This is a genomic window from Streptomyces sp. BR1, from assembly GCF_052373795.1.
Classification (GTDB): domain Bacteria; phylum Actinomycetota; class Actinomycetes; order Streptomycetales; family Streptomycetaceae; genus Streptomyces.
This window is the reverse complement of record NZ_CM126252.1, coordinates 787596-902938: the sequence shown is the minus strand read 5'-3', so window position 1 is coordinate 902938 and position 115343 is coordinate 787596. Positions and strand designations below refer to the sequence as shown.

At 69.5% G+C, this 115343-nt stretch carries 92 protein-coding genes and 3 pseudogenes (2 of these 95 cut by a window edge); 56 read left to right on the top strand and 39 right to left on the bottom strand.

The window, feature by feature from the left end:
- From ACT1U9_RS04035 to ACT1U9_RS04025, 3 genes are all read right to left on the bottom strand, one after another.
- Window positions 1–1139 carry the 5' portion of an amino acid permease gene (locus tag ACT1U9_RS04035; RefSeq protein WP_444536980.1) on the bottom strand. 388 nt of this gene lie to the left of the window's left edge, so only the first 1139 of its 1527 coding nucleotides appear in the window; it begins with the start codon at window positions 1137–1139; its stop codon lies off the left edge, out of view.
- A gap of 46 nt (window positions 1140–1185) precedes the next feature.
- Complete coding sequence (locus ACT1U9_RS04030; RefSeq protein ID WP_444536979.1) at window positions 1186–2220, bottom strand: hypothetical protein; 1035 nt, start codon at window positions 2218–2220, stop codon at window positions 1186–1188.
- Window positions 2221–2395: 175 nt separating this feature from the next.
- Window positions 2396–2590, bottom strand: coding sequence for a hypothetical protein (locus tag ACT1U9_RS04025; RefSeq protein WP_444536978.1), 195 nt, complete (start codon window positions 2588–2590; stop codon window positions 2396–2398).
- Between the two features lie 551 nt (window positions 2591–3141).
- Between ACT1U9_RS04025 and ACT1U9_RS04020 the strand changes: the two are divergent.
- The 10 genes and pseudogenes from ACT1U9_RS04020 to ACT1U9_RS03975 all read left to right on the top strand — a co-directional run.
- Window positions 3142–3492 (top strand): annotated as a pseudogene (locus ACT1U9_RS04020) (helix-turn-helix domain-containing protein); the annotation flags it as partial.
- A 63-nt stretch (window positions 3493–3555) separates the two neighbouring features.
- Window positions 3556–4638, top strand: a complete 1083-nt coding sequence (locus tag ACT1U9_RS04015) for a hypothetical protein (RefSeq protein WP_444539323.1) — start codon at window positions 3556–3558, stop codon at window positions 4636–4638.
- Window positions 4601–5308 (top strand): 2'-5' RNA ligase family protein, encoded by a 708-nt coding sequence (locus ACT1U9_RS04010; RefSeq protein ID WP_444536977.1) that lies wholly within the window; start codon window positions 4601–4603, stop codon window positions 5306–5308. The genes ACT1U9_RS04015 and ACT1U9_RS04010 overlap by 38 nt, the downstream gene beginning before the upstream one ends.
- A 175-nt stretch (window positions 5309–5483) precedes the next feature.
- Window positions 5484–5747: a hypothetical protein gene (locus ACT1U9_RS04005; RefSeq protein WP_444536976.1), complete on the top strand. Its 264-nt coding sequence runs from the start codon at window positions 5484–5486 to the stop codon at window positions 5745–5747.
- Between the two features lie 433 nt (window positions 5748–6180).
- Entirely contained in the window at window positions 6181–6858 is a 678-nt protein-coding gene (locus ACT1U9_RS04000) for a class I SAM-dependent methyltransferase (protein ID WP_444536975.1), read from the top strand.
- Window positions 6855–8216 carry a N,N-dimethylformamidase beta subunit family domain-containing protein gene (locus ACT1U9_RS03995; RefSeq protein ID WP_444536974.1) on the top strand — a complete coding sequence of 454 codons (1362 nt, stop codon included), beginning with the start codon at window positions 6855–6857 and terminating at the stop codon, window positions 8214–8216. The genes ACT1U9_RS04000 and ACT1U9_RS03995 overlap by 4 nt, the downstream gene beginning before the upstream one ends.
- Complete coding sequence (locus ACT1U9_RS03990) at window positions 8186–9328, top strand: glycosyltransferase family protein (RefSeq protein ID WP_444536973.1); 1143 nt, start codon at window positions 8186–8188, stop codon at window positions 9326–9328. Before ACT1U9_RS03995 ends, ACT1U9_RS03990 begins: the two co-directional genes overlap by 31 nt.
- 6 nt (window positions 9329–9334) lie before the next feature.
- The gene (locus tag ACT1U9_RS03985) at window positions 9335–10927 is read left to right on the top strand and encodes a hypothetical protein (protein ID WP_444536972.1); all 1593 of its coding nucleotides are present in this window, start codon (window positions 9335–9337) and stop codon (window positions 10925–10927) included.
- A complete protein-coding gene (locus tag ACT1U9_RS03980; RefSeq protein WP_444536971.1) occupies window positions 10879–11433 on the top strand; it encodes an FkbM family methyltransferase in 555 nt (184 codons plus the stop codon). The genes ACT1U9_RS03985 and ACT1U9_RS03980 overlap by 49 nt, the downstream gene beginning before the upstream one ends.
- 23 nt (window positions 11434–11456) lie before the next feature.
- Window positions 11457–12095 carry a histidine phosphatase family protein gene (locus ACT1U9_RS03975; RefSeq protein ID WP_444536970.1) on the top strand — a complete coding sequence of 213 codons (639 nt, stop codon included), beginning with the start codon at window positions 11457–11459 and terminating at the stop codon, window positions 12093–12095.
- Between the two features lie 32 nt (window positions 12096–12127).
- Here the strand turns inward: ACT1U9_RS03975 and metG are convergent, their stop codons facing one another.
- The gene (metG, locus tag ACT1U9_RS03970; protein WP_444536969.1) at window positions 12128–13852 is read right to left on the bottom strand and encodes a methionine--tRNA ligase; all 1725 of its coding nucleotides are present in this window, start codon (window positions 13850–13852) and stop codon (window positions 12128–12130) included.
- Window positions 13853–14194: 342 nt separating this feature from the next.
- On the opposite strand from metG, the gene ACT1U9_RS03965 reads away from it, so the two are divergent.
- Together ACT1U9_RS03965 and ACT1U9_RS03960 are read left to right on the top strand one after the other, a co-directional pair.
- Window positions 14195–15490 (top strand): nucleotide sugar dehydrogenase, encoded by a 1296-nt coding sequence (locus ACT1U9_RS03965; protein ID WP_444536968.1) that lies wholly within the window; start codon window positions 14195–14197, stop codon window positions 15488–15490.
- A gap of 11 nt (window positions 15491–15501) precedes the next feature.
- Window positions 15502–16452: an NAD-dependent epimerase/dehydratase family protein gene (locus tag ACT1U9_RS03960; protein ID WP_444536967.1), complete on the top strand. Its 951-nt coding sequence runs from the start codon at window positions 15502–15504 to the stop codon at window positions 16450–16452.
- A gap of 110 nt (window positions 16453–16562) precedes the next feature.
- On the opposite strand, the pseudogene ACT1U9_RS03955 reads toward ACT1U9_RS03960, so the two are convergent.
- The 4 genes and pseudogenes from ACT1U9_RS03955 to ACT1U9_RS03940 form a co-directional block, all read right to left on the bottom strand.
- A pseudogene (locus ACT1U9_RS03955) lies at window positions 16563–16675 on the bottom strand (nucleotide sugar dehydrogenase); the annotation flags it as partial.
- A 171-nt stretch (window positions 16676–16846) separates the two neighbouring features.
- The gene (locus ACT1U9_RS03950) at window positions 16847–17470 is read right to left on the bottom strand and encodes a nucleotidyltransferase domain-containing protein (protein ID WP_444536966.1); all 624 of its coding nucleotides are present in this window, start codon (window positions 17468–17470) and stop codon (window positions 16847–16849) included.
- 293 nt (window positions 17471–17763) lie between these two features.
- The gene (locus tag ACT1U9_RS03945) at window positions 17764–18642 is read right to left on the bottom strand and encodes a phosphotransferase family protein (RefSeq protein WP_444536965.1); all 879 of its coding nucleotides are present in this window, start codon (window positions 18640–18642) and stop codon (window positions 17764–17766) included.
- Window positions 18639–19964: a helix-turn-helix domain-containing protein gene (locus tag ACT1U9_RS03940; RefSeq protein WP_444536964.1), complete on the bottom strand. Its 1326-nt coding sequence runs from the start codon at window positions 19962–19964 to the stop codon at window positions 18639–18641. Before ACT1U9_RS03940 ends, ACT1U9_RS03945 begins: the two co-directional genes overlap by 4 nt.
- Before the next feature lie 872 nt (window positions 19965–20836).
- Here ACT1U9_RS03940 and drmD point away from each other — a divergent pair.
- From drmD to ACT1U9_RS03905, 7 genes are all read left to right on the top strand, one after another.
- On the top strand, window positions 20837–24061 hold the full coding sequence (gene drmD, locus ACT1U9_RS03935; RefSeq protein WP_444536963.1) for a DISARM system SNF2-like helicase DrmD: 3225 nt from the start codon (window positions 20837–20839) through the stop codon (window positions 24059–24061).
- Window positions 24058–28104 (top strand): Eco57I restriction-modification methylase domain-containing protein, encoded by a 4047-nt coding sequence (locus ACT1U9_RS03930; RefSeq protein ID WP_444536962.1) that lies wholly within the window; start codon window positions 24058–24060, stop codon window positions 28102–28104. The genes drmD and ACT1U9_RS03930 overlap by 4 nt, the downstream gene beginning before the upstream one ends.
- Window positions 28101–31847 (top strand): DISARM system helicase DrmA, encoded by a 3747-nt coding sequence (gene drmA / locus ACT1U9_RS03925; RefSeq protein WP_444536961.1) that lies wholly within the window; start codon window positions 28101–28103, stop codon window positions 31845–31847. Before ACT1U9_RS03930 ends, drmA begins: the two co-directional genes overlap by 4 nt.
- On the top strand, window positions 31844–33871 hold the full coding sequence (gene drmB / locus ACT1U9_RS03920; RefSeq protein WP_444536960.1) for a DrmB family protein: 2028 nt from the start codon (window positions 31844–31846) through the stop codon (window positions 33869–33871). Before drmA ends, drmB begins: the two co-directional genes overlap by 4 nt.
- Window positions 33864–34604, top strand: a complete 741-nt coding sequence (gene drmC, locus ACT1U9_RS03915; RefSeq protein ID WP_444536959.1) for a DISARM system phospholipase D-like protein DrmC — start codon at window positions 33864–33866, stop codon at window positions 34602–34604. Before drmB ends, drmC begins: the two co-directional genes overlap by 8 nt.
- A gap of 111 nt (window positions 34605–34715) precedes the next feature.
- Window positions 34716–35822 carry an ImmA/IrrE family metallo-endopeptidase gene (locus ACT1U9_RS03910; RefSeq protein ID WP_444536958.1) on the top strand — a complete coding sequence of 369 codons (1107 nt, stop codon included), beginning with the start codon at window positions 34716–34718 and terminating at the stop codon, window positions 35820–35822.
- On the top strand, window positions 35819–36424 hold the full coding sequence (locus ACT1U9_RS03905; RefSeq protein ID WP_444536957.1) for a hypothetical protein: 606 nt from the start codon (window positions 35819–35821) through the stop codon (window positions 36422–36424). The genes ACT1U9_RS03910 and ACT1U9_RS03905 overlap by 4 nt, the downstream gene beginning before the upstream one ends.
- Before the next feature lie 293 nt (window positions 36425–36717).
- Here ACT1U9_RS03905 and ACT1U9_RS03900 read toward each other — a convergent pair whose 3' ends face one another.
- Complete coding sequence (locus tag ACT1U9_RS03900; protein ID WP_444536956.1) at window positions 36718–37653, bottom strand: restriction endonuclease; 936 nt, start codon at window positions 37651–37653, stop codon at window positions 36718–36720.
- A gap of 645 nt (window positions 37654–38298) precedes the next feature.
- Here ACT1U9_RS03900 and ACT1U9_RS03895 point away from each other — a divergent pair.
- The 10 genes from ACT1U9_RS03895 (at window position 38299) to ACT1U9_RS03850 (ending at window position 48849) form a co-directional block, all read left to right on the top strand.
- On the top strand, window positions 38299–39600 hold the full coding sequence (locus ACT1U9_RS03895; RefSeq protein ID WP_444536955.1) for an IS110 family transposase: 1302 nt from the start codon (window positions 38299–38301) through the stop codon (window positions 39598–39600).
- A gap of 856 nt (window positions 39601–40456) precedes the next feature.
- Window positions 40457–41662, top strand: coding sequence for a tyrosine-type recombinase/integrase (locus tag ACT1U9_RS03890; protein WP_444536954.1), 1206 nt, complete (start codon window positions 40457–40459; stop codon window positions 41660–41662).
- A gap of 452 nt (window positions 41663–42114) precedes the next feature.
- The gene (pcaDC, locus tag ACT1U9_RS03885) at window positions 42115–43455 is read left to right on the top strand and encodes a bifunctional 3-oxoadipate enol-lactonase/4-carboxymuconolactone decarboxylase PcaDC (RefSeq protein WP_444536953.1); all 1341 of its coding nucleotides are present in this window, start codon (window positions 42115–42117) and stop codon (window positions 43453–43455) included.
- Between the two features lie 12 nt (window positions 43456–43467).
- Window positions 43468–44106, top strand: coding sequence for an MBL fold metallo-hydrolase (locus ACT1U9_RS03880; RefSeq protein WP_444536952.1), 639 nt, complete (start codon window positions 43468–43470; stop codon window positions 44104–44106).
- 30 nt (window positions 44107–44136) lie between these two features.
- Window positions 44137–44916: an exodeoxyribonuclease III gene (locus ACT1U9_RS03875; protein ID WP_444536951.1), complete on the top strand. Its 780-nt coding sequence runs from the start codon at window positions 44137–44139 to the stop codon at window positions 44914–44916.
- A 121-nt stretch (window positions 44917–45037) separates the two neighbouring features.
- A complete protein-coding gene (locus ACT1U9_RS03870; protein WP_444536950.1) occupies window positions 45038–45472 on the top strand; it encodes a DUF6278 family protein in 435 nt (144 codons plus the stop codon).
- A 174-nt stretch (window positions 45473–45646) separates the two neighbouring features.
- Complete coding sequence (locus ACT1U9_RS03865; RefSeq protein ID WP_444536949.1) at window positions 45647–46390, top strand: amino acid ABC transporter ATP-binding protein; 744 nt, start codon at window positions 45647–45649, stop codon at window positions 46388–46390.
- 19 nt (window positions 46391–46409) lie between these two features.
- Window positions 46410–47315: a glutamate ABC transporter substrate-binding protein gene (locus ACT1U9_RS03860; RefSeq protein WP_444536948.1), complete on the top strand. Its 906-nt coding sequence runs from the start codon at window positions 46410–46412 to the stop codon at window positions 47313–47315.
- Between the two features lie 8 nt (window positions 47316–47323).
- Window positions 47324–47968 (top strand): amino acid ABC transporter permease, encoded by a 645-nt coding sequence (locus tag ACT1U9_RS03855; protein WP_444536947.1) that lies wholly within the window; start codon window positions 47324–47326, stop codon window positions 47966–47968.
- Window positions 47965–48849, top strand: coding sequence for an amino acid ABC transporter permease (locus ACT1U9_RS03850; protein WP_444536946.1), 885 nt, complete (start codon window positions 47965–47967; stop codon window positions 48847–48849). Before ACT1U9_RS03855 ends, ACT1U9_RS03850 begins: the two co-directional genes overlap by 4 nt.
- 56 nt (window positions 48850–48905) lie before the next feature.
- Here ACT1U9_RS03850 and ACT1U9_RS03845 read toward each other — a convergent pair.
- Both ACT1U9_RS03845 and ACT1U9_RS03840 read right to left on the bottom strand, forming a co-directional pair.
- A pseudogene (locus ACT1U9_RS03845) lies at window positions 48906–49139 on the bottom strand (acyl esterase); the annotation flags it as partial.
- 42 nt (window positions 49140–49181) lie between these two features.
- The gene (locus ACT1U9_RS03840; protein ID WP_444536945.1) at window positions 49182–50414 is read right to left on the bottom strand and encodes an Ig-like domain-containing protein; all 1233 of its coding nucleotides are present in this window, start codon (window positions 50412–50414) and stop codon (window positions 49182–49184) included.
- A 224-nt stretch (window positions 50415–50638) separates the two neighbouring features.
- Between ACT1U9_RS03840 and ACT1U9_RS03835 the strand changes: the two genes are divergently transcribed.
- The 6 genes from ACT1U9_RS03835 to ACT1U9_RS03810 all read left to right on the top strand — a co-directional run bounded on the left by ACT1U9_RS03835 (window position 50639) and on the right by ACT1U9_RS03810 (window position 57461).
- Entirely contained in the window at window positions 50639–51799 is a 1161-nt protein-coding gene (locus tag ACT1U9_RS03835; RefSeq protein ID WP_444536944.1) for a lipid II:glycine glycyltransferase FemX, read from the top strand.
- Entirely contained in the window at window positions 51796–53433 is a 1638-nt protein-coding gene (gene murJ / locus ACT1U9_RS03830) for a murein biosynthesis integral membrane protein MurJ (RefSeq protein WP_444536943.1), read from the top strand. The genes ACT1U9_RS03835 and murJ overlap by 4 nt, the downstream gene beginning before the upstream one ends.
- Window positions 53434–53501: 68 nt before the next feature.
- On the top strand, window positions 53502–54185 hold the full coding sequence (locus ACT1U9_RS03825; RefSeq protein WP_444536942.1) for a response regulator: 684 nt from the start codon (window positions 53502–53504) through the stop codon (window positions 54183–54185).
- Window positions 54182–55654: an ATP-binding protein gene (locus ACT1U9_RS03820; protein WP_444536941.1), complete on the top strand. Its 1473-nt coding sequence runs from the start codon at window positions 54182–54184 to the stop codon at window positions 55652–55654. Before ACT1U9_RS03825 ends, ACT1U9_RS03820 begins: the two co-directional genes overlap by 4 nt.
- Entirely contained in the window at window positions 55651–56136 is a 486-nt protein-coding gene (locus ACT1U9_RS03815; protein ID WP_444536940.1) for a hypothetical protein, read from the top strand. Before ACT1U9_RS03820 ends, ACT1U9_RS03815 begins: the two co-directional genes overlap by 4 nt.
- A 65-nt stretch (window positions 56137–56201) precedes the next feature.
- Window positions 56202–57461: a cytochrome P450 gene (locus ACT1U9_RS03810; protein WP_444536939.1), complete on the top strand. Its 1260-nt coding sequence runs from the start codon at window positions 56202–56204 to the stop codon at window positions 57459–57461.
- Here ACT1U9_RS03810 and ACT1U9_RS03805 read toward each other — a convergent pair.
- Window positions 57458–58201, bottom strand: a complete 744-nt coding sequence (locus ACT1U9_RS03805; protein ID WP_444536938.1) for a hypothetical protein — start codon at window positions 58199–58201, stop codon at window positions 57458–57460. The genes ACT1U9_RS03810 and ACT1U9_RS03805 overlap by 4 nt on opposite strands.
- Window positions 58202–58316: 115 nt before the next feature.
- On the opposite strand from ACT1U9_RS03805, the gene ggt reads away from it, so the two are divergent.
- Window positions 58317–60113 (top strand): gamma-glutamyltransferase, encoded by a 1797-nt coding sequence (gene ggt, locus ACT1U9_RS03800; protein ID WP_444536937.1) that lies wholly within the window; start codon window positions 58317–58319, stop codon window positions 60111–60113.
- Window positions 60114–60280: 167 nt separating this feature from the next.
- A complete protein-coding gene (locus ACT1U9_RS03795) occupies window positions 60281–60973 on the top strand; it encodes a glycoside hydrolase family 75 protein (protein ID WP_444536936.1) in 693 nt (230 codons plus the stop codon).
- A 69-nt stretch (window positions 60974–61042) separates the two neighbouring features.
- On the opposite strand, the gene ACT1U9_RS03790 is transcribed toward ACT1U9_RS03795, so the two are convergent.
- The 3 genes from ACT1U9_RS03790 to ACT1U9_RS03780 form a co-directional block, all read right to left on the bottom strand.
- Complete coding sequence (locus tag ACT1U9_RS03790) at window positions 61043–61696, bottom strand: DUF4360 domain-containing protein (RefSeq protein ID WP_444536935.1); 654 nt, start codon at window positions 61694–61696, stop codon at window positions 61043–61045.
- 228 nt (window positions 61697–61924) lie between these two features.
- The gene (gene map / locus ACT1U9_RS03785) at window positions 61925–62692 is read right to left on the bottom strand and encodes a type I methionyl aminopeptidase (protein ID WP_444536934.1); all 768 of its coding nucleotides are present in this window, start codon (window positions 62690–62692) and stop codon (window positions 61925–61927) included.
- A gap of 94 nt (window positions 62693–62786) precedes the next feature.
- Window positions 62787–63956: a thiolase family protein gene (locus tag ACT1U9_RS03780; protein ID WP_444536933.1), complete on the bottom strand. Its 1170-nt coding sequence runs from the start codon at window positions 63954–63956 to the stop codon at window positions 62787–62789.
- Window positions 63957–64076: 120 nt separating this feature from the next.
- Here ACT1U9_RS03780 and ACT1U9_RS03775 point away from each other — a divergent pair, with 120 nt between their 5' ends.
- The 10 genes from ACT1U9_RS03775 to ACT1U9_RS03730 all read left to right on the top strand — a co-directional run bounded on the left by ACT1U9_RS03775 (window position 64077) and on the right by ACT1U9_RS03730 (window position 74813).
- A complete protein-coding gene (locus tag ACT1U9_RS03775) occupies window positions 64077–64544 on the top strand; it encodes a winged helix-turn-helix transcriptional regulator (RefSeq protein ID WP_444536932.1) in 468 nt (155 codons plus the stop codon).
- 139 nt (window positions 64545–64683) lie between these two features.
- The gene (locus ACT1U9_RS03770; RefSeq protein WP_444536931.1) at window positions 64684–64935 is read left to right on the top strand and encodes a helix-turn-helix domain-containing protein; all 252 of its coding nucleotides are present in this window, start codon (window positions 64684–64686) and stop codon (window positions 64933–64935) included.
- A 41-nt stretch (window positions 64936–64976) separates the two neighbouring features.
- A complete protein-coding gene (locus tag ACT1U9_RS03765) occupies window positions 64977–66194 on the top strand; it encodes an alginate lyase family protein (protein WP_444536930.1) in 1218 nt (405 codons plus the stop codon).
- Window positions 66195–66380: 186 nt separating this feature from the next.
- Window positions 66381–67700, top strand: a complete 1320-nt coding sequence (locus ACT1U9_RS03760) for a hypothetical protein (RefSeq protein ID WP_444536929.1) — start codon at window positions 66381–66383, stop codon at window positions 67698–67700.
- A gap of 109 nt (window positions 67701–67809) precedes the next feature.
- Window positions 67810–68289, top strand: coding sequence for an HAD family hydrolase (locus ACT1U9_RS03755; protein ID WP_444536928.1), 480 nt, complete (start codon window positions 67810–67812; stop codon window positions 68287–68289).
- A gap of 118 nt (window positions 68290–68407) precedes the next feature.
- Window positions 68408–69250: a nitrilase-related carbon-nitrogen hydrolase gene (locus ACT1U9_RS03750; RefSeq protein ID WP_444536927.1), complete on the top strand. Its 843-nt coding sequence runs from the start codon at window positions 68408–68410 to the stop codon at window positions 69248–69250.
- Window positions 69247–70527: an aspartate aminotransferase family protein gene (locus ACT1U9_RS03745; protein WP_444536926.1), complete on the top strand. Its 1281-nt coding sequence runs from the start codon at window positions 69247–69249 to the stop codon at window positions 70525–70527. Before ACT1U9_RS03750 ends, ACT1U9_RS03745 begins: the two co-directional genes overlap by 4 nt.
- Before the next feature lie 160 nt (window positions 70528–70687).
- A complete protein-coding gene (gene hydA, locus ACT1U9_RS03740) occupies window positions 70688–72091 on the top strand; it encodes a dihydropyrimidinase (RefSeq protein WP_444536925.1) in 1404 nt (467 codons plus the stop codon).
- Window positions 72092–72111: 20 nt separating this feature from the next.
- Window positions 72112–73110, top strand: a complete 999-nt coding sequence (locus tag ACT1U9_RS03735; protein ID WP_444536924.1) for a TIGR03842 family LLM class F420-dependent oxidoreductase — start codon at window positions 72112–72114, stop codon at window positions 73108–73110.
- A gap of 179 nt (window positions 73111–73289) precedes the next feature.
- Window positions 73290–74813 carry an NCS1 family nucleobase:cation symporter-1 gene (locus ACT1U9_RS03730; RefSeq protein WP_444536923.1) on the top strand — a complete coding sequence of 508 codons (1524 nt, stop codon included), beginning with the start codon at window positions 73290–73292 and terminating at the stop codon, window positions 74811–74813.
- Here ACT1U9_RS03730 and ACT1U9_RS03725 read toward each other — a convergent pair.
- The 6 genes from ACT1U9_RS03725 to ACT1U9_RS03700 all read right to left on the bottom strand — a co-directional run bounded on the left by ACT1U9_RS03725 (window position 74755) and on the right by ACT1U9_RS03700 (window position 80174).
- Complete coding sequence (locus tag ACT1U9_RS03725) at window positions 74755–75453, bottom strand: type I-E CRISPR-associated protein Cas6/Cse3/CasE (protein WP_444536922.1); 699 nt, start codon at window positions 75451–75453, stop codon at window positions 74755–74757. The genes ACT1U9_RS03730 and ACT1U9_RS03725 overlap by 59 nt on opposite strands.
- A complete protein-coding gene (cas5, locus tag ACT1U9_RS03720; RefSeq protein ID WP_444536921.1) occupies window positions 75450–76376 on the bottom strand; it encodes a CRISPR-associated protein Cas5 in 927 nt (308 codons plus the stop codon). The genes ACT1U9_RS03725 and cas5 overlap by 4 nt, the downstream gene beginning before the upstream one ends.
- Window positions 76373–77719, bottom strand: a complete 1347-nt coding sequence (locus ACT1U9_RS03715; RefSeq protein WP_444536920.1) for a type I-E CRISPR-associated protein Cas7/Cse4/CasC — start codon at window positions 77717–77719, stop codon at window positions 76373–76375. Before ACT1U9_RS03715 ends, cas5 begins: the two co-directional genes overlap by 4 nt.
- On the bottom strand, window positions 77716–78279 hold the full coding sequence (gene casB, locus ACT1U9_RS03710) for a type I-E CRISPR-associated protein Cse2/CasB (RefSeq protein ID WP_444536919.1): 564 nt from the start codon (window positions 78277–78279) through the stop codon (window positions 77716–77718). The genes ACT1U9_RS03715 and casB overlap by 4 nt, the downstream gene beginning before the upstream one ends.
- Window positions 78276–79865, bottom strand: a complete 1590-nt coding sequence (locus ACT1U9_RS03705; RefSeq protein WP_444536918.1) for a type I-E CRISPR-associated protein Cse1/CasA — start codon at window positions 79863–79865, stop codon at window positions 78276–78278. Before ACT1U9_RS03705 ends, casB begins: the two co-directional genes overlap by 4 nt.
- Before the next feature lie 129 nt (window positions 79866–79994).
- Window positions 79995–80174 carry a hypothetical protein gene (locus ACT1U9_RS03700; protein WP_444536917.1) on the bottom strand — a complete coding sequence of 60 codons (180 nt, stop codon included), beginning with the start codon at window positions 80172–80174 and terminating at the stop codon, window positions 79995–79997.
- A 172-nt stretch (window positions 80175–80346) separates the two neighbouring features.
- Here ACT1U9_RS03700 and ACT1U9_RS03695 point away from each other — a divergent pair, with 172 nt between their 5' ends.
- Window positions 80347–83817 carry a hypothetical protein gene (locus ACT1U9_RS03695; protein ID WP_444536916.1) on the top strand — a complete coding sequence of 1157 codons (3471 nt, stop codon included), beginning with the start codon at window positions 80347–80349 and terminating at the stop codon, window positions 83815–83817.
- Between the two features lie 23 nt (window positions 83818–83840).
- Here ACT1U9_RS03695 and ACT1U9_RS03690 read toward each other — a convergent pair whose 3' ends face one another.
- On the bottom strand, window positions 83841–84896 hold the full coding sequence (locus tag ACT1U9_RS03690; RefSeq protein ID WP_444536915.1) for a lipoate--protein ligase family protein: 1056 nt from the start codon (window positions 84894–84896) through the stop codon (window positions 83841–83843).
- Window positions 84897–84980: 84 nt separating this feature from the next.
- Between ACT1U9_RS03690 and ACT1U9_RS03685 the strand changes: the two genes are divergently transcribed.
- The 6 genes from ACT1U9_RS03685 (at window position 84981) to ACT1U9_RS03660 (ending at window position 91995) form a co-directional block, all read left to right on the top strand.
- A complete protein-coding gene (locus tag ACT1U9_RS03685) occupies window positions 84981–86816 on the top strand; it encodes a gamma-glutamyltransferase family protein (protein ID WP_444536914.1) in 1836 nt (611 codons plus the stop codon).
- Window positions 86817–86952: 136 nt separating this feature from the next.
- On the top strand, window positions 86953–87789 hold the full coding sequence (locus ACT1U9_RS03680) for an inositol monophosphatase family protein (RefSeq protein ID WP_444536913.1): 837 nt from the start codon (window positions 86953–86955) through the stop codon (window positions 87787–87789).
- 189 nt (window positions 87790–87978) lie between these two features.
- Window positions 87979–89403: a phytoene desaturase family protein gene (locus ACT1U9_RS03675; RefSeq protein ID WP_444536912.1), complete on the top strand. Its 1425-nt coding sequence runs from the start codon at window positions 87979–87981 to the stop codon at window positions 89401–89403.
- Complete coding sequence (locus ACT1U9_RS03670) at window positions 89400–89930, top strand: O-acetyl-ADP-ribose deacetylase (protein ID WP_444536911.1); 531 nt, start codon at window positions 89400–89402, stop codon at window positions 89928–89930. Before ACT1U9_RS03675 ends, ACT1U9_RS03670 begins: the two co-directional genes overlap by 4 nt.
- An 83-nt stretch (window positions 89931–90013) precedes the next feature.
- Window positions 90014–91483, top strand: a complete 1470-nt coding sequence (locus ACT1U9_RS03665) for an AlkA N-terminal domain-containing protein (protein ID WP_444538999.1) — start codon at window positions 90014–90016, stop codon at window positions 91481–91483.
- Window positions 91484–91497: 14 nt separating this feature from the next.
- Window positions 91498–91995: a methylated-DNA--[protein]-cysteine S-methyltransferase gene (locus ACT1U9_RS03660; protein WP_444536910.1), complete on the top strand. Its 498-nt coding sequence runs from the start codon at window positions 91498–91500 to the stop codon at window positions 91993–91995.
- A gap of 31 nt (window positions 91996–92026) precedes the next feature.
- On the opposite strand, the gene ACT1U9_RS03655 is transcribed toward ACT1U9_RS03660, so the two are convergent.
- The 6 genes from ACT1U9_RS03655 to ACT1U9_RS03630 form a co-directional block, all read right to left on the bottom strand.
- Complete coding sequence (locus ACT1U9_RS03655; protein WP_444536909.1) at window positions 92027–95425, bottom strand: SAV_2336 N-terminal domain-related protein; 3399 nt, start codon at window positions 95423–95425, stop codon at window positions 92027–92029.
- A gap of 2 nt (window positions 95426–95427) precedes the next feature.
- Window positions 95428–96384 (bottom strand): AAA family ATPase, encoded by a 957-nt coding sequence (locus ACT1U9_RS03650; protein WP_444536908.1) that lies wholly within the window; start codon window positions 96382–96384, stop codon window positions 95428–95430.
- Window positions 96381–98588, bottom strand: a complete 2208-nt coding sequence (locus ACT1U9_RS03645; RefSeq protein WP_444536907.1) for a VMAP-C domain-containing protein — start codon at window positions 98586–98588, stop codon at window positions 96381–96383. Before ACT1U9_RS03645 ends, ACT1U9_RS03650 begins: the two co-directional genes overlap by 4 nt.
- Before the next feature lie 3 nt (window positions 98589–98591).
- The gene (locus ACT1U9_RS03640) at window positions 98592–98969 is read right to left on the bottom strand and encodes a CU044_2847 family protein (RefSeq protein WP_444536906.1); all 378 of its coding nucleotides are present in this window, start codon (window positions 98967–98969) and stop codon (window positions 98592–98594) included.
- Between the two features lie 55 nt (window positions 98970–99024).
- Window positions 99025–99516 carry an NUDIX domain-containing protein gene (locus ACT1U9_RS03635; RefSeq protein ID WP_444536905.1) on the bottom strand — a complete coding sequence of 164 codons (492 nt, stop codon included), beginning with the start codon at window positions 99514–99516 and terminating at the stop codon, window positions 99025–99027.
- Window positions 99517–99685: 169 nt separating this feature from the next.
- Entirely contained in the window at window positions 99686–101392 is a 1707-nt protein-coding gene (locus ACT1U9_RS03630) for a BCCT family transporter (RefSeq protein WP_444536904.1), read from the bottom strand.
- A 143-nt stretch (window positions 101393–101535) separates the two neighbouring features.
- On the opposite strand from ACT1U9_RS03630, the gene ACT1U9_RS03625 reads away from it, so the two are divergent.
- A complete protein-coding gene (locus ACT1U9_RS03625; RefSeq protein WP_444536903.1) occupies window positions 101536–102690 on the top strand; it encodes a glycerate kinase in 1155 nt (384 codons plus the stop codon).
- A gap of 202 nt (window positions 102691–102892) precedes the next feature.
- Here the strand turns inward: ACT1U9_RS03625 and pssA are convergent, their stop codons facing one another.
- From pssA to ACT1U9_RS03580, 9 genes are all read right to left on the bottom strand, one after another.
- Window positions 102893–103747 carry a CDP-diacylglycerol--serine O-phosphatidyltransferase gene (pssA, locus tag ACT1U9_RS03620; RefSeq protein ID WP_188272371.1) on the bottom strand — a complete coding sequence of 285 codons (855 nt, stop codon included), beginning with the start codon at window positions 103745–103747 and terminating at the stop codon, window positions 102893–102895.
- Complete coding sequence (locus tag ACT1U9_RS03615; protein WP_188272372.1) at window positions 103734–104390, bottom strand: phosphatidylserine decarboxylase; 657 nt, start codon at window positions 104388–104390, stop codon at window positions 103734–103736. Before ACT1U9_RS03615 ends, pssA begins: the two co-directional genes overlap by 14 nt.
- A gap of 173 nt (window positions 104391–104563) precedes the next feature.
- Entirely contained in the window at window positions 104564–105769 is a 1206-nt protein-coding gene (locus ACT1U9_RS03610; protein ID WP_067166208.1) for an acyl-CoA dehydrogenase family protein, read from the bottom strand.
- 2 nt (window positions 105770–105771) lie between these two features.
- On the bottom strand, window positions 105772–106284 hold the full coding sequence (locus ACT1U9_RS03605; protein WP_344081576.1) for a MaoC family dehydratase: 513 nt from the start codon (window positions 106282–106284) through the stop codon (window positions 105772–105774).
- A gap of 4 nt (window positions 106285–106288) precedes the next feature.
- Complete coding sequence (locus ACT1U9_RS03600) at window positions 106289–107254, bottom strand: HpcH/HpaI aldolase/citrate lyase family protein (protein ID WP_444536902.1); 966 nt, start codon at window positions 107252–107254, stop codon at window positions 106289–106291.
- Entirely contained in the window at window positions 107251–109263 is a 2013-nt protein-coding gene (locus ACT1U9_RS03595; protein ID WP_444536901.1) for a protein meaA, read from the bottom strand. Before ACT1U9_RS03595 ends, ACT1U9_RS03600 begins: the two co-directional genes overlap by 4 nt.
- A gap of 14 nt (window positions 109264–109277) precedes the next feature.
- Complete coding sequence (gene ccrA, locus ACT1U9_RS03590; protein ID WP_444536900.1) at window positions 109278–110615, bottom strand: crotonyl-CoA carboxylase/reductase; 1338 nt, start codon at window positions 110613–110615, stop codon at window positions 109278–109280.
- Between the two features lie 413 nt (window positions 110616–111028).
- Window positions 111029–111847 (bottom strand): TetR family transcriptional regulator, encoded by an 819-nt coding sequence (locus tag ACT1U9_RS03585; RefSeq protein ID WP_444536899.1) that lies wholly within the window; start codon window positions 111845–111847, stop codon window positions 111029–111031.
- Between the two features lie 115 nt (window positions 111848–111962).
- A complete protein-coding gene (locus tag ACT1U9_RS03580; RefSeq protein ID WP_444536898.1) occupies window positions 111963–113744 on the bottom strand; it encodes a 3-hydroxyacyl-CoA dehydrogenase family protein in 1782 nt (593 codons plus the stop codon).
- Window positions 113745–114102: 358 nt separating this feature from the next.
- Here ACT1U9_RS03580 and ACT1U9_RS03575 point away from each other — a divergent pair, with 358 nt between their 5' ends.
- Window positions 114103–114678, top strand: a complete 576-nt coding sequence (locus ACT1U9_RS03575; protein ID WP_444536897.1) for an adenylosuccinate lyase — start codon at window positions 114103–114105, stop codon at window positions 114676–114678.
- Here ACT1U9_RS03575 and ACT1U9_RS03570 read toward each other — a convergent pair.
- Together ACT1U9_RS03570 and ACT1U9_RS03565 are read right to left on the bottom strand one after the other, a co-directional pair.
- Entirely contained in the window at window positions 114627–115199 is a 573-nt protein-coding gene (locus ACT1U9_RS03570) for a GNAT family N-acetyltransferase (RefSeq protein ID WP_444536896.1), read from the bottom strand. The two genes, ACT1U9_RS03575 and ACT1U9_RS03570, sit on opposite strands and share 52 nt — an antisense overlap.
- Window positions 115196–115343: the final stretch of a RidA family protein gene (locus tag ACT1U9_RS03565; protein ID WP_444536895.1), read on the bottom strand. It continues 254 nt past the right edge of the window; the window shows 148 of its 402 coding nt (coding positions 255–402); the start codon falls outside the window, past its right edge; it ends in the stop codon at window positions 115196–115198. Before ACT1U9_RS03565 ends, ACT1U9_RS03570 begins: the two co-directional genes overlap by 4 nt.

Genomic DNA, 115343 nt, shown 5'->3' with positions numbered 1-115343 from the left:
GGCAGCGCCAGTACAGCGGCGACCGTGACCGAGAGCCATACCGCCGCCCGGGGGGTGCGGCTGGCGTTGTCGGTACGCGTCCACCACTTTTGACCGGGCAGCGCACCGTCCCGGGAGAACGCGAACACCATCCGGCTGCACGCCGCCGTCTCCGCGTTCCCGCAGAACAACTGCGCCACGATCACCACCAGGAGGAGCACTTTGGCACCGCCCAGTCCGAGGGTGTCGATGAAGATCTGCGCGGGCGGCACGCCGGTGGGGGTGTTCTGGGTGCCGGGGTAGTCCTGGATGGCGAAGGTCAGCCCGACCAGCAGCACCAGCCCGGCGATCCAGGACCAGGCGATGGCCCGCATGATGCCGCGGGGAGCGGCCACCGAGGCGTGCGTGGTCTCCTCCGACAGGTGGGCGGAGGCGTCGTAGCCGGAGAAGGTGTACTGCGCCACCAGCAACCCGATCGCCACCACGTATAGACCGCTGGACCAGCCGGTGCCGTTGACGAACTCGGTGAACACGAAGTCCGCGGACTGATGACGAGACGGGACGATCGTCAGGGCTCCGACGATGACGGCGACACCGGCCAGATGCCACCACACACTGATCGCGTTCAGCACCGTGACCAGGCGGACCCCGAACAGGTTCAACAGCGCGTGCAGGACCAGGATCCCGAAGAAGATCCACAGGGTCTTGGTGGGAGTTGGTTCGAAGCCGTACTGGAGGTCGAGGAACGCGCCGGTGAACTGGGCGCACCCGTAGTCGATGCTGGCGATCCCGCCCAAGAGTCCGAGGAGGTTGAGCCAGCCGGTGTACCAGCCCCAGCGTTTCCCGCCGAGCCGGTCGGCCATGAAAAACAGGGCGCCGGACGTGGGGTAGGCGCTGGTGACCTCGGCGAGCGCGGCGCCGACGAACAGCACCATCCCGCCGACCACGACCCAGCCCCACACCATCACCGAGGGGCCGCCGGTGGCGAGGCCGTAGCCGTACATGGTCATGCAGCCGGTCAGCACGCTGATCACGGAGAACGAGACGGCAGCGTTCCCGAAGCCGCCCATCCGCCGGAACAACTGCGGCTTGTAGCCCAGATGCCGCAGGTGCTCGTCGTCGGCGTGCACACCGTTGAATGGTTGATGTGTATATGACATATCGGAGTTCCTGGTTCCTGAAGTCGAAGGGACAGGGATCGAGGGGTCAGATGGGACGAAGGCGGTGGTTCGGGGAGGGGGCCGTGCGGGTGCGGGTGGTGGTCAGGCACTGGGCGCGGGCGCGGACGAACTCCCGCACCGCTGACTCCGCAGAGGACGGGTTATCGCAGACGTACGCCCACGGCAGCCGCGTGGCGTACCGGTCGAGGGCCCGGAACACCTTCGCCGCATCCGCGTACTGGTGCCCCGCCCACAGCGCGTGCGCCAGATAGTTGAGATCCATCACCGACGTCGCGGGCGCGGGCCGGTCACTCCAGCCGTGGAAGGCGCGCCGCACGTAGTGGACCACCGGCTCGCGCGACCACTGTCGGTGCTGCAGCGGGTCAAGTGTCCCGTCCTGCCGGTGGCGCCAGTAACTCTCCATGTAGGCGTACAGCGGGAGCATCCGCAGGGGTGAGCCGATCGGGGCCCAGGACACCGTCCACTGGGCGAAGTTGATCGCATCCGCCACCGACGTATGGGGGCAGGCGTAGAAGAACTGCAGCATCCGGTGGAACGCCTCCCGGTTCCCCGCCGGGTCCCGCTCACCCACCCTCGCCAACAGCCCCCACGGCCCGGCCGGCAGCATCACCTCCCACGCCACCCGCCAATGCTCCCCACACTCAAGACCCACATCCACCTGCGCCAACGCGAGTAGCGCCACCCACGGCACCGGATCCGCTGGAACCCGGCGCGCCGCGAGCAGACACATCTGCCGCGCCTCCCGCTCCCGCGCACCCGCGGTCGCGTCTCCGTCACGATGGGCATGCACAGCCCGCTCCACGGCGACCCGGGCCCGCATCACCACCGCGTCCGCGCTCCCCGGCTCCTCCACCAGCCACGCCTCCACCGCATCGGTCCGCGCCGCCGCCACCGCCAACACCTGCGTACGCGACGTCCGCAACGCCCAATCACCCCCGGTCCGCGCCAGCAAATCCCGCACCGCCAGCCAACGCCCCAGCTGAAGATCCGCGAGCACCGCCCGCAGCTCCTGGTCCAACCCCGCCGGGTGATAGACCGGGGCGAAGTCCTGTAGGCCCATAGGCTGCCTGGCGTCTCGCATCACCTCACCCCGCCGGATCGGAACAGCCGTAAGGCGCACCAGGGGTGTGCCCGGGTGCGGGCGATCGGTTCCTGGGTGTACATCGGGAATCCTCGACGGAGAGTCGTGAGCGGAAAGGACTCGTCGGGGTGGCCACAGAGACCACCTTCGCGGGTCAGAACTTGACGTCGCTGATGAGGCTGGCGACCTTCGTGGTGAGCTGGGTGATCGACGGAGCAACTGACGAACTCGCCAGGTAGAAGCCCAAAAGGACAGATATGACAGCGTGACCGGCCTTCAGGCTGCCCTTCCGGACCAGAAGAAACACAATGATGGCCAGCAGGACAACGGCCGAGACGCTAACGGCCATAGCAGACCCGCCAGCCGAGCCCGCGCCAGGGGGTACCGCTCACGCAGATGGGTGGCCTTGAAGACGCTGGCTGAATCCGGACGGATCTGGTGAGCATGCGGAAACCTCTGCAGGTTGACGTGTGGGATGGCAGCCCTGGGTGTCACAACCTCCTTTGCAGAGAGGAGTGTTGCGTCGTGAGTCTCCTTGGCGGAGGGCGCTCCATGCACATGCCGATGGTGATATCACTCAGGTAATTCCGAAGCTGTGCCAGCAGGCCGGGGTGCACCTGTGCGCAGAAGGGTGCGAAGAACTACTCGACAATCGGTTCGCGACGCTCGGGCCTCGGGCTGAAACTCGCCCAGCCGGAAAATTGTCCGGGCTCACGGCGATGACGGGGCTGCTGCTCGGGAGCTACGGAAGACCACGCGGCCCGTCGACGCTGGTTCAGGTGTGTGGAGTTCAACGACGTGGCCGGGAGGTGTCGTTCGTCGATCAAGTAGGGGGAACTGGTGTCCTGGCCGCGCCTCGGGGATCTACTGTGGGTCTTCCGACCGTGGTGGAGGCAGGCGATGGCATCAGAGCAGCGTCGATGTGCCGGATGTGGCCTGCCCTTGAGTCGCTACAACCCCGATACGCACTGCGCTACTTGCACCCGCGCTTCCGCTCATGAATCCCACCGTCAGCCTTGCATCCCTGAGTGGGTCTGGCGCGACGCGGATGTTATTGGATCGCTCGCAAACTGGGACTTTGGGGCTGCTTTCCACCGGATACGGCAGATTGCCCGTCTGCGTCAAGAGGATCTGGCAAGCCTCACGGGTTTGAGTCAGTCCTATCTGTCTGCCCTGGAATCCGGTACCCGACGGCTGACGCATGTTGAGAAGATCAGGATGGTTCTCCGAGGGCTGGCGGTGCCTCCTCAAGCTGCTCCCGAACTCGTAGCCACGGCTCTCCCGGCTCGATTACATAGTGCGACCACTGAAGCCGTGCAGGAGACAGCATGGGAGAGTCCGGTCGAGGTCGCGCGTCGACTCCACGCTGTCGCCTCCTCCAACACAGATCCCAGCACTCTGCTGGTTCTGCGGGAGACGATCGAGGGTGTGGTGCATCGCTATGAGGCGGAAGGGCCGTACAGTCTCGCGGACGAAGTTCTGGAGGTGCGGCGCTACGTCGGCGAGCTGCTTGAGGGCCGGCAGCTCCCGCGTCAGCGCGAGACGCTGTTCCGGCTTGCCGCCCAGACATCCGCCTTGCTGGCCTACATGGCCGTCAATGCGGGCCGGGAGGTCCTGGCGGAGGCGTACTGTACCGAGGCAACAGAGCTTGCCTCGCACATCGACGACCGTGAACTGGTCATGTGGATACAGGGGACACGTTCCCTCAACGCCTACTACGCCGGTCGCTTCGAGGAGGCCGTGGCCTGTGCCGATGCGGGAGTGGCGATCGACCCCGGCCACCCGCAGGCGATCAGACTCCAGGCCAACGGGCGGGCGCGAGCCCTGGGGAAACTCGGTGACGTAACGGGGGCGGAGCGAGCCATCGCGGCTGCCGTAGACCTGAGCACACGGCACGACGTGCCTGACGGCCTCACCCCATGCATCTCGTTCGCCCCCTACGCCCTGGCCCGTACCCTCGCCAACGCCGCGACCGTCTATGTGGCACTGCGAAGTCCGCACCGTGTCCTTGGCTACGCGGACGAGATTGATGAACGTGTGGAGCGGTCCGATTCAGCCTGGAGCCGTGCCCTGGTCCGTTTGGATGTGGCGACGGCCGTGCTCACGAGTGAGCGTCCGGACGTGGAGCAGGCCATGGTCGTCGGTCGCGAGGTCCTGGAGGCGGATGGTGGGGCTCCGATCCGCTCGGTGGTTCAGCGGGCCGGCGACTTGTACGCGCTCGCTGCTCCGTGGCGGAGTCTTCCGGCGGTGCGGGAGTACGGCGAAGCGTTGAGGGTGTGGCAGTCCGCCCCACAGGCGCGGGCACTGGTGGGTTCTGCGAAACTGGCGCGGCCGGTGCCGCCGACCAGAAGGGCCGCGGATGCAGCTCACAGTCGATTCGGGAGCCTTCCCTCCTAGCCCCCCGCCGAGCACGACTGACCCGGCGGTCATCGCCGCGCACGACTGGGCCGCGTTTGACGTCGTCGAGAAGACGAGCGACCACTGGGAGCGACCTGGGTGGAGCAGGGATGTCCGGGCTTATTACTGGATGCTGACCTTTTCTAAGGAGTCTCCCCTGGTCGCCCATATGCGGCAGTGCCAGCAGGCCCTTGCCCGTTTCGGGTTCGATAACATCGAACCCGACGGTCTGCACCTGACCCTGGGCAGGATCGGCCTCGTCGAGGAGATCAGCGGCGATCGGCTCGACCGGCTTGCGGCAGCTGCGCAACAGGCAGTTCCGCAGCGGTTCACGCTCCAGGCCATCCCGCTCACCGCGTCGCGCGGGGCGATCCGATACAGCGTCGCCCCCTGGACGCCGATCCTGGACCTTTATCAGATGCTCCATGAGGTCGGGGCGCACCACGGTCTGCCATTCCGGAAGCCGGCTGCGGTATTTCGTCCACACATTGGCATCGCCTACTCCAACCGCACGCTGCCCGCGGACAGTATCCGCGCCGCGCTACGGCCACTGCGGGAACTCGACCCTGTGGACATTGTGGTGGAACAGACTCATCTGGTGGAACTGCGCCGCGAGGAGCGGGCCTACCGCTGGAGCGTTGCGCGGACCCTTCATCTCATGCCTCGCTGATACGGCGGCACGGCGCCCGCTCTGCCCTCCAGTCCTTCTCTACCGCCGCCGTGATATCACCGCGGCAATGTGCGCCTTCGGCTGATTCCCGTCACGCTCCTGTCCGGGCAGCTCTACTGCTGCCCTGTACGGCACCAGTCAACAACTATCCGTAACGGGACAGGAGATGAGTGCTATGCCGATTCCACGCCGCAGCAAGGGAGACCACCTGCTGCACGCGGACGTCGTCGATTCGAAGTCGAAGGCCGGTGTGTGGATGGGAGAGAAGGCGAACTTCAAGGCCGACCAGGCCAGCATCAGCGAAGCCCTCAAGCTCCGGGACGGGTATCGGGAGGTAGTCGTCCGGTGCCGAAGCGACTCGGGACGTTGGAGTATCGACGGATTCCCAGAAGTGCTGCCGCACTTCCGCGTCGCTTCGCTCCAGCGCCGTATCGAGTAACGCCTGGGAATCCGGTGCGAGGACGATTTCCTCGCCTCGGGCCTCCCAGTTGGACACCGTCCGGTCGCTGACGCCTAGGTAGGTGGCGAAGCGCCGCACGCTCCGCTGCGTCGCGAGCCGCAGGGCGCGCGCCTCCTTTCCGGTCCAGCGCCGCACCGTGGCTACCGAAGCTCCTTCGGCCGACACCAACGACGGTAACAGCGTAGTGCGGCCTGACCAGCGGTGTAGGGCCTTCGCTACGACGGGAGTTCAGCACGGATTCGACACCCGGACCATCCCGCGAGCACAGGCTGAAGGCTTCCCCACCGCCGCTGCGAGCGACGGCGTTGCAACGCGAGTGCGGCACGACGACAGCCCGCCCTCCGAGACGGCTCGGCGGTCTGCTCACCACGGAGCATGGCCGCTCCGCACAGACACGAGAGGTGGTCAGAGAGTGGTCGGAACGAAGGAGCAGCAGGATGGTTCGGGCGAGTGGTCCGAACGACAGATCGCCTACTACCGGGCGAGAGCCGCCGAGTACGACGACACGTACAGCGAACGCATGGCCATGCCGCGGCTCGCGAAGGCCCTCGACGCGCTGCCTACCAGCGGCGATGTGCTGGAACTGGCCTGCGGTACGGGCCAGTGGACCCAGTTGCTCTCCCGCCGCGCGCGCAGCCTGACGGCGCTGGACGCAGCGCCGGAGATGCTCCGGCGTGCCCGCGACCGCATGCGGGGCACCGCGACGCGCTTCATCGAGGCGGACATCTTCGGCTGGGAGCCGGATCGCCAGTACGACACGGTGTTCTTCGCCTTCTGGCTCAGCCATGTGCCGCCAGTCGAGATGGAGCCCTTCTGGGACTTGCTCAGGTGGGCGCTGGCTCCCGGCGGCTGCGCGGTGTTCCTCGACGACTCGCTAGCGAAGGCGGAGATCGAGGACGCGGTGCATGAGGCTCCGGTACCGGCGGTCCACCGCACGCTTTCCGACGGTTCCCATCACCTCGCCGTGAAGGTGCTTCGCGACCCGGCCAGCCTCACCTCCCAACTGAACGACCTGGGCTGGGACTCCCACGTCGAGGCGATCGACACCTTCCACCTGGCCGGTGTGGCGCGCCCCAGGGAGGGCGAATGATCGCCATCAACGGCTACCCGGCCCGGCCTAGCGTCCGCGTCGGCGAGGTGGTCCGGCTGCACATCGCCACGTCCGCCCCGCGCTTCCACGTCGACTTCTACCGCTGGGGAGCGACACCGCAACACATGGCTCACGTGGAGTGGCTCGGCCGTGCCGCCTCGCCCGGACGGTTCGACACGGACTGGCAGTGGCCCGCGTACGAATTCCTCGTACACCCGGAGTGGCGGTCGGGGATCTACATCGGGGTGCTGAGCACGGAACGCGCCTGCGGAATACCACCACTGGATGCCAGGGAGGCGCGCATCCTGCTGGTCGTCACACCCGCCGCCCCCTCCGGCCGCAAGGTCCTGTTCAAGATCCCAACCATGACCTATCAGGCGTACAGCACCGCCGGCGGAGGAAGCCTCTACAGCGCTTCCCGGGTCACGACGCGCCGCCCCGGAGGCGGTGTCGGCGGTCCGGTGAAGGGTCTGCCGGACCCGTATGACCCGTCATCTCCCCGACAGACGTTCGCGCACTGGGACGCCCCCTTCACGGCGTGGATGGAGCGGAACCGGATCGAGGCCGACTACTGCACGGACCTGGACCTCCACGACGGGCTGCTCCTGCGCGACGGATACCACCTCCTGGTCTCCGCCGGCCACGACGAGTACTGGAGCGACGAGATCCGCCGAAACGTCACCGCGTTCCGGGACAGCGGGGGCAATATCGCCAACTTCGGTGCCAACACCTGCTGGTGGCGAGTACGCGTGGCCCCGGACGGAAATGGGCTGCACTGCGACAAGTTCCCGCCCGGAGCCTCCGCCGAGACGGACCCGGACAGCTCGTACGGCTGCCCGGATCACTGGTGGGAATCGGAGCCCGAGAACTCGCTTCTGGGCGTGAGCTATCGAAACGGCGGTGGCCACTGGGACGGCCCGCGTGCTCCCCTCGGGTTCACCGTCACGGACGCGGACCACTGGCTCTTCTCCGGCACGGACCTGCGGACGGGCGACATCGTCGGCCGCGACGGTGCACTGGTCGGCTACGAATGCGACGGGGCAGCGTACGAGCTCGACGCGTCCGGCCGACCGCGCCCGACCGGCTCGGACGGGACGCCGAAGGACTTCGAGATCCTCGGCATCGCCCCGCTGCCTTCCGACTGGAACTTCCCGGCTCGGGAGGCGACGGACAGTCCCCGGGCGGCGACCCTCGGCCTCTACACGGCGAACGGCACGGTGTTCACCGCCGCCACGACCGACTGGGCTCGCCTGCTGGCCACCGACCCGCAGGTCGCGGCCATCACACGCAACGTCTTCACCCGCCTCTCTCGACCGAAAGGATCATCGTGTCCGGCAACGTACGACCGCTCAATGTGATCATCGGCGTCAACGGCATCGGCATGGGGCACTCCGTCAGGCAGAGCGTGATCGCCCAGTACCTCCGCGACCGCGGGCACGAGGTGCGCATCGTCACCAACGGCGCCCACCGGGTGGAGTACTTCCGGGACCTCGGCTTCCCCGCTTGGGACGGATGGATGCCGACGCTCCTTGCCCGTGCTGACCGCATACACGCAAGCGATGCCATACGCGCGAACATCCGGCAGGCCCCCGCTGGCCTTGCCAAGCACAGGCGCCTGCGCCGGATCATCCGCGAGACCGGTGTCCCCGACGTGTTCATCACCGACTACGAGCCCAACACGCCGCGTCTGGCCTATCACTTCGGCAAGCCCCTGATCTCCGTCGACCAACAGAGCAAGTACCGGCACCTCGACCTCCCAACCGTCGGCCGTTACGCCCGGACTGCCGACGAGCAGCGGCTGCGCTACTTCGCGCCCCGCGTCGACCGGTCCTTCATCTGCTCGTACGTCCCTCTGGAGGCGGCCGACCGAAGGCTGGAGTTCATCGCCCCGGTCATCCCCGACTCCGTGCGCTCCACGCCGGTCACCACCGAACCCCTCACCACGGCCTACTTCTCGCGCTACTTCGACCACGGACCGGAAGACTCCGTCCGAACCCTGACCGCCGTCTTCCGCCAGTACGTCCCGGACCGCGCCCTGCGGATCTACGTACAACCGACCGAAATCGGAAACCTGCGCCAGTACGCCGACGGCAAGATTGAGATCCGCGCCTTCGACCGTGAATCGTTCATCAGCGACATGGCACGGTCCGAGGCCGTCTTCTCCAACGCCGGCTTCAACCTCATCAGCGAAGCCTTCGTCCTGGGCAAGCCGGTCCACCTGATTCCGCTACCCACATACGACCAGCACTGGTGCGCCAAGGTCGTCCACGAGGCGGAACTGGGCACATCGGCACCCCGCGTCGACGGCAGCGCGGTGCTCGACTTCCTCAACCGCGTCCGGGAGCTCCGCTCCAACGTCATACGCCACCGGGACGAGCACCTCGCGGTTGACCCCCGGGAGCGGATCGCCGCCTACCTGGAGAGTCTGTCCACGACCGACCGGTCGATACCCGCACCGGCCTCACGGTAGACGGCCATGGCAACACCGCCGCTCCCCGCGTACCTGGACACCGCGGTGGTCGTGGCCGCCGTGGTGGCGTGCTACCGCTTCGCGGTCTCCCCAGTCGTACGGGTCCTCGCACGTCGCCCCGCGCCTGTGATGGTGATCGCGACCCTTGTGCTTGCCGCTCCTCTGGCGTTCCGACCGCCCCCCGAGCCCGGCACGGTCCGCTGGCTCGTCGTCTTCGTGATCGTCCTGCTCACCTGGCGGGGCGCAACGAACGACTACGACGTCACGTTGCCCGTCAGACCGCAGCGTCGCCACAAGCTGTCGCTTCTGCTCTTCGCGGTCGCCTCAAGTCTGTGGCCTCCGGCCCTCCTGGCGTGGCTGGCCGTGTACTGCGGCAGGCTGCGCGGCTGGCAGCACCACGCGATGATGCCGTTGCGCCTGCTGAAGGCGTATCTCGCCTGGTTCCTCGTGGCCGCGGTCGTCGACCGTCCCGGCTCCACCGCGGGTCTGCTGCTGGTGCTCGGTTGCGTCTCGCTCTCGCACTACGTCAAGCCGACCTGGAGCAAGGCCCGACTGGGACCGCGCCCCTGGTCCTGGGCCTGGCACAACCGCACTCACTACCTCATGGCGTCGGCGTACGCGTGGGGCTGGGCGCGTTTCCTCAGCGCCGAGACGATGTCCCGTCTCCTGCGCCAGGCGCGCGTCGTCGACCGCCCCGTCAACCTCCTCACGATGGCCGTGGAGGGCGCAGGACTGGTCGCGTTCCTCGATCGCCGATTGCTGATCGCGACCTTGGCAGCGACCGCGCTCTTCAACCTCGTCGTCGCGCTAGCCTCCGGCATCCTCTTCTGGGAGAACATCGGCACCAATATCGCCCTCGCGATCACCGTCGCGCTGCTTCCCGGCGCGGCTTGTGAAACAGCCTTCGGCTGGCCCGCCGCGCTGATCGGACTGGTCGTGATCCTGCTCAGCGTCGCCGATCTACTGTGGCAGCCCTGGCACTTGGGGTGGTGGGACTCACCTTTCACCGCCCGGGTCCACTGGCAGGTGGAGACCGCCTCCGGCGCGACGCAGGGTCTCTACAACGACTTCATGTGTCCGTACGAGCGTGAGTTCGGGCGCGTCCTGGGCTACTTCCTGACGGACGAGCCCATCGTCCACGGCCACCTCGGCATCGTCTGGGATCGGCGGCTGCGGGATCTCCTCGTCCAGGCGGACGGAGACCGAGAGCGGCTGCGTGCCCTCAAACGGGCATACGGCCGAACGCAGAGAGATGAGAAGCGGTCGGCCGAGCACATCGCCTTCCTGTCGACGATGTTCACCCGCCTCAACGGCGGCGCCCGCAAGAGTCCGCTGCCCCGGTGGCTGAGGCGCCTCAAGGCACCCGGAGGCCAGCTCTATCGATGGGGCGACCTGCCCGCCTACCGCGGCGAAGAGCCTGTCCGCCGCATCACCATCCGCTACGAGGAACGCTGCTACCGCCCCGAGACCAGCGACTTCGTCCTGCTCGCCGACCACGTCGTGCAGGAGATCGACCTTCTCCCACCGACCAACGATCAGGAGATCACTTCATGCGCAAGATCTTCGTCGACTGCGGTGCCAACCTCGGAATCGTCCTGAAGCGCTTCATGCACGAGCTTCCGGACCACGACTTCTACGCCTTCGAGCCCAACGAGAGCCTACTTCCATCCATCCGCGAGAACGTCGCGCGGGCCCGCCACTCCGGTCGGGTCGAGATTTCCCGCAGCGCGGTGTGGACCCATGACGGGACGATCGACCTCTTCCTCGGCCACCACGAGAGTTCCACCGTCATGCCCGGCAAGCGGGTCCCGCCCGTGTACGACCAGCAGATCGACTACAGCTCACCGGTGCCGGTGCCCGCCGTTGATTTCAGCGCCTGGCTGCGGCGGACAGTCAGTCCTGATGACCACGTCGTCGTGAAGATGGACATCGAGGGTGCCGAGTACCCCGTACTCGCCAACCTGCTCGCCGAGGGCACGATCAATCTCATCTCCGTCCTCTACATCGAGTGGCACCACGACCGCTTTCCGGCCATGAGCCGAGCCGAGCACGACCGGATCGCCGACGCGGTCTCCGCCTGTGCCGACATCCGCGACTGGGACTGACCAGAGGGAGGGGACGCGACGCCATGCGCACCAAGCACATCTACCTGATCAAGCACGGCGAGACCGAGGAGAACCTGCGGGGCATCCACCAGGGCCAGGCGGTCGGCGGCAGGCTCAGCGAGCTCGGACGAGCCGACATGCGCGCGGTCGGCGGCTGCCTCTCCACCGCCGGGATCACCGTGGACCAGACGCTCGTCAGCCCGATGTCCCGGTGCCGCCAGTCGGCCGCGCTGCTGGCCGCCGAGCTCGACCTGGCCGACGTCCGTGTCGACGAGCGCCTGGCCGCCAAGGACAGCGGCCACCTCGGAGGCCGGCCCAGAGAGCTCGCCGCCGCCGAGGCCGCTCGCCGCGGTGTGCCGATCCATCGGCTCCGCACTCCCGGCGGCGAGTCGTCGGAGGATGTCCAGGCCCGCTACGTGCGCCTCTGGGACGAGGTCTGCGCCGGGCAGCGGCGAACGACCGTCCTCGTCGGGCACGGTGGGGGTATCGCCTGCCTGTTGCTGTGGCTGACCGGGAGCGGCTTCGACCGGTACCTCCAGCTCGTGCCGGGATCCGCAGGGGTCACGTGGGTGGAGGTCGGTGGCAGCACCCCGCGCATCCGGCTGATGAACGTCTCGCCCGCAGACCTGCCCGGGCTCCTCGACGCCCGTACCGCCCGATGAGAACCGGGACGGTACGGGAGCGGGAGTCTCGGTCAGGCGTCCGGGGCTCCGCCGAAGCGCTCACGGTAGGACTCCAGGTCCTCGTCCGTGACCTTCGCGAAGAGCACGGGCGGCACGGTGAACGCCGTGCCGACCGGGACGGCGTCCAGAGCCTTGGCCTGGTCGGCGGTCACCCAGGTCACGGTGTCGTTCTCCAGGGCGAAGGCCCCGCGCATGGCGGCGGCCGTGGTCGGAATGAACGGCTCGGACACGACCGCGTACAAATGGATCAGGTTCATCGCGATGCGCAGGGTCAGCGCGGCGCCGTCCGGGTCAGTCTTGATCTCCAGCCAGGGGGCCTTCTCCTCCAGGTAGGAGTTGCCCGCGGACCACAGGGCACGCAGCGCGGCGGCGGCCTTGCGGAACTGGAGCGCCTCCATCTGCTCCTCGTACTCGGCCAGCAGCTGTGCGATCTCCTGGCCGAGCTTCGCCTCCGCCTCGCCGGCAGCGCGACCCGCCGGGACCGCGTCGCCGAACCGCTTCCGGGAAAAGGACAGCACGCGGTTGACAAAGTTGCCGAGGGTATCGGCCAGGTCCTTGTTGACCGTGGCGGTGAAGTGCTCCCAGGTGAACGACGAGTCGTCCGACTCGGGGGCGTTGGCGATCAGGAAGTAGCGCCAGTAGTCGCCGGGCAGGATCTCCAGGGCCGCGTCCGTGAATACGCCGCGCTTCTGGGAGGTGGAGAACTTGCCGCCGTAGAAGGTCAGCCAGTTGAAGCCCTTGACGACGTCGACCTTCTTCCACGGCTCGCGCACGCCGAGTTCGGTGGCCGGGAACATCACCGTGTGGAAGGGGACGTTGTCCTTGGCCATGAACTGGGTGTAACGGACCGTGTTGTCGGCCTCGTACCACCACGACTTCCAGTCGCGGGTCTCGCCATCCGGAGCTGCGTCCGCCCACTCCTTCGTCGCGCCGATGTACTCGATCGGGGCGTCGAACCAGACGTAGAAGACCTTGCCTTCGGCCGCGAGGTCCGGCCAGGTGTCGGCCGGTACGGGCACGCCCCAGTCCAGGTCGCGGGTGATGGCGCGGTCGTTCAGGCCCTCTGTCAGCCACTTGCGGGCGATGGACGTGGACAGGTGCGGCCACTCCGCGCTGACGGTCGCGATCCACTCCTCGACCTCGTGCTGGAGCTTGGACTGCAGCAGGAAGAGGTGCTTGGTCTCGCGGACCTCCAGGTCCGTGGAGCCGGAGATCGCCGAGCGCGGGTCGATCAGGTCGGTCGGGTCCAGGACGCGGGTGCAGTTCTCGCACTGGTCGCCGCGGGCCTTGTCGTAGCCGCAGTGCGGGCAGGTGCCCTCGACGTACCGGTCCGGCAGGAAGCGCCCGTCGACGGGCGAGTAGACCTGGCGAATCGCCCGCTCTTCGATGAACCCGTTCTCGTGCAGCTTCCGCGCGAAGTGCTGGGTGATCTCGACGTTCTGCTGCGACGAGCTGCGACCGAAGTAGTCGAAGGCCAGCTCGAACCCGTCGTACACGGCCTTCTGCGCGTCGTGCGCCCGGGCACAGAACTCGGCGACGGACAGCCCGGCTGTCTTTGCGGCCAGCTCGGCTGGCGTGCCGTGCTCGTCGGTGGCACAGATGTACAGGACGTCGTGACCACGCTGGCGGAGGTACCGGGAGTACACATCCGCCGGAAGCATCGACCCGACCATGTTGCCCAGGTGCTTGATCCCGTTGATGTAGGGAAGCGCGCTGGTAACCAGGTGTCGAGCCATCCTCGGATGCTCCATTTCGTGCGTACGGCGCCGGTGACAGTGCCACGGCGGGCCCAAGTCGGGAGGCTGCAGCCGATGCGATCACGCAGATCGCCTACTGACATCACGCATGGTGACAGAACGGGTCTACAAGCCGGGACCATCGTATCGAACCGGGGGTTGGGCAAGCCCGTGGGTTTTCCGACCTGCGCCATCCGTGCTCGAAAGGCACTCGGCCGTCCGAGACAGGCGGCCAAGCGAGTCTCGTACGGCCGAGGCTCTCCCCATCTTAGGGCCACCGCCACCGCGGATCCGCGTGCCGAACGTGCGTGCCCTCATCCCATATCCAACGAGGTGGACACCATGACCAAGTTCAGTGAGACCCGCCGGCTCCGTGTCGTCGTCGTGGGGCAGGGATACGTCGGTCTCCCGCTGGCGGTGAGAGCCGCCGAGGTCGGACATCACGTCATCGGCTTTGACGTGGATGCCCGGCGGATCAAACGGCTCATGCTCGGAGAGTCGTACGTCGAAGACATCGTGGAGTCGCGGCTGACACCGCTGCTTGCCTCCGGCGCCTATAGACCGACCATCGACTCTTCCGACTGCGCGGGATTCGACGTGGCTGTCGTCGCCGTCCCCACGCCCCTGCGCGCCGGCGTGCCGGACCTGTCGCACGTCGAGGACGCGGCGCGGACACTCGGCCGCCACCTCACGCGTGGGGCGACCGTCGTTCTGGAGTCGACCACATACCCGGGGACCACCGAGGAGGTCTTCGGTCCGCTCCTCGCACATGCCTCCGGGATGGCCGTCAGCCACGACTTCCATCTCGGCTACAGCCCAGAACGCATCGACCCCGGAAACCCCATCTGGAAGCTGGAGAACACCCCCAAGGTCGTCTCCGGCATCGACCCGTCCTCCACGGAAGCGGTCCGCGGCTTCTACGCATCCCTCGTCGACACGGTCGTCCCGGTGGCCAGCTGCAAGGAGGCGGAGCTGGCCAAACTGCTGGAGAACACCTTCCGGCACGTGAACATCGCGCTCGCCAACGAGCTGGCGATCTTTGCCCACGACCTTGGCATCGACGTCTGGGCGGCCATCGACGCGGCCTCCACCAAACCGTTCGGGTTCATGCGCTTCACCCCCGGCCCCGGCGTCGGAGGCCACTGCCTGCCCGTCGACCCCTCCTATCTGTCATGGCGCGTCCAGCGGACCCTGGGACAGAACTTCCGCTTCGTCGAGCTGGCGAACGACGTGAACAACCACATGCCCGACTACGTGGTCCGGCGCCTCACTGCCGGTCTCAACGAGCGCGGGAAGCCGCTCAAGGGCTCCCGGATCCTGCTGCTCGGCCTGGCGTACAAGGCCAACACCGGAGACGCCCGCGAAACGCCAGCGGCACGCATCGCCGAACTCCTCACCGGCATGGGCGCCGAGGTTCAGGCGGCCGACCCCCACATCATGGACGAGGTCCACCCCCGCGCCGCTGACCTGGAGGGCCTCCAGCGCGTCGACGTGACCGCCAACCGCCTCGCGACGGCCGACGCTGTCGTCCTCCTCGCGGACCACGACACCTTCGACTACCCCCTGATCAGCGCGCACGCCCCCTACATCCTCGACTGCCGCCGCCGACTTGCCGGCCCGCACGTCGACTCTCTCTAAAGGGAAGCACCGTGAAGATCGTGATCACCGGCGGCGCCGGATTCATAGGCAGCAACCTGGCCCGGGCCTTGACCGAGCAGCCCAGGGTCACCCAGATCCGGGTACTCGACAACCTCTCCACCGGCCACAAGCCGAACATCGCGGGCCTCGACGTCGACTTCTTCGAGGGCGATATCCAGAACGCAGTCCTTCTGGATCAGGTGCTCCGCGACGCCGACGCCGTCGTCCATCTGGCTGCCCTGCCCTCCGTGCCACGCTCACTGCGAGACCCCCTGGCCAGCCACCACGCCAACACGACCGGCACCCTTCAGGTCCTCGACGCCGCACGCCGCGCCGGCGACCTGTATGTGATCGCCGCCTCCTCGTCCTCCGTCTACGGCGCGAACCCGAACCTGCCGAAGCACGAGGACCTCACTCCCGCCCCGATGAGCCCCTACGCGGCCACGAAGCTCGCCACGGAGGCATACCTGAGCGCCTACCACCACAGCTTCGGCCTGCCGGTCCTGTCCTTCCGCCTCTTCAACGTCTACGGCCCCGGTCAACGCGCGGACCACGCCTACGCCGCGGTCATCCCCAAGTGGGTCAGCGCCACCCTCGCCGGACAACCGGTGACCGTGCACGGCGACGGCACCCAGACGCGCGACTTCACGTACGTGGGCACCGTCTGCCGCGTCTTCACCAATGCCCTCCTACGCCGGATCATCGAACCTCGCCCGGTGAATCTGGCCTTCGGAACCCGTAAGTCCCTGCTGGACCTGATCCCCGAGATCGAGGTTGCGACGGGTCGACCGGCCCACCGGGAACACCGAGTCCCGCGCGTTGGCGACGTCTCCCACTCGCAGGCGGACAGCACCCGCTTACTGGCGCTCTTCCCGGAGGTGACGCCTGTGCCGATTAACGAAGGGATCGCCGCAACGGTGGACTGGTTCCGTGCCTCAGCCGTAATCGCGGCCTCAAGCTGAAACGCTGGCAAAGATGGGGCGGCCTATGCCGGCCGCCCCATCCTCCGAAGGGCCTGTATCGAAATCGGAGGGGCGCCGCCTTTCCGGCGCCGGACCTGCCAAGACAGCTAGGTAGGGCCGATCGGCAGGCAATGCCCGCCGACGCCAGGCCCCGACGTGACGCACATGAACCCGAACGCTTTAGTCGCAGAGCATCCAGCGCGGCCCAACTATCCGTGCCCAGTTACCGAGCGTAGGAGGCGTGTCCCCAACCAAGATCGTTCCACTCGGCCAATGGCAGGGGGAGCCGTCTGCTTGGCGGCAAGGTCCAGTTCCTCAGCGAGCTGTTGGTCGTGGAGGTCAGGTCGCCCACGATGCCCCGTGCAGCGGGACCGACCTCTACGACGTTCCGCTCTTAAATTCGGCTGACTGGCAGGAGTCGGCTGAGCCAGGGATGGGTGGGCGCGATCACCTTGATCGCGTCCACCAGCCAGGTACGTGCCAACGCGTCCAGCAGCGGCAGTACCGCTTCGAAGTCGGTCTCATCCCTGTCGCGGGTCGCCTTCGCCTTGTAGAGAAGTTGAACTTCGGGCGCGAGATAAGGGATCCCTGTATCGCTTGTCCATCCGAGCCGGTCGATCGGGAGCCGGATCTCCGGGGCGCGCCGCGACACCCACTGGGTGCCCTCGGCCTCGTCCAGCATGAGCTGCACGGACCAGGCCGCCTCCGGAGCACGGCGGCACCAGATGTCGTGGAGAGGTTGTTGAAGGATCTCTCCGGGACGCCACGGTCGCAGCTTCCCCTGACCGGGCGGGTCCGCTACGTAAAGGTCCCAGTAGGCCAAGACGGTGCGCACGAGGGCCTGGTCGCGGCGGAGGACTAGGACGTCGAGGTCGCCATGCGGGCGCAGTTCACAGCCGACCGCGAGTTCGATCGCGTACCCGCCAGCGATCCACCACGGGAAGCCCGCCATGGCGAACAACTCAGCGACACCCTCGGGACGATCGGGCACCCAAAACCCCAGGGTCTCATCACGCACCCGTCCATACTTCCAGTCACCAGTCCTGCGGAGGCGAAGGCCGGGGACTGGCCCGGCTACGCGCGGAGATCGGTCAGTGGAGCAATGCGGTGTAGGGATGGGGAGCGCGAGCGGGAGATGCTGCGCCGGGCGGTGACCTTGTTGCCGCCCCTGAACGACGAGTCGCCCGGCTTGCCGGCGTACCCGCACCGGACGCCGCATCCGTAGAGCACGGCTTCCTCACCGCCATGCCGCTGCGGACCCGGGCCCCGGTAACACCGCAACGTCCACAAGAGATTACGGGCAGAGCGGCATCAAGCAGCCCTCCAATGAGCGGTGTCGTCGTGGCACTGCAGTGTCTTGATCCGATGTGCGAGCTGTTCTTCGGCCTGTTTGTCGCCGCTGTCGGCGCGCCGAATGTACGAACTGAGGGTGTGCAGGTCGCGGATGTGGCGCAGGACGGTGAGGCCGGGCCATTGGCGGATGTCGTAGCCGTAGTGGTCGCTGAAGGCGTCGAGTTCTTGTTCGGTGCGGCCGAAGCGGACGCCTTGGAAGGTGTTGGCGAGGTCGATTTCGCGGGGGCCGGTGGCGGCTTCGTCCCAGTCGCCGAGACGGATGAGGGCTCCGTCCCAGAGGGTGTTGCCGGGGTAGGCGTCGCCGTGGATGAGGCCATAGCCCAGGGGAAAGTCCAGGGCGTTGTAGGCGTCGAGGAGTTCCTGGACTCGCCCGCGCAGCCAGTCATGCGTGTCGGGCGCGAGGGTGTGGCTGGTTTCCAGCAGTCGGGTGAGGGACGTGAGCGGTCGGTACTCGGGCAGTGCCAGCGGGGGGTGCGGGAGGGTGTGCAGGCGCCGCAGGAGCGTGCCGAGGTGGCTGGTGGGCGGGGTGGGGCCGGTGGCGGGTTGTGGGTAGTGGTGCCAGAAGGTGACCGCGTAGGAGCCGCAGGGGACCGGCTGGGGCAGGTCGGCGGGCCGGGTGGCCGGGTAGTCCTGGGCGGTGAGCCAGCGGGTGAGGGCGATCGCGGTTTCGAGGCGTGGGAGTTGGTCGGCGCGGCTGACACGGACTACAAGGTGTCCGGCGGCGAGGAGGAAGACGGAGGTGGCGTGTTCGTGGAGGCGGGTCAGCGAGCCATCGGGGAGGCCGGTTTGGCGGCAGGCGTGGCGGGCTGCGGTCTCCGGGGAGGCGGTGGTGGTCATTGCGGGAGCACTTTCGTGGTGGTGTCGATCGCCTGGTAGTCGCGGGCGGCATGGGCGAGTTCGCGGGCGAAGCGGTTTCCGGCGAGTTGGGGTTGTTGCAGGAGGCCGCTGATGCGGTGCATGGCGGTGCCGAGTTGCCGGATGCGTAGCTCCGGGGGGAGCTGGAAGAGGTAGTGGAGTTGTTCACCAGCGCCCTCGAGTTCGCCGGCGGCTAATCGTGCGGTGGTGATGTCAAGCCTGGCCAGGGCCTCGTCCCCGTACGAGCGGTCTTCCGGGGGACCGTTCTCGTAGAGGGTCAGGGCAGTGGTGGCGTGCTGTTCGGCGAGGGCGTGTTCGCCGAGCAGGGTGTACGTGCCGCCGATGTAGTACTCCTGTTTGGCCTCGGGGAAGGTGAGCAGCCCGCCGAAGCGCCCCATGCCTTCCGGTTCCGCGGGCTGTTCGCGGGCGGTGCGCAGGATGTCGAGGGCCGCGAGGGCGCGGGGGCGGTCGCCGATGCGGGCGGCGGCGCGGGCCTGGATGGCGGCGATGCGGATGCGGGATTCGCCTCGGGGGGCGTGCCGCAGGGCCTCGCGCGTGTAGGTGAGGGCGGCCTGCCGACGCGGGGACCATTCGGCGATCAATGCGGCGGTCCCTTTGGACCAGGCGCGTAGCCCGTGGTGGTCGGCCCGCTCGGCGCAGGTCCAGGCGGCGCGGATCTGGGCCATGGCAGCCTTCTCATCGCCCAGGTTCTGGGAGGCGTGGGCGAGCAGGAGGCAGCTGGTGCCCGCGAGCAGGAACAGTTCCCGCGTCTGGTGCGGGGTCTGGTGGCCGTCGAGGAGGGCGAAGACCCGGTCGCGGGTGGCCAGGAGCTCATGGAGGAGGGGGTGGAGAGGGGTGTGGACATAGGCGGTGGCGATGTCGGCCAGGTCGTAGGTGAGGTCTTCGAGGTCCTCGTCGGTGACGTTGCTCGTGCTGAAGCGGTCGGCGAACCGCAGCGATTGCGTCGCCGCCTGGCTGGCCAGGGCGCGCAGATCCCCTGGCGTGTGGTTCGACGAGCCGGGCGGCTCGGAGCCGGTGGGCACCTGGGTCTGTGCGTTCCCGGTGATGCGCAGTTCGGCCGGTACGCCCAGGCCGTCGAGGAAGCCGCCGATGCGGTCGATGCTGACCAGGCGGCGGGCGCCGGATTCCAGCATCGACAGGAAGCTCTGGGTGAGCCCGGTGAGCGCGGCGAGGTCGTCCTGGCGCAACCCCGCCAGCGCCCGAATCCGTCTGCTGGCCTGCCCGAAGTCGCCGTCTAGTAGTGCCCGACGCAGCGTGGCGTCCTGCCAGACCACGGCAGGCACGACGGGCGGCTGAGACGCCTGTGCGAATGCGGCCGACCGTTCGCACGACACGCACAAATCTCCGTTGTTGTAGCGGCTGAGTCGGCTGCCGCAACGACACGTCCGCACAAGTGCTGACATCCCCGCCCCCAGTCAGTCTGCTAGGCAGCAGCGTACGGCGCAGTCTGGGCTCCCGTATCACTCCAGTGATACGGGCTCGTCAGCAAGCCCTCTTCCCGCCTTCGCGAACCACCAGGCTCCGGCGCGATCCCCGTCGACGAATTTCGGCAAGGTTCCCGCCTCCGATTGCGATCTCGCCTTTGCGTCTGGACGCACGGGTGGCCGAGGTCACGAGGCAGGAGCTGGAGGCCGCGGGTTCGTCCCTACCCACGGCCATGGTGCTGGCCTATAGTTCCGCGTCGCGGGACCGTCTGCTGGAGAGGGATCTGTGGCTCCGGCTGCCTGGCTTCAGCGCATGCTGCCTGTTGGTTCATGAGGCGGGGGCTCGACGGAGCTGGTGTCGAACAGCGTCATGTACCGAACGAATCGAGCCAGTCTCCGGCAAGGCGGTGACAGGGCTGAGCAGTGCACGCGATACCGAACTTCGCACAGTGTCGGGCGGTAGGCCCGAATGTATGTGCTGAGAGTTGTGTGAAATCGCCGGTCTAGATAAGGGGGGAGCGGCAGAGCCTCCAGCCATCAGACCGGTGAAGATCCAGCCAGTACTGTGCGGCATTGCATCCGTCAGGAGAGGTGCCGCAAGGGACTTCGCGTAGAGCATGCACACCGTCAGGGATACTGATGCGTTGTGATGTCTCCACTGGATTCAGATTTTTGCTGTGACGCGAATCCTGGGGAGGGGATCGCGAGGCTGAGCTGGGTTTGATGCGTCGATGAAGGAGTTCCGCGAGGTGGCGACCGCTACGGAGTATCCGCAGGGAACAGCGAGCGGCGCGGGGCGGGCGGTGGCACTGCCACCGGTTCCGGAACCTGGACAGGTAGTGAAGGTCCGGGGCTCGGCCTGGGCGGTGTCCGATGTGCGCAGGCAGGGGCTGCCACGGAGTCCTGCCGATGAGGGAGTTCCCGGTCTGGCGCATGTGGTCAGCCTGCAGTCGCTGGACGAGGACCGGCTCGGCCAGGAGCTGACGGTGGTCTGGGAGCTGGAGGTGGGGCACTCGGTGGCCCCGGACCAGGGGCTGCCGGAGAATGTGCGGACGGAAGCGTTCGACGACCCGAACACGCTGGCCGCATTCGTGGACGCGGTGCGCTGGGGCGCGGTGACGTCGGCGGATGCGCATTCGTACCAGGCGCCGTTCCGCAGTGGGGCGAATGTCGAGGCGTACCAGCTGGAGCCGCTGCGCCGGGCGCTGGAGTCCTCCAGGACGAACCTGCTCCTCGCCGACGATGTGGGCCTTGGCAAGACCATCGAGGCCGGCCTTGTCGTCCAGGAGCTGCTGCTGCGTCACCGGGCGCGGACCGTGGTCATCGTGTGCCCGCCGAGCCTGTCGCTGAAGTGGCAGGACGAGATGCGGGAGAAGTTCGGCCTGGACTTCGTGATCGTCAACAGTGAGTTGATGGCGAAGGTGAAGCGGAGCCACGGACTGAACGCGAACCCGTTCCGTTTGTTCCCGCGGGTGATCGTGAGTATGGCCTGGCTGCCGTCACTTCGGGCCCAGCGGCTGCTGCGCGATGTCCTGGCTGATGTGCGCAGCGCCTCCACGGCCCGGCGCTTCGCCTTCGACGCGCTGGTCGTCGATGAGGCGCACCACGTGGCGCCGGCCAGCCCGACGACGGCCCCGGGACAGCGCGGGTATGCGGTGGACAGTCAGCGCACCACGGCGACGATGCGGCTGGCGGAAGCGTGCGAGCACCGGCTGTTCTTGAGCGCGACGCCGCACAACGGCTATTCGGAATCGTTCACCGCGCTGTTGGAGATGATCGACAGCCGACGGTTCACGCGGGGCGCCAGCATCGATGAGAAGGCGCTGCGTGAGGTAGCGGTGCGGCGGCTGAAGAGCGAGCTGAAGGAGAAGGGCTTCAAGAACCGCAAGCTGGAGACGATCTCGTTCACGCCCTCGCCGGAAGAGCAGAGCCAGTTCGAACGGCTGGAGCGGCTGCTTGCCGAGAGCGCTCGCGCCAGGGGCAAGGGCGGCGACATCGTGTCGATGCTGCTGAAGAAGCGCTTCCTGTCCAGCCCCTGGTCTTTCGCGCGGACCCTGGAACTGTACGGGGGGGCCGAGGCTGGCGACCGTCAGATGGAGATGGACGACGAGGCCGAGTACTACGCCGAAGTACTCGGAAGCGGTCAGTCAGATGAGGAGGAGGGCGACAGCGAGCATCCCGAGTTCACTGCCCTGCGGCGCTCCAAGGGTTCGGACGCGCTGGCCGCCGCGACCCGCAGTGAGATCGCCTCGCTCGTCGAGTGGGGGACGCGCTACCAGCACAAGCCGGACTCCCGGCTGGAGGCGCTCATCTCCTTCCTCGACTCGCACTGCCGGACGTCCGATGGCGAGCACTGGACGACTGAGCGGATCGTGGTGTTCACCGAGTACGCCGCCACGCTCGACTGGATCGAGGACGTCCTGCGGCAGTGCGGTTACGGGAAGGTCCTGGAGACGATCCAGGGTTCGACTCCGACCGAGGAGCGCGAGAAGATCCGCGCGCGGTTCACCGAGAGCCCCGACAAGCACCCGGTGCGGGTGCTCCTGGCCACGGACTCTGCGGGCGAGGGCATCGACCTGCAGGCGCACTGCCATCGCTTGGTGAACTTCGACATTCCGTTCAACCCGTCCCGCCTGGAGCAGCGGATCGGCCGGATCGACCGGTACGGGCAGACGAAGAATCCTGAGATCTACCACTTCGTGCCTGACACCACCTCCACGACCTACGCGGCGGACATGAAGTTCATGGGCATCATCGCCACCAAGGTCGGCAACGCGACCCACGATCTCATCGGCAAGGTCAACCAGGTCATCGACGCCGAGGTGCAGGAGCACTTCAGCCCGATCAACGGCAGCCGCAAGGCGCGGCCCACCGCGCCCGACGACGGCAATGAGATCATCAACAGCGCGCTGGCCAGCGGCGTCGAGCTGAACCGCCGGCTCACCGAGCTGGCCCGGAGCTACGACGACCGCAAGACGGCGATGCACCTGACCCCGGCCAATGCCCGCCGGGTCGTGGACACGGCGCTTTCCCTTGACGCCCAGCCGCCACTCGCGGAGATCAACGACGGTCGCACCGACGCACCGGTCTTCCAGGTTCCGCAGCTGGGCCGCTCCTGGCAGATGGCCCTGCGCGGTCTGGACACCCGCCTGGAGCCGGGTGTGCTGCGGCCGGTCACCTTCGACGACAAGGCAGCGCAAGGCCGCACGGATCTCGTGCACGTCCATCTCGGCCACGCCCTGATGCAGCGTGCTACCCGCACCCTGCGCAGTGCCCTGTTCAGTGTGGACGCACGGATCAACCGGGTCACCGCCGTCGTCGCGCCCGGGCTGACGGAGTCGTGCGTGGCTGCCGTGTCCCGGCTTGTCCTGGTGGGCCGCGGCGGGCTGCGCCTGCACGAAGAGGTTTTCCTCACCGGCATCCGGCTGCGCGGCCGAGCGCTCGCCGAGGCCAAGGTCGAGCAGGTTCTGGACGAGACCCTGGACGCCGAGAACCTGATCCTGGCCGATGAGCAGGTACGCGCGCACCTTGCCGCCCTGTGGAACGGCGACGACGCCCGGCTGCGTACGCGGCTGCGAAACGCGATGGAGCGCAAGAGCGAGAGCCTGCAGGAGAAGGTCACCCAGAGTCTGAAGCAGCGCGAGGAGACAGATATTGCCCGTGCCCGTGAGATCTTCGGTGCGTTCCGGATCAATCTGCGCGAGTCCCGTGACCGGCTGGAGCAGGCGATCCGTGCGGAGGAAGAGGACGTCCTGTTCAGTGACGACCAGCAAAAACAGCGCCGCCGGGACCTGCACCACATGAACGAGCGCCTGGAGAGCCTGGAGGACGAGGAAGCCCGCGAGATCGCCTCGATCCGAGAGCGCTACAGCGATATCAGGCCCTATGTATCCGCGGCCGCCATTGTGTTCGCCCTGACTCCGCAAGACGCGAAGAACGGAAGGGTTGAGGCATGATCCGCCGCACCTACGCCCCGACGGCCGGCGGCCTTCACCGGGCCTGGCTCGAACTGGTCGACACCGACGGCCCGTTCCTCGCCGTGCCCGCCCTCGAACGAGTCTGGCCCCAGGGCATCCCTCAGCCCAACACCCGCGCGCTCGACGCACTCAAGGACGCCAAGCCCGCCTTCGAGAAGGCATGGGAGCACTGGGACACGCACCGCGATGACGAGGCCGCTCTCGACCTGTACCGCGAAGCCCGCGACACCTGGGTGGACACCGTCCTGCGCCAGGGCCTGCGCTGGGGCACCTCCTACACCGCCCCTGCCCCAGCCACCGCCGAGGTGCGCTCACCCGACTACACCGTAACCGTCCGCGCCGACGGGGCCCTCACTCACACAGAGACGGCCGGCGCCCTCGTCCTGGTCACAGACCCGGTCGACTCCCTGCGTGACCCGCTCACCGACGGCTGGTCCGCCAGCCCCATCGACCGCATGGAAGAACTACTCCGTGCCGCCGCCGTCCCCATCGGTGTGGTCACCGACGGCCGCTGGTGGGCAATCGTCAGCGCCCGCCCGCAGACCATGGTCGCCTCCGGCATCGTGGACGCTCAGGACTGGATCTCAGAACCCCCCACCCGCAACGCCTTCATCGAACTCCTTCAGCGGAAAACCCTCGTCGGCGGTAAGGCCACCGACCGGCTCACCGAGCTGTTCGGCGAGTCCGTCACCGCCGCCGAGAAGATCACCGAAGCGCTCGGCACCCAGGTCCGCCGCGCCGTCGAACTCATCGTCCAGGCCATGTCCGAAGGCGGCCTGGACGCGGTACGCCGCGGCGAGCCCGACCCCCTCCCAGCCCGGCGCGGGGAAGTCTACGAGGCTGCCGTCACCGTCATGATGCGCGTCGTCTTCCTCCTCTTCGCCGAAGAACGCGGCCTGCTCCCCGAGAACCAGCTGTTCGCGATGGGCTACGGCATTAGCGACGAACTCGACCAACTCGACGCCCGCCAGAACGAAGAAGGCGACCAGCCCCTCGACGCCACCCACCTCACCTGGCATCGCCTCCTGGCCACCTCCCAGGCCCTCTACCAGGGCGCAACCTTCGAGGACCTGCGCCTTCCCGAATACGGCGGTTCACTCTTCGATCCGACCCGCTTCCCCTTCCTCACCGCCTGCAACTCCCAGGGTGCCCTGGCCATCGCGGTCAGCGACCGCGTCATGCTCGAAGTCCTGCGCGCCGTCCAGATCGCCCAACTGACCGGCGGCGCCCGGCGCATCTCCTTCCGCGACATCGACGTCGAACAGATCGGCTACATCTACGAGGGCCTGCTCGGCTACTCCTGCGAGAACGCGGAAGAAATCACCGTCGGCCTCACCGGCAGCCCCGGCTCCGAACCGGAGGTCCCCCTCACCACACTCGAGGAACTCGCCACCGCCAAGCGAACCGAGGCAGCACTGGCCGACGCGATCCTCGCCTGGATTAAGCAGCACCAGCCCGCAGCCAAGCCACCCACCAAAGCCGCCCTCACTAAGGCGCTCCAGGCCGACGACACCCTCGACGACACAGAGATCGCCCTGCGCGACCTCACCGACGACGCAGACCTGCGCGACCGGCTGCGCCCCTTCATCGGCATCATCCGCCGCGACCTGCGCAACCGGCCCCTCGTCGTCGAACCCGGCGGCGTCCTTCTGGTCGAAACCCCCTCACGAGCCTCCGCCGGCGCGCACTACACCCCACGCGACCTCGCCGAGGAAGTCGTACGCCACGCCCTTGAACCACTCGTCTACTCGCCAGGCCCTCATCAGACAGCCGACCAGGATGCCTGGCGGCTCGTCTCACCCGAAGAGATCCTCGACCTCAAGATCGCTGATATCGCATGTGGCTCCGGGGCCTTCCTCGTCGCCGCGGCCCGCTACCTCGCCGACCGGCTCGTCGAGGCATGGCAACGCGAAGGCGCTGCGTACGGACGCACCCCGCACGACCTGCGCGTCCACGCCATAAGGACGGTCGTGGCCACCTGCCTGTACGGCGCGGACATCAACGGCATGGCCGTGGAAATGTGCAAGCTGTCGCTGTGGCTGGTCTCCCTCGACCCCAAGCTTCCGTTCTCCTTCGTGGACGACAAGGTCCTCCATGGCAACACGCTTCTCGGCTTGACCGACGCCCGACAGCTGCGAGAACTGAACATCGACCCTGATGCGGGCGGCGACCAGATCAGCCTGTTTGATATTGACGTTGATAGCACTCTGGACCGTGCTGCACGCCTGCGCCGCCAGCTCGCCACAGAAGTAAACGAGCAGGACCCGCAGCGTTCTGCAGCCACGAAGCGCCGCCAGTGGCGCGAGTATCAGAAGCTCACCGTCCGGCTCGCCGATGCCGCCGACGCCGTGGTCGCCGCCGGGCTGAAGTGGGGCGGAAAGCCAGGCAAGCAGCTTCACGAGGCATACAGCACTCTGCGTATCGCGGTCGAACTCGCCTACCCCATCGGAGGCGGGGTGCCGAACAGGACGATGATCGACGGAATCCTGAAAGCTGGCCTCACCCCAACGGTCACGACGGACTACGCTCGATGGAAGCCGCTGCACTGGATCCTCGCCGTGCCAGACGTCATGGAGCGCGGTGGGTTCGACGCGGTGATCGGGAACCCGCCATTCCTGGGCGGATCAAAGATTACTGGTGCAATGGGGACGAACATCCGGGATTGGTTCGTCAACATCCTTGCCGGCGGGAGGAGAGGCAACGCAGATCTCGCAGCGTACTTTTTCCTGCGGGCATTTACCCTGCTCACAGTACGCGGAGGGCTGGGACTGATCGCTACGAACACGATCGCCCAGACCGACACCCGGCAAGTCGGCCTCGATCAACTCGGTGCCTCCGGTTTCGTCATCACCCGCGCTACCCAGAGTCGTCCCTGGCCCGTGGCTAGCGCCAACCTGGAGTACGCAGCAGTGTGGGGAACACGGAACGTGGTGAGCCCCGCAGCAGCGCGGGTAGTCGCCGAGGGAGCGGACCTCGTTGAGGTCACGCGGATCTCCACACTGCTGGAAGCGGGCGGGCGGGTAGAGGGCACCCCCTTCCCACTAGCGGAAAACGAAGGACTCGCCTTCAACGGTTGCAAGGTTGACGGATTGGGATTCGTGCTGGATCCCGAAGAGGCTGCTGCCTGGATCGAGAACGACCCACAGAACGAAGAGGTCCTGTTTCCTTACCCCGATGGAAAGAAGGACATCAACGGCAGTCCCACACTTAACGCTAGCCGCTGGATCATCGACTTCAATCAAATGTCGGAGGATGCCGCCAAGAAGTACGATCTGCCGTACGCGCGGGTGCAGGAACTCGTGAAGCCGGTACGGGCGAAGAATAATCGCAAAGCTCGCCGGGAGCGTTGGTGGCTGTTCGCGGAGCAGGCTCCCGGGATGCGGAAAGCGATTGCCGAACTGGACGAGGTCCTTGTGATTGTTCTGGTGAGCAGCATGGTTATGCCGATGCGCGTACCAGCAAGACAGGTAATTAGTCACAAGATGGCCGTATTTGCTACCGATTCATACGTTGACCAGGCGGTGTTTTCGTCGAGTATCCACCAGCTATGGGCAATCAAATACGGGGCAACCATGCGGTCCGATGTTAACTACTCGCCGACAGATGTTGTCCTGACCTTCCCTCGGCCCCAAGCGCAAGTGGCACTCGATGGGGTGAGCCGGATGCTCGACAGTGTGCGGCGCGAAACCATGCTCCGTCGTGGTTTCAGCCTCACCGATCTTTACAACCGCATCAACAACCCCGCCATCGCCGACTCCGCCGACCCCGACGTGGCCCGCCTCCGCGAGATCCACGTTGAACTCGACCGAGCAGTCATGGCCGCCTACGGCTGGAACGACGTCCCCCTGGACCACGGCTTCCACACATACCGTCAGGCGCAACGCTGGACGGTGAGCCCCGCTGCCCGGGTAGAGATCCTCGACCGCCTCCTCGAAGAGAACCATCGCCGTGCCGGTTCGCAGGGCGCTGTCAGTCCCACCAGCAATAATGGGGCCTCTGAGGAAGAGGAGGACGACGAGTGACCACCGGATCGGCCCCCCATCCCAAGCAGCTCGCCCGCCAAGATCAGGCATACCGCCTTGCCTTCGATCCAGACGAACGTTCCTGGACAGCACGCGAGAACCTCGTTGACATCCTGGAACGTGAACTCCTTGGTCCGGCAGGCGGTCCCGAGGAGATTCTCGAAGGCGTCCCGGACTCGGCGTATCTGATCGGCCGCATTGCCCCAGTCCGGCTCACCGCCGGCCAGGACGACCCCACCCAGGCGGATTCTGCCGAGGCCGCGGCCGACGTCGGCGACGCCGTGGACGCTGCCGAGAGCCGGGGCGTGCCCTTGACCGCGGTGGACGAGAGCAGTGCGGGGTCGGAAGAGGATGACATCGAGGACCAGCCGCAAAAGCGTGGGCTGATGATTCCGGCGTCGATGGGGCTGCGTTGCCAGATCCCTGACGACTTGGACGCGTTCACCGTGGTGACCGAGTTCGGCACGTACGAGCCGGTGAAGGAGAAGCAGGGCGAGGGCGGGGAGCCGGCCCCGCGTCTTCGCCGGTACCAGCGCACGCCGCACAGGTTCGAGACTACGGTCAAGGTCGGCGACCTGATGCCGTCTCATACGACGACGGTCGTGCTGAAGGACAGGGTCGTGCTGCGGGTGGACCGCTACGACGATGCCGAGCGTGGCTGCCGTCTGATCGAGATCGCGCTGTGCAACGACCAGGAGACGCCGCGCAAGATTCCTGTGGAGGCGTGGCTCTACCAGACTCGGCTCTGCGTTGAGACCGCTGACGGCGCAGCTGTGTTCCTGCCGGTGAACGATGTTCTGGAGGACACGCGCGAGGAGCCGGACGACGAACTGCGTCGTCTGCGGCTGCAGTACCGCAACCGGCTGGAGTACGCCGTCGGCCGGACCTGCTCGGTGGACTGGAAGGTCACCGAAGACGACCGCCGCGCCAGCCGGGTATGGACGACGTGGCTGCCGACCAGCGAGACCCCGCAGATCGCCGCCGAGGAAATCGACGCGGCGATGCTGGACATGCGCCAGTTGGAGGAGGCCACTCCCGAGCAGCTGCGAGCGGGACTGGAGCCGATCGTGGCCGCATACGCGGCCTGGCTGGATGCTGAGGAACAGCGGGCCGAGGCGCTGCCGGAGCATCTTCGCCCCGAGGGCCGGGAAGCGGTCGGCGATGCCCGCAAGGTGCTGAGGCAGCTCGATGAGGGGCTGAAGTTCCTGCTGGATGACGCCGAGGCACTACGGTGCTTCAGGTTCATGAACCAGGTGATGGCCGACCAGCGTGTTCAGTCCCAGGTGGCACAGCGCCGCGCGAACCAGAGCGAGGACGACCGGGAAAGCCTCGACCAGGCGCGCGACGCCATCCTGGAAGACGGGAAGCAAGGAGAGCGGGGCAACCGCGCCCACTCGTGGCGTACCTTCCAACTCGCTTTCGTTTTGATGCAGTTGCCGTTGCTGTCGGATCCCGCGGCTGAGAAGCGGTCCGGTGATCTTGCCAAGGCGCAGCTGCTGTTCTTCCCGACGGGCGGTGGCAAGACGGAGGCGTACCTGGGTCTGGCCGCGTACACCTTCGCCATCAGGCGCCGGCAGGGCGTCATCGACGCGTTCGGCGGACCCTTGAACGGCGGCTCGGGCGTGGCGGTGCTGATGCGCTACACGCTGCGGCTGCTGACAGCCCAGCAGTTCCAGCGAGCCACCGCGTTGGTGTGTGCGGCGGAGCGGGCCCGGATGAAGGACCCGGCGACGTGGGGCCAGGAGCCGTTCCGGATCGGGCTGTGGGTGGGTACCGATGTCAGCCCCAAGTGGTACGACGAGGCCGAAAGCCAGCTGGAGAAGGCCAACCAGGGCCGCGGCTACCGGCTGACGGTGCTGCAGATCCAGCGCTGCCCGTGGTGCGGCACCCGTATCGAGGCGCGGGACGTACGGGCAGACAGAGCGCATCGCCGCGTGTACGTGTACTGCGGTGATGAGTTGGGCGAGTGCCCCTTCGCCGATGGCGGTGAGGTCGCCGAGGGACTGCCGGTCCTGACCATCGATGAAGAGATCTACCGGCTCGCCCCCGCCTTCGTGATTGCCACCGTGGACAAGTTCGCCCGCCTCGCGCGCGAGGGCGAGGCGGCGTCCCTGTTCGGGCATGTGGCACGGCGCTGTGAACGCCACGGCTTCGTCCACCCCGACTACCCGCACTGCACGATCAAGGACGGCAGTAAGCACCCCCAGAAGGACGGCTTGGAGGCCGCCGCGGTGCACCCGGCGACCCGGCTGCGGCCCCCGGACCTGATCATCCAGGATGAGCTCCATTTGATCACCGGTTCCCTCGGCACTACGGTCGGCCTGTTCGAGGTCGCCGTCGACGTGATGACGAGCTGGCGCACCCACGACGGACAGCCCGTGCGCCCCTTGGTGGTGGCCTCCACGGCCACCGCCCGCAACGCATCCGACCAGGTACGGGCACTGTACGGGCGGTACGTGACGATCTTTCCGCCGCAGGTGCTGGATGCCGGCAATACCTTCTTCTCCAAGGAGATCCCGGTCTCGGAGAAGGCCCCGGGACGCCGGTACGTCGGGATCAGCACCACCGGGGTGCGCCTGACCACGGCGGAGATCCGCGTGGCCGAGGTGCTCATGGCTGGCGGGCAACTGCTCCTGGACCGCTCCGGCAAGGCGACCGATCCGTACATGACGCTCGTCGGTTACTTCAGCGCGACCCGCGAACTGGCCGGTATGGCCCGGTACATGGGGGATGACATTCAGACCGCGCTGGCCAAGCGCCGTCCGTGGTCCAGGCTGCCCAGCCGGACCGGCACCAACTTCGGGGCCCTGCATGTGGCCGAGCTGACCTCGCGGGTGGCCAGCGCGGACATCACTGCCACTCTGGATCAGATGGCGGTCGCCTTCGACCCCGGTTTCGACTCCACCGCAGGCAAGCGGAACCTTCGCACCCTGCGGGAGGCGAAGACGCGTGTGCCCGAGCGGGAGGTGAACCCGTACGACGTGGTGCTGGCCACCTCCATGCTCCAGGTCGGCGTGGACGTGACCCGGCTCGGGCTGATGCTGGTGGTCGGCCAGCCGAAGAACACTGCCGAGTACATCCAGGCGTCCTCGCGCGTCGGCCGTGACGCGAGCCGCCCTGGCCTGGTCGTTTCGTTGGGCAACTGGGCCCGGCCGCGGGACCTGGCCCACTTCGAGCAGTTCCGGCACTACCACGAGACGTTCTATGCCCAGGTCGAGGCGTTGTCGGTGACCCCGTTCTCGGTGACCTCGATGGAGCGTGGTCTGGACGGGGTCCTGGTCAGCTCTGCCCGGGTCCTGCAGGCCGTGCGCGCCCTGGGGTTGTCTCCGGAGGACGGCGCCGACCGCATCGAGACCGAACGGCACTTCGCTACCGAGCTCATCGAGGCGCTCGTGCGCCGCATCGAGCTGACCGGCAACGAGGACGCAGCTGAGCGGGCCCGGCACCGGCTGGAGAACCGGCTGGATCAGTGGGGCAAGCGCCGTAAGCACCTGGTGGAGCTGCGCAAGTCGCTGGTCTACGAGAAGGTCACGGACGACAGCCGGCACGATGCGCTGATGATGAGTGCGGAGGACGCCAGGTCCGGTATCGACAGCCGGGACGCGGCTCCGTTCATCGTGGCCAACTCGATGCGCGAGGTGCAGCCGGAGATCAACCTGCTGGTCAGCCCGATCAAGGAACGACTGGTGTACATCGAACCCATGACCGCGCCCGCGTGGGTGATGCCGGAGGAGAACTCGTGAGCGACCAGGACCGCTTCGTCTATGACGCGGCCCGGGCCGTCGACCCGCTCGGCGACCTGGAAGAGGAGGCCGAGAAGCAGGCAAAGCACAACCGGGCGAAGGTCGGCTCGGCCCGCCCCTCCTCCCTGCTCTACACCTACGGCCCCGGCTCGATCATGGACTTGCCGCAGTTCACGATCATGTCCACCGGCCTGGACGACTGGGAGAGCATCTGGCGCCGTCGCGGTACGCCGCCGTCCATCCACGCACCGCGGCTGAAGCAGGTGGTGCGGTTCATGCTCGGCTCCAACGACGTCGAGCTGCGCCCGCACCCGTGGCAGCCGAAGAAGCACAGCCGCTCCATGGAAGGCAACGACCTGGGGGTGCCGGCCCGTGTGTTCCCGCAGTGGCTGCGGTGCACCGGCTGCGACCTGCTGGGCAAGCTCTCCCAGTTCGACTACAAGAACACCCACCCCTACCGCACCGACCTGGCCATCTTCGAGCACACCAAGTGCCCCGGCCGGGCCGGGAACCGCAGCCGCAAGGCGATGCGCCGCCCGGCGGTGCCCGCCCGCTACCTGCTGGCGTGCGTCGACGGGCACCTGGACGAGTTCCCCTACGACCTGTGGGTGCACCGCGGCCAGCCGTGCTCCAACGCCGAACTCCCGGTACTGAAGATGGTCGACCGCACCGCCGGCAAGGGCGCATCGGCGGTGATCCGCTGCGAATCGTGCCAGGTACAGCGGCCGATGAACGAGGCGCAGGGCGAGGCGGGCAAGACCAAGCTGCCGGACTGCCGGGGCCGCCATCCGCACCTGGACGCCTTCGATCACCGCGGCTGCAACCAAAAGACCCGCCTGATGCTGGTCGGTGCCTCCAACCTGTGGTTCCCCGCCACCCAGTCGATCATCGTCATGCCGGACTCCCCGCAGGAGAAGGCACACGACCTCGCCGACCGGATCCGCACCACGCTGGGCGACAAGCTCGACAAATACCGCGCGCACCTCGACATCCTCCGGGACCTGCTGGAAACCTCCCAGGTGGACGTCGCCGATCTGACCGACCCCCAACTTGCCGCGGCCGTTGAAACTGCCTGCGCCCCACAGGACACCGCGGAAGAACAGGCAGAAAAACGCCAGAACTGGGATCCGGTCGACCTGCTGGTGCCCGAATGGCAGCATCTCCTGCTGCCCATGCTCGGCGCGCGCAACGAAGACCCCAAGAGCGGACTCACCCTGGCCACCCGCGAACGCGGCCCCCTGCTCCGGCCGGAAATCACGCGCGTCCTGGCCGTCGAAAAGCTCCGCAAGGTCAACGCCCTGGTCGGCTTCACCAGGATCGACGACATGGACCGTGTCGGCGACCTCTCACGCCGCCTGGCGCCGCTGACCCGCACAGCCCGGCCGACATGGACCGTGGCAACCGAAGACCGCGGCGAGGGCATCTTCCTCCAGCTCGACGAAACCTCCGTCGCCGGCTGGGAGAAGCGCATCCTGGACACCGACGTATGGCAGGCCCACCGGGAAGCGCACCACCGGAACTTCGAGCGACGCTTCTCCGAGACAGCCGGCCACATCGACCCCCACAGCCGCCTCAAGCCCCCGCGCTACTGGCTCCTGCACACCCTTGCCCACATCCTGATCCGTGAACTCGCCCTCACCTGCGGCTACTCGGCCGCCAGCCTCAGCGAACGCCTCTACGCCTGGCCCGAAGCCGAGAACCGGGAGCCCGCGGCCGGACTCCTGATCTGCACCACCGCCTCGGACAGCGACGGAACCCTCGGCGGCCTCGTCCAGCTCAGCGAGCCCACCCGATTCCAAAGCGTCGTCACCGGCGCCCTGCACAAGGCGCAACGCTGCTCCTCCGACCCCATCTGCTCCATGCGCACCCCCCAGACCCCGGAGGACTTCCTCCACGGCGCCGCCTGCCACTGCTGCGTCATGGCCTCGGAAACCTCCTGCGAACGCGCCAACCGGTTCCTCGACCGCCGCTTCCTGCTCGACCTGCCCGGAAGCAGCTTGGGCTACTTCTCGTCCCATGAATGACGCCCCGGCCGGCCTGCGCCTGGGCCAGCTCCTCACCCGCAGCGAGGCCAAAGGCGCCGCCGACCGGCTTGCCGACGGCGACACCCTCACCTCCGCGCTCAAGGCCGTCGCCTACGGCCACCGCGCGGAAGCCAGAAAGCTCCTGGAAGACGTCGCCGACGGAGCCGGGGCAGCAGCCCACCACATCGCCCTCCTGCGCGCCATCGAGGGCGCACGGACGCTGCCCACCACGGTCACCCCACTATGGACCATGCCCGGCCACCTGGCCCAGAGCGGCCCCCTCACCACATCCGTGCCCTACCTCGTCGACAACGCCCGTCACACAGTGACCTGCTCCACCTTCAACTTCCAGCGCACCTCCGGCCTGTGGACCGCCCTGCACAAGGCCGCACAACGCCCCGAAGTCGCCGTACGCGTCTACCTGGACGCCAGGGCCGCAGACGACAGCGGGGCGTTCCGGGCGCCCACCACCACGGAGGTCGCCGCGCACCTGAGACCCGCCGCGGTGTGGCGGACCACGACCTTCGACGGAACGTACGTACGGAACCACGCCAAATTTCTCGCCATCGACCATCACCTCCTCCTGGTGACCAGCGCCAACTTCTCGTGGAGCGCGGAGAACAACAACGTCGAATTCGGTGTCCTCATCGACAACCCGACCCTCACCGAGACCGTCGAACGCGAGATGAGCGAAGCCGAAGGCACGCTGTATGAGCAGGTCAAGGCCAGATAGGACCAGACCGTCGCCCCCCTGAGCCGAGCCGTGGCCGGCGTCCGCTCTGACCTGGGGCATCGGGCCCGGCGCGCCTTGTGAACTGGGCAGACGGCGGACTACTGTCCACAGGTGTCCAGCATCTCTGATCGTGTGAGAAGCCTGATCGACCAGTCGGGCTTGAGCCTCCACGACTTCGCCGACCAGGCCGACCTCGACGCCGACCAGCTCACCGAGTGCCTCAGCGGCACGAGCCCCTTCTCCTCCGTCGACCTCGCGGTCATTGCCGATGAATTCCACGTCTCCATGGACTGGCTGCTCACCGGGTCCGAGCCCCCACTGGCCGTGGCAGCCAGAACAACCACGGGAAAGGCAGCTGAAGCACTGACAGCCGCCCGGGACTACGTTGCCCGGCGCGCCGGCCTGGACAGGCTCGGCTATCCGCAGCCCTGGCGACCGGTCTCCCCGAAGGTGCAGTCCGGCAACGGCTACGCCGCCCAGGGAGAGGCACTGGCGAAATCGGCTCTGAGGGCGGTGGAGCACCAAGGGCGGTCCGTCTCCCAGGACGCCCTGCCGGAACTGATCGAGGCGGTCTTCGGCGCCGACGTGGCTGTCGAGCCGCTGGGCGATGGCTTTGACGGTCTCGCCGCCATGGGCCAGGGCGCCAAGCTCATCCTCCTGAGCACGGCATCAAACCCGGCACGTCAGCGCTTCACCCTCGCCCACGAGCTCGGGCACCTCCTAGCCGACGACGACCAGGACGTCCACCTCGATCGCGACATCTTCGACCGGGCCCAGAAGAGCGACCCGAGCGAGCAGCGAGCCAACGCCTTCGCCTCCGCCTTCCTCCTGCCCGAGCACCCCCTGCTCGAAGCGGTCAGCGCAGTGAAACTGACCCGGGAAAACTTCGCCACGCTGTGCTGCGACTTCATGGTCAGCCCGGAGACCCTGGCCTACAGACTGCTCAAGCTACGCGTGATCGACAACGGCGCTTGCGACCACTACAAGCACATGACCGTCCGAGAAGCCGCAGCCGTCGCCAGCCGCACAGAGGAACTCGACCGGAGAGCCGCGGCCTCGGAGAAGAAGAGGCTCCCCGGACTCCTTGCACGCGACACACGCGCCGCCTATAAGGCCGGCAAGGCGACCTTGCGGCCCTACGCATCACTGCTCGGCGTTGACGTCGACGACCTCAGAGACCAGCTCGCGGCCGAACAGGACAACGGCGGTGCCGCATGAGCGACATCCTGTTCCCGGACAACACCGTCCTGTGCAACTTCGCCGCCGTCGAACGCCTTGATCTACTGTGTGCGGTCTTGGATGGCCGTGGCAGGTGGACGGAGGCTGTGGCACGCGAGGCCCGCAAGTCGGCGCGAGAGCTTCCTGCACTGCATGACCTGAAACAGCAGGGCTGGCTTGGTGAAGCAATTCGAGTGGCGGCTCCGGACGACCTGAAGAACATCCAGCACCTCCGCACGGATATTTTCGGCGGCCAATTCGACCGGCAACTGGAGCATCTTGGCGAGGCTACGACTTGCCACATCATTCAAAATTGGCCCCAGTTCGCTGGCGCATGGTGGATATCGGATGACAAATCCGCGCTGGAGTATGCAATCGGGCAAGGAATCATGACAGCGGAGACCCTCAGCGTAATGCAGCTGGCGGTGAAAGCGGGATTCGTCACGGCGGAAGAAGGCTTCGCCTTGATGCAGAAGATGCACCAGCTGGACCGTAATCCGCGACGTCCCCGGTCTGTCACCGACCTCACCGTCTTCCCCTGGTCGCTTGCTGAACTGCTGCCTGAAGAGAGCGACGACGAAGCCGCCGCGCACACCGCATAACAACTGCCTCCCCATTCCGTGCGGCGGCCCTTCGGCGTACGGGTACTGCTCCGCGAAGTCCCCACCGGCGAAGAGCCACGGCGAACCGTGACCGATGGGGCAGTTCGAGCAACACGGTGCGGGTGGGAGGGACGACGGCCGCGTGCTGGCGCTCATCATCCTCCAGGCGTGCGCCCGCGCTTCGGTCGGTCATGCGCTCGGACCAGTGCAGCCCCACCGTGCTGCCGCCCATGCGTGGGGCCTTCATGGAGGTCGTTCACCCCTCCGCCTGTCGCGCGGCTCGCCGTCCTCTGTTACCTGCCGTAGGGGAGCGCCCACGGGCCAAACGGCTCGGGGCGTACCTTCTCGTAGAAGGTGTAGTGGTCTGGGTCATACCAATCGCTGTGACGTGACACGTGCTGCGCCCTGACGAAGAAATCGATGTCTACGCCCATCATTGTGTCGGATCGGTCGAAGACTTTCACAAGGTCCCGTGCAAGCTGCCGCATTGTGGGCTCTGATATGGCGGGATCATCGGCAAGACGCGGATGGAGATAGTCGAATTTCCAGTAGAGTCGCGTGTATCTGTCGTCGTAGTAGACCGCCCGAGGTCGCAGCTCTTCCTTCTCGGGGAGTTGTATGGACTCGATGAGGTCCAAACAGTCGTCCATGATCGACGTATACAGGCGGCTGCCGTCGCGATTCGCGAACTTGATGTAGTAGCCCCGGGTCACTCCGGTGAACTCATTCGACTGGCCAGTGCTGATGACTCGCCAGCCCCCTGCGCTTTTCGGCAGGAAGCGCTGGGCGATGGGCCACCCCTTCTCGGTGTCGAGGGCGCGCTCTATATCCGCGCTGTCCCAGACATGTACGGGGACACCCTTGTTCCGCTCGATGGCCTCCAGCCTTGTGACCACGGCGCTGGACGGCTGCGTAGAGCAGGCCAGCAGGTACCCCTGGGCTTGATGCTGAGTCACCGCGTCAATGATGCCGCCGTCCGCTCCGATGTCATCGAGGCCGACGGATCTGCCCATGCCGCCATTGGCGTGGGCCATGTGCTTGCACGAGACAAGCCAGTAGCGGATCTTCCCGCCCAGTAGGGGGGATCCTGGCTCTTCGAGGAGGAGGTCGCGTCCTCCGTCGGGACCTCTGCCGGACCAGCGTGCCTTGAAGCCCAGGAGCATGGCCACATCGCGCACGAGCAGTTCGAACGCTTCGCCATCCTTTGGGAGTTCTGTGAAGTCAAGCAAGGTCTCTCCCCTCTCTGCCGTCGATCTTCTCTCTTGCCGGGGCAGCGTACTTGTTGCCGAGAGAGGACCTGCGGCCGGCGATCGCCTCATACGTCCGCTCCACGATGTGACGGGGCGCGAGCTGACTGAATGAGCTGGCCAATGGTGGCCAGGCTGCAGACCGAGGGGCCGTCAGCCGGCTCCGCGATGGCGGCTCGGGTGCCCCTGCTCCAGGTGTACGGCCGACTGATGCCGCAGTGAGGGTCTGGATTTGTCCTTGGACAGCCAACTCAGTCCGGTCGAAAGGCTCCTGACCTGCGACGACTAGATTGGCTGTCAAAGCCCCGCAGTATCGAAGCGCGGCAGGTTGAGTCCGTTGACCTGGGACGACTCGGTTGGATGGCAAGGACCAGCGTCGACTGGGATCGCTGTCAAAGTCCTCGTATCGCTGACGTGACGCCTTGAAGCCGTGAAAATGGGGTCGGCGGCTGTCCGCGACATCGTTCTGTCCTTGGGCGATCGATCCCGCGTCAAAGTCTGATGCCGGAGCCGGCTTGAGGGGCTGTGCACTGTGGCCTTCGAGCACGCCGTTCAGATTCTCGCTTTCCCCTCCCGCTCCCGGGCAGCCACCGCCTGGTGGACCGCTGAGGGATGGGGTGAGATCTGGTGACAGAAGTGGAAGAGACCAACACGTCCGAGGACCTGGTGGACCGCGTCGCGGCGATCGACATCGCCAAGGCGACGGGAACGGTGTGCATGCGCCTGCCGCACGAGTCCCGGCCCGAGCGCCGGGTCCAGCAGGTATGGAACGTGGCTGCAACGACCCGTTCGATCCTTGAGCTCGGCGATCGCCTGGTGTGCCAGGGCGTGACCCGGGTCGTGATGGAGTCGACCGGCACCTACTGGAAGCCGTTCTTCGTCCTCCTGGAGGCCCGGGGCCTTCAGTGTTGGCTGGTCAACGCCCGCGACGTGAAGAACGTGCCCGGCCGGCCGAAGACCGACCGGTTGGATGCGGTCTGGCTGGCCAAGCTGACCGAACGCGGAATGCTCCGGCCCTCGTTCGTGCCGCCCAAGCCCGTGCGCCAGCTTCGTGATCTGACCCGGACCCGGACCGTTCTCCTGCAAGAACGCAGCCGCCACAAGCAACGCATCGAGAAGATCCTGGAGGACGCCCAGATCAAGCTCAGCACCGTGGTCAGCGACCTCTTCGGCGTCTCCGGGCGGGCAATGATCGAAGCCATGATCGCCGGAGAGCGGAGCCCACAGGCACTGGCCGGGCTCGCCCGCGGCCGGATGAACGCCAAACGCGACCCTCTCATCGAGGCGTTCACCGGCCAGTTCGAGGACCATCACGGCTTCCTCTGTCAGACCCTGCTCGACCTCATCGACCACCTCACCGCCCAGGTCGACCGACTGACCGCGCGGATCACCACCGCGATCGAGAGCCTCCCCGGCCCCGATGGCACACCTGGATCCGGTCCGTCCCTGGTGGAACGGCTGGACGCCGTCCCGGGCATCGGGCCGACCGCCGCCCAGATCCTGCTGGCCGAACTCGGCCCCGACATGAGGGTGTTCCCCACCGCCGACCACCTCGCGGCCTGGGCCAAGCTCACCCCCCGGACCGTCCAGTCCGGCGGGACCAACGTCAGCCGTCCCACCGGCAAGGGCAACCCCTGGCTCAAAGGAGCCCTCGGCGAGATCGCACTGGCCGCCTCACACACGGACACCTTCCTCGGCGCCCGCTACAAACGCCTGGTCAAACGACGAGGCCGGCACAAGGCCCTGGTCGCCGTGGCCCGCTCGATCCTCATCATCGTCTGGCACCTCGCCAACGACCCCGACGCCGTCTACAACGACCTAGGCATCGACTACCACCAGCGCCTCATCGACCCAGCCCGCCGTACTCGCGACCTGGTACGTCAGCTCAAGGCCCTCGGCCACGACGTCACCCTCACCCCGACCGCCTGACACCCGACTTCTGGCCAACGAAGCCGTCAGCATGCCCAGACGGCGGGAGATTTTCCGTTCAGGACAGGATTCGCCGACGGCAGACGAGGAAGATCCCCAAAGGGCTGGAACCTCTCCCGGGACCATGTCAACGTACAACCTCCCGGAAAACACCAGGTCAGCGAGGGGATGCAGGCTCCTGGGGCGGCTGCCGCATCGGTCGCCCTACGACAATCTGCAGCCCGGCTACTCGGTCCTGCGGCCGAGCCCCCGTCCCAAGGAGGTCCACCTGTCGAATCCCGCTTGTCGATCCCCCCGGTTCACCGCCCCGGCTTGTGGGCGCTTGGTGCCATGAACGCGTGGACGGCCCAACATGCTGGGGACTACGGCTCCTTGTCCACGGCCCTATGCCTGTGCGTCTGCGCGGCCGGGCTTTTCGGTGAGGACCTGCTGCAACGCGGCTATCGCCGTGATTGCGCGGTCCTCGCGCACGTCGCGGCACACCCCGGAGCGGCGACTCGCCAAGTGGCTCGAGCCGTCGGAGCCCCTGAGCGTGTCGTCGCCCGAAACCTCGACCGCCTCACTGATGACGGGCTGCTTGTGCTCGTCATTGGCGGCGCGACTCCAGCCCTGCGGTCCTACCGACTGGCTTCCTGACGGGTGCGGAACCTTCTTCGAAGGCCGGGAGCGCGTCCTGCTGGGCGATACATAGCAGATGATCCCCGGTTAGCAAAACCGGGGATCGTCCGGACCATTGGTGCTGTTCGTCTTCGGCTGCGCTTGGCGGTGGAGCCGTAGTGGACGGTATAGCCCATTCATTCGCCCAGCCCCTCACTGGCGGCGGCATAGCGCAGGTATTTCCACGTATTCGAGGAGAGTGAGTCTTCTGTCCGATCCCATCAAGAAACTTCCACCGAACTCGAAGGGGAAGATTAGATACCAGTTTGTTGTCGATGCCGGGATCGACCCCGAATCCGGGAAGCGCAAACAGTTGAGGCGAACCTTCGATTCGTTGAAGGAAGCGAAAGCTGCGTACGCGAACATATCTAACCGGCGGAACGAGGGCTCGTTCGTCCCGCCCAACAAGATCACCGTGAACGAGTGGCTCGATCGATGGCTGGCCATGAAAGCCGATGACCTTGAAGAGACCACCATCTACAGCTACACGATTACCCTAGATCGAGTTCGGGGGAGACTTGGCCATATCCGCCTCCAGGACCTAACCGAAGAGCACGTGGAGGAATGGAGGGACTGGGCCCTGGCGCATGGTCGTGTGCGTGGAAAAAGGGCAGGGACGCCGCTCGGCGTCACGAGCGTGGATATGAGCCTTGCCCGGCTGAAGGAGGCTCTGGGGAGAGCCGTTACCCGGCGGTTGATTTACGTCAATGTTGCTGCACATGTCACCATTCCCCGTAGGGCGCGCAAAGAGGAGCGGAAGAATAAGGAAGAGGTGCAGCCCTGGAACGTCCAGGAGGTTCAGAGGTTCATCCACGGCATTATGGGAGAACGTCTCTATGCTGCGCTTCTCCTTTCGCTGATGGGGCTCCGTCCGGCTGAAGTCTGTGGTCTTCGGTGGGAAGACGTTGACTTGGAGAACGCCACGATCGACATTGCCAACACGCGCACGATGATGGGCAACCGTCACGTGGTGGAGAAGGACACCAAGTCTCTCGCGGGTGAGCGGGCTCTGCCACTGCCGGCGCCCGTGCTAGATGCTCTCAAAGCGTTCCGGGCTCTCCAGGACGAGGAGAGGCTCGCCCTGGGGGAGGCATACGTAGTATCCGGCTACGTGCTGGTGCACGAGACGGGACTCGCTTTCACGATCAAGCAGCTTCGGCGGCGTGCATACCGGCTCATGCAGCTCCTCGGGCTCCGTCGCGTCAGGCTCTACCTGGCACGTGCGGCGTGCTTCACCTACCTGGCCAACCGCGGTGTACCGGACCACATCCTCGCGCGATGGGCCGGGCATAAAAACGTCAAGACGACCAAGCGGTGGTACGTCAAGCCGGATGTAGAGGATCTTCGCGGAGCCGCCGCCACCTGGGAGGGCCTGCACGGGGGTACGGCGGAGGGGCAAGCGTGAGCCACGCGCTGCACCCGCCGAGCTTGCAGAGCCGTATGGCCAGCAGGACTGACACGTAATCGGAGTTCGGTTGCTGGTAGTGGGCCGATAGGGGGGGGAGGGGCCAGCCGGCTGCGGCCGTGTCTCCTGCCCGGGGAGCACAGATCTCGTTCGCCATGCTCTGTTCAAGCTGCTCGTGGGGAGATCGTGGAAGGTTTCCAGGCCGGCCACGCCGAACCTCGTCCGCGCCACCACACTCGGTGTGTCACCTGAGTCACCTGGATGCCGTGCCCTACGGCAAGGTCTTGCCCGTAGGGCCCACGGCCGACGCGGTCACGAGGACACGTCGGAGACGCACGCTCGAATACTCAAGGGTTCCGGCTGTACCGGGACCTGCCGTGGCGAGAGAGCCAAGACCCGCTAGGTTCACCCCGGCGATGTGACTTTTCGTGACTGATGAGAGGGTCGGGCAGGTGAGCGAGACACCGAAGAACACCCTGCAATACCGCTCTGACGGGCCAGAAGACGCTCCCGTCCTGGTTCTGGGCCCCTCCCTGGGTACTACATGGCATATGTGGGACCGCCAGATACCCGAGCTCGCCGCGCACTGGCGGATCGTCCGCTTCGACCTTCCCGGGCACGGGGGCGCCCCTGCCCACCCGGCGGCCACTGTCGCCGAGCTCGGGGACCGGCTGGTCGCCACTCTGGACGAGCTGGGCGTACAGCGGTTCGGGTACGCCGGTAGCGCGATCGGGGCGGCTGTCGGTGCGGATCTCGCGTTGCGTCACCCGCAGCGGCTGACCTCGCTCGCGCTGATCGCCGCCTCCGCCCGGTTCGGTACCGCCGACGAGTTCCGTCAGCGGGGTGTGGTCGTGCGCAGCAACGGTATGGACCCCATGGCCCGCAGCGCGCCCGAGCGCTGGTTCACGCCGGTGTACGCGGCGGCGCAGCCCGCGATCGTGGACTGGGCCGTCCAGATGGTCCGCACCACCGACGCCGGGTGCTACATCGCCGCCTGCGAGGCGCTGGCCGCCTTCGACATCCGCGCCGACCTCGCCCGTATCGGCGTGCCCACGCTGGTGCTCGTCGGCGCCGAGGACCGGGTGACCGGCCCCGGCGACGCCCGCACGCTGGTCGCCGGGGTGCCGGACGCGCGGCTCGCGGTGGTGCCGGGCGCGGCCCATCTGGCGCCGGTCGAGCAGCCCGCCGCCGTCACCGACCTGCTCGTGCATCATTTCCAGACCGCCTGGCAGGACGCGCCCGCGGCCGGTGTGGCGCTCGCACCGCCCGTTGCCGCACCCGCCGCACCCGTCGCGCCGGTCATGCCCGCCGCCCCCGTCGTCCCCGCCGCACCCCAGGCCCCCCAGTCGCCCGGGACCCTGCACATCCCCGTCCCGCCCGCCGAGGTCCCCGTGCCCGTGGAAGCCGGGCGGCCCGATCCGTACGACGCGGGCATGAAGCTGCGGCGCGAAGTCCTCGGCGACGCGCGCGTGGACGAGGAGACGGGCGGCGCGGACGGCTTCACCGGTGACTTCCAGGAGCTCGCCACCCGGTACGCCTGGGGCGAGGTGTGGGCCCGCGACGGGCTCGACCGGCGCACCCGGGCCGTCGTCGCGCTCACCGCCCTGGTCACCGCCGGGCACCTGGACGAGCTGGCCGGGCACACCCGCGCCGCCCTGCGGGCCGGGCTCACCCCCGACGAGATCCGCGAGGTCCTGCTCCAGACCGCCGTGTACTGCGGCTTCCCGGCCGCCGGTGCGGCCTTCAAGGTGGCCGCCGCGGTGATCCGCGAGGAGACCACGCCGCAGGCGTAGCAGGATGGGGCCATGAGCCTGAAGCTGACGAAGAAGAGCCACTCGTGCGTACGCCTGGAGAAGGACGGCCGGACGCTGGTCATCGACCCCGGCAACTTCAGCGAGGCGGACGCCGCGCTCGGCGCCGACGTCCTCCTCGTCACCCATGAGCACCCGGACCACTTCGACGAGGAGCGGCTGCGGGCGGGCCTGGAGGGCAACCCGGGCGCCGAGATCTGGACCCTGCGCAGCGTCGCGGAGAAGATCTCGGCGGCCTTCCCCGGCCGCGTCCACATCGTCGGCCACGGCGACACGTTCAGCGCGGCCGGGTTCGACGTCCAGGTCCACGGCGAGCTGCACGCGGTGATCCACCCGGACATCCCGCGCATCACCAACGTCGGCTATCTGGTGGACGGTTCGCTCTTCCACCCCGGCGACGCGCTCACGGTCCCGGACCACCCCGTGGACACGCTGATGCTGCCCGTACAGGCACCCTGGAGCAAGATCTCCGAGGTCATCGACTACGTACGCGAGGTCAAACCGCGCCGCGCCATCGACATCCACGACGCGCTCCTGACCGACCTCGCCCGGCCGATCTACGACCGCCAGATCGGCCAGCTGGGCGGCGCCCCCCACGAGCGGCTGACCCCGGGGGACTGCACGGATCTGTGAGTGTCAGACCCCGCGGTTAGGCTGTCGGACATGCGCATCGCGACCTGGAACGTCAACTCGATCACCGCCCGGCTGCCCCGTCTCCTGGCCTGGCTGGAGAACACCGGCACGGATGTGCTGTGCATCCAGGAGACCAAGACGACCGCCGAGGGCTTCCCCGCCGCCGAGCTCCGCGAGCTGGGCTACGAGTCGGCGGTCAACGCGACGGGGCGGTGGAACGGGGTGGCCCTGGTCTCCCGCGTCGGCCTCGACGACATCGTCACCGGGCTGCCCGGCGACCCCGGCTTCGAGCACACCCTGGAGCCCCGCGCCATCTCGGCGACCTGCGGCGGAGTGCGCCTGTGGTCGGTGTACGTGCCGAACGGCCGCGAGGTCGGCCACGGCCACTACGCGTACAAGCTGGCCTGGTTCGAGGCGCTGAAGGCGGCCGTCGCCCAGGACGCGGCGGGGGAGCGGCCGTTCGCGGTGCTCGGTGACTTCAATGTCGCCCCGACCGACGAGGACGTCTTCGACGTGGCGTTCTTCGAGGGCCAGACCCATGTCACCCCGGCCGAGCGCGCGGCGCTTGCGGCGCTGCGCGAGGCTGGCCTCTCGGACGTGGTGCCGCGCCCCCTCAAGTACGACCGGCCGTACACGTACTGGGACTACCGCCAGCTGTCGTTCCCGAAGAACAAGGGCATGCGCATCGACCTGGTGTACGGCAACGGATCGTTCGCCAAGGCGGTCAAGGACAGCTATGTGGACCGCGAGGAGCGCAAGGGCAAGGGCGCTTCCGACCACGCCCCGGTGGTCGTCGACCTGGAGATCTGAGAGATCCGGGCGCCGGTCCGCGGATCCGGGCAGAGCCGGTCCGCAGATCGGAGAATCGCACCCGCCGTCAACTCCGCGTGCCCAGTGGTGCGCGCCGGTGTGCCGGTGGGACGCTGGCGCCATGAACATCCTGGACAACTGGCGCAAGCGGCATGGCTCGCAGCGGACGACGGCGCTCGCGGAGGCGGTGCAGACCGATCCGGAGGGCGTGGGCGAACTGCTCGCCGAGTGCGAGCTGCTGCGGGTCAGGGCGCAGCAGGCCGGGCTCGAACTCGACGACAGCCCGGCCTCGTTGGCGGCGCTCGACCAGCTGACCCCGCGCTGGCGCGACGACCCGGAGGAGCTGCCCTGGCTCGGCAACGACGCCGGGCTCTACCTCGGGACCGTGCTGGTGCGCACCGTCGAGGGCGCCTCCTGGCAGATCTGGCCGAGCGGGCAGCCGGTGGTCCGGCTCGTCTCGGGGCGCGAGATCGACGTGGTCGGGGCCGGGACCGAGTGGGCGGCGGGCGGCACGCCCGAGCTCTCCCAGGTGTACGCGGAGGCGGCCGAGGTCTGACGGCCCACCGGACCCATAACCGCACGAGCCCCCAACCGCATGACCGCGTAACCCCACGAACGCGTAACCCAAAATACGGTTTATGTCCTGTTCGTGCGTGTCGAGGTGAAGTCCCTTTCCGGGCTGGATAGTTTGCGCTGACCTCGACACAGCGATGAGTGGGCAGGACAGCGTATGGCCGTCGATCCGTTGATCGAGCTGCGTGACGTCAACAAGTACTACGGGAAGTTGCACGTCCTCCAGGACATCAACCTCACCGTCGGACGCGGGGAGGTGGTGGTGGTCATCGGCCCGTCCGGCTCGGGCAAATCGACGCTCTGCCGGACGATGAACCGCCTGGAGACCATCGAGTCGGGCTCGATCTCCATCGACGGGCAGCCGCTTCCCGAGGAGGGCAAGGGGCTCGCGGGGCTGCGTGCCGAGGTCGGCATGGTCTTCCAGTCGTTCAACCTCTTCGCGCACCGCACCGTCCTCGCCAACGTCTCGCTCGCCCAGATCAAGGTCCGCGGCCGCAAGAAGGAGGAGGCCGACAAGCGCTCGCGCGAACTCCTGGAACGCGTGGGCCTCGCCTCCCAGGCCGACAAGCTCCCCGCCCAGCTCTCCGGCGGCCAGCAGCAGCGCGTGGCCATCGCCCGCGCGCTCGCCATGAGCCCCAAGGTCATGCTCTTCGACGAGCCCACCTCGGCGCTCGACCCCGAGATGATCAACGAAGTGCTCGAAGTCATGCAGCAGCTCGCCCGGGACGGCATGACCATGGTCGTCGTCACCCATGAGATGGGCTTCGCCCGCTCCGCAGCCAACCGCGTCGTGTTCATGGCCGACGGCCGGATCATCGAGGACCGCACCCCCGACGACTTCTTCACCAACCCGCAGAGCGAACGGGCCAAGGACTTCCTCTCCAAGATCCTCAAGCACTGAACGGGGAGTGGACGCAACGATGACGCGTACGCGACGCGCGCTCGCCGCGCTGGCGCTGGTCCTGGCCGCCGCCGGGTGCGGCAAGTCGGGCAGCCCGCCGGTCAAGGGGCCCAAGGCCGGGGAACTGCCGCACTACCAGGTCATGACGGGCTTCACGCTGCCGGACTCCTCGGTCTGGCGGCGGGCGAAGAACCGCGGCCATCTGGTCGTCGGCGCCAAGGAGGACCAGCCGTACATGGGCGAGAAGGACCCGGCCACCGGCGTCTACTCGGGCTTCGACATCGAGATCGCCAAGATGATGTCCGCCTCGCTCGGCTTCGACCCGAGCACCATCGACTTCAAGACCATCGCCTCGGCCAACCGCGAGACCGCCCTGCAGAACGGCCAGGTCGACTACTACGTCGGCACCTACACCATCAACGACAAGCGCAAGAAGCTGGTCGGCTTCGCCGGGCCGTACTACCAGGCCGGCCAGGGTCTGCTGGTGCGCACCGACGAGAAGGACATCAACGGGCCGCAGGACCTGAACGGCAAGCGCGTCTGCTCGGCCGCGGGCTCCACCCCGTACCAGCGCATCCAGAAGGACTACCCGAAGGCCGACCTCGTCGCGTACGACACGTACTCGGTCTGTGTCGACAATCTGCTGAGCTATCAGGTCGCCGCCGTCACCACCGACGACACCATCCTCAGCGGCTATGCCGCCAAGGTGCCCGACGAGCTGAAGGTGGTCGGCAAGCCCTTCTCCAAGGAGCCGTACGGCGTCGGGGTGCCGCGCGGGGACAACGCGCTGCGGTTCGCGCTCGACGACGCCATCGCGACCCATGAGAAGAACGGCGACTGGCAGAAGGCGTACGACGCGACGCTCGGCCTGTCGGGGCGCAAGGCCGCGCCCGCCCCGCCCATCGACCGCTACCCGGCGAGCTGAGGCCCCGCATGGACGTACTGACCAAGAACTTCTCGCTGTACGGCAAGGGCTTCCTCGGCACCGTCGAGCTCACGGTCTACGCCTCGGCCGTCGCGCTGGTGCTCGGCTTTCTGATGGCCTCGTTCCGGGTCTCGCCGGTCGGCTCGTTCCGGGCACTCGGCACGGTGTGGGTCAACGTGCTGCGCAACACCCCGCTCACGCTGCTCTTCTTCGCGGTGCTGCTCGGTCTGCCGCGCTTCGGACTGGTCCTGCCCTTCAAGGTGTTCGCGGTGATCGCGCTCGGCTGCTACACCTCGGCGTTCATCTGCGAGGCGCTGCGCTCCGGCATCAACACCGTGCCCACCGGCCAGGGCGAGGCGGCCCGCAGCCTCGGGATGACGTTCGGCCAGACGCTCAACGCGGTGGTGCTGCCGCAGGCGTTCCGCTCGGTGATCCCGCCGATCGGCTCCACGCTCATCGCACTCGCCAAGAACTCGGCGATCGCGGGCGCGTTCAGCGTCACCGAGTTGCTCGGCACGTACAAGACGCTCAGCGAGCTCGGCTACAACATCATCTGGACGTTCCTCTGGATCGCCGTCGGATACCTGATCATCACCCTCACCATCAGCGCGATCTTCAACCTCATGGAGAAGCACTGGGGAGTCGCCCGATGACCGCACAGCTGTCCACGCAGGCCACCGCCCTCTACGACATCCCGGGCCCCAGGACCCGTCAGCGGCACCTGCTCTACGGGCTCGTCTCGACGGTGCTGATCCTCGCCCTGGTCGGCTGGGTGATCTATCTCCTGTTCGACACCAACCAGTTCACCGCCGGCAAGTGGACACCGTTCGAGTACAAGGGGATCCAGCGGCTGCTGCTGCGCGGGCTCGGCAACACGCTGCGGGCCTTCGCCTTCGCGGCGCTGCTCTCCCTGGCGCTCGGCGCGGTCCTTGCGACCGGGCGGCTCTCCGACCACCGGCCCGTGCGCTGGATCGCCACGCTGCTGGTGGAGTTCTTCCGCGCCATGCCCGTACTGGTCATGATCTTCTTCATCTTCGTGGCGCTGAAGGTGCAGCCGTTGCCGGCGCTGGTGGCCGGACTGACCCTCTACAACGGCTCGGTGCTCGCCGAGGTGTTCCGCTCCGGCGTCAACTCCGTGGAACGCGGCCAGAAGGAGGCGGCATTCTCACTCGGGATGCGCAAGACGCAGGTCATGACGTACGTGCTGGTCCCCCAGGGGATCCGGGCGATGCTGCCGACGATCATCAGTCAGCTGGTGGTCGCGCTGAAGGACACCTCGCTGGGCTATCTGATCACCTATGAGGAGTTCCTGCACGCGGGGAAGCTCATCGCATCGAATCTCGACTACGATTTGCCGTTCATCCCCGTGGTGATGGTGATCTCGCCGATCTACATCGGGATGTGCATGCTGCTCTCCTGGTTCGCCACCTGGATGGCCAGGAGACAGAAGCGCAATCCCAAGACGGAGGCCGTGGAAGTCGCCCCGGCCGAACCAGGAACGCTACTGCCGGGGGGACCCCGCCCAGGGCCCTGAAAGGCCCTGGGGGAGCAGTGGCAAGGGGGCAAGGCCCACCCGGCAGCAGCCGGTGATCACTCCTCGCGGAGAGGGACCGTCAGATACGACGGGTCTGACGCGGGCGAGGAGAAGGTCAGCTGCGCGCCGGTCGGGTTGTGCTCGATGTACAGCGGGTCGACGGTGTCCACCACCAGTGACCGGCTTGCCGAGGCCGAGCGGGCCCACGTCGTACAAGTCGCGACGAGGGTGCCGCTCTCCTTGGTGGGGGTGAGCGCGGTGTGCAGCTTGACGTTGTGCCGTACGCGCCGTTGCGGTTGATGTCATCCACACGGGTGACGGGGGAGCGTGTGTCAGCTGCTGGTGGTGCCGGAGGTGCCCGCGGTGCCGTTGAGGGCGCTCTTCTTCTGCCAGTCCGCCCAGCTCAGATTCCACTCGCCGTAGCCGTTGTTGAGCGCCTGGGTGCCCTTGGCCTCGTCGCCGGTGATCTCGAACGGGTCGCCGACCTGCACCTGGCCGTAGAGGTCCTTGGCGTTGGAGTCGCTCATGCCGATGCAGCCGGAGCTGTGGTTGGTGTTGCCGAAGTAGTCGGCGTTCCAGGGCGCGGCGTGCGCGTACATCCCGGACCAGGTCAGCCGCATCGAGTAGTCGACCATCTTGTTGTACGCGTCGCCGAGCCCGACCGTCTCGGAGTTCATGTTGATCGTGCCCTCCTTCGCCATCAGGACGGCCTTTCCGCGCCACGAGCCCTTCTCGCCGCCGGGCGTGCCGGCCGACACCGGGGTGTCCTTCACCAGCTTGTCGTCGCGGTAGAGCTTGAGGCGGTGGTTGTCGATGTCGACCTTGACGACCTGGTTCTTGCCGATGGTCACGTTCGTCGCGTAGTCACGGACGAACCAACCGCCGCCGGAGTCCACGCCGTTGAGGTCGGCGTTGAGCGTGACCTTCGTACCGCTCTTCCAGTACTCCTTGGGCCGCCAGTCGACCCGCGTCTTGCCCGAGTAGTCCTCCATCCAGCCCCAGGAGCCCTCGGTGTTGTTCGAGGTGGTCACCTTGAGCTGCTTCTCCACCTCGGCCTTGTTCTTCACCGGGTGGTCGAAGACGATCGACAGCGGCTGGCCGACGCCGACCGTGGAGTCCTTGCCGGGCACCAGGGTCAGCTTGTTGACCTTGTCGGGCGCGGCGGTCGCGAACGCGGCCTTGGCGGTCGAGCCCTTGTCGTCCTTCGCCTCGACCGTGTACGAGGTGCCGGGCGCGGCCTTGCGGTCCGAGGTCCACGTCTTCGCGTCGGCGGACACCTTCCCGGCGAGCTTGCCGCCCTTGGCGTCGGTGACCGTCACCTGCTGGAGCTTCCCGGCGGCCAGGGTCACCGTCACCGGCTGCCCCGCCTTCGCCTGCTGCCCCGTCAGATTCACCGATATCTCGGCCTTCTTGGCACCGGCCATGTCGGCGCCCCCCTTGCCGTCGCCGGAGCCGCCCGAGCCGCCGGAACAGGCGGTCAGCGCGGCGGCCAGCACCGCGGTACCGGCGATCGCGGCGAGACGGACCGAGCGGCCGAGCGGGGTGTGACGGCGTATGCGGCTCAACTGGAAAACCTCCCGTAGCAATGCTTCTCCAAAGGAGAGAGTCGACAGCCCGACTTTAGGTTGCGAAGAACGCCGGAAATCTCGGGATTTCGTATGTGACAAGGACCGCAGAGGAACGGTCATCGTCCCGTCACATTCGCCGCGCGGCCCGGTCATGGACCGCTGTGAGCATCCTGTGCATCCCCGCAGGACCGACGACGGGGCGCACTTGGGAGGCCACACGCGTGTCCGCACTGCTTGTGACCGGTGACCGTGACCAGGACCTGCAGCTGCGCGGCCTCAGCGTCGCCGAGTACCGGTCCTTTCTGGCGACCTGGAGCGGCGTGAGCTTTCTGCAGCACCCCTCGTGGGCACAGGTGAAGGACCAATGGTCCTCGGAAAGGGTCGGTTGGTACCTTGACAACGGGGAATTGAAGGGTGCGGCGCTCGTTCTCTACCGGCAATTCCCGGGCACCCGCAAATACTTCGCCTATCTGCCGGAGGGGCCGGTCGCCGACTGGGCCGACCCCGAAATCGACCGCTGGCTGGGGCCGTTGCTGCGCCATCTGCGCCGCGCGGGCGCCTTCGCCGTACGGATCGGGCCCTCGCCCGCGTACCGGCGCTGGAACGCGCCGCTGCTGAAGTCGGCGACCGGGCCGGGCCGCAAGATCGCCGATGTGCTCGCCAGTGAGGTCGACCCGCTCGGCACGGCCGTCGCCGAGCGGCTGCGGGCGCGCGGCTGGAAGCGGTGCGGCGGGGACGACGACGGGGACGCGGACGCCCAGCCGCGCTTCGTCTTCCAGGTGCAACTGGCAGGGCGCCAGCCCGACCAGCTGTGGAGCGGGCTCAACCAGGAGTGGCGGCGCAATGTGCGCACCGCCAAGAAGGCGGGCGTCGAGGTCCTGGTGGGCGGCGCCGCCGATCTGCCCGAGTTCTACCGGCTGCTGAGGATCACCGAGGAGCGCGACGGCTTCCGGCTCGGCCGCGACCTCGCGTACTACCAGCGCCAGTACGCCGTGCTCAACGCCGAGCAGCCCGGCCGTATGCGGCTCTACCTCGCCGTCCACCAGGGCGAGATCCTGGCCGCCCACACCATGATCACCGCGGGGCGGCGGGTCTGGTACCAGACAGGTGCCTCCGCGGATCACCGCCGTGAGGTGCGCCCCAGCAACGCGCTCCAGTGGCAGATGCTGCTGGACGCCCACGCGCTCGGCGCCGAGGTCTACGACATGCGCGGGATACCCTCGACCCTTGATCCAGACGACCGTCCCTTCGGTTTGCTGCGGTGGAAACTGGGCACCGGCGGACAGGTCGTCGAGACGTTGGGGGAGTGGGAGACACCGATGAACGGCACCGCCAACCACGCGCTGTACCGCGCGTTCCAGGCCTATCTGGCCCGCCGGTGACGGCACAGACCAGGACCGGGCCCCGGCACGCGGCGAAGGCGTCGGTCGGGCGCAGCGGCGCCGTGATGGCCGCCGGCTCGATCGTCTCGCGGGCCACCGGGTTCGTCCGCTCGGCGGTGGTCGCGGCGGCCCTCGGCGTCGGGCTCGTCGGCGACGGTTTCGCGGTCGCCAACAACGTCCCCAACATCCTGTACACCCTGCTCATCGGCGGCACCCTCAACGCGGTCTTCGTGCCCGAACTGGTCCGCGCCGCCAAGGAGCACAGCGACGGCGGCGCCGCCTACACCGACCGGCTGCTCACCGCCTGCACCGCCGCGCTCGTCGTCATCACGGCGGCGGCCGTGGCGGCCGCGCCCGCCATCGTCGGCCTCTACACCGACTACACCGGCGCCCAGGCCGACCTCACCCTCGCCTTCGCCCGCTACTGCCTGCCGCAGATCCTCTTCTACGGCCTGTTCACGCTGCTCGGCCAAGTCCTCAACGCGCGCGGCCGGTTCGGCGCCATGATGTGGACGCCGGTCCTCAACAACGTCGTCGTCATCGCGGTGTTCGGGCTCTACCTCGCCACCGCCGGCACGGCGGGCAACACCCTCAGCGCCGCCGACACCCGGCTGCTGGGCTGGGGCACCACCGCGGGCATCGCCGTCCAGGCGCTCGCCCTGGTCCCGGCCCTTCGCGCGGCCCGGTTCCGCTGGCGGCCCCGCTTCGACTGGCGCGGCAGCGGCATCACCCGCCCGCTGCGCTCGGCGGGCTGGCTGGTGCTCCTGGTGCTGACCAACCAGATCGCGTACTGGGTGGTCACCACGCTCTCCACCCGGGCCGGGCAGCACGCGCACACCGAGGGCGTGGCGGGCGGCGCGGGCTATGCCGCGTACACCAACGCGTATCAGCTGTGGGTGGTGCCGCACGGCATCGTCACCGTCTCGCTGCTCACCGCGCTGATGCCGAGGATGAGCCGGTCGGCCGCCGACGACGACCCCGCGGCGGTGCGGCGCGATCTCTCCTACGGGCTGCGCACCAGCGCCGCGATGATCGTCCCGGCCGCGTGCGCGCTGCTCGCGCTCGCGCCGTGGGTGATGGGCGCGGTCTTCGGGTACGCGCGCACCGGCCCCGACGACGTGGCGGTGATGGCGGGGATGCTCCAGGCGTTCGCGCCCGGACTCATCGCCTTCTCCGGGCAGTACGTGCTCTCGCGCGGCTTCTACGCGCTCGGCGACACCCGCACCCCGTTCCTGCTGAACCTGGTCATCGCCGGGTGCAACGCCGCCTTCTCGGCGCTCGCCTATGTGGTGCTGCCCGCGCGCTGGGCGGTGACGGGGATGGCCGGGGCGTACTCGCTCGCGCTGTTCATCGGGCTCGCGGTCACCGCGTACACCCTCAACCGCAGGCTGGGCGGCGGCGCGTTGCTGCGCTCGCCCGCCCTGGGCGCGCACGGCCGGCTGCTGCTCGGCTGCGCGCCCGCCGCCCTGCTCGGTTACGGGGCCGCCCGCGCGGCCGACCGGCTCGGCGACTTCGCGGCCGCCGGGGCCGGGGCCGCGGTGCTCCTGGTGACGGTGGCGCTGCTCGCCCGTCCGCTGCGGCTCGACGGGATCAACGACATGGTCGGCAAACTGCGGGGCGGCCGGGGCCGCTGAGGCGCTCCGGTACTGCCGGGTTACTTGGGTCAACTGAGCCCTACGAGACTGCTGGGATACTGATCTTCATGCCACGCGTGCTGCTCATCGAGGACGACCCCTCCGTACGGGAAGGGGTCGAGCTGGGCCTGCGCAGGCGCGGCCATGAGGTGAGCGCCGCCGAGACCGGCGAGGCCGGGCTGGCGGCGCTCAAGACGTTCCAGCCCGAACTGGTCCTGCTCGATCTGATGCTGCCCGGCATCAACGGCGTACAGGTCTGCCGGAAGATACGCGAGACCAGCCAGCTGCCGATCATCATGCTCACCGCGCGCGGCGACGACTTCGACGTGGTGGTCGGCCTCGAAGCGGGCGCCGACGACTACATCGTCAAGCCCGCCCGCACCGAGGTCATCGAGGCGCGCATCCGGGCCGTACTGCGCCGGCTCGCCGACCCGGGCGGGCGGCCCGGCCTCGAATTCCACGGTGAACTCGCCCTGGACCGGGCGGGGCTCACCGCCGCCAAGTCGGGCGAGCGGGTGCCGCTCGCGCCCTCCGAGCTGAAGCTGCTGCTGCATCTCGCCGCCTCGCCCGAGCAGGTCTTCAGCCGCCAGCAGCTGCTCGAATCGGTGTGGGAGCACAGCTACCACGGCGACGCGCGGCTAGTCGACGCCTGTGTACGGCGGCTGCGGCACAAGATCGAGGACGTGCCCGGCAGCCCGCTCTACATCCAGACCGTGCGCGGCTTCGGCTACCGCTTCGGCCCGCTGCAGTGACCGGCCGGTTCCACATACGCAGGCTCAGACGGGCCGGACGCCTTGGACTGCGGGCCCGGCTGGTCGCCGCGTTCCTGCTGGTCGCCGCGATCGCCGCGGGCACCACCGCGACCCTGATCTACCAGGAGGCGCGCTCGGCCATCCTCCAGCAGGCCCAGGACACCGCGGTCGCCCAGCTGCGCGACCAGATCGGCGCCCAGACGGTCAAGCTGCCGATGACCCGCACCTCGCTGCGCGAACTCAGCCTCGCCGTGGGCCGCCAGGGCAAGCCGCACCCCTGGTACGTGTTCGCCGAGTACGGCACGCTGCGCGCCTCCAACGTCAGCCAGACCACGTCGGGCGTCCTCACCGACGACCTGCGCCGCCGCGCCCGCGCCAATCCGCACGGCGCCTTCCAGCGGGTGGTGAAGGACGGCCAGCCCTGGCTCACCGTCGGCATGCCGGTGATGCTCGGCGTGGCGGGACAGCAGCCCGCGCAGCCCACCGGGATCACGGTGTACGCGGTGATGCCGCTCAGCACCGAGGAGGGCAACGTCCAGGCGATGGTCACCGCCGCCCGCGACGGCGCGCTGCCCGCGCTCGCCGTCGCCCTGGTGCCCGCGCTGCTCGCCGCGCGCAGTGTGCTGCGTCCGGTCCGCGATCTGCGGCGGGCCGCCAGCAGCATGGGCAAGGGCCGCCTGGACACCCGTATCGAGGTGAAGGGCTCGGATGAACTGGCCGATCTGGCCTGGACGTTCAACGAGTCGGCCGAGGCGTTGGAGCGGTCCGTCGAGGAGCTCCAGAAGGCCGAGGCCAGGGCCCGCAGGTTCGCCTCCGACGTCTCGCACGAGCTGCGCACCCCGCTCGCCGGGATGCTCGCCGTCACCGAGGTCCTGGACGAGGACGCGGCCCGGCTCGACCCCGACACGGCGGCCGCGGTCCGGCTCGTCTCCGCCGAGACCGGCAAGCTCGCCACCCTCGTCGAGGACCTGATGGAGATCTCCCGCTTCGACGCCAGGGCCGCCGAGCTCAACCTCGACGAGGTCGACGTCGCCGAGACGATCCGCAAGACCCTCCAGAACCGGCGCTGGGAGGACCAGGTCGGGGCCGAACTGCCGCACGGGATACGGGCGATGCTCGACCCCCGGCGCTTCGACATCGTCGTCGCCAACCTCGTCGGCAACGCGCTGCGGCACGGCACCGCCCCGGTCCGGGTGGCGCTGCGCGCCGACGGCGACCGGCTGGTGACCGAGGTGACGGACGGCGGCCCCGGGATCGCCCCGGCCGTGCTGCCGCACATCTTCGACCGGTTCTACAAGGCCGACGCCGCCCGCACCCGCTCGGCGGGCAGCGGACTCGGGCTCGCGATCACCCTGGAGAACGTACGGCTGCACGGTGGTACGGTCCGGGCGGCGAACGGGCCCGAGGGGGGCGCGGTGTTCACGGTCGAACTGCCGTTGCGGCCGCCGGGGGAGGAGGAGCGGTCATGAGACGCGGACGTTTCGCTCTGCTGTTCCCGGCGCTGCTGCTCCTGGTGGCCGGGTGCGGCATCCGCTCCACCGACGTCGTCGAGGTGGGCGACCCGGCCTTCGCGCATGTGGTGCCGACCGGCCCCGACGGCACCACCTTGTACCTCAAGGGCCCGAACGGACTGCTGGCGGTGGTCCGGGCCGAACCCCGCGTGCCGGACCTGCCGGGCCACGCCGTCATGCTGCTCCTGAACGGCCCCACCGAGGCCGAGAAGGACGCGGGGCTCGACACTGAACTGCCGCACTACTACGGCGGTCTCGCCGTCGGCAGGGACGGCGAGAGCATGACGATCCGGCTGGAGCGCGCCGTGCAGGACTTCTCGTCCCTCGCCCGGGAGCAACTGGTGTGCACGGCCTCGCACGCGGTGTCCCCGGACGAGCGCGTCACGGTGACGGTGATGGGCACCGACGGGAAACTGGGCCCCGCGAACTGCCCGTTCTGAGGCCCGGGTGCCGCCCGTGCGCGGGTGGTCTTGTCGGCGGCGCCCATGGGCGTCACCTTGGTGCGATGAGTGATCTGCCGGATGTCTTCGACCCGCGCCGGTACGCGGCCGGACCGCCCCACGACGACTACCGGGAACTGCGCGAGCGGCATCCGGTGGCCTGGCAGGAGGAGTACGAGGTGCTGGGCTGGCCCGCCGGGCCCGGCTTCTGGGCGGTCACCCGCCACGCCGACGTCGTACGGGTCCTGAAGGACGCGGCCACGTACTCCTCCGCGCTCGGCGCCACCCAGATCCGCGACCCCGCCCCCGGCGACCTGCCGTTCATCCGGCGCATGATGCTCAACCAGGACCCCCGACGGGATTCGAGCGCGGCAGACACGCATGACCACGGCAGGCTGCGGCGCCTGGTGAGCCGCGCGTTCACGCCCGGGCGCATCGACCGCTTCGAGACGGCGGTACGGGCCCGGGCACGCACCCTCCTCAAAGCCGCCCGGGACGGCGCCGAGGGCGGGGTGTTCGACCTGGTCACCGAGGTCACCGACGACTACGCGCTGCTCAACCTCGCCGATCTGCTCGGGGTGCCGGGCGCCGACCGGGGGCTGCTCCTGGAGTGGACCGAGCGGGTCATCGGCTACCAGGACCCGGACGAGCCGCCGGTCCTCGGCCCCGACGGACGCCCGGTCAACCCGCGCTCGCCCGCGATGCTGCGCGAGATGTTCGCGTACGCGCAGGAGCTCGCCGCGTACAAGAGGCGCGAGCCCGCCGACGACATCATGACCTCGCTCGCGCACTCCGAACTGCGCGACGCCGAGCTGGAGATGTTCTTCTTCCTGCTGACCGTGGCGGGCAACGACACCGTACGCAGCGCCGCGCCCGGCGGCTTCCTGGCGCTCGCCGAGCACCCGGACCAGCGGCGCGCGCTGCGGGCGGGCGAGGTGGCGCTGGACACCGCCGTCGACGAACTCCTGCGGTGGCACCCGCCGGTCCTCACCTTCCGCCGTACCGCCGCCACGGACACGGTCCTCGCCGGACAGCGGATCAGGGCCGGGGACAAGGTCGTGGTCTTCCACGCCTCCGCCAACCACGACGAGCGGGTCTTCACCGCACCCCACCGCCTGGACCTCGCCCGCACCCCCAACCCCCATGTCTCCTTCGGCGACGGCCCGCACGTCTGCCTGGGCGCCCACTTCGCCCGGCTCCAACTGCGCGTACTGCACGAGGAGGCACTGCGCCTGTTCCCCGAGCTCACCCTTGCGGGACCGCCACGCAGGCTGGTCTCCAACTTCATCAACGGGGTGAAGTCGCTTCCTCTGTCCGGGACTTAGCCCGCAGCCCGGTGCGAGGTGCGGACCGGTGGGGCCGGGGCGACGGCGGCGCGGGTGACGTCCGCGACGACCTCCACCACGTCCGGGCCGTACGCGAGCGAGTTGACGACCTTCAGGAGCAGACAGAAGGTGCCGTTGCCGTGCTTGCGGGCCAGCTTCTCGTGGTTGCGGGCGAGATAGCGGGTGGCGGCCTGGTTGGTGATGGCGCGCTGGCCGCAGAAGAGGAAGACGGGCCTGCCGTTCTGCCCGGCGGTGACCCGGGCGAGGATGACGTACTCGGCGACCCCGCCCTCCACCCGGTAGCGCTCGCTGCCGATGGTGAACGAGCCCCGGTCCGGGCCGGGTTCGGTGTCCACGTTCATCGAGACGCCGGGCAGCAGGGAGGCCAGATGCGCGGCCATCCGCCTGTTTGAGTACGGCCCCCCGAGGCAGAACTCGGTGCGTTCGCCGAAGCCCTGCTGGGTCATGTCGTGCTGGACTATCTGGGCGTGCGCCCCGCAGTCCTTGATCAGTGAGGAGAGTTCGAGCAGCGCGAACACGTCGAACCGGTGCACGGCGCCCTCGGCCCCCGCGTCCCGGTTGACCACAAGGAGGCACTCGGAGTGGTCGGGCAGCCCGAAGAAGGTCTGCTTGCGGCGGAGTTTGCGTTTCCAGAGGTAGGTACGGGTGAGCCAGCCCAGCGAGGCGCTGACGCCCGCCGCGACCACACCCAGCACGATATTGCGCACGTCGTCGTTCATGACCGGGCATGGTAGCGGGCGTTGGATGTCATGTTCGTGTCGCGTCGGTCGCGGTCCTGACGCGGCGCCCGGGGCGGAGTTACGCTGCGCGGACGTTCGCACCCAGGAGGTACGCATGCGTCGCTCCGCCGTCCGCAGTCTCTCCGTACTGGCCGTCGCCGCGGCCGTGGCGGCCTCGGTCGCGGCCGCCCCGCCGGGCACCGCGCCACCACCGGTGAAGAGCCCGGAGGCGGTGGGGTACGGAGGCGCGGTCGCCAGCGTCGACGTGGACGCCACCGCCGCCGGTATCGACGTCCTCAAGCACGGCGGCAACGCGGTGGACGCCGCCGTCGCCACGGCTGCCGCCCTCGGCGTGACCGAGCCGTACTCGTCGGGCATCGGCGGCGGCGGATACTTCGTCTACTACGACGCCAAGTCCCGCACCGTGCACACCATCGACGGCCGCGAGACCGCCCCGCACTCCGCCACCTCCTCGCTGTTCCTGGAGAACGGCAAGCCGCTGGCGTTCCCGGACGCGGTGACCAGCGGGCTCAGCGTCGGCACCCCCGGCACCGTGGCCACCTGGGACGCGGCGCTCGACGCCTGGGGTTCCAAGCCGCTGAGCCGGCTGCTCAAGCCCGCCGAACATCTGGCGCGCGACGGATTCACCGTTGACTCCACCTTCCGCCAGCAGACCGCCGACAATCAGGCGCGGTTCGCCGACTTCCCCGCCACCGCCAAGCTCTTCCTGCCGGGCGGGCAGTTGCCCGCCGTTGGCTCCAAGCTGAAGAACCCCGATCTCGCGCGCACTTATGAGGAGTTGGGCCGCAAGGGCGTCGACGCGATCTACGACGGCGACCTAGGCCGCGACATCGTGAGAACCGTCCGCAAGCCCCCGGTCGCCCCCGGCTCCACACGGGTGGCGCGACCGGGCGACCTCACCGCGAAGGACCTGCGGTCGTACGAGGTGAAGCGGCAGGCCCCGACGAAGGTGGGCTACCGGGGGCTGAAGGTGTACAGCATGGCGCCCTCCTCGTCCGGCGGCACCACGGTCGGCGAGGCGCTCAACATCCTTGAGCACACCGACCTCTCCAAGGCGTCCGAGGTCCAGTATCTGCACCACTACATCGAGGCGAGCCGGATCGCGTTCGCGGACCGGGGGCGCTGGGTGGGCGACCCGGCGTTCGAGGACGTACCGACCAAGGGCCTGCTCTCGCAGAAGTTCGCCGACTCGCGCGCCTGCCTGATCAGCGACACCAAGGCGCTCACCAGCCCGCTGGCACCCGGCGACCCCCGGCACCCAGCGGCCTGCGGCACATCGGGCCAGGCGTCGCCCACCACGTACGAGGGCGAGAACACCACGCATCTGACGGTGGCCGACAAGTGGGGCAACATCGTCTCGTACACGCTCACCATCGAGCAGACCGGTGGTAGCGGCATCACGGTCCCGGGGCGGGGTTTCCTGCTCAACAACGAGCTCACGGACTTCTCGTTCGCCCCGGCCAACCCGGCCGTCCACGACCCGAACCTGCCCGGCCCCGGCAAGCGGCCCCGCTCCTCGATGTCGCCGACGATCGTGCTCGACGGGCACGGCCGACCCGTGATGGCGCTCGGCTCGCCGGGCGGCGCGACCATCATCACCACCGTGCTCCAGTCGCTGATCAACCGTCTTGACCGGCATCTGCCGCTGGTGGACGCGATCGCGGCCCCGCGCGCCAGCCAGCGCAACGCGGCGACGACCGAACTGGAACCCGCGCTCTACAACAGCCCGCTCAAGACCCAACTGCGGGCGCTGGGGCAGGCGTTCACGCTCAACCCGGAGATCGGCGCGGCCACCGGGGTCGAGCGGCTGGCGGACGGCCGCTGGGTGGCGGCCGCCGAGAAGGTCCGGCGCGGCGGCGGCTCGGCGATGGTGGTGCGCCCGGCCGGGTGATTAATCGTCATAACCCGTCCGCCGGGCGGGTGAAGGGGGCGCGGCCCTCGTCCGACTACGGACGGGGGCCGCGTTCCATGTGATGCGGGTGGGGTTGACGCGCTCATGCAAACGGGCCAGATTGTGCGCGTCAGGTAAGGAAACTTTCCTAACAGAAGGGTCCCCACGTGCGTACTCGAACGCTCGCCCTTGCCGTCGCCTCGGGCACCGCCCTGCTCGCCACCGCGGCCCTCCCGGCGGCCCGCGCCGCCGACGTGCCCACGCGTACCCAGGAAGGCACGGTCAGCGCCGCCGACCTGCTGTCCAAGGTGACGACCTGTTCGCAGATCTCCCACGGCAAGTACAAGACCGACAACGAGACGGCGGCGACCATTCCGGTGTGCGGCAAGAACGGGGCCGTGTTCTGGAAGGCCGACCTCGACGTCGACTGCGACGGCCAGACCACCACCGCCTGCAACCACACCACCGACCCGTGGTTCCAGGGCGACACCGCGTTCCACCAGTCCGACGGCAGGGCGCTGAACGCCGAGAAACTGCCGTACGTCGTCGTGCCCGGCTCCAGCTCCATCTGGAACTACAGCGCGGCGGGCATCAAGGGCGGCGGCGTGGTCGCCGTCATCTACAAGGACAGGGTCGAGTACGCGGTGGTGGGCGACACCGGTCCGGCGAAGATCATCGGCGAGGCGTCGTACGCCACCGCCAAGGCGCTCGGGATAAACCCCAACCCGGCCACCGGCGGCGCGGCCTCCGGAGTCACGTACATCCTGTTCAAGAACACCCAGGTCAAGCCGATCGAGAGCCACAGCGCGGCGGTGGCCCTGGGGGACCAGCTGGCGCGGGAGTTCCTGGCGAACAACTAGGCGTGGGTGTGGGGCGTGTGCGGACCGCCGAACGGTGGGCGGTCCGCACACATGTGGTGCGGGGAAGCCCTAGGTCACCGGGCACGGCTTCCACGAGAAGTGGTAGACGGTGGTGATGCTGGCGTCCGTGGAGTCCATGCTGATGAAGCTGGTGGTGTTGACCGGGTCGGAGCTGCCGACGCCGGCCCGCAGCTCGGTGTTGATGTTCAGATAGCGCTCCTCGCCACAGGGCTTGTAGACCAGCGCGGCCACGTCCGTGGTGTCGTTGGTCTGCCAGTCGTCGTCGAGCGGACCCTTGAACGGGTGCGCTATATAGGCCGTCTGCGACATGCCCTGGAAGTAGTAGTTCGCTCTCTCCTGCGCGGTCGCGCCGTTCTCCAGGTGCGCGAAGCCGCGGTAGTCGGCCGACGCGATCGCGTAGGTGAAGCCCTGCGGTACGTGGACGTTCAGCGCGAGCTGGCAGTTCTTGCGGAGGTCGGTCGGCGAGGCGCCCTTGCCGACCTGCGCCAGATAGTTGCTGTAGGTGACGGTGAACGCGGTGTTGTCCGGCGACACGGCGACGGCCGCGGTGCCTGCCGGGCACCCCGATCCGTTGACGGTCACGAGGTCGATCACGATCTTGTCGGGCGGCGGGGTGCCCCAGCCGGACGGGTGCTGGGAGGTGCTGAGCGGGGCGGCCAGCATGACGGCGGCCGCACCGCCGATGGCCAGTGCGTTGAACATGACGCTCCCTTCAGGTCATGTCGCCAGCCCGTTTCTCCTGTGGGGGGTTGGCAGGTCCATGGCACCAGGAGGTCACGTTCCGCGACAGGTACGGACCAGCCACCGTGGGGGTGACGAGGATGGCCCGAACGGTTTGTCATTTCCCCGCGCCCCGTAAGGGGCGCGGGGAACGGCGCGAGAAACCGAAGACGGCCCGCAGGCAGGGGACTTCAGGCGCCCCCGGAACGCTCAGACCCGCGTCAGAATCCGAGGACCGGAGTCCGTGATGGCCACCGTGTGCTCGGTATGCGCAGCCCGCACGCCGGTGACCGTACGCAGAGTCCAGCCGTCCGACGCCGGATAGTAGTCATCGGTCCCGTCGGCAATCAGCATCGGCTCGATAGCCAGAACCATCCCGTGCCGCAGTACCATCCCCCGCCCCCGACGCCCCTCGTTCGGCACCCCCGGGTCCTCGTGCATGTGGCGCCCCACACCATGGCCGCCGAACCCGTCCGGAATCCCGTACCCCGCCCCCCGGCACACCTTGCCGATCGCATGCGCGATGTCGCCGATGCGGTTGCCCACGACCGCCGCCGCGATGCCCGCCTCCAGCGCCTCGTACGCCGTGGAGATCAGCCGTACGTCCTCGGGCCGCGCCTTGCCGACCGTGAAGCTGATCGCCGAGTCGCCGACCCAGCCGTCCAGGGCCGCGCCGAAGTCGACGCTGACCAGGTCGCCGTCGCGCAGCCGGTAGCTGTCCGGGATGCCGTGCACGATCGCGTCGTTGACGGATATGCACGCGACGGCCGGGAACGGGACCGGCGCGAACTCGGGGTGATAGCCGAGGAACGGCGAGGACGCGCCCGCCGCGCGCAGCACCTCATGTGCCGCCGTGTCGAGTTCGAGCAGGCTGACGCCGACGTCGGCCGCGTCCCGTGCCGCCGCGAGCGCCCGGGCGACGACCCGCCCGGCCTCGCGCATCGCGTCCATCTGGATATCGGTCTTGATCTCTACCATTCCAATTACTATACCGGTCTGATCGCGTGCGTACGGCTGCGCAGGGATGCGCGTACGGGCGCGGTCGTCCGGTTCGTACAGAGTTGAGGGACCGTCAGAGAGCTTCCAGAATCGTGGCGTTGGCGAGTCCGCCCGCCTCGCACATGGTCTGGAGGGCGTAACGGGAGCCGCGCAGCTGCATCGCGTGGACCAGCGTGGTCATCAGGCGGGTGCCGCTGGCGCCGAGCGGGTGGCCCAGCGAGATCGCGCCGCCGTGCACATTGACCTTGGCGGGATCGGCGCCCGTCTCCTGCTGCCAGGCGAGCACCACGCTCGCGAACGCCTCGTTGACCTCGAACAGATCGATGTCGTTGAGGGTCAGACCCGCCTTGCGCAGCACCTTCTCCGTGGCCGGGATGACGCCGGTGAGCATCAGGATGGGGTCGGAGCCGGTGACGGCGAAGCTGTGCAGCCGCGCGAGCGGGCGCAGTCCGAGCCGGGCGGCGGTCTCGCTGGAGGTGATCAGTACGGCGGAGGCGCCGTCGTTGGTGGGGCTGCTGTTGCCCGCCGTCACCGACCAGTCGATCTGCGGGAACCGCTCGGCGAAGTTCGGGTCCACGAAGGAGGGCTTGAGCCCGGCGAGGACCGACGGGGTCGTCGCGGGGCGGATCGACTCGTCGCGGGTGAGCCCGGCGATCGGCATCGTCTCGGCGTGGAAGAGGCCCGCGTCCCAGGCCCGGGCGGCCTTCTGGTGCGACTCGGTGGCGAACTGGTCCATCTGCTCGCGGCCGATCGACCACTTCGCGGCGATCAGCTCCGCGCTGATGCCCTGCGGAACAAGACCCTCCGGGAAGCGGGCGGCGACCCCCGGCCCGAACGGGTCGGCGCCGGGCGGCACGTTCGACCACATCGGCACCCGGCTCATCGACTCCACCCCGCACGCCACGACCAGGTCGTACGCGCCCGACATGACGCCCTGCGCGGCGAAGTGCACGGCCTGCTGGGACGAGCCGCACTGGCGGTCCACGGTGGTGGCGGGAACGCTGTCCGGGAACCCGGCGGAGAGCCAGGCGTAGCGGGTCGTGTTCATCGCCTGCTCGCCGACCTGGTCGACGGTCCCGCCGATCACGTCGTCGACGAGCGCCGGGTCGACGCCGCTGCGCTCGACGAGGGCGCGCAGGGTGTGGGCGAGCAGCTCGACGGGGTGCGTCTGGGCCAGCGCCCCGTTCGGCTTCCCCTTTCCTATCGGGGTACGGACGGCTTCCACGATCACGGCGTCACGCATGGCGTGCTCCTCGTTTCGTTCTAGTCGCGCTACTCGCGAGTAGGTTGGAAAACTGGATTCACTGTAGCCCTATGGGTTGGAAAATCCAATGCACTTCCGTTTCTGGCTTACGGTGGAGGTATGACGACGTCGCAGAAGAACTCCCGGCCCTGCTCGATCGCCGACGCGCTCGGTGTCGTGGGGGAGAAGTACGCGCTGCTCGTGCTCCGCGAGGTCTTCTTCGGCGTCCACCGCTTCGACGCGATCGCGCGGAACGTGGGGGCGCCGCGTGACATCCTCACGGCCCGGCTGCGCCGGCTCGTGGACGCGGGCGTCCTGGAGAAGGTGCTGTACCACGACCGGCCCGCCCGGTACGAGTACCGGGCCACTGCGGCGGGGCAGGAGCTGCGGCCGGTGCTGTTGATGCTGATGCGGTGGGGGGATCGGCATCTGGCTGATGTGCCGCCTGTTGTGTGGGAGCACTCGTGCGGGGTCGATCTTGATCCGCAGATCGTGTGTCGGGCGTGTGGTGGGGAGGTTCATCGGCGGGATCTGACGTTGCGGATTCAGGTGCCGGGGTGGTCTGCGGAGGGCGCGGACACTGCGTGATGCCTGGGGGTGTGGTCTTTTGGGTGCGGGCCGGTGGGGGCTGGTCGCGCAGTTCCCCGCGCCCCTTTAGGGCACCCGGGACCCAGATGTGAGGGCCGGACCCCGCCCGGATTTTCGCGAGTCGGCTTAGACTCGGTCCATGGTCCGTACCCCACTCACCCCCGAAGAGCGTGAACGTGGCGAGCGGCTTGGGCGGTTGTTGCGGGGCGCTCGGGACGGGCGCAGCATGACCGAGGTCGCCGCGGCCGCCGGGCTCTCCGCCGAGACCCTGCGCAAGATCGAGACGGGTCGCGCCCCGACCCCGGCGTTCTTCACCGTGGCCGCCCTCGCCGGTGTGCTCGGGCTCTCGCTCGACGAGGTCGCCGGGCACTGCACCCTCCTCCCGGCCTAACAGATCCTGCGGGCGCCGTCGCCCGGCGCCACCGTGGAAGCGTGTTCACGCCGCCGCGCACCCGTCGCCTCGCCGCCTTCGCCCTGACCGGCGCCCTCGCGCTCGCCGCCTGCGCGCCCGCCAACCGCATCTCCGCCGCGGCGGGCGACGAGGACGCGGTGACCGCGTTCCATCACCCCGGCGTCGTCGTCGGGCGCAGCCAGCTCGACACCGTACGTACGAGAGTGCGGGCGGGCCAGGAGCCCTGGCGGACCGCGTACGAGAAGATGCGGACCAGCAAGTACGGCTCGCTCGACTACACCGCCCACCCCGCCGACATCGTCCCGTGCCCGCCCAACGCCGGGCCGCCGTCCTGTCTCGCCGAGCGCGAGGACGCCATCGCCGCGTACACCCAGGCGCTGCTGTGGACCGTCAACGGCAACGAGGCGCATGTCCGCAAGGCCGTCGAGATCATGGACGGCTGGTCGAAGGTGATGAAGGGGCACACCGAGGGCAACGCGGGCCTCCAGACCGCCTGGGCGGGCTCGTCCTGGGCGCGGGCCGCCGACATCGTGCACGCGGGGTATCCCAAGTGGCCGGGCGCGGACGTGCAGCGGTTCAAGTGGATGCTGCGCAAGGCGTATCTGCCCGCCGTCACCGCCAAAGTCCCCGATTACAACGGGAATTGGGAGCTGGCGATGACCGACGCGGCCATCGGGATCGCGGTCTTCGTGGAGGACCGCGACCTCTTCGCCGAGTCGCTGGCCCGCTACCGGGCCCGGGTCCCCGCGTACTTCTACCTCAGCTCGGACGGCAAGCTCCCGAAGGCGCCCCCGGGCGGCACGATGAACACCCCGGACAAGCTCGCCGCGTACTGGTTCGGGCAGCGCACCTACGCCGACGGGCTCGGCCAGGAGACCTGCCGCAATCTGATGCACATCGGCTACTCGCTGGCCGCCTCCGCGCACATCGCCGAGACCGCCTGGCAGCAGGGCGTCGACCTGTACGGGCCGACGGCCGAACGGCTGCGGGCCGCCCTGGAGTTCCACGCCCGCTACCAGCTGGGCGAGGCCGCGCCGCCCTGGCTGTGCGGCGGCAAGGTGGAGCGCACCATGGGGCCCGATGTGGAGGTCGCGCTCAACCATCTGCGCAACCGGATGAAGCTGAAGCTGCCCGAGACCGAGAAACTGGCCGAACGGCAGCGCCCGGCGGGTACGGACGACCTGTTCGTGGCCTGGGAGACGCTGACGCACGCGGAGAACCCGGGCGCCAAGGTGTGACCCTTGCGTCGGGGAGCGTGACGTGCCTCTCAGGGGGCGCGTGACATCTGCGTTCACCACACCGTTTGACGGGCGGCCATGCGCCGGTATCGCGGGGAAGACCTCTGCGTAACACGTGCGCAATGCGGCGGGTATCGAATGCCCACGGACCGTGGGGGTTCAGTCGGCGGTTGGGGGCAATGCGCTATGACGGTGAATCAACTCCCTGTGGACATAGGGGCGTTCGTGCGATACCTGGGCAGGCTCACGGGTCTGCTCGACCGCTCCGGCGGGTGGTACGGGGTCTTCCGACAGCGCGATCCCGACGGCATGGCGGCCTGTCTCGACGGCCGCGAGATCCCTCCGTGGGACGTGGTCGAGTCGCTGCTCCAGGACCTCGCGCCGGCGCACGGGGCGCAGGCGGTGGAGCAAGAGATCGTACGGGCGCGGGCGCTGCACTCCGCGGCCGCCGTCGCGTTCGACAGCAGGCCCGGCGGCCGGGAGGCCCTGCGCGACCGGCTCGCCCTGATGCTGCGCGAACAGGCGTACGCGGCCGACCGCCTCCCGGGCGCGGCCCCCGACGAGCTGCCCTGGATCCACGACGACCTCGCCCGGGCGACCGCGCGCTGCGCCGAACTGCGCTCCCGTATCGCGGCGTTGGGGCCCGAGGTGCCCAAGGGCTGGTTCAGTGAACGGGCGGTGGCGCGGCCCAGGATCGGCGCGCCGGATGCCGGTTCCGAAGCCCCGGCCGCAGGCATCGGGCGGGTTCCGTCACCGCGGGTGCCGGTGTCCCGTCCGGCCAAGCGGCGCATCGGGCGCGGTGCCCGGTTCGCGGGGCTCGACGGGGGCGACGCCTCGACGGAGGAGGGGTTACTTCCGCCCATCGAGGGCGCCGTGCCCACCGGGGCCCGGTTCGGTGGCGGCCCGCAGACCCGCCGGGACCACGCGCGTGGCAAGGGCGCGCCGGAGCAGCAGGAGGCGCGGCCGGACGACGACGCGCGCCGGTCGGTGGGCGCGGCCGTCGCCCAACTGGTGCGGCTGCGACGCCAGGGCCGTACCGGCGAGGCGCACGCCGTACTGTGCGAGGCCGCCGCCGGACCCGCCGATCTGCTGCCGGTGTTCGCCGCCGAACTGCACCGCGCCGGACTCGCCGCCGACTGGGCCACCCTGCTGTGGGAGGCCGCCTCGCTGCCGCCCGACCGGCTGGCCGAGGCCGCCGGGACACTGGCGGCGGCCGGGCAGTCGGCCGACTGCCACCGGCTGCTGCGCCAGGGCGTGGCCCGGCCCGCCGAGCAGATCGCCGACGCGGTGCTCGCCCTGCGCGCCGCCGGGCGGGGCGTGGAGGCGGACACACTGCTGAGCGTCTTCGTCCGGGTGCGCACCCCCGAGGACGCGGCGCACTTGGCGGCGCACGCCCCCGACAAGCTCGCGCCGCTGCTGCTCGCGGCCGCCGGAGAGGTCTCGGACGGGCGACGACGGGACGTGGTCCATGCGTTCCGGGTGGCCAGAATTGCAACAGAACGTTGAAATTCCGGGATTGAGGGGGGCGTGCGGCTGGGCAGGGTCCGTAGCAATGGACATAAGACCCCGCACACTTCAGCCGAGCACGCCCCCGTCGCCCGCGCCTCGGGCGAGCATGCCGTCGCCGCGCACGCCCACCGTCGCCGCGTTCTTCGACGTCGAGGGCACGCTCCTGGCGCTGCCCGCGCTCGACCCGGACGGGAAGGGGCCGCCACTGGGCCGGCTCTGGCACGCGCCGGTCCTGGCCGCCCTGCACGACCACGCGGCCCGGGGCCACCTCCTGGTCCTGGTGACCCCGTCGCCCGCCGGGGCGGTGGCGCCGCTCGCCGGTCACCTAGGGGTGGACGCGGTGCTCTGTTCCCGGCCAAGAGCGCCGATGCGCGGGCAGGGCAAGGGGTACGCCGCCCGCGCCCTGCTGCGCGAGCGCGCCATCCTCGCCGCCGGCTGCTACGCGTACGCCGACGAGGCGGCCGACCTTCCGCTGCTCGCGGAGGTGGGCAATCCGGTGGTCGTCGGCGACGACCCGGTGCTCCTCAGGCACGCCCGGCGCGGCAACTGGGCCCGGCTGCCCGCCCCCGTACCGAGGGAAATGTGATCGACTTCGTGGCGTGACGGCGATGGTCTTGCCACGGTGCGTGACGGGCTTTACGGTCTCTCCACACGCAATCTACGCGTGTCGATGCCTGGCTGACGGCCCGTCTAAGGAGCAGCTCATGGCCACTGTTGTCCGCGCCGCACTGGTCCAGGCCAGTTGGACCGGCGATACCGAATCCATGATCGCCAAACATGAGGAACACGCCCGCGAGGCGGCCCGGCAGGGCGCGAAGATCATCGGCTTCCAAGAGGTCTTCAACGCCCCGTACTTCTGCCAGGTGCAGGAGCCCGAGCACTACCGGTGGGCGGAGGCGGTGCCGGACGGGCCGACCGTGCGGCGCATGCAGGAGCTGGCGCGTGAGACCGGGATGGTGATCGTCGTCCCCGTCTTCGAGATCGAGGACGCCGGTTTCTACTACAACACCGCCGCCGTGATCGACGCGGACGGCAGCTATCTCGGCAAGTACCGCAAGCACCACATCCCCCAGGTGAAGGGGTTCTGGGAGAAGTACTACTTCAAACCGGGCAACCTCGGATGGCCGGTCTTCGACACCGCCGTCGGCCGGGTCGGCGTCTACATCTGCTACGACCGTCACTTCCCGGAGGGCTGGCGGCAGTTGGGACTCAACGGCGCCCAGCTGGTCTACAACCCGTCGGCGACCTCGCGTGGACTCTCGGCCTATCTGTGGCAGCTGGAACAGCCCGCCTCGGCCGTCGCCAACGAGTACTTCGTCGCCGCGATCAACCGGGTCGGCCGCGAGGAGTACGGCGACAACGACTTCTACGGCACCAGCTACTTCGTCGACCCGCGCGGCCAGTTCGTCGGCGAGAAGGCCAGCAACAAGGAAGAGGAACTCGTCGTCCGTGACCTCGACTTCGCTCTCATCGACGAGGTCCGCCAGCAGTGGGCGTTCTACCGCGACCGGCGCCCCGACGCGTACGCAGGGCTGGTGAAGCCGTGACCGCGCTCTTCGACCGCCACCGCGCGGTCATGCCCGAGTGGCTGGCGCTCTACTACCGCCACCCGATCGAGATCACCCATGGCGAGGGCCGTCACGTCTGGGACTCGGCGGGCAACCGCTATCTGGACTTCTTCGGCGGCATCCTCACCACGATGACCGCCCACGCGCTCCCCGAGGTCACCAAGGCCGTCGCCGAGCAGGCCGGGCGGATCATCCACTCCTCCACGCTCTACCTCAACCGCCCGATGGTGGAGCTCGCCGAGCGCATCGCCCACCTCTCCGGCATCCCGGACGCCCGCGTCTTCTTCACCACCTCCGGCACCGAGGCCAACGACACCGCCCTGCTGCTCGCCACCGCCTACCGGGGCTCCAACCAGATCCTGGCGATGCGCAACAGCTACCACGGCCGCTCGTTCAGCGCGGTCGGCATCACCGGCAACCACTCCTGGTCGCCGACCAGCCTCTCACCGCTCCAGACGCTGTACGTGCACGGGGGAGTGCGATCACGTGGCCCGTACGCGGAGTTGAGCGACCGTCAGTTCATCAACGCGTGCGTGGCCGACCTGGAGGACCTGCTCGGCCACACCCGCGACGTGGCGGCTCTCATCGCCGAACCCGTCCAGGGTGTCGGCGGTTTCACCTCACCGCCCGACGGGCTTTACGCGGCCTTCCGTGAAGTCCTCGACCGGCACGGCATCCTGTGGATCAGCGACGAGGTGCAGACCGGCTGGGGCCGCACCGGCGACCACTTCTGGGGCTGGCAGGCGCACGCGCAGAACGGCGCGCCGGACATCCTCACCTTCGCCAAGGGCATCGGCAACGGCATGTCCATCGGCGGTGTGGTGGCGAGCGCCCGCGTCATGAACTGCCTGGACTCCAACTCCATTTCGACCTTCGGCGGCTCCCCGGTCACCATGGCCGCGGGCCTCGCCAACCTCTCCTACCTCCTCGAACACGACCTCCAGGGCAACGCCCGCCGGGTCGGCGGCCTGCTCCTCGAACGCCTGCGGGCCGTCGGCGCCCAGCTCCCCCTCGTACGCGAGGTACGCGGACGCGGCCTGATGGCGGGCATCGAACTGGTCAAGCCCGGCACGGACGACGCCCACCCCGAGGCGGCGGCCGCCGTACTGGAAGCGGCCCGCGAGGGCGGCCTCCTCCTCGGCAAGGGCGGCGGCCACAACACCAGCGTGCTGCGCGTCGCCCCACCGATGACACTGACGGTGGCGGAGGCGGAGGAGGGTGCGGCGATTTTGGAACAAGCGCTGCGAAGCGTGTAGGGCTTGCGCTTTCGAGGTGCCGCGCCCCCCATTCCTTTAGGGGCGCGGGACTGTGACATTTGCGGCTCCGCCGCGTGGGCGCGACCAGCCACAGCGGACCCGCAGACGAAAAACCGCGCCCCCGAGCGGAGCGCGTCGTACGTGTACGAAGGGACAACCCATGAGTACCCGCACACTGATCCGCGGCGGCCTGGTAATCACCGCCGCCGACGAAACACACGCAGACGTACTGATCGAAGACGGCCGCATCGCGGCCCTCGCGGCGCACGGCTCAAGCCCGGCGCAGAGCTGGACCGCCGACCGTACGATCGACGCGACCGGCAAGTACGTCATCCCGGGCGGCGTCGACGCCCACACCCATATGGAGCTCCCGTTCGGCGGGACCTTCGCCTCCGACACCTTCGAGAGCGGCACCAGGGCCGCGGCCTGGGGCGGCACCACCACGATCGTGGACTTCGCCGTGCAGTCGCCGGGCCACGCGCTGCGCGAGGGCCTGGACGCCTGGTACGCCAAGGCCGACGGCCAGTGCGCCATCGACTACGGGTTCCACATGATCCTCTCCGATGTGAACGAGCACTCGCTCAAGGAGATGGACCTGCTGGTGGAGGAGGGCATCACGTCCTTCAAGCTGTTCATGGCGTACCCCGGTGTCTTCTACAGCGACGACGGCCAGATCCTGCGGGCCATGCAGCGCTCGGCCTCCAACGGCGGGCTGATCATGATGCACGCCGAGAACGGCATCGCGATCGACGTACTGGTGGAGCAGGCGCTGGCGGCCGGACGCACCGATCCGCGCTACCACGGCGAGGTCCGCCGGGCCCTGCTCGAAGCCGAGGCCACCCATCGCGCGATCCAGCTGGCGCGCGTCGCCGGAGCGCCGCTGTACGTCGTCCATGTCTCGGCCCAGGAGGCGGTCGAGGAGCTGACCGCCGCGCGGGACAAGGGACTTCCGGTCTTCGGCGAGACCTGTCCGCAGTATCTGTTCCTGTCCACCGACAACCTGGCGGAGCCCGGCTTCGAGGGCGCCAAGTACGTCTGCTCGACCCCGCTGCGGCCTGCGGAACACCAGGCCGCGCTCTGGCGGGGGCTGCGCAGCAACGACCTCCAGGTGGTCTCCACCGACCACTGCCCGTTCTGCTTCGTCGGCCAGAAGGAGCTCGGCCGGGGCGACTTCTCCAAGATCCCCAACGGTCTGCCGGGCGTGGAGAACCGGATGGACCTCCTCCATCAGGCCGTGCTCGACGGCCACATCAGCCGGCGCCGCTGGATCGAGATCGCCTGCGCGAGCCCGGCCCGGATGTTCGGGCTGTACCCCAAGAAGGGCACCATCGCGCCGGGCGCCGACGCCGATGTCGTCATCTACGACCCGCACGCCGAGCAGACCATCTCCGCCGAGACCCACCACATGAACGTGGACTACTCGGCGTACGAGGGCAGGCGGATCACCGGCCGCGTCGAGACGGTCCTCTCGCGCGGCGAACCCGTCATCACCGAGCGGGAGTTCACCGGCCGCTCGGGCCATGGCATCTACACCCCGCGCGCGACCATCCAGTACCTCGGCTAAGCGACCAGGAGCAGCACCACATGGACTTCGGACTCGTCCTGCAGACCGACCCGCCGGCCTCGACGGTCGTCGGCCTGATGCGACGCGCGGAACGCAACGGCTTCCACTACGGCTGGACCTTCGACTCGGCGGTGCTGTGGCAGGAGCCGTTCGTCATCTACAGCCGCATCCTGGAGCACACCGAGCGGCTGCACGTCGGCCCGATGGTCACCAACCCGGGCACCCGGACCTTGGAGGTCACCGCCTCCACCTTCGCCACCCTCAACGACATGTACGGCAACCGGACGGTGTGCGGCATCGGCCGCGGCGACTCGGCGATGCGGGTCGCCGGGCGCAAGCCCAACACCCTGGCCCGCCTCGGCGAGGCCATCGGCGTCATCCGCGACCTCGCCGAGGGCCGCGAGGCCGAGGTCGACGGCCGGACGCTGAAGATCCCGTGGGTGAAGAACGGCAAACTCCCCGTCTGGATGGCGGCGTACGGGCCCAAGGCGCTGGCCCTGGCGGGGGAGAAGGCCGACGGCTTCATCCTCCAGCTCGCCGACCCCTTCCTCACCGAGTGGATGATCAAGGCGGTACGCAAGGCCGCCTCGGACGCCGGACGCGACCCGGCGTCGGTGACGATCTGCGTGGCCGCCCCGGCGTACGTGGGGGACGACCTCGACCACGCCCGCCAGCAGTGCCGCTGGTTCGGCGGGATGGTCGGCAACCACGTCGCCGACCTGGTGTCCCGCTACGGCGAGCACTCGGGCCTGGTCCCGGAGGCGCTCACCGAGTACATCAAGGCACGGCAGGGCTACGACTACAGCCACCACGGCCGCGCCGACAACCCCGACACCGCCTTCGTCCCCGACGAGATCGTCGACCGCTTCTGCCTGCTCGGCCCGGTCGAGGCGCACATCGAGAAACTGAAGGCGCTGCGGGACCTGGGCGTGGACCAGTTCGCGGTGTACGCGATGCACGACGCCCGGGAGGCGGTCATCGACGCGTATGGGGAGCGGGTGATTCCGGCGCTGAGCTGAGGTTTGCCGGTGCCGCGCCCCGGGAGAGCCACTTGGGGCGCGGCGCACCGGCAGGAGAGTCACGCCGCCGGTTTTTCGCGCGCCCGCTGAATCACTCGCGCACCCGCTCAACACCCATACCCGTACGGCCCGTTCGCCTTCTTCTCCCCCCTCTTCCCTCCCCGAACGAAGGCCCGCCCATGACCGACACCGCCATACCGACGGACGACGCCGCCCCGCCGGACGGCCGCTTCGCCAACGAGGACCTGCGGCCGGTGCCGCCGGAGGAACGGCGCTGGACGACGTACAACTTCGCCGCCCTCTGGGTCGGCATGGCCCACAACATCCCCTCCTGGACGCTCGCCTCGGGTCTGGTCGCCCTCGGGATGGACTGGAAGCAGGCCGTGTTCACCATCGCGGTCGCCAATGTGATCGTCCTTGTCCCGATGCTGCTCACCGGGCACGCGGGACCGAAGTACGGCATCCCGTTCCCGGTGCTCGCCCGTGCGTCCTTCGGGGTGCGCGGCGCCAATCTGCCGGCGCTGATCCGCGCGGCGGTGGCCTGCTGCTGGTTCGGCATCCAGACCTGGATCGGCGGCCAGGGCGTCTTCGTCCTGCTCGGCAAGATCTTCGGCGGCTGGGCGGACGCGTCGGAGATCGGCGGTGAACCCTGGACGCTGTGGCTCTGCTTCGTACTCTTCTGGGCGCTCGAACTCGCCATCATCTACCGGGGGATGGAGACCCTGCGCCGCTTCGAGAACTGGGCGGCGCCGTTCGTCCTGGTCGGCGCGCTGGTGCTGCTGATCTGGATCGCCCACAAGGCGGGCGGCTTCGGCCCGCTGCTGGACCAGCCCTCCAAGCACGGCTGGGGCCGCGACTTCTGGCCGGTCTTCTTCCCGTCCCTGATGGGCATGATCGGTTTCTGGGCGACGCTGTCGCTGAACATCCCGGACTTCACCCGCTTCGGCAAGGGCCAGCGTGCCCAGGTCTGGGGCCAGACGCTGGGCCTGCCGACCACGATGACGGCCTTCGCCCTGCTCTCGGTCCTGGTCACCTCGGGCTCGGAGGCGGTGTACGGGACGCCGATCTGGAGCCCGGTGGACCTGGTGGCCAAGACGGACAACGTCTTCGGCCTGCTGTTCGCGCTGGTGACGGTCCTGGTCGCGACGATCTCGGTCAACATCGCGGCGAACGTGGTCTCCCCGGCGTACGACCTCGCCAACCTGGCGCCCCGCTTCATCACCTTCCGCAGGGGCGCGCTGATCACGGGCGTGGTGGGCGTAGTGATCTTCCCCTGGAAGCTGACGTCCACGCCCGAGCTGTACATCTTCACGTGGCTGGGCGTGGTCGGCGGCCTGCTGGGCACGGTCGCGGGCATCCTCATCGCCGACTACTGGATCATCCGCCGCACGGTCCTGGACGTCGCCGACCTCTACCGCCCCGGCGGCCGCTACTGGTACACGGCGGGCTGGAACTGGCGCGCGGTGGCCGCGTTCACGGTCGGCGGCGTGCTGGCGGTGGGCGGCTCGTACTCCACGGTCGACCCGAAGGGCACCAAACAGGGCCCGTTCCCGGTCAACGGCCTGATCCCACCCCTGAAACCCCTCGCGGACTACGGGTGGGCGGTGGGACTCGGCTCGGCGCTGGTGGTGTACGTGGGGTTGGTCATCGCGTCAGGATCAGTCCACAGCTATACGCACGGGCGTGACCTACGCCCTCGGTGAGTGCGGTGACGAAGGCCGCCGGGTCGGTGACGGTCCCGGAGCCGCGCAACTCTGCGCGCGCGACTTTGAGTCCCTTGTGGGGCGCGGGACTTGAGACAGTGGGCAGCATGCGTACCGCGATGGTGTCGGGGTCCGCGGTGACGCCGACGCGCCCGTCCCCGAAGTGGCGCGCGCACCACTTCCGTACGCCGTCCGGCTTGGTGTGCGCCACCCGCTTGCCCCTCAGCAGCCGCCCGTCGGGAGCGGTGCGCCACTTGCTGTAGGTGGGGTTGACGACCGTACGGAAGCCGATGGTGTCACCGGCCCGGAAGGTGCGGTCGACGGTGATGAGGTGCGGGGTGTCGCGGAGGGCGGCTGCGGGGACGTGCCCCCAGTCCGCCGCGACTTTCGACTGGACGACCAGTACGAGAGCGGCCGCCTTGAGGTCCACGGTCCACGTCGACAGCACGCCCATCTGCGCCCGTGGATCGCGACTGCCGTCGTCGACCCAGCCCTGGAAACCGCTCATCACCGTACGGTGCATGTCCTCGGCGTCGATCAGCGACTTGGCCACGTACGGGTGGCGCGCGTCCAGGGTCAGCACGGAGTGGGTCGCGACGAAACGGGCCGTCGCGGTGCGGGTCTGCCGGGATTCGCTCACGAGATGATCTCTTTCGGATTCCATACGAGGGCGTCGGGGGCGATCGCGACCCGGCGGCGGACCTCCCAGCGGGTGGTGTGCTCGGGCCGCAGCGAGTCGAAGCTCACCGGCTGATCGTGCACGGGCGCGGCGCCCCGTTCGGACGGTGCGACCTGGAGCCACGCCCAGGGCCTGCGCGCCGGGTCGGCGGCACCGTCCGGCCCGGGCAGGAGTCCGTGCGTACGGAACGCCGTGTCCAGGTCGCCGGGGACGACTTTGAGGGCCAGAGTGCCGGAAGGGGGACAGGACTTGCGCCCCAGCCACAGCAGCCGCCGCGGGTGCTCAAGGGCTCGGGCCACGGTGTTCAGAAACTCCTCGTCGTCGTGTTCCAGGCCCACCATGAAGGTCGCGTCGGCGAGGTACCACCGCTCGGTGATGAGGGCCGTACGGGCCAGTTCGCCGGAGACGAGTACGCCGGAGAGCGGATCGGCGGCGATCTTCTTGGGCGCGCCGTACCAGCCGGGGAGTGTGTGGTGGCCGAAGCCGTCTCCAGTGGCGGTGTCGAGCCCGGCCGATACCGCGGCGGCGCGCCGGTGGTCGGTGATGAGGTCGCGGGGCCGCAGCGGGTAGGTGCCGGCGCCGACGGTGTGGTAGTCGCGGACGGGGACACCGGGGTGGTCGGCGCGGACGCCGAAGAGGGTGCGGGCCAACTCGCCGAGGAGGGTGAGCTGTTGACGTTCCTCGGCGTCCGCTTGGGCGGACCTCTCCGGTTCCTGTGGTTTCACCAGTCCGATGGACCTCGACAGCCCGAGGGCCGCCGCACACATGCCGATCATGGCCGACTTGGTGGGCCGGGTGTGCGAGTCGCGGCGTGCGGCGAAGCGGCTGGCGGTGCCCCATGACTGCATGGGTCCGGCCAGCCGGACGAGCAGCACGTGCGTCACGAGGTCAGCCCCTGGATGGTGTCCACCGGCGTCGCGCCCAACTCGTCGAGTTCGTCGAGGAGTGCGTCGATCTGCGGGTCGTACGTGAGCAGACGGGCCGTACGGAGGTCTGGGCGGCGCTTGCCGACGAACACGTGATGCGTGAGCAGCCGCTTCACGCCGGCAGGCCCGGCCGGTCCCTCGCCGCCCTTGTCCTGCGGGTTCTCGTCGACCGGCTTCTGGAAGGCGGCCGCGTAGTTGTACGGGCGCTCGCCCTCGAAGGCCAGCACCAGGGCGGGCAGCGAGCCGGTGGAGGCGGTGGAGTTCTTCTTGGCCTCGGGGAACGCCTCGACGAAGGCGGTGACGAACTCCTGCTCGGCGGCGCCGGAGGCCTCCTCGGCCTCCTCCACGGTCATGCCCGCCGCCCGGAGGTTGACCCGCAGCTGACGTCGGTCGAGAACGGCATGCCGGTAGAACGTGCCCGAGATGAGCGATTGATAGCCGGTCATGCCCGCGCCCGCGTCGTCCGCCGCGTCCAGGAAGTCCAGCGCGTTCTTCTTCCGCTCCAGCTTGGCGTCGTCCGCAGCGGCGTAGAAGTCGTCGACCTGCTCGGCTTCGTGGATGGTGAAGGCGTGCGCGCTCTGCACGGCGCCGTCCACGTTGGGCGAGTCGGCGATCTCCGCGAGGAACCTGCCGTACAGCGCGATGTCGATGGCGTCTCGCGGGGCCAGTGCGGTGAGGACGGCGGCGCGGGATTCTTTGGGGAGCGGCGGCAGGTTCTTGGCGTCGGCCGCGTCGCCGTCACCGTCCTCGATATCGTCCGAGGGCTTGCCCACCGCTCCCCGCTTGGTCTTCGGCTTCGCAGTGGCTGCCTGCGCGGCGAGGTACCTGTCCCGCCACTTCAGCAACCCGTCGGCCTCGGACTCGATGTGCGCGGCGATGCGGTCACCGGTGTCGGCCGGGGCGAACACCAGCACCTTGGTGAGGTTGGCGACGGTCTTCTTCGACAGGTCGCCGAACTTCAGCCCCGTCGCCTCCAGTACGGCCCGCGCCGTGACGACGGCCTCGTCCCGGTCCCAGCCGTGGGTGCTCTCCAGCGCCCGCGCGGTGACGAGCGCCCACTCCCGGGTACGCAGCCCGGTGGAGTACCCGGCCAGCGGGCCGACCCCTTCGTTGGCCCGGTTGCGTGTGTGCACGCGCTCGGCCCGGCGCCGTGCCTGGCTGGTGATCATGTGCCGTTCGGCGCCGCCGTACACGATCGTTTTCGGCGACCCGTTCTCATCGCGTACGGGCAGGACCGCGACGAGGGTCTCCAGCAGGTGGAGGGAGAGGAACTGACCGCGCGGAGCGGGGGTTTCGGTCACGTGCTGCTGCCCTTCTGGGTGTTCGTCCGATGGGCGTGCTTGCGGTCGGCGTCGTACGGCTCGTGGAAGTCGACCGCCCAGCTGTAGGCGATACGGGCCTTCCGGTCGTTCCACCGTGTGAGATCCACGACGAGCTGCGTCCAGGACGGGGGCTGCTTCTCGCAGGACCGCAGCCGGGTGATGGTGTGCTGGAGGTGACGCCAGGGGATGCGGCGACTGGCGACGATGCGGTCGATCAGGCGGGCGGCGCCGGGGTCGTCGGGTCCGTGGTGGTCCTTGGTGCCGATCCTGCGCGCCGCCGCGCCCAGGCTGCCGAAGCCCTTCTTGGGTTTGCCGGCACCCTGGTGGTACACGGCGAACAGGAAGGCGACCTGTTCGTAGATCTCCCTGTCGTCCTGAGCGGCGGCGTACCAGCCGGCCCGGATATGGGAGTTGGTCTTCACGCCCGTACGCCGGAGCTGGGCCAGGTCGCCGTAGTGGTGGTGCTGCACCAATGACATGAGCCAGGTGGTGAGCAGTTCCGCGCCGGCCCTGGTCTCCAGCTCGGATTCAATGGTCATGCTCCTGCCTCCTCCTTGAGGTCGGCGAGGTCGTCCGGGGCACGGGAGGCGGCGAGTTCGGCTTCGAAGCGCCTGGTCGCCGCGATGCGGGCGCGCAGGCCCTGCCTGTTCTTCGGCAACGCGTCGAGACGTCGGCTCAGGAAGTGCCGTGCGGATCCGATGAGTTCGGATACGTACTCGGGCATGCAATCGGTCAGCATCTCGCCCTCGGCCACGTCGAGGAGCAGGGTGTGGAAGGGATCTTCGGTCGCCTTCCACTGTTCGCCCCGGGCGTCGAACCGCGCGATCTGGTCCTTCTTGTCGGACGGTTTGGGGTTCGGATACACGACCTCCCAGGCCGCGTACGCAGCCCGGTCCAGACACCGGGCCACGTACTCCGCCACATCCGAGCCGCGCCTCGATGCCTGGGACAGGGCGGTTGCCCGTTCCGGGGCGAAGGGGAAGACGCTGGTCACCCAGCCGATGGGGGTGGTCTTGTTGGAGAGGAGACCGACGGCCAGCAGGTCGAAGGGGTGTCCGTCGGACTCCCTCGCCTTGGGCAGCTTCGCAAGACGCGAGTACAGGTCGCCGGAATCGTCCTCTTTCACCACCGCGGCGTAGAGGGCGTGTGCCTCGCGCCACAGGTCGCGGGTAGGGGACGGCCACAGGGGTTTTCTCTCGCCCGTGCGCGTGACGGACATGACGGCGTCCTGGAGGTGCAGTTCAGGATCGAGTGCGAGCAGTTCACCGGCGCCGACCAGCACGCGGTCGACGGCGGCCTCGTCACCGTCGAGCCCGGGCACCGGCCTCATGAGGACGGACCGTCCCAGGTAGCTGTGGAGGTCGGCGAAGCCGTGGACGGGCCGCGGGGGCGGCTTCTGCTGGAAGCCCCGCCGCGCTATCGGTCCTTGCGTCCACGTCAGGTTGAGGACGCGTGGTTCGTCAGTGGTCGGGGCGAGGTTGAGGCGCAGTGAGTCGCCCAGTGTCCGCCCGAGTACGAGTACTCGGATGCGGCTGCCGAGCCGTCCCGTGGCCAGGTTGGTGATGGTGGCGCCGAGTGTTGCCTTGCCGGATATACGGGCCCGACCTGAGAGCCCGAAGACGTGCTGCGTCAGCATGGCCCGGAAGGCCTCGGCCGCGGGCAACGGGTCCTCGTGGTCGAGGTGGTGGTGATCGGCGAACTGGTTGTAGTCACCGGCGCGTTCGATGACGAGCTGGGCGGGCCCGGTTCCGTACTGGTCCAGAAACTCTGCGAGGAGGGCGTTCTGCCCCAGGGGGCGGGAGGGGTGGAACAGGTCCCAGTCCTCACCGTCCTGATCGGCCAACCATGAGGCGACCCACCTCAACGGGTGAGCCTCCGCGACCCACCGCTGCCACTCCTGCGGCGACGACGGGTAGGTGCCGGAGGCGTAGCAGAGGGCGAGCAGGAACTCGACGAGGGCGGTCTTCTCTCCGGGGGTGCTGCCGTCCACGTCCTTCAGGTCCTCGACCTGTGCGAACAGTTCGACCAGGTTGAGACCGACGACCTGCCCGTCCGTCGTCAGCGCCCGCAGGCACCGGTGCTCACGTGGGTCCCAACGGGGGTGTGTGCCAGTGCCGTTGGGCATGGACAGACCAGCCAGGTGCATGGCGTGCGACCTCGATGTCTCGCGGTTCGTTCACCTGAATGGAGCAGGAAGTTAGCAGGCGCGGGGGGCCGGAGAGGAAGGTTTGCCGGATCCGCGTGTGTCGACGTATCACTCCCGCACCCCTCGCCTCCGCAGGATCGTCAGGGTCGCCCGGGCGTCGCGGCGGCGGGCCGGGTTGCGGGAGGCTACTGAGACGAGGGCGACGCCGAACAGGGTGACGGCGTACGTGAGGCCCGTGATGGCGGCGAGTGTGGTGGCGCCGGTGAGCACGGCGGGCAGTGCGGACATGTGGGTTCCCTCCCGGACTGGCCGTCCGGCGGGTCTGGGTGCCGGGCGGCGGGTGCGGTAGTTGTCCCGCGTCCGGGGAGTTTCCGGCGAGCTCCGGACAGCAGACGGAGGGGCTGTCACGCTGGTCAGGAGCCTGAAAAAACCGTCCGGAGACTTCCGACGAGGGGGCGTTTTGAGCTCCGCGGACACTGGGATCGCCCGCGCTTACCTTGGCGGCCTCTTGAAGCCCCTGTACGACGCCGCCAAAGCGGCAAGCGGAGAGGTCTCGTATAGGCAGATCGAAAGCAACCCGGAGCTGCGGATCGGCACCTCTGCGCTCGGCGGATGGTTGAATGGGGAGGCGGCGCCCCTGGAGTTGGCCAAGTACATGGCATTGGTCGACTACTTGGAGGACAAGTGCGGTCGACCGCACCATCCTCGCGCGGTCTGGCTAACCGCGATCAAGAACGCGATGGACGAGCGCGACAGGAACCAGGGCGGGCGGCCGCGTAAGGGCACCCGAGCCGCGACCGTGGACCCTCTCCGTTACGTTCGCACCGCCCAGCAACTCCTCCCCACCACGTTCGTCGGACGTGAGGCAGAGCTCGATCGACTGACTGTGTTGATTCGAGAAGAGTCGGGATACCTGGCACTCGTCGCGCCACCCTGGGCGGGGAAGACCGCGTTCCTGGCCGCCTTCGTCTTGCACCGCGTGCCGGAGGACACCGACGTCATCGCCTACTTCGTCCGCCGGGGCACCAGCGCGGACAACGCCACGCACTTCCGTAGGAAAATGATTGCCCAACTGCGCCTGCTCGTAGGGAAGAAGGGGCAGAACAAGACCGGCACGGATGACGAGGCGACCCTTCTGGACCTGTATGAGGAGGCCGCCCATGCGAGCATCGTGCGCAGCCGGCGACTCCTTCTGGTCATCGACGGGCTCGACGAGGACGCCGGAGCAGATTTCGTCGGGCAGAGCATCGCCTCCCTGCTGCCGAAACAGGCGCACCCAGGGCTCTGTGTGCTGGTCAGCCGCAGGTGGCACCCGCCTCTGCCCACTGACGTGGACGAGGACCATCCGTTGCGGGGCGCGAGGGCCGTAACCGGGTTTCGGTCATCTCCTGAGGCTCATGCTCGGCGAAACGCCGCGCTGCGGGATCTGGCTGCCTTGCTCAATGAATCTACGGGCTGGGGACGGCAGGTCGTCGGGTTCCTGACTGTCGCCCGAGGCGGGCTCGCCTATTCCGATCTGCGCGAGCTGATCGAGGGCGGCGGACATGGTCCCGTGCCGACCCCGTACGAACTGGAGGAAGCACTGGGCCACGTGGCCGGGCGGGTCCTGGGTCCCGACGACTTGGCGCCCGGCACCTTCGTCCTGGCCCATGGCGAACTGCACCGCACGGCCGAGCAGTCGTTGAGTCCCCGCACCCTCGCCGAGCTGACCGAGCGTCTGCACGCCTGGGCTGACGGCTATCGAGCCGACGGTTGGCCCGAATCCACCCCCGCGTATCTGCTCCACCCCTACCAGGAGCGCCTGAGAAGCACCCATGATCTCGACCGCTTCACCACCTTCGCGCTCGACCATCGTCGTCTGCTGCGCCTCGCCGACCGGGGGCGTACCGACTTCGCGTTGGCGTCTCTCGATGACGTCACGCACGCGACGCCAACGCCCGCCGTCCTCGCATCGGCCGCCGCTTCCCGGTCGCTCCTGGAGGGGCAGGACCGAGTGGTGCCGCGTGAGGTCCTTCGCGCTCTGGTCGTGGTCGGGGACATCGCGCGGGCCCGTTCGATCGCGTTGTCACCCATGGATCCCGCCTCCAAGGCGGCCCGGCTCATCGACGTGGTCCGGGCTCTCCCGGCGATGAAGACGGCGGACGGGGCGAAACAGGCGTCGGATCTCGCGCGCGAGGCCGCCCGGTGGGCCGAACGGGCCCGGCATCAGGACACCGTGTCCCACTCCGCAGCGGAGCTGGACACCCACGCAATCATCCCCCGCGCCGCCGTCGCGCTCGCCGCCGTGGGGTTGACGGACGAGGCGATCCGCTTGCTGAACACGGTCGACACTTGCCGGCCGGACCATGTCTCAGCAGTGGCCGAAGCCGCGTCCCTGCTGCTCAGGACCGATCCCGCCGTCGCGGGCGGACTGCTCGATCAATTGACGTACGAGGCGGAGTACCAGGCGGAAGCGGAAGAAGGTCGACCCGCCTTCGCGGTGGAGGCATGGGCAGCCGTGGCCGCGGCCGATCCAGCGCGGGCCGAGTCGATTCACCGCGTCATGAAGGAGTTCGCCGAAGGGCTGGAAGCGGCGTCGGTGGGCCTTGCAGCAGCCGACTGCCCCGCCCTGGTGGCCTCCGCCCTCGCCGACGCCATGCCGGATGAGGCCCGCGAACTCGCCGAGAGCGCTTGGCGCAACGTACTGGAGGCCCAGGACATCGCCCCACCCGACGAGCTGCGCGAGTCGCTGGCGCGGGCAGCCCAGGCGCTGCTCGACGTCGGAAAGTCGCCCGATGAGGTGCACGCCGAGCTCGCCGACGTACCCGCAGAACTCGCCTCCCGGGCCGCGCTGTTGCTCGACGGTTTTCCAGACGGCGAGGACGAGGAGGCTGCCGAGACGGCAGAACTGCTCGCGGACATGGACCGTCTCTCGGACCTCGGAGACGGCCCCCAGCTACGTCAGTGCCTCGATCGCTTCATGGCCCGGACCACCGAACAGAGCGCGCCAGTCGCGTGGTTGCCCTTCCTCGCCGAGGCTCTGGCCGGTGCGGCCGACGACCACGAGGAGGCCCTTTCGCGTGTGGTGGCCGGGTTACCGGACACGCCCCTGTACGTACGGGTCCTGACTTCAGCCGCGTTGGCGCACTCTGAGGTGTGTCGCCGCGACGCGGCGTTGTGGTGTGCAGAGAAGGCGGCCGGGATTGCCCAACGCATGAAGGACTCCCAGTCGCCGGAGGTACGGGCCCTGGTCGCCCAGGCATTCGCGCACGCCGGAGACGCCGAGCGGGCCCGGGCGTGGGCCGCCCCGGCTCACGGACGCAGAGGGCGCGGCAAGGCGGGCATCCCGTACCGGCGGGCCGCTCTGGCCGTCGAGGTGGGCCTCGAACCGGAGGCCCTGGTCGCGCGTACCGTTGCCGACGGCTTGCCGAGGATCGGAATCGGCGGACCCGGGGCCGACTTGGTCGAAGCCCTGCACCGCCATGCCGCCGGAGCCCGGACAGCAGCCCACGTCGCAAAGCTGGAGACCACCGCACACGTCCGTCTGCGCTCAGACCCCCTGCTCGCCACCGGCCTCGCCCTGCTCCACGCCGTGCTGGGTGACACCGAGCGTGCACACGGCACGGTCGCCGATCTGCCGGACCCGGCCGCCCGGGGCACGGCGCTGGCGACCGTGGCCGCGTACCTGGCGGGCGTCCCCGCGCACTTGGACGTGGCCGCCGACGGTGACGACTGGACGCTCTCGGTGCTCCGGACCCTCGCGCATCACATGCGTCCGGCAGGGGAAGGACCTCACGACGCCACCGTCGTACGGAAGTTGGCCGTCGAAGCCCTCGGTACCAGCGCCTGGTACCAGGCCCTGCCGGTGCTGGCTCGCACCGGGCCCGAAGCCGTGCATGGAGTCGTCGACGTTCTCGACCAGCACCGTGAGTCGAGGCGCGCCGGGTCGTGAACCGGGCCCGCCCCGCCGCCCGGCTACGGCACCCGCCCCGTCCACTCTTCCGTGGAGAACTTCGTCTCCGCCAGCTCCCGGGCGCGGGCCATCTCCTCGTCCGTCACCCGGCCCTCGGCCAACCCGTACCGCCCCCGGAACGAGGCGATCATGCGGTCGATGACCGCTTCGCGGGGCAGGCCCGTCTGGCGGCGTAGGGGGTCGACGCGCTTCTTGGCGCTCTTGGTGCCCTTGTCCGAGAGCTTCTCGCGGCCGATGCGCAGGACTTCGAGCATCTTGTCGGCGTCGATGTCGTACGCCATCGTCACGTGGTGCAGCACCGCGCCGTCGTCCGCCACCACGCGCTTCTGCGCGGCGCCCGCGATCTTGCCCGCGTCCGTCGCTATGTCGTTGAGCGGCTGGTACCACGCCTTGACGCCCATGTCGCCGAGCGCGCCCAGGACCCAGTCGTCGAGGTAGGCGTACGAGTCGGCGAAGGAGAGGCCGGAGACCAGGGCGTCGGGGACCGACAGCGAGTACGTGATCGTGTTGCCCGGCTCGATGAACATCGCGCCGCCGCCCGACACCCGGCGCACCACCGTGATGCCATGGCGCTCGGCGCCCTCGGGGTCGACCTCGTTGCGCAGGGACTGGAAGCTGCCGATGACGACGGCGGGTGCGCCCCACTCCCAGACGCGCAGCGTCGGCGGGCGGCGGCCGGCCGCGACCTCGGCGGTGATGACCTCGTCTAGCGCCATGTGCAGGGCGGGGGACTGGGGGCCGTCGTGGATCAGCTGCCAGTCGTAGTCCGTCCAGTCCGTGGCGTGTGCCAGCGCGCGGCGGACCGCGACGCCGACCCCCTCCGCCGTCAGTCCGTACATCGTCGTGCCCGGTGGCAGCGCCGCCTCGATACGGGCCGCGAGCCCGGCGGCGTCCGTGTCGGCCGGGGCGCCCTCCAGCGCGCTGTTGATGGAGAGGATCGCCTCGTCCGGTTCCAGGAAGAAGTCGCCCGCGACCCGCACGCCGCTCAGGACCCCGTCCTCGACGTCCAGGTCCACCACCACGAGCTTGCCGCCGGGGACCTTGTACTCACCGTGCACCGCTGCGCCTCCATCCGTTCCGAGCACGATCAACGTTACGGGCGGGGTCTGACATTCCGGGACGGGCCCGTCTAGCCTGCAGAGATGTTCACCACCCGGCCCACCCTCCAGGGCACCTTCGGCATGGTGTCCTCCACCCACTGGCTCGCCTCGCAGTGCGCGATGGCCGTCCTGGAAGACGGCGGGAACGCGTTCGACGCGGCCGTCGCCGCGGGCTTCGTCCTGCATGTCGTCGAGCCGCATATGAACGGTCCGGCGGGCGAAGTACCGATCCTGCTCGCACCCACCGGGGGACCGGTACGGGTGCTGTGCGGGCAGGGGCCCGCGCCCGCCGGGGCCACCGTCGCGCACTACCGTGCGCTCGGCCTCGACCTGGTGCCCGGCACCGGACCGCTGGCCGCCGCCGTGCCCGGCGCCTTCGACGCCTGGATGGTGCTGCTGCGCGACCACGGCACCATGCCGCTCGCCGACGTCCTGAAGTACGCCATCGGGTATGCCTCTGACGGGCACCCGGTGGTGGAGAGGGTCGTCGAGACCGTGGACAGCGTGCGCGCGTTGTTCGAGAGCGAGTGGGCCTCCTCCGCCGAGGTGTATCTGCCGGGTGGCCGGGCTCCGCGGCCCGGACAGCTGCTGCGCAATCCGGCCCTCGCGCACACCTGGCGCAGGCTCCTCGCCGAGTCCGAGTCCGAGTCCGAGTCCGAGCCTGAGTCGGCCGCCACGCGCGCGTCCGCCTCCGGTGACGCCCGGGTCCGCCAGATCGAGGCGGCCCGCCGCATCTGGCGTGAGGGATTCGTCGCCGAGGCCCTTCTCGCCCAGTCCGCCCGCCCCACCCTGGACACCAGCGGCGAACGCCACACCGGCACGCTGACCGCCGCCGACCTCGCCGGCTGGTCCGCGACGTACGAGGCGCCCGTGACGTACGACTGGAACGGCTGGACCGTCTGCAAGGCGGGCGGCTGGAGTCAGGGGCCGGCCTTTCTGCAGCAACTGGCGCTGCTTCCTGGTGAGTTGCCGCCTTACGGCTCCGACGAGTACGTCCATCTCCTCGTCGAAGGGTGCAAGCTCGCCATGGCCGACCGGGAGGCCTGGTACGGGGACGCGGCCGAGGTGCCGCTCGCCGAGCTGCTCTCGGACGGCTACAACGCGGCCCGGCGCGCGCTCGTCGGCCCGGCGGCCTCGTACGAGCTGCGGCCCGGCAGCCCGGGCGGCCGCATACCCCGCGTCGCCGAGCACGCCCTACGCGCGCGTGGCGCCGACTTCGCGTACGCACGCGTGCCCGGCGCGGGAGAGCCCACCGTGGGGCCCGACGGGGCGACCCGGGGCGACACCTGTCATCTGGACGTCGTCGACCGCTGGGGCAACATGGTCGCCGCGACCCCGAGCGGTGGCTGGCTCCAGTCGAATCCGGTCGTGCCCGAGCTGGGGTTCCCGCTCGGCACCCGGCTCCAGATGACCTGGCTGGAGGAGGGCCTGCCGAACTCGCTGACCCCGGGCCGCCGCCCCCGTACGACCCTGTCGCCCTCGCTGGCGCTGCGCGACGGTGTGCCGGTGCTGGCGTTCGGGACGCCGGGCGGGGACCAGCAGGACCAGTGGCAGCTGCACTTCTTCCTCGCGGTCGCGCTGGGCGCGCGCGTACGCGGCGGGCTCGACCTCCAGGGCGCGGTCGACGCCCCGAACTGGCACAACGACTCCTTCCCGAGCTCCTTCCACCCCAGGGTGACGCTGCCCGGCAGTGTCACCGTGGAGTCGCGGATCGGCGCCGACGTCATCGACGGGCTGCGGCGGCGCGGACACCGCGTTACGGTGGGCGACCCCTGGTCGGAGGGGCGGCTGTGCGCGGTGGCGCGGGATCCGGAGACGGGCCTGCTGTCCGCCGCCGCGAATCCGCGCGGGATGCAGGGGTACGCGGTGGGGCGCTGACGCGGGAGGCGGCGCAGCAGCGGGGCCGCATCGCCCCGGCACGGCAGATCAGCCAGATCTGCCGAGGTCACCTCGATGTCGGCCGTGGTTCAGATCACGTTCGCCGATTGTCAGTGGGGCATGTTTTGCTGGACGCATGATCGAAGGATTTCTCGCAGAGTTTCTGGAAGACCGGTCGTCCGACGTCGAAGAGGCGGTCCGCAAGGCGGCGGCCGTCGAGATCATGCCGCGCTTCCGCCAGCTCGCCGCGCATGAAGTCCTGGAGAAGAGCGGCCCGCACGACCTGGTGACGGTCGCGGACCGGCGGGCCGAGGAGTTTCTGACGCAGGCGCTGCCCGCGCTGCTGCCCGGGTCGGTCGTCGTCGGCGAGGAGGCCGTCGCGGCCGACCCGTCGTCGTACGACGCCCTCGGTGGCGACGCGCCGGTGTGGATCGTCGACCCGGTCGACGGGACGCGGCAGTTCGTGCGCGGCGAGGAGGGGTTCTGCACCCTGGTGGCGCTGGCGCACCACGGCGAGGTGCTGGCCTCGTGGACGTACGCGGCGGCCCTTGACCTCATGGCGGTCGCGATAAAGGGCCGGGGCGCGACGTGCAACGGTGTGCCGATCCGGTCCGGGGCGCCCGAGCCGGGCGCGGTGCTCGAAGTGGCCACGTCCCACCCGGACTACACGACGGACGACCAGAAGCGGGCCCTGCTCGGGCTGCGCGTGGCGGGCGTCGACCCGCGCCCGTGCGGTTCGGCCGGGCTTGAGTACCTGGCCGTCGCGCGCGGTGAGCTCGACGCGGTCGCGTTCTCCTGGGAGTTGGCCTGGGACCACGCGGCGGGGCTGCTCCTGGTGGCCGAGGCCGGCGGGGCGAACGTGACCGTCGCGGGCGAGCCGTTCCGGATAACCGGCGGCAACGCGCTGCCGTTCACGGCGGCCCGGGACGCGGCGACGGCCGAGCGGGTGCGGGGGTTGCTGGCGGGGGAGTGAGCGGACCGGCCCGCCCGGCCGGCGGCCACGTACGCCTCCGGCCGGGCAGGGCACCATCGCGCCCACCAAGGCAGCAGTGCTCACCCCACGGCGCCCACGCGAGCCCGCAACCGCACCCACCCCCAACCGGATTGTCCGCGGCCCGGAATATGCTGGGTGTCTTGGCCACAAGGGCGTGAGGAGTCCAAGGTGCCGTCGATGCTGGATGCCGTCGTCGTGGGGGCGGGTCCCAATGGACTGACCGCCGCGGTCGAACTGGCCAGGCGCGGTCTGTCCGTTGAGGTCTTCGAGGCCAAGGACACCATCGGCGGCGGCGCCAGGACCGAGGAGCTGACCCTCCCCGGCTTCCGCCACGACCCCTGCTCCGCCGTGCACCCGCTGGGCATCGGCTCCCCGGCCTTCAGCCGGATGCCGCTCGACCGGTACGGCCTGGAGTGGCTGCACCCCGAGCTGCCCATGGCGCACCCGTTCGACGACGGCACGGCCGCCGTGCTCTCGCGCTCGGTCGCCGAGACCGCCGCCTCGTTCGGGCCGCGCGACGCGGGCACGTATCGCAGACTCGTGGCGCCGTACCGGGGCAAGTGGGATGTGCTGGCGCGCGACTTCATGTCGCTGCCGCTCACCGCGCTGCCCCGCGACCCCATCGGTCTCGCGCGCTTCGGCATTGACGGCCTCCAGCCGTACTCCTGGCTGATGCGCCGCTTCCGCGACGACCGGGCGCGGGCGCTGATGGCCGGGCTCGTCGGGCATGTCATCGCCCCGCTGAGCGGCGTGGCGACCTCCGCCGTCGGCCTGGTCTTCGCGCTCGGCGCGCACGAGAACGGCTGGCCGATGCCGCGCGGCGGATCGCAGTCGATCTCGGACGCGCTCGCCGCGTACCTGCGTGACCTGGGCGGTTCCGTCCACACCGGCTTCGAGGTGAAGCGGCTCGACGACCTGCCGCCCGCGCGCGCGTACGTCTTCGACACCTCCCCGACCGCGCTCGCCCGCATCGCGGGCCTGGGCCGTGCGTACGCGGGGTACCGGTACGGGGCGAGCGTCTTCAAGATCGATTACGCCCTGGACGGTCCGGTCCCGTGGACCGCGCAGGAGCCGCGCCGGGCCGGCACCGTGCAGATCGGCCCGTCCAGCCGGGAGATCGGCGCCGCGCTCGGTCAGGCGTCCGGCGGCACCGCGCCCGAGACACCGTTCCTGATCACCGCCCAGCCGAGCCTCGTCGATCCGTCCCGGGCGCCCGAGGGCAAGCATGTCTTCTGGGCGTACGGGCATGTCCCGAACGGCTGGGACGGCGACCTCACCGACGCCATAGAGCGGCAGATCGAGCGCTTCGCGCCGGGCTTCCGCGACCGGGTCCTCGCCCGCGCCACCGCCGGACCGCCCCAGCTCGCGGCGCACAACGCCAACTATGTGGGCGGCGACATCGCGTGCGGCGCGGCGAGCGGCCTCCAGCTGCTGCTGCGGCCCACACTGTCCCTGTTCCCGTACTCGACCCGGCACCCCTCGGTGTTCCTCTGCTCCTCCGCCACCCCGCCCGGCCCCGGCGTGCACGGCATGTCCGGGCACAACGCGGCGAAGGCGGTGTGGCGCGCCCTGCGAAAGGCGGACCAGAAGTGACGAGCCCCCTCTCGATCGTCCTGGTCCGGGGCGACATCACCGACCAGTCCGTCGACGTGATCGTGAACGCGGCCAACTCCTCGCTGCTCGGCGGCGGCGGGGTCGACGGCGCCATCCACCGCAGGGGCGGCCCCGAGATCCTCGCCGACTGCCGCAGGCTGCGCGCCTCGCAGTACGGCAAGGGCCTGCCGACCGGCCAGGCCGTCGCCACCACGGCGGGCCTCCTGGACGCCGACTGGGTGATCCACACCGTGGGTCCGGTCTGGCAGCGCGACGAGGACCGCTCGGCCCTGCTCGCCTCCTGCTACCGGGAGTCCCTGCGGGTGGCGGGCGAGCTCGGCGCGCGGACCGTGGCGTTCCCCGCGATCTCCACCGGGGTCTACGGCTGGCCGATGGACGACGGCGCCCGGATCGCGGTGCGTACCGTACGGCAGGCGGCCGCGGCTCCCGTCGAAGAGGTCCGGTTCGTCCTGTTCGGCGAGACGGCGTACACGGCATTTGAAGAGGCGCTGGCCACGCAAGGTTGACGTCGTATTTCTGCCAGCATCGGGCGCTCGCTCTGCCCGATGCTTGAGCCATGAACCCCGCCGCCCCGGCCGCGACCGCGGCCATGCACACCGACACCGAGCGCTGCGTACGGGCCGTGCAGTCCAAGGACGCCCGTTTCGACGGCTGGTTCTTCACGGCCGTCCTGACCACCCGCATCTACTGCCGCCCCAGCTGCCCGGTGGTGCCGCCGAAGGTCGAGAACATGACCTTCTATCCGAGCGCCGCCGCCTGCCAGCAGGCCGGATTCCGGGCCTGCAAGCGGTGCCGCCCGGACACCACGCCGGGCTCCCCGGAGTGGAACGCCCGGGCCGACTCCGTCGCCCGTGCCATGCGGCTGATCCGGGACGGCGTCGTCGACCGCGAGGGCGTGCCCGGGCTCGCCGCCCGGCTCGGCTACAGCGCCCGCCAGATCGAGCGCCAGCTGCTCGCCGAGCTCGGTGCCGGGCCGCTCGCGCTGGCCCGTGCCCAGCGCGCCCAGACCGCCCGGATTCTCATCGAGACCACGGCGCTGCCGATGGCCGATGTCGCCTTCGCGGCGGGCTTCGCGTCCGTGCGCACCTTCAACGACACCGTGCGCGAGGTCTTCGCGCTCGCCCCGACCGAGCTGCGCGCCCGCGCCGCCCGGGGCATCGCCCGCCAGGCCCCCGGCTCGATCTCGCTCCGCCTGCCCTACCGCGCCCCGCTCACCCCCGACAACCTCTTCGGGCATCTGGCCGCGACCGCGGTGCCGGGTGTGGAGGAGTGGCGCGGCGGCGCGTACCGCCGCACGCTCTCGCTCCCGTACGGCCATGGCATCGTCGAACTCAGCCCGCAGCCCGACCACATCGGATGTCTGCTCTCGCTGACCGATCTGCGCGACCTCGCCATCGCCATCAGCCGCTGCCGCTGGATGCTCGACCTCGACGCCGACCCGGTCGCCGTCGACGACCGGCTGCGGGCCGACCCGCTGCTCGCCCCGCTGGTCGACAAGGCGCCGGGACGCCGGGTGCCGCGTACCGTCGACGCGGCGGAGTTCGCGGTACGGGCGGTGCTCGGCCAGCAGGTCTCCACCGCCGCCGCGCGCACCCACGCGGCCCGGCTCGTGACCGCGCACGGCGAGCCGGTCGAGGACCCGGGCGGCGGTCTCACCCATCTCTTCCCCACCTCCGAGGCGCTGGCCGCGCTCGACCCGGAGAAGCTGGCGCTGCCGCGCAGCCGCCGCACCACGCTCACCACCCTGGTCGCCGCGCTGGCCGACGGCACGCTCAGGCTCGGCATCGACACCGACTGGGAGCGGGCGCGGGCGCAGCTGCTCGCGCTGCCCGGCTTCGGCCCCTGGACGGTGGAGGTGATCGCGATGCGGGCGCTCGGCGACCCGGACGCGTTCCTGGCCTCCGACCTGGGCATGCGCCGCGCCGCCGAGGGGCTGGGCCTGCCGTCGTCCCCCGCCGCGCTCACCGCGCGCGCCGCCGCCTGGCGCCCCTGGCGGGCGTACGCCGTCCAGTACCTCTGGGCGACGGACGACCACCCCATCAACATCCTTCCGGCATAAGGGAGTTCACTGCCATGACCACCACCCACACCGTGATGGACAGCCCGTACGGGCAGCTCACCCTCGTCGCCGAGGACGGGGTGCTCAGCCGCCTCCACATGGAGGGGCAGCGCCACCGTCCGGCCGAGGAGACGTTCGGCGAGCGGGACGACGACGGTCCGTTCCCCGAGGTGATCCGCCAGCTGAACGCCTACTTCGCGGGCGAACTCACCCACTTCGACCTTGAGTTGGACCTGCGCGGCACGGACTTCCAGCGGTCCGTCTGGGAGCAGCTGTGCCGTATCCCGTACGGCGAGACGCGTTCCTACGGCGAGCTCGCCGAGGCCCTGGGCAACCCCAATGCCTCCCGCGCGGTGGGCCTGGCCAACGGCAAGAACCCGGTGGGGATCATCGTCCCCTGCCACCGGGTGATCGGCTCGTCGGGCAGCCTCACGGGCTACGGCGGCGGCCTCGACCGCAAGCAGCGGCTGCTGGCGTTCGAGAAGGGGACGGGGGAGGACGCGCTGTTCTGAGCGCCTGTCTTCGGCCGAGCGGCGCGGGCGCTCAGCTCGCCTGCCGGGGCCCCACCACCAGCGCCCCCAGCCGCAGGAAGGCTTTGTACGTCTCGGGGGCCAGCCAGGACAGTTCGACCGTGCTGCCGGTCGTCAGATGGCCGTCGCGGGGGACGGTGAGGACGCCCCGGCAGCGGGAGCTGAGGCTGCGGATGGTCGCCGCGTCCAGGGACCAACCGGCCGCCGGGCGGCTGTGGTTGAGGACGACCACCGCCTCCGCGACCAGATCGGGCCGGCCGAGCGCGACCAGGCGGTCCACGGCCTGCTGGGCCTGGGTCACCCCGGCCGGGTCGGCGCGGGAGACGATCACGACCCGGTTGGCGAGCTCCAGGACCGCCTGCGGGAACTTGTCGGTGTCGGCGAGCGTGATGTCGAAGTGCGGCGCGGTCACCTCGGCGACCCTGCGGTACTCGAAGTCCGAGAACTGGCCCGCGGCGGGCGGGTGCGAGACCGAGTCGTTGGCCAGGACCAGCAGGCCCGAGCGGTGCTGGGAGAGGAAGAGGCGCAGATCCTCGAAGCGGTCGACCTCATGGGCGGAGCGGGCGAGTTCGGTGAGCCGGGCGGCCGTCGACCGGTACACCCGGCGGGCGATGTGGATATGGCTGCCCGCGTGCCGGTCCGTGTCGATGGCCAGTACCCGCTCCTGGCGCTGCTCGGCGAGGATCGCGCCCAGGACGGTCGTCGTGGTGGTGCACCCCGCGCGGTCCTTGACGCCGAGGACCGCGATCCGCAGCGGCTGCCGCAGCGGGGCCCGGATGGTACGGATCCACTGCTCGCGGCCCGACTCCTCCTCCGGGCTCTCCTCGGTGTCGGCCACGACTTCGTCGTCCGGCTCGTCCTCCCACTCCACCGGCACGAGCAGCCGCGCGCCGAACGCCTCGGCCATCTCGCGGGCCGTCGGCCGGGCCTCCGGCTCCTCGTCCACCGAGCGCAGCAGCAGATCGCGCAGGCTCTCGTCCAGGCGGCGGAACTCCGGGTCGTGGCGCAGGATGTCGTGCTCGTACCAGCGCCAGTGCCGTCCGGTCACCGCCTGGAGCAGGATCATCCCGATCGCGTACACATCGCCCGCAGCGATCCGCGACTCGCCCCACGACGTCACCTCGGGCGCCCGGTAGGGGGAGTTGGAGGGTGTGGTGAGCGCGGACGCGCTGGAGGTGCCGTCGATCCGGGCCGACGTCCAGCTGATGATGTGCAGGGTGCGTTCGGTGACCAGGACCCTGCCCGGTGTCAGCGAGCCGTGCACCAGGCCCTTGCGGTGGCAGCGGGTCACCGCGCGCGCCAGGCTCCAGCCCAGCCACGCGAAGAGCGGCGATTCGCGCAGCGGCCCGGCCGCCTGGAGCACCGCGCGCAGGGTCGGCGCGGGGCGGCCGGTGCTGAGGGTGTCGAGCCGCAGGGCGATCCAGGGCGTGGAGTCGTCGAGGTCGGCGGCGACCACGGCGGGTGCGTACACCCCGTCCATCCGCCGCAGCGCCCGCCGTTCGGTGTCGAGCAGCTCCCGGGCGCTCGGCGAGTCGGCGGAGCGGGCGACCCGCAGGAGCATCTGCTCGCCGTCCGGGTCCTCGCCGATGTACGCGACGGGCTTGCCGCCGGTCTCGTCGCGCATCCGCAGGGTGTACGGGCCGAGCGCGTGCAGATCCTGGAGGCGCAGCGGCAACCACGAAGGCGCCGTCTCCAGACCGGACGGCAGTCGCACCTCCTCGTACTCCGTGGCCACCGGCCTCGGCAGCACCGGCATCATCGGCCGCGCGCCCAGATGGGTGAGGAGCCGGTCCTCCAGCCACGCGAACGGCCGTGTACCCGGCAGGAGTTCACCCGTGCCGGAGGGGTGGGCGAGCCAGGCCGGGAAGTCGGGGGAGCGGCCCACGAGCGTGGCCAGGCGGTCGGTCACCGCCCGGGTGGTACGCAGCAGATCGATCGGGGACGCGGTGTCGATCAGGATCTCCTGGACCCCGTCGAGGAAGCCGAACCGGCGGTGCTGGGCGGGCAGTTCGGCCCCGGGCGGGTCGACCCCGCGCATCAGGCCGCCCAGGAACACCTCGGCCAGATGCGCGGTGTCGGAGTGCCACGGCACGGCCGCCTGCACCAGGCGCATCACGGGCACGGTCAGCGGTGAGATGGCGGCGAGGTGCGCGGCGAGCTTGTACGCCTGCGGGGAGGCGGCGTCCCGGAACCGCAGCACCGCGTCCGGTGCGTCACCGCCCCGCGTGTCGGCCCGGCCCCGGGAGCCCTTGGCGTGCACGGGTGCGAGCAGCGGGAGCTCGGCGCTCGCCCCGGGCGAGGCCACCAGACGCGCCCAGGCGGCGACGGCCGCGGGGTCGGGCTCCAGTACGGGGACGGGCACACCGGGGAAGCGGTCGCCGAGGCCGGGCGGCAGCAGCGGGTCGGACACCTCCCAGCTCTCGTTGGCAGCTCCCCGCCGCCGGGTCGTCACCGACCACTGCTCGCTGCGGATCCCCGAGCCGTCCCACATGCGGGCGGGCAGCGCGTGCAGCACGGCCGTCGGACCCTGCCGGGCCCAGCGTTCCAGGGCGGTGTGCATCCGGCCGTCCCGCCAGCACGCGCCCACCCCGTCGCTGATCACCAGGACCAGGGTGCGGCCCGACGGATCGGCGGCCGACGCGGGGGAGAGCAGCGGCACGCCGGGGTCGAAGGGGCGCACCCGCAGCCGGGGCGCGCCGGGCGAGCGGGTGTCCAGTCCGTGCACCCGGATGTCCCGGAACGCGCCCAACCGCTCGAAGACCGCCCGCAGTTCGATCGCCAGCCTGCGCCACAGCAGCATCGACAGGCCGTCGTCGATGAGCAGGGTGAGATCGAGCCAGCGCTGGCGCGCGGGACGCAGCACCACATCGGGCAGCCCGCTCTCGGCCATCGCCGTCGCGGTGGCCTCGTCGTCGAACTCCCAGGAGTGCGAGCCGATATGAGGCTGCTTCAGAAGCCGCAGCGCACGGCTCAGGCGCAGCTCGCCGTCGCCGAGCGCCTTCTCCTCGGGGACGCGCACCGGCAGCGCCCCGGCGCCGCGCGCGGCAGAGCGCGCCGAGGCCGCCGGGTCCGCGAACTCGGGGGCGCTGCGGGCGGCGGCGGCCGCGTGCAGGGCGCCCAACAGCTGGGTGGGGAGCGGTGGTTGGGACTTCTCGGCCTCCGGTGGGGCGCCGTCGTCCGCCTCGGTCGCCGGAGGTACGACTGTGCCCTCCGGCGGGGTCCGGGCATCATCCCAGGATCCCGGATCCTGTACGGGGTCCGGGGCCAGGGCGCTCGCCAGTGGCGCGCCGGCGTCCTGGGGCAGCCGGGCGGCCAGCCACAGCGTGTCCAGGAGCTCATGGGTGGAGAGCTCCTGGCCCACGAGGGCGGCGAATCTGCCGAGCCCGGCGGCCCTGTCGTCGGCGCGCGGCACCGCTACACCGTCCCGCCGAGCCGGTGCAGCACCGCGTCCAGCAGGCCCTCGGCGTTGAGGTTGACCCCTCCCTTGCGCAGGAAAACGGCGTTGAGCAGCTGGTCCGTGGCGAGTTCGCCGGGCGCGCGGCGGTTGAGGAACGCGTACAGCAGATCGTCGACATCGGAGAGCGCGTCGTCGCCGAGGTGCGCGGCCACGATGTCCCGCAGCCGCTCCTCGTCCGGGTCGGGCAGATTGAGGCGGACGCAGCGGCGCAGGAACGCGGGCGGGAAGTCCCGCTCGTTGTTGCTGGTGATCACCACGACCGGGAACTCGCGGCAGCGCACCAGACCCCGGGTGACCGTCACCCGGCCGCCCTCGGGGTCATGGGTGAGCACCGGCACCTCGGACTGCGCCTCGGGCAGCCGCGACAGCTCCGGGATCTCGAACTCGCCCTCCTCGAACACCGTCAGCAGGTCGTTCGGCAGATCCACGTCGCCCTTGTCGAGCTCGTCCACAAGCAGCACGCGCGGCCGCTCGCGCGGCACGAGCGCGGTGCCCAGCGGTCCCAGGCGTACGAACGTGCCGATGTCGGGTTCGGCGGCGCCGCGCTCCTGGCGCAGATGGGTCTCGCGCAGCCGCCCGATCGCGTCGTATCCGTACAGCGCGTCCTTGAGGACGGAGCGGCTGTTGACCGGCCACTGGAGCACCGGGCCCAGCGAGAGCTCGTGCGCGACGGCGTGTGCGAGCGAGGACTTTCCGGTGCCCGGATGCCCGGTGACCAGGAGCGGGCGGCGCAGATGCAGCGCCGCGCTCACCACGTCGGCCTCGGTGCGCCCGATGAGGTACGGGCGGTGGCGCACCCGGTGGCCGGGTGCCGCGCCGTTGGCGAACTGCCGCCACGGCGGCGCCTCGGGGAAGTCCACCTCGCGGGCCGTGCGGTCGCCGCGGAACAGCCGCCACCCGTCGTTCTCGCTCATATCGCCTGATCCGTTCCTTCCGTGGGGTCGGCGAGCTGGAGCTCGTCCGGGAGCGGCAGTTCGGCGTCCTCCCACACCAGCGCCGGACGTGCGGGCACCTGCGGGTCCATATAGGCGCGGACCCTGAAGTGCCGGATCCTTTCGGGCAGTTCGTCGACGGGGCCGTACGGACCCGCCGCGTCGAGCCGGGCCGCGTCGCCGGGTTGTGCGGCCTCGCGGTCCCACAGGACGATCGGCACCCCCATGGCCAGACAGAAGTGGAGCAGTCGCGTCCGGCGGTCGGGCGGCCCATGGACAATGACGCGGGCGGCGTCCCGGTGGGTTGTCTTCAGCAGCCGGATGAGTTCCATCTCGTCGGAGATCCGGTGGTCGGCGACGAGCGGTTCGCTCTGGTGGCGGGCGGCCCAGCGGCGCAACAGGTCGCCCGCGCCGGTGCGCGAGCGGCGTCTTATCTGCGGGCAGCGCAGTACGAGGTGGAAGTCCTCGCCCAGCGGCGCGGGGAAGAACTCGTCGGCGCTGGCGCCGTCCCACTCGTCGACGGGCAGATGCAGCGCGTCGGGGGCGACCGAGACCGCGACCAGCGCCACGTTCTGCCCGGCACCCTCCGCACACCCGGCCACCTCGCGGACAAGCCGGGCGATCTCCCGTCCGGTGCGCGGGTGTTCGGTCCCGGTGGCGGTGCGGGCGGCCGTGCCGTCGGCGCGCATCCGCCACACCGCGCAGCGGTAGCGGTCGGCGGGGTCCTTGGCGTGCCGGCTCAGTTCTACGAGTACACGCACTCCGGTTCCGGTGGAGCGGGCCGACCAGCGGGCGGCGTCGGCCCGGCGCTCGCCGAGGGCCGAGGTGTGGATGCCGAGCCGGGCCGCGACCCGGCCGCTCCACTCCTGGAGCGCCTGGCAGGCGATGCCGCCGGTCTCCGCCGCCACGTACTCGACGACCCGCAGCAGCGCGGGCAGCCGGGGCGTCTCGTCCGGCACCGGCGAGCCGTCGCCCGGCCAGCCCTCCAACTCGCGTACGGCACCGGGCACATCGTCCGGGTCCAGCCGGGCGGCCGCCAGGGAGCGGGGCAGATCCACATAGGGCAGCGCCGCTGTCGCCGCCCGGGGCAGCAGCCCCGGATCGCGCTGGGTGAGATGGTCCAACTTGCCGAGCAGTACGCGGTGTTCGGCGATCGAAAGCAGCATGGCCGCGTCGGTGAGGCGGCCCAGCGCGAGCAGCCGGTCGAGCTGGGAGCGGCCCCGGGCGTCGCTCAGCGACGGGGCCAGCGACTCGGCGAGCGTGGGCAGCGCCCGCTCGGCGGTGCACAGCAGCTGGGCCAGCTCCTCGACCGGCGGCGCGGTGCCGTCCGCCCGGGTGGTGAGGCCGAGCGCGGCGCCGAGCTGCGTGGCGTGCGCGGCCCGTACGGTCGGATCGCCGAGCAGGATGTGCAGCGGGCCGACCATCATGTCCCGTACGGACTCGTCGCCTTGAGGGCCCGTGGCCCGCGTACCGGGCGGCACCGGATCCGGGGCCGCCCCGACCCGTAACAGCTCCTGGTGGATCGACTGCCAGGTCGCACCCCAGCTGCGGCGCACGGTGTGCTGGGCGTCGAACGGGCCGCCCGGCGGGGTGATCCGGCCCATCACCAGACCCACGGCGGCGCCGTCCGCCGGGGACCACAGCAGCCCGCCGCTGTATCCCTCGTCGACGGCGGCGCCCGACAACTGCCCGTCCAGATAACCGATCCGCCCGTCGCAGGCGCCGACCTGGACGTCCGCGTACGAGAACGGCTGGCCGCCGCCGTACCAGGCGCGCACCAGCTGTCCGGCCCGCATGTCGAGCCAGCGTACCGGGGCGAGCGGGGGCGGCGGCTCCTCGTCGAGTTCCAGTACGGCCAGGTCGCCGCCCCATTCGAGGGAGCCTTCGGCGACCGGGCCCTGGTGGTGGGGTGCGCGCGGCGCCACCCAGGCGACGAGCCGGGCCTGGCGGGCATCGGCGGCGAGTGCGGGGAAGGCGACGTCGAGGGTGACCGCGCCCGGGTCGCGCGGGCTCAGCATCCTCACGCCCAGCGCCGCATTGACGACATGCGCGCAGGTCAGGAGTCTTCGGGCGGACAGCAGGACGCCCGCCCCGGCGGTCCGTCCCCGGTCGGCCGAGAGCACCCGTACGAGCGCGCCCCGCGCGTCCGCCGACGGGTCCTCGCCCGGCGCCTTGAACCAGCCCACGGTTCAGTTGCCGCCGGGCCGCAGCTGCCAGGTCGCCGAAACGGTCAGACTGGACTGCCCGTTGGCCCCCACGATCCCGAGGGTGAGGTCCTGGCCGATCTGGACCCCGAAGTCGACGGTGATCGAGTCGGGCGGGTCGGGAACGTTCCGCACGGAGTCGTGCACCTGTTGGAGTACGGGCCCGAGCGGCCGCAGCACGGCGTGCAGCGCGTCCGTGGCCAGCGAGGAGACCCTTGCCCCGAGCCCGACGGGCACCACCCCGCCGACCCCGCTGGGCAGTTCGGTCTCGGTTTCTGCCTCAGGACCGCCGACGGGTGCGAGCTCGACTCTGACCCGGGAGCCGTCGGCGAGGGTGAATTCCATGAAGTCGTATGGCGGCACGGGGACATTGTGGGGGCAACCGGCGCTCTGGTCAGCCGAGTTGACGGAATGGCCGTCAGCCTGTCATCCGCCCGTTCTCCAGTTCGGCCGTGCCTGCCCCTGACGTCAGTACGTCCAGCGCCGCGAGGACGCGTAGTCCCAGCTCGCCCAGGAGGTACGCGGGGAGCTCGTCGCGGGCGACCAGGCGCCAGGAGAGCAGTTCCTCCTCCTGGAGCCGGATCTTTTTGAGGTCGTCCTCGGTGAGGACGCCTCCGTCGTAGACGTACGCGACGATCGGCGGTCGCGCCGTCCCCGGCACCCAGTCGATCGCGAGGAGCCGGCCCGGTTCGATGTCGAGGCCGATCTCTTCGAGGGTCTCGCGGCGGGCGGCTCGGCGCGGTGTCTCGCCTCGGTCGGACTCGATCGTCCCGCCCGGCAGCGCCCAGCCCTCGCGGTAGTTCGGCTCCACCAGCAGCACGCGGTCCTCGGCGTCGCGGAGGATTGTGGCTGCGCCGGCCAGTACGCGGGGGAGTTCCGCGATGTACTTTGCGTAGTCATCGGCTGTCACGCGCGTCAGCGTAGGCGGTGTGTGGGGGCGCGTTTTTCGGGTGCGGACCGTGCTGGGTTGCTCGCGCAGTTCCCCGCGCCCCTAAATGCCCAGGGGCGCGGGGAACTGCGCGATCAGCCCAAGACGGTCCGCACCCGAAAAAGGGGGTTCGGGGCGGAGCCCCGTGTTGTCATGCCCCCGGCGTACCCGAACCGTCCTCCCCCGTACGGGACTTGGCGGCCCGCCGCAGGCGGTAGTGGCGGGACGGACCCTGTTCGGTGAGGGCGTCACCCACCACCGCCCGGATCGCGTCGCGCATCCCGTGCAGCGCGTGCTGCCGGGCGGGCCCCGCGCCGGGGTCCTCGCGCAGTTCCTTCAACAGCGACCAGCACAGCCCGAGCATCACGAGGACGAACGGCAGCGCCACCAGGATCGTGGCGGTCTGGAGCGACTTGAGGCCGCCCGCGACGAGCAGCACCGCCGCGACCGCCGCCATCAGCACACCCCACAGCACCACCAGCCAGGTCGGCGGGTGCAGCGCGCCCCGGCTGGTCAGCGAACCCATCACCAGCGAGGCCGAGTCGGCGCTGGTGATGAAGTACGTCATGACGAGCACCATCGCGAGGTACGAGGTCACCGTGCCGATCGGCAGCGCGTCCAGCATCGCGAAGAGCGACGCCTCGGCACCGTCCTTCACCTTGCCCGCCAGATCGGCGGCACCGGTCGAGTCCAGGCGGATGGCGGTGCCGCCCATCACGCAGAACCACAGGACGGTCGCGCCGCTCGGCACCAGGAGCACCCCGATCAGGAACTCGCGGATGGTCCGGCCGTGCGAGATCCGGGCGATGAAGGTCCCGACGAACGGGGCCCAGGACAGCCACCACGCCCAGTAGAAGATCGTCCAGGCCCCGAGCCAGACGCGGTCCGTGAAGGCGCCGGTGCGGCTCGCCATCGGCAGCAGCTCGTGCAGATAGCCGCCGACGGACGCGGGGATGGTGTCCAGGACGTACACCGTGGGCCCCAGCAGGAACACGAAGAGCATCAGCGCGGCGGCGAGGACGATGTTGAGCGTGGACAGCCACTTCACACCCTTGTGCAGCCCGGAGAACGCCGACAGGACGAACGCGGCGGAGAGCGAGGCGATGATGATCAGCTGGGTGGCGGTGGAGTCGTCCACGCTCGCTGTGATGTTCAGGCCCTTGGAGACCTGGAGCGCGCCCAGGCCCAGGCTCGTCGCCGTGCCGAAGACTGTCGCGAAGACCGCGAGCAGGTCGATGCACCGGCCCGGCCAGCCGTCCGCCCGCCGGGCGCCGATCAGCGGGACGAAGGCCGCGGAGAGCCGGTTGCCGCGCGCCTTGCGGAACCCGGCGTACGCGAGGGCCAGCCCCGCGATGCCGTAGATCGCCCACGGGGTGAGCGTCCAGTGGAAGAACGAGTACTCCAGGGCCGTGCGCGCCGCGTCGCCGGTGCGGGGAGCCGCGCCGCTGGCCGGGGGCGGGGCGAGGTAGTGCGTGAGCGGCTCGCCCACGCCGTAGAACATCAGCCCGATGCCCATCCCGGCGCTGAACATCATCGCGATCCACGCGAGATTGGTGAACTCGGGCTCGGAGTCGTCGGCGCCGAGCCGGATCCGCCCGTACCGGCTGATCGCGAGCACCACGCAGAGCACCAGGAACGTATCGGCGGCGATCACGAACAGCCAGGCGAAGTTCTTGAGCACCCAGGCCAGGGCGGTCGAGGAGGCGCTGTCGAAGGAGTGCTTGCCGAGCGCGGCCCAGGCGACCGCCGCCGCCACCGCGACCACCCCGATCACGACGACGGTGAGGTCGGGGGCCGGGCTCGCGGAGTCCGGGGGCGGGGCGTGCGGGCCCGGATGATCGATCGAATCCTCGCTCATGCCGCCCCACTATGGTCCGCGATATGGAGGTTTTGTGGGGTGGCACGCCGTCCCGCCGTGCATGACGCCTATGGGCAGGGCCGCGGCGGGCGGATAGGGTCGCAGTGGCGCGACTGCCTGTTCGAAAGCAAGGGATTAGCAAGGTGACGGACGGAGCAGTTTTCGAAACCGCCCGCGTGCTTGTCGCGGCGGACAAGTTCAAGGGCTCGCTCACGGCCGTACAGGTCGCGGAGCGGGTGACGGCCGGGCTCCGGCGCGTCCTGCCCGGTCTGCCGGTGGAGACCCTGCCGGTCGCCGACGGCGGCGACGGCACGGTCGCGGCGGCGATCGCGGCCGGCTTCGAACGCCGGGAGGCCCGGGTCACCGGTCCGCTCGGCACCCAGGTGACCGCGGCCTTCGCGGTACGGGACGGGGTGGCCGTGGTGGAGATGGCGGAGGCGTCCGGCCTCCAGCACCTCCCGAGCGGCGTCTTCGCCCCGCTCACCGCCACCACGTACGGCTCGGGCGAGCTGCTGCTCGCCGCGCTCGACGCGGGCGCGCGCACCATCGTGTTCGGCGTCGGCGGCAGCGCCACGACGGACGGCGGCGCGGGCATGCTGGCGGCGCTGGGCGCCCGGTTCCTGGACGCGGCGGGCGCCCCGGTGGCCCCGGGCGGCGGCCCCCTGGCGTCCCTGGCGACGGCGGACCTCTCCGCTCTCGACCCCCGCTTCGCCTCGGTCGACCTGGTGCTCGCCAGCGACGTGGACAACCCGCTGACGGGCCCGAAGGGCGCCCCGGCGGTGTACGGCCCGCAGAAGGGCGCGAACCCGGAGGACGTGGCGGCCCTGGACGCGGCGCTGGCCCACTTCGCCAAGGTCCTGGAGGCGTCCGTGGGCGCCCGTGCGGCCGAGGCGGCCCTCGCCCCGGGGGCGGGCGCGGCGGGCGGCATCGGGTACGGGGCCCTTGTCGCCCTGGGCGCGAGGTTCCGGCCCGGCATCGAGGTCATGCTCGACGTCCTGGGCTTCGCCCCGGCGCTGGCCCGGGCCACCCTGGTGATCACGGGTGAGGGCTCGCTCGACGAGCAGACCCTGCACGGCAAGGCCCCGGCGGGCGTGGCGGCGGCGGCGCGCTCTGCGGGCATCGAGGTCGTAGCGGTCTGCGGCCGCCTCGCGCTGCCCCCCGAGGCCCTGGGCAAGGCGGGCATCCGCCGCGCCTACGCCCTCACGGACCTGGAGCCCGACCCGGCCCGCTGCATGGCGGAAGCGGGTCCCCTGCTGGAGCGCAGCGCAGAACAGATCGCCAGGGACTTCCTGGCCTGACCTTTTCGTCTGCGGGTCCGCTGTGGGCCGCTCGCGCCCCTTATGGGCCCGGAGGGCCCTCCTAGGGGCGCGGGGAACTGCGCGACCAGCCACGCACGATCCGCAGACGAACTCATCGCACCCCGCCCAGCGCAGCAAGAAGGCCCCGGACCAAAAAACGGTCCGGGGCCTTCGTATGCAGACGCAGGCACAGCGCGCAGCGCTAAGGCAACTGCGTAGCCCGAGCCTCGCGGCGGTTGTCGCGGATCGAGTTCACCCGGCGAGCCGTGGCGAACAGAGGAATCACCGCGCCGAGCACGACCTGGAGCACGCACCCGGTCTGGAGCAGCAGCTGACCGCCCGGCGCGTCGAACGCCCACGCCGCCAGCATCCCCATCGCGCCCACGATCCAGCTGAGCATCGCCACCGCGAGGATCCCGCGCGGCTTGGGGTACTCGACCCGGCTGACCATCAGCCACGCCACCCCTATGACGGCGAGCAGCGTCGGCACGAACGGCATCTCAAGCAGCACGATCGAGACAACGGTGAGCGCGCCGAAGGGGCTCGGCATGCCCTGGAACATGCCGTCCTTCATCGTCACGCAGGAGAACCGCGCGAGTCTGAGCACGACCGCCAGCAGCACCGTGATCGCCGCCACCGCCGCGACCCGCTGGTGCGCGTCGTCGGCGACCATGCCGTACACGAGGACGAAGTACGCCGGGGCGAGCCCGAAGCTGATCAGGTCCGAGAGGTTGTCCAGCTCGGCGCCCATCGGCGAGCTCCGCAGCTTCCGCGCGACCAGGCCGTCGCAGAGGTCGAAGATCGCCGCGAGCAGCATCAGGATCACAGCGGTCGCGGCGGAGTGCCGCGCCATGCCCGTCTCCTGGCTGCCCGAGAGGTGCGGGATGAGGATTCCGGTGGTGGTGAAGTACACCGCCATGAATCCGCAGGTCGCGTTGCCGAGCGTCAGGGTGTCCGCTATCGACAGGCGCAGGGAGAGGGGCATCTCCTCCGCGTCGTCCTCCGCGTCCGCCCCGGGGACCCAGCCGGTCTGGGTGTCCGGATCAATCACGGTCAATTCGAGTCACCCCCGCAGTGGTCGCCTGGCCCACCTCGACCGCGACCTCGACCCCCTCCGGGAGGTAGATGTCGACCCGGGAGCCGAACCGGATGAGACCGATCCGCTCGCCCTGCTCCACCTTGGTGCCCTGCGGGATGTAGGGGACGATCCGCCGCGCCACCGCACCCGCGATCTGCACCATCTCGATGTCGCCGAGCTCGGTGTCGAAGTGCCAGACAACGCGCTCGTTGTTCTCGCTCTCCTTGTTGAACGCCGGGACGAAACCGCCGGGGACGTGCTCCACGGAAGTCACCGTGCCCGCCAGGGGCGCGCGGTTGACGTGGACGTTCAGCGGGCTCATGAAGATCGCGACGCGGGTGCGCCCGTCCTTCCACGGCATGATGCTCTGCACCACACCGTCGGCCGGGGAGATCACGCGGCCGGGCGCGATCTCGCGCTCGGGGTCGCGGAAGAACCACAGCATGCCCGCCGCCAGGGCGGTGGTGGGCACGGCGACGATCGCGGCGGCCTTGGAACGGCGCGCGCGGACGAGGCTCACTGCTGCGGTGGCGACGGTCGGCAGAAGCCACGGCGATGCTCCGCGAGCAAGACGTCCCGAGAGGAAACCGTCGCGAGGTGCAGAGGTTTGGCTGTGGGGCATGGATGACCTTCGTAGCGGATGATGCCGCGCTGGCAATGGGGGACGGCGGCTGGTTTACCAGCGATGCTATCGGTTGCGAGCCGCAACTGGGAAAGCCAGAAGCCGAGTCGGCGGCCGGAAGGAGATGACAGGGTGTGATCCCCTTCGCGGCCAAACCGACCGAAAAGCGACAATCAACCCTGGAATCGGTACTCTTCGAGAAGCCGACGCCCAATGATCATTTTCTGGATTTCGGCGGTACCTTCACCGATGAGCAGCATCGGCGCCTCGCGGTACAGGCGCTCGATCTCGTACTCCTTCGAGAAGCCGTAGCCACCGTGGATACGGAAGGCATCCTCCACGACCTCCTTGCAGTATTCGGAGGCGAGGTACTTCGCCATCCCTGCCTCAAGGTCGTTTCGTTCCCCGGAGTCCTTTTTGCGTGCTGCGTTGACCATCATGGCATGAGCGGCCTCGACCTTGGTAGCCATCTCGGCCAGCTTGAACTGAATCGCCTGGTGCTGGGCGATCGCCTTGCCGAAAGTGTGACGTTGCTGGGCATACGAGACACCCAGCTCAAATGCACGCTGGGCGACGCCGCAACCACGCGCCGCGACGTTGACGCGGCCGACCTCGACGCCGTCCATCATTTGGTAAAACCCTCGGCCGGTGACCCCGCCGAGCACCCGATTGGCCGGAATGCGCAGTCCGTCCATGATGAGCTCGGTCGTGTCGACGCCCTTGTAGCCCATCTTGTCGATCTTCCCGGGGATGGTCAGACCGGGCCGGACCTCGCCGAAGCCGGGCTCCTTCTCCACCAGGAAGGTCGTCATCGACTTGTGGGGCGCGGTGCCCTCAGGGTGTCCTTCGTCACTCCGGCACAGAACGGCCACGAGCGATGACGTTCCGCCATTGGTCAGCCACATCTTCTGACCGTTCAGGACGTACTCGTCGCCGTCCTTGACGCCCTTGGACGTGATGGCCGACACATCGGAGCCGAGCGCCGGCTCCGACATCGAGAACGCGCCGCGCACCTCGCCGAGCGCCATCCGGGGCAGGAAGGTGTCCTTCTGCTCCTGGGTGCCGTGCTGCTTGAGCATGTACGCCACGATGAAGTGCGTGTTGATGATGCCGGAGACCGACATCCAGCCACGCGCTATCTCCTCGACGCACAGCGCGTACGTGAGCAGCGACTCACCGAGACCGCCGTACTCCTCGGGGATCATCAGCCCGAACAGGCCGAGCTCCTTGAGGCCCTCGACGATCTGCGTCGGGTACTCGTCCTTGTGCTCCAGCTGGGTCGCGACCGGGATGATCTCCTTGTCGACGAAGTCCCGGACGGTGGCCAGGATTTCCTGCTGGACGTCGGTCAGACCGGCGGTCTGCGCGAGACGGGCCATGGCTACTTCTCCTGCGACTTGAGCTGGGGGCGCCCGGGCTGCTCGCCGCCGCGCTCCTTGATGTAGGTCTCGGTCGGGACCATCACCTTGCGGCGGAACACGCAGACCAGCGTGCCGTCCTGCTTGTAGCCCTTGGTCTCGACGTAGACGATGCCGCGGTCGGACTTGGACTTCGACGGGGTCTTGTCGAGGACCGTCGTCTCGCCGTAGATCGTGTCGCCGTGGAAGGTCGGCGCCACGTGCCTGAGCGACTCGATCTCCAGGTTGGCGATCGCCTTCCCGGACACGTCCGGGACGCTCATGCCGAGCAGCAGCGAGTAGATGTAGTTGCCCACCACGACGTTCTTGCCGAAGTCCGTGGTGTTCTCGGCGTAGTTGACGTCCATGTGGAGCGGGTGGTGGTTCATGGTGAGCAGACAGAACAGGTGGTCGTCGTACTCGGTGACCGTCTTTCCGGGCCAGTGCTTGTACACGTCCCCGACGGTGAACTCTTCGTAGGTGCGGCCGAACTGCATGGTCTTACGCCTCCGGGATCTCGAACTTCGACGTGCGCTGCATACCGGCCGCCCGGCCCTTGCCCGAGATGACCAGCGCCATCTTGCGGCTGGCCTCGTCGATCATCTCGTCGCCGAGCATCGCCGAGCCCTTCTTGCCGCCGGCCTCGGAGGTGAAGTACTCGTACGCGTCGAGGATCAGCTCGGCGTGGTCGTAGTCCTCCTGGGAGGGCGAGAAGACCTCGTTGGCCGCCTCGACCTGGCCGGGGTGCAGCACCCACTTGCCGTCGAAGCCGAGGGCGGCGGCGCGCTGCGCGACCGCCTTGTAGCCGTCGATGTTCTTGATCTGGAGGTAGGGGCCGTCGATCGCCTGGAGGTTGTTGGCGCGGGCGGCCATCAGGATCTTCATCAGGATGAAGTGGTACGCGTCCGCCGGGTAGCCGGGCGGCTGCTCGCCCACGACCAGGGACTTCATGTTGATGGAGGCCATGAAGTCGGCCGGGCCGAAGATGATCGTCTCCACCCGCGGGGAGGCCTGCGCGATGGCGTTGACGTTGTTGAGGCCCTGGGCGTTCTCGATCTGCGCCTCGATGCCGATCCTGCCGACCTCGAAGCCCATCGTCTTCTCGATCTGGGTGAGCAGCAGGTCGAGCGCGACGATCTGCTCGGCGCTCTGGACCTTCGGCAGCATGATGCAGTCGAGGTTGGGGCCCGCGCCCTCGACGACGGTGACGACATCGCGGTACGTCCACTCGGTCGTCCAGTCGTTGACCCGCACGACCCGGGTCTTGCCGGTCCAGTCGCCCTCGTTGAGGAACTTCACGATGGTGTGCCGGGCCTCCGGCTTGGCGAGCGGCGCACAGGCGTCCTCCAGGTCCAGGAAGACCTGGTCGGCGGGGAGGCCCTGCGCCTTCTCCAGGAAGCGCGGGTTCGAGCCCGGAACGGCCAGGCACGAGCGGCGCGGCCGGAGACGGTTGACAGAGCTGGTCATGCGGAGACCTCCAGAGGGTCGAGCTTGTTCGCTTTCCGGATCTCGTCGACGATACGTCCGATGATCTCCGTGATACCGAAGTCTTTAGGGGTGAATACGGCGGCGACACCCGCCCGGCACAGCTCCTCGGCGTCCGCGGGCGGGATGATCCCGCCGACGATCACCGGGATGTCGGGTGCGCCGGCCTCGCGCAGCCGGGTGAGGACGTCCGGCACCAGCTCGGCGTGCGAGCCGGACAGGATCGACAGACCCACGCAGTGCACGTCCTCGGCGAGCGCCGCGTTGACGATCTGCTCGGGGGTCAGCCGGATCCCCTGGTAGACCACCTCGAAACCGGCGTCACGCGCGCGTACCGCGATCTGCTCGGCGCCGTTGGAGTGGCCGTCCAGGCCCGGCTTGCCCACGAGCAGCCGCAGCCGTCCGGCGCCCAGCTCGTCGGCCGTACGGGTCACCTTCTCGCGGACGAGCGCCAGCGGCGTGCCCGCCTCGGCGGGGACGGCGACCGGGGCGGACGACACACCGGTGGGAGCGCGGAACTCGCCGAACACATCGCGCAGCGCCCAGGACCACTCGCCCGTGGTGACGCCCGCGCGGACGCACTCCAGGGTCGCGGCCATCAGGTTCTCGGTCCCGGCCGCCGCCTTCTTCAGCGCGGCCAGCGCCTCGGACGCCCGGGTCTCGTCCCGGTTGTCGCGCCACTCGTGCAGTTTGGCGACGACCCGGGCCTCGTTGGCGGGGTCGACCGTCATGATCGCGGTGTCCAGGTCCGAGGTGAGCGGGCTGGGCTCGGTCGACTCGTAGCAGTTGACGCCGACGATCTTCTCTTCGCCGCCCTCGATACGGGCCCGGCGCTCGGCGTGCGAGGAGACGAGCTGCGACTTCAGGTAGCCCGACTCGACGGCCGCCATCGCGCCGCCCATCTGCTGGATCCGGTCGATCTCGGCCAGGCACTCCTCGACCAGCGAGTCGACCTTGGCCTCGATGACGTGCGACCCGGCGAAGATGTCCTCGTACTCCAGGAGATCGCTCTCGTGGGCGAGGACCTGCTGGATGCGCAGCGACCACTGCTGGTCCCAGGGGCGGGGCAGGCCGAGGGCCTCGTTCCAGGCGGGCAGCTGCACGGCACGCGCGCGTGCGTCCTTGGAGAGGGTCACGGCCAGCATTTCGAGGACGATCCGCTGGACGTTGTTCTCCGGCTGCGCCTCGGTCAGGCCGAGGGAGTTGACCTGGACGCCGTAGCGGAAGCGGCGCTGCTTGGCGTTCTCGATGCCGTACCGCTCGCGCGTCACCTGGTCCCAGATGCGGCCGAACGCCCGCATCTTGCACATCTCCTCGACGAACCGCACACCCGCGTTCACGAAGAACGAGATCCGCGCGACCACTTCGCCCTTGCGCTCGTCCGGGATCTGCCCGGACGCGAACACCGCGTCGAGGACGGCGATCGCGGTGGACATCGCGTACGAGATCTCCTGGACCGGGGTGGCCCCGGCCTCCTGGAGGTGGTAGCTGCAGATGTTGATGGGGTTCCACTTGGGGATGTTGTTCACCGTGTAGGTGATCATGTCGGTGGTCAGCCGCAGCGACGGACCGGGCGGGAAGACATGCGTCCCGCGCGACAGGTACTCCTTGACGATGTCGTTCTGCGTCGTCCCCTGGAGCAGGGTGATGTCCGCACCCTGCTCCTCGGCGACCACCTGATACATGGCGAGCAGCCACATCGCGGTCGCGTTGATCGTCATGGACGTGTTCATCTGCTCCAGCGGGATCTCCTGGAACAGCCGCCGCATGTCGCCCAGATGCGAGACCGGGACCCCGACCCGGCCCACCTCGCCGCGGGCGAGGATGTGGTCCGGGTCGTAGCCGGTCTGCGTCGGCAGGTCGAACGCGACCGAGAGGCCGGTCTGGCCCTTGGCCAGGTTGCGGCGGTAGAGCTCGTTGGACGCCTCGGCCGTGGAGTGGCCGGCGTACGTCCGCATGAGCCAGGGCCGGTCCTTGTGACGCTCAGTCATGTATCGCTCCGTGCTCAGATGTTGCGGAAGCGGTTGATGGCGTCGATGTGCTTCTCGCGCAGCTCGTGGTCGCGCACGCCCAGGCCCTCGCGGGGGGCGAGAGCGAGCACGCCGACCTTGCCCTGGTGCAGGTTGCGGTGCACGTCGTAGGCGGCCTGCCCGGTCTCCTCCAGGGAGTACACCTTGGAGAGCGTCGGGTGGATCTTGCCCTTGGCGACCAGCCGGTTGGCCTCCCACGCCTCGCGGTAGTTGGCGAAGTGCGAGCCCACGATCTTCTTCAGCGACATCCACAGGTAGCGGTTGTCGTACTCGTGGTTGTAGCCCGAGGTGGAGGCGCAGGTGACGATGGTGCCGCCCTTGCGGGTGACGTACACGGAGGCGCCGAAGGTCTCGCGGCCCGGGTGTTCGAAGACGATGTCCACGTCCTCGCCGCCGGTCAGCTCGCGGATGCGCTTGCCGAAGCGCTTCCACTCCCTGGGGTCCTGGGTGTGCTCGTCCTTCCAGAACTTGTAGCCCTCGGCGTTGCGGTCGATGATCGCCTCGGCGCCCATCGCGCGGCAGATGTCCGCCTTCTGGTCGCTGGAGACGACGCAGATCGGGTTGGCGCCGCCGGCGAGCGCGAACTGCGTTGCGTAGGAGCCGAGTCCGCCGCTGGCGCCCCAGATCAGCACGTTGTCGCCCTGCTTCATCCCGGCGCCGTTGCGCGAGACCAGCTGGCGGTACGCGGTGGAGTTGACCAGACCGGGCGCCGCCGCCTCCTCCCAGCTGAGGTGCTGGGGCTTGGGCATCAGCTGGTTGGACTTGACGAGCGCGATCTCGGCGAGGCCGCCGAAGTTGGTCTCGAAGCCCCAGATGCGCTGCTCGGGGTCGAGCATCGTGTCGTTGTGGCCGTCCGAGGACTCCAGCTCGACGGAGAGGCAGTGCGCGACGACCTCGTCGCCGGGCCGCCAGGCGTTGACGCCGGGGCCGGTGCGCAGCACGACGCCCGCGAGGTCGGAGCCGATGACGTGGTACGGCAGGTCATGGCGCTTGGTGAGCTCGCTGAGCTTTCCGTAGCGCTCCAGGAACCCGAAGGTGGACATCGGCTCGAAGATCGAGGTCCAGACCGAGTTGTAGTTGACCGAGGAGGCCATGACGGCCACCAGGGCCTCGCCGGGCCCGAGTTCGGGCACCGGCACCTCGTCGAGGTGCAGCGACTTGCGGGGGTCCTTGTCGCGGGTGGTGAGCCCGGCGAACATCTCCGTCTCGTCCTTGTGCACGGTGATCGCGCGGTACGAGTCGGGGAGCGGCAGGGCGGCGAAGTCGGCGGACGTACTGTCCGGCGACTGAATCGCGTCCAGGATTTCCTTCACGGTGATGCCTCCGGCGAAGCACGTTTTTTCGGGGGAACGCTGAGGGGACTGCTGCTGTGGAGGTGTGCCGTCGGTTCGGCGGTACTTCGGCGATACGGCGGCGCCTGGTGGGCGCGGGAGGGGTGCCTGTGACGCAGGCGTCCGGGCGCGCTCGCCATGGGCTTGCGGGGACAGCCGGCGTACGAAAGGTCTCTGCACGCCGGCCGCCCGGACAACATCAACGTATGGCACGCGGTGCCAGGGGGCAAGACACTGCGTGCCAACAATTTCTCTCAATTGCGTAATGACCTGCACGGATGAGCGATGATCGATCGATTCCGCTTCGATCCGGGCCGGCAACGGGCCGGAAAACACGAAAGCCGCCCTGGTGTGGGCGGCTTTCGGGTGTTCTGTCGGGTTCGGTGGTGCCGGGGTCAGCGCTGTTTGAGCGCCTTCTTGATCGACTGCATGATCTCGTCCAGCGGGGCGTCGGTACGGGCCACGGCCACCAGCACCTCGTCGCCGGTGGAGACGGACGCGGCGGCGGGCCTGGGCTTCGCCGTGCGGCCCGCTCCGATCCCGGTGCCGAAGGTGTCCCGGACGATCGCGAAGGCGTGGTCCAGCTGGGTCTCCACATCGCCCTGGCCGCCCGCCCGCAGCCAGCGCCGCAGCACATGGTTGTGCGCGGTGACGACGGCGGACGCGGCGACCTCCGCGAGCAGCGGGTCGTCGTTGCCGGCCTGGTGGTCGTGCTCGTCGAAGTGGCCCAGCAGATAGCGCGTGAACAGCCGCTCGTAGCGGGCCACCGAGGCGATCTCGGCCTCCCGCAGGGTGGGCACCTCACGGGTCAGCTTGTAGCGCGCGACCGAGACCGAGGGGGAGGCCGCGTACATCTTCATGACCTCCTTGATGCCCCGGCACACCGTGTCCAGCGGGTGTTCGTGCGGGGGAGCGGCGTTGAGCACCGCCTCGGCCCGTACGAGGGTGTCGTCGTGGTCGGGGAAGATCGCCTCTTCCTTGGAGCGGAAGTGGCGGAAGAAGGTGCGGCGGGCGACCCCGGCGCGGGCCGCGATCTCGTCGACCGTCGTGGCCTCGTACCCCTTGGCCGAGAACAGCTCCATTGCCGCGGCCGCCAGTTCGCGGCGCATTTTGAGCCGCTGGGCGGCCGCGCGGCTGCCGGCGGCACTTTCCGGGGCGTCGGGCGTGGCGGACGTGCGGGACGGCCGTTTCGATGAGGCAGCGGGCTGGGGCATGGACCGAACGTACTGCATATGTGCAGGAAGTCGCGCTCGCGGGGGCGGGCCGCCCGAGGGTTCGAGCAGCCCGCCCCAGCCCTCCCCCGGCCGGTGGTCGGGGGAAGCCCACGGCTCAGCGCCGGGCATACTCGCGGAATCCACGGCCCGTCTTGCGGCCCAGGCACCCGGCGGCGACCAGGTGCTCCAGGAGCGGCGCGGGCGCCAGGCCCGGGTCGCGGAACTCGGCGTGCAGGACCTTCTCGATGGCGAGCGAGACGTCCAGGCCGACCACGTCGAGGAGTTCGAACGGGCCCATCGGGTAGCCGCCGCCGAGCTTCATCGCCGCGTCGATGTCGTCGAGCGAGGCGTAGTGCTCCTGGACCATCTTGATCGCGTTGTTCAGGTACGGGAAGAGCAGCGCGTTGACGATGAACCCGGCGCGGTCGCCGCAGTCCACCGGGTGCTTGCGGACCTTGGTGGTGATCTCGCGGACGGTGGCGTGCACCTCGTCCGAGGTCAGGACCGTACGGACCACCTCGACCAGCTTCATCGCCGGGGCCGGGTTGAAGAAGTGCATCCCGATGACGTCCTGCGGGCGCGAGGTGGCGCGGGCGCAGGCGACGACCGGCAGCGAGGACGTGGTGGTGGCGAGCACCGCGCCCGGCTTGCAGATCTTGTCCAGGGACGCGAACAGCTGCGCCTTGACCTCCAGGTCCTCGGCGACCGCCTCCACGGCGAGGTCGACCTCGGCGAAGGATTCGAGGGCACCCGCGGGCGAGATCCGCGCCAGCGTCTCGTCGCGCGCCTCGGCGGTCATCCGCCCCTTGTCGACGGAGCGCGAAAGCGACTTGGCGATACGGGACTTGGCGGTCTCGGCCTTCTCCAGGCTGCGGGCGGCGAGCACCACGTCGTAACCGGCCTTGGCGAAGACCTCGGCGATCCCGGACGCCATGGTGCCGGAACCGGCCACGCCCACCGAGCGGACGGGGCGGCCGACGGTGGTGCCCTCGGCGGTGGAGCGCGTCTGCGCGTCCGCCACCACGACCGCGCTGCCCGGCGCCTCGTACGAGTAGAAGCCGCGGCCCGACTTGCGGCCGGTCAGACCGGCCTCGGCGAGCTGGCCGAGGATCGGCGCGGGGGCGTGCAGACGGTCGTGGGAGGCGGTGTACATCGCCTCCAGGACCGTGCGGGCGGTGTCGATGCCGATCAGGTCGAGCAGTTCGAGCGGGCCCATCGGAAGACCGCAGCCCAGCTTCATGGCGGCGTCGATGTCCTCGCGGGAGGCGTACTTCGCCTCGTACATCGCGGCGGCCTGGTTGAGGTAGCCGAAGAGCAGCCCGTCGGCGACGAAGCCCGGCCGGTCGCCGACCGCCACCGGCTCCTTGCCGAGTTCCAGGGCGAGCCGGGTGACCGCGTCCACGGCGGGCGGCGCGGTCAGCACCGAGGAGACCACCTCGACGAGCTTCATGGCCGGGGCCGGGTTGAAGAAGTGCAGCCCGAGGACGCGCTCGGGGTGCGAGGACTCGGCGGCGAGCCGGGTCACCGACAGGGCGTTGGTGCCGGTCGCCAGGATCGCGGTGGGCGCGACGATGGCGTCGAGGGCGGCGAACACCTGCTGCTTGAGCTCGTACGACTCCGGCACGACCTCGATGACCAGGTCGGCGTCGGCCGCCGCCTGGAGGTCGGTGAAGGTGCGGAACCGGGCGAGGACGTCACGCCGCTCCTCCTCGGTGATGCGCTCACGCGCCACGGCGCGGGCGGTGGACGCCTCCAGACAGGCCACGGCCTGCCGCGCGGCGGGCTCGCTGATGTCGATGCCGATGACCTCGCGGCCCGCGCGGGCCAGCACTTCGGCGATGCCGGTGCCCATGGTGCCGAGACCGACCACGGCGACGGTGTTCAGGGGGGTGTCCATCACGGGACTCCTGGGTGAGTGACGACTGAGGAGAGGGCGCACGCGGCCGGTGGATACGGCTGTCGCGAGGAAGACGTACGGGTGCGTCGGCGGGGTGCGGAGGTGCCGACGGGCGTACGGCGTGCGGGAGTTGTGTCGTGGTGCTGAGAGCCGACGGACCCTGTCCCGGGGTCACGTCGTGGAAACTGCCGAACCGACAACACTCGCGGCGGCTGCGTCACCAGGCCGCCGGAGTCAGCGGGGGGTACCCGCTCACTTGAGCTTAACTGGCTGGTAACGAGCACGCCAGCCCCCGGACAAGCGGAACCGATGTGATCTGGCTCGCCCTGTCCCCGCTCCGGCCCACTACCCTTCCCCCATGGACGAGGAGCTCCGGTCCCTTGCCGACCGGGTGCGGGACGAGGCCAGGGCGTCGCATGCGACGGCGGCGTACGAGCGACTGCTCTCGACCCGGGACCACGACGAACTGGCGGCCGTGCTCACCGAGCGCGAACGGCCGCTCTGGGCGCGGGAGATCGCCGCGTTCCGCCTCGGCTGCGCCGGGGACCGCCGCGCGTTCGAGTCGCTGGTGCTGCTGCTCAACCACCGCGACGCGGCACGCTGTGTGTCGGCCGCGTACGCCCTGGCCCGGCTGGGCGATCCCCGCACGGCCCGGGCGGCCGCGGCCCTCGCCACCAACGAGCTGCGCACCGCGTACGCCTTGCACCCGGTGCGCCTGCTGACCACCCTGCGCGCCCCCGAGGCCGTACCGGCGCTGATCACCACCCTGCGCCCGCTGCTCTCGCCCGACACCCCTTACTGGCGGGTGGCGCTCGCCTGTGTGGAGGGGCTGGGGGAACTGGGCGACAAACGAGCGGTGGAGGTCCTGGAGACGGCCCTGGCTCAACCCCGCCTGGCGTCGGCCGCCGCGGTGGCACTGAGGCGCATCGCATAACGCACCTCGGGCACGGCGACCCCGGCCACGTCGAAGTCCTCCTTGCCACCGTCGGGCGCGAACCCGGCCCGCTCGTAGAAACGCCGGGCCCGCTCGTTGCGCTCCAGCACCCACAACAGCAGTCCGGGCCGCCCGTCGGCGACCGCGCGAGCCGTGAGCTCACCCATCAGCACCCGCCCCGCACCCGTCGACCAGTGGCCGGGGTGCACATACAGCGCGTACACCTCGCCGTCGGCGCTCTGCCCGTCCTCGTCGTCCCGGTACGGCCCGTAGCACCCCCAGCCGATCACTTCGCCGCCGCGCTCCGCGACCATGTTGAGCACCGAGGTGTCGCCCCGCGCCAGATACTCCCGGCGCCAGGCCGCGTCCCGCTCCTCGCTGAGGCCGTCCAGGTACGTCTGCGGCATCAGCCCCCGGTAGGCGGTGCGCCAGCCGTTGATGCGTACGGTCGCGACCGCCGCGCAGTCCGCCGCGGTCATCTCCCGTACGCGTACGTCCAGGGTCAACGGGTCCAGGGTCAACGGTCGGACACCACGGCGTACGCCTCGATCTCCATCAGGAGGTCGGGGCGGAAGAGCGCCGCTACCTGGACCGCCGAACTGGCGGGCAGGCGGCCGCTGTTGATGTGGGCGTCGCGGGCCTCGCGTATCGCGGGCAGGTATGCG

Coding starts and splice junctions, on each gene's coding strand:
- ACT1U9_RS04030 (WP_444536979.1), bottom strand. CDS start 2,220: ATGGGCCTACAGGACTTCGCCCCGGTCTATCACCCGGCGGGGTTGGAC.
- ACT1U9_RS04025 (WP_444536978.1), bottom strand. CDS start 2,590: ATGGCCGTTAGCGTCTCGGCCGTTGTCCTGCTGGCCATCATTGTGTTT.
- ACT1U9_RS04010 (WP_444536977.1), top strand. CDS start 4,601: ATGCAGCTCACAGTCGATTCGGGAGCCTTCCCTCCTAGCCCCCCGCCG.
- ACT1U9_RS04005 (WP_444536976.1), top strand. CDS start 5,484: ATGCCGATTCCACGCCGCAGCAAGGGAGACCACCTGCTGCACGCGGAC.
- ACT1U9_RS03995 (WP_444536974.1), top strand. CDS start 6,855: ATGATCGCCATCAACGGCTACCCGGCCCGGCCTAGCGTCCGCGTCGGC.
- ACT1U9_RS03985 (WP_444536972.1), top strand. CDS start 9,335: ATGGCAACACCGCCGCTCCCCGCGTACCTGGACACCGCGGTGGTCGTG.
- ACT1U9_RS03980 (WP_444536971.1), top strand. CDS start 10,879: ATGCGCAAGATCTTCGTCGACTGCGGTGCCAACCTCGGAATCGTCCTG.
- ACT1U9_RS03975 (WP_444536970.1), top strand. CDS start 11,457: ATGCGCACCAAGCACATCTACCTGATCAAGCACGGCGAGACCGAGGAG.
- metG (WP_444536969.1), bottom strand. CDS start 13,852: ATGGCTCGACACCTGGTTACCAGCGCGCTTCCCTACATCAACGGGATC.
- ACT1U9_RS03965 (WP_444536968.1), top strand. CDS start 14,195: ATGACCAAGTTCAGTGAGACCCGCCGGCTCCGTGTCGTCGTCGTGGGG.
- ACT1U9_RS03945 (WP_444536965.1), bottom strand. CDS start 18,642: ATGACCACCACCGCCTCCCCGGAGACCGCAGCCCGCCACGCCTGCCGC.
- drmD (WP_444536963.1), top strand. CDS start 20,837: ATGAAGGAGTTCCGCGAGGTGGCGACCGCTACGGAGTATCCGCAGGGA.
- ACT1U9_RS03930 (WP_444536962.1), top strand. CDS start 24,058: ATGATCCGCCGCACCTACGCCCCGACGGCCGGCGGCCTTCACCGGGCC.
- drmC (WP_444536959.1), top strand. CDS start 33,864: ATGAATGACGCCCCGGCCGGCCTGCGCCTGGGCCAGCTCCTCACCCGC.
- ACT1U9_RS03905 (WP_444536957.1), top strand. CDS start 35,819: ATGAGCGACATCCTGTTCCCGGACAACACCGTCCTGTGCAACTTCGCC.
- ACT1U9_RS03880 (WP_444536952.1), top strand. CDS start 43,468: ATGAGCCTGAAGCTGACGAAGAAGAGCCACTCGTGCGTACGCCTGGAG.
- ACT1U9_RS03875 (WP_444536951.1), top strand. CDS start 44,137: ATGCGCATCGCGACCTGGAACGTCAACTCGATCACCGCCCGGCTGCCC.
- ACT1U9_RS03870 (WP_444536950.1), top strand. CDS start 45,038: ATGAACATCCTGGACAACTGGCGCAAGCGGCATGGCTCGCAGCGGACG.
- ACT1U9_RS03865 (WP_444536949.1), top strand. CDS start 45,647: ATGGCCGTCGATCCGTTGATCGAGCTGCGTGACGTCAACAAGTACTAC.
- ACT1U9_RS03860 (WP_444536948.1), top strand. CDS start 46,410: ATGACGCGTACGCGACGCGCGCTCGCCGCGCTGGCGCTGGTCCTGGCC.
- ACT1U9_RS03855 (WP_444536947.1), top strand. CDS start 47,324: ATGGACGTACTGACCAAGAACTTCTCGCTGTACGGCAAGGGCTTCCTC.
- ACT1U9_RS03850 (WP_444536946.1), top strand. CDS start 47,965: ATGACCGCACAGCTGTCCACGCAGGCCACCGCCCTCTACGACATCCCG.
- ACT1U9_RS03825 (WP_444536942.1), top strand. CDS start 53,502: ATGCCACGCGTGCTGCTCATCGAGGACGACCCCTCCGTACGGGAAGGG.
- ACT1U9_RS03815 (WP_444536940.1), top strand. CDS start 55,651: ATGAGACGCGGACGTTTCGCTCTGCTGTTCCCGGCGCTGCTGCTCCTG.
- ACT1U9_RS03810 (WP_444536939.1), top strand. CDS start 56,202: ATGAGTGATCTGCCGGATGTCTTCGACCCGCGCCGGTACGCGGCCGGA.
- ACT1U9_RS03805 (WP_444536938.1), bottom strand. CDS start 58,201: ATGAACGACGACGTGCGCAATATCGTGCTGGGTGTGGTCGCGGCGGGC.
- ggt (WP_444536937.1), top strand. CDS start 58,317: ATGCGTCGCTCCGCCGTCCGCAGTCTCTCCGTACTGGCCGTCGCCGCG.
- ACT1U9_RS03790 (WP_444536935.1), bottom strand. CDS start 61,696: ATGTTCAACGCACTGGCCATCGGCGGTGCGGCCGCCGTCATGCTGGCC.
- map (WP_444536934.1), bottom strand. CDS start 62,692: ATGGTAGAGATCAAGACCGATATCCAGATGGACGCGATGCGCGAGGCC.
- ACT1U9_RS03780 (WP_444536933.1), bottom strand. CDS start 63,956: ATGCGTGACGCCGTGATCGTGGAAGCCGTCCGTACCCCGATAGGAAAG.
- ACT1U9_RS03775 (WP_444536932.1), top strand. CDS start 64,077: ATGACGACGTCGCAGAAGAACTCCCGGCCCTGCTCGATCGCCGACGCG.
- ACT1U9_RS03770 (WP_444536931.1), top strand. CDS start 64,684: ATGGTCCGTACCCCACTCACCCCCGAAGAGCGTGAACGTGGCGAGCGG.
- ACT1U9_RS03760 (WP_444536929.1), top strand. CDS start 66,381: ATGACGGTGAATCAACTCCCTGTGGACATAGGGGCGTTCGTGCGATAC.
- ACT1U9_RS03755 (WP_444536928.1), top strand. CDS start 67,810: ATGCCGTCGCCGCGCACGCCCACCGTCGCCGCGTTCTTCGACGTCGAG.
- ACT1U9_RS03750 (WP_444536927.1), top strand. CDS start 68,408: ATGGCCACTGTTGTCCGCGCCGCACTGGTCCAGGCCAGTTGGACCGGC.
- hydA (WP_444536925.1), top strand. CDS start 70,688: ATGAGTACCCGCACACTGATCCGCGGCGGCCTGGTAATCACCGCCGCC.
- ACT1U9_RS03735 (WP_444536924.1), top strand. CDS start 72,112: ATGGACTTCGGACTCGTCCTGCAGACCGACCCGCCGGCCTCGACGGTC.
- ACT1U9_RS03730 (WP_444536923.1), top strand. CDS start 73,290: ATGACCGACACCGCCATACCGACGGACGACGCCGCCCCGCCGGACGGC.
- casB (WP_444536919.1), bottom strand. CDS start 78,279: ATGACCATTGAATCCGAGCTGGAGACCAGGGCCGGCGCGGAACTGCTC.
- ACT1U9_RS03705 (WP_444536918.1), bottom strand. CDS start 79,865: ATGCCCAACGGCACTGGCACACACCCCCGTTGGGACCCACGTGAGCAC.
- ACT1U9_RS03700 (WP_444536917.1), bottom strand. CDS start 80,174: ATGTCCGCACTGCCCGCCGTGCTCACCGGCGCCACCACACTCGCCGCC.
- ACT1U9_RS03685 (WP_444536914.1), top strand. CDS start 84,981: ATGTTCACCACCCGGCCCACCCTCCAGGGCACCTTCGGCATGGTGTCC.
- ACT1U9_RS03680 (WP_444536913.1), top strand. CDS start 86,953: ATGATCGAAGGATTTCTCGCAGAGTTTCTGGAAGACCGGTCGTCCGAC.
- ACT1U9_RS03665 (WP_444538999.1), top strand. CDS start 90,014: ATGCACACCGACACCGAGCGCTGCGTACGGGCCGTGCAGTCCAAGGAC.
- ACT1U9_RS03660 (WP_444536910.1), top strand. CDS start 91,498: ATGACCACCACCCACACCGTGATGGACAGCCCGTACGGGCAGCTCACC.
- ACT1U9_RS03650 (WP_444536908.1), bottom strand. CDS start 96,384: ATGAGCGAGAACGACGGGTGGCGGCTGTTCCGCGGCGACCGCACGGCC.
- ACT1U9_RS03630 (WP_444536904.1), bottom strand. CDS start 101,392: ATGAGCGAGGATTCGATCGATCATCCGGGCCCGCACGCCCCGCCCCCG.
- ACT1U9_RS03615 (WP_188272372.1), bottom strand. CDS start 104,390: ATGCCCCACAGCCAAACCTCTGCACCTCGCGACGGTTTCCTCTCGGGA.
- ACT1U9_RS03610 (WP_067166208.1), bottom strand. CDS start 105,769: ATGGCCCGTCTCGCGCAGACCGCCGGTCTGACCGACGTCCAGCAGGAA.
- ACT1U9_RS03605 (WP_344081576.1), bottom strand. CDS start 106,284: ATGCAGTTCGGCCGCACCTACGAAGAGTTCACCGTCGGGGACGTGTAC.
- ACT1U9_RS03600 (WP_444536902.1), bottom strand. CDS start 107,254: ATGACCAGCTCTGTCAACCGTCTCCGGCCGCGCCGCTCGTGCCTGGCC.
- ACT1U9_RS03595 (WP_444536901.1), bottom strand. CDS start 109,263: ATGACTGAGCGTCACAAGGACCGGCCCTGGCTCATGCGGACGTACGCC.
- ACT1U9_RS03585 (WP_444536899.1), bottom strand. CDS start 111,847: ATGCCCCAGCCCGCTGCCTCATCGAAACGGCCGTCCCGCACGTCCGCC.
- ACT1U9_RS03580 (WP_444536898.1), bottom strand. CDS start 113,744: ATGGACACCCCCCTGAACACCGTCGCCGTGGTCGGTCTCGGCACCATG.
- ACT1U9_RS03575 (WP_444536897.1), top strand. CDS start 114,103: ATGGACGAGGAGCTCCGGTCCCTTGCCGACCGGGTGCGGGACGAGGCC.